Source organism: Pseudomonas sp. LF-5 (genome assembly GCF_037626295.1).
GTDB classification, from domain to species: Bacteria; Pseudomonadota; Gammaproteobacteria; order Pseudomonadales; family Pseudomonadaceae; genus Aquipseudomonas; species Aquipseudomonas monsensis.
Genome location: NZ_JARKMT010000013.1, coordinates 57,672 through 160,509 on the forward strand (window position 1 = coordinate 57,672; position 102,838 = coordinate 160,509).

At 59.9% G+C, this 102,838-nt stretch carries 85 protein-coding genes, 2 tRNA genes, 1 rRNA gene, 1 other RNA gene and 4 pseudogenes (1 of these 93 running past the window's edge); 34 read left to right on the forward strand and 59 right to left on the reverse strand.

Translation table 11 applies throughout. From position 1 onward, the window contains the following. The 10 genes from nusA to rlmE all read right to left on the reverse strand — a co-directional run. Positions 1-484, reverse strand: partial view of a transcription termination factor NusA gene (nusA, locus tag PseuLF5_RS25630; protein ID WP_003221546.1) — the 5' end (the start) only. Its footprint begins 998 nt before the window's first position; the window shows 484 of its 1,482 coding nt (coding positions 1-484); it begins with the start codon at positions 482-484; its stop codon lies off the left edge, out of view. Between the two features lie 47 nt (positions 485-531). Then, positions 532-990, reverse strand: a complete 459-nt coding sequence (rimP, locus tag PseuLF5_RS25635) for a ribosome maturation factor RimP (RefSeq protein WP_007973115.1) — start codon at positions 988-990, stop codon at positions 532-534. Between the two features lie 139 nt (positions 991-1,129). Beyond that, positions 1,130-1,206 (reverse strand) — tRNA-Met (locus tag PseuLF5_RS25640). A gap of 97 nt (positions 1,207-1,303) precedes the next feature. Beyond that, a tRNA-Leu gene (locus PseuLF5_RS25645) sits at positions 1,304-1,389 on the reverse strand. 22 nt (positions 1,390-1,411) lie between these two features. Further along, complete coding sequence (gene secG / locus PseuLF5_RS25650; protein ID WP_027610782.1) at positions 1,412-1,798, reverse strand: preprotein translocase subunit SecG; 387 nt, start codon at positions 1,796-1,798, stop codon at positions 1,412-1,414. 4 nt (positions 1,799-1,802) lie between these two features. Further along, positions 1,803-2,558, reverse strand: coding sequence for a triose-phosphate isomerase (tpiA, locus tag PseuLF5_RS25655; protein ID WP_016986498.1), 756 nt, complete (start codon positions 2,556-2,558; stop codon positions 1,803-1,805). 65 nt (positions 2,559-2,623) lie between these two features. After that, positions 2,624-3,961: a phosphoglucosamine mutase gene (gene glmM / locus PseuLF5_RS25660; RefSeq protein ID WP_123464540.1), complete on the reverse strand. Its 1,338-nt coding sequence runs from the start codon at positions 3,959-3,961 to the stop codon at positions 2,624-2,626. A gap of 16 nt (positions 3,962-3,977) precedes the next feature. Continuing rightward, a complete protein-coding gene (folP, locus tag PseuLF5_RS25665) occupies positions 3,978-4,829 on the reverse strand; it encodes a dihydropteroate synthase (RefSeq protein ID WP_123464538.1) in 852 nt (283 codons plus the stop codon). An 8-nt stretch (positions 4,830-4,837) separates the two neighbouring features. Further along, a complete protein-coding gene (gene ftsH / locus PseuLF5_RS25670) occupies positions 4,838-6,745 on the reverse strand; it encodes an ATP-dependent zinc metalloprotease FtsH (protein ID WP_123464536.1) in 1,908 nt (635 codons plus the stop codon). Positions 6,746-6,947: 202 nt separating this feature from the next. Continuing rightward, positions 6,948-7,577, reverse strand: a complete 630-nt coding sequence (gene rlmE, locus PseuLF5_RS25675) for a 23S rRNA (uridine(2552)-2'-O)-methyltransferase RlmE (RefSeq protein ID WP_123464534.1) — start codon at positions 7,575-7,577, stop codon at positions 6,948-6,950. A gap of 101 nt (positions 7,578-7,678) precedes the next feature. On the opposite strand from rlmE, the gene PseuLF5_RS25680 reads away from it, so the two are divergent. Next, positions 7,679-7,987 (forward strand): YhbY family RNA-binding protein, encoded by a 309-nt coding sequence (locus PseuLF5_RS25680; protein ID WP_003221534.1) that lies wholly within the window; start codon positions 7,679-7,681, stop codon positions 7,985-7,987. A 9-nt stretch (positions 7,988-7,996) separates the two neighbouring features. On the opposite strand, the gene PseuLF5_RS25685 is transcribed toward PseuLF5_RS25680, so the two are convergent. The 8 genes from PseuLF5_RS25685 to grpE all read right to left on the reverse strand — a co-directional run bounded on the left by PseuLF5_RS25685 (position 7,997) and on the right by grpE (position 18,470). Further along, the gene (locus PseuLF5_RS25685; protein WP_186746282.1) at positions 7,997-8,401 is read right to left on the reverse strand and encodes an MFS transporter; all 405 of its coding nucleotides are present in this window, start codon (positions 8,399-8,401) and stop codon (positions 7,997-7,999) included. A 28-nt stretch (positions 8,402-8,429) separates the two neighbouring features. Further along, a complete protein-coding gene (greA, locus tag PseuLF5_RS25690) occupies positions 8,430-8,906 on the reverse strand; it encodes a transcription elongation factor GreA (RefSeq protein WP_123465972.1) in 477 nt (158 codons plus the stop codon). A 2-nt stretch (positions 8,907-8,908) separates the two neighbouring features. Continuing rightward, on the reverse strand, positions 8,909-12,130 hold the full coding sequence (carB, locus tag PseuLF5_RS25695; protein WP_123464530.1) for a carbamoyl-phosphate synthase large subunit: 3,222 nt from the start codon (positions 12,128-12,130) through the stop codon (positions 8,909-8,911). 126 nt (positions 12,131-12,256) lie between these two features. Further along, on the reverse strand, positions 12,257-13,393 hold the full coding sequence (carA, locus tag PseuLF5_RS25700) for a glutamine-hydrolyzing carbamoyl-phosphate synthase small subunit (RefSeq protein WP_123464528.1): 1,137 nt from the start codon (positions 13,391-13,393) through the stop codon (positions 12,257-12,259). 256 nt (positions 13,394-13,649) lie between these two features. Next, the gene (dapB, locus tag PseuLF5_RS25705) at positions 13,650-14,453 is read right to left on the reverse strand and encodes a 4-hydroxy-tetrahydrodipicolinate reductase (protein WP_016771766.1); all 804 of its coding nucleotides are present in this window, start codon (positions 14,451-14,453) and stop codon (positions 13,650-13,652) included. Positions 14,454-14,462: 9 nt separating this feature from the next. Continuing rightward, entirely contained in the window at positions 14,463-15,587 is a 1,125-nt protein-coding gene (gene dnaJ, locus PseuLF5_RS25710) for a molecular chaperone DnaJ (RefSeq protein ID WP_003221522.1), read from the reverse strand. Positions 15,588-15,884: 297 nt separating this feature from the next. Beyond that, positions 15,885-17,801, reverse strand: a complete 1,917-nt coding sequence (dnaK, locus tag PseuLF5_RS25715; RefSeq protein WP_064585905.1) for a molecular chaperone DnaK — start codon at positions 17,799-17,801, stop codon at positions 15,885-15,887. Positions 17,802-17,903: 102 nt separating this feature from the next. After that, on the reverse strand, positions 17,904-18,470 hold the full coding sequence (grpE, locus tag PseuLF5_RS25720; protein ID WP_123464526.1) for a nucleotide exchange factor GrpE: 567 nt from the start codon (positions 18,468-18,470) through the stop codon (positions 17,904-17,906). Between the two features lie 240 nt (positions 18,471-18,710). On the opposite strand from grpE, the gene recN reads away from it, so the two are divergent. Next, positions 18,711-20,384, forward strand: a complete 1,674-nt coding sequence (gene recN, locus PseuLF5_RS25725) for a DNA repair protein RecN (RefSeq protein ID WP_123464524.1) — start codon at positions 18,711-18,713, stop codon at positions 20,382-20,384. A gap of 87 nt (positions 20,385-20,471) precedes the next feature. Here the strand turns inward: recN and fur are convergent, their stop codons facing one another. Beyond that, complete coding sequence (gene fur / locus PseuLF5_RS25730) at positions 20,472-20,876, reverse strand: ferric iron uptake transcriptional regulator (protein WP_003221515.1); 405 nt, start codon at positions 20,874-20,876, stop codon at positions 20,472-20,474. 97 nt (positions 20,877-20,973) lie between these two features. Between fur and PseuLF5_RS25735 the strand changes: the two genes are divergently transcribed. Further along, entirely contained in the window at positions 20,974-21,501 is a 528-nt protein-coding gene (locus PseuLF5_RS25735) for an outer membrane protein assembly factor BamE (protein WP_123464522.1), read from the forward strand. Between the two features lie 61 nt (positions 21,502-21,562). On the opposite strand, the gene PseuLF5_RS25740 is transcribed toward PseuLF5_RS25735, so the two are convergent. From PseuLF5_RS25740 to PseuLF5_RS25750, 3 genes are read right to left on the reverse strand one after another with little or no spacing between them, the layout of a single operon-like run. Continuing rightward, positions 21,563-21,877 (reverse strand): RnfH family protein, encoded by a 315-nt coding sequence (locus tag PseuLF5_RS25740; protein ID WP_340134956.1) that lies wholly within the window; start codon positions 21,875-21,877, stop codon positions 21,563-21,565. Further along, positions 21,870-22,304 carry a type II toxin-antitoxin system RatA family toxin gene (locus PseuLF5_RS25745; RefSeq protein ID WP_123464518.1) on the reverse strand — a complete coding sequence of 145 codons (435 nt, stop codon included), beginning with the start codon at positions 22,302-22,304 and terminating at the stop codon, positions 21,870-21,872. The genes PseuLF5_RS25740 and PseuLF5_RS25745 overlap by 8 nt, the downstream gene beginning before the upstream one ends. A 7-nt stretch (positions 22,305-22,311) precedes the next feature. Next, positions 22,312-23,715, reverse strand: a complete 1,404-nt coding sequence (locus PseuLF5_RS25750) for a sodium-dependent transporter (protein ID WP_128615788.1) — start codon at positions 23,713-23,715, stop codon at positions 22,312-22,314. A 119-nt stretch (positions 23,716-23,834) separates the two neighbouring features. On the opposite strand from PseuLF5_RS25750, the gene smpB reads away from it, so the two are divergent. Continuing rightward, the gene (gene smpB, locus PseuLF5_RS25755) at positions 23,835-24,317 is read left to right on the forward strand and encodes an SsrA-binding protein SmpB (RefSeq protein ID WP_007915208.1); all 483 of its coding nucleotides are present in this window, start codon (positions 23,835-23,837) and stop codon (positions 24,315-24,317) included. Between the two features lie 133 nt (positions 24,318-24,450). On the opposite strand, the gene PseuLF5_RS25760 is transcribed toward smpB, so the two are convergent. Next, complete coding sequence (locus PseuLF5_RS25760) at positions 24,451-25,218, reverse strand: FCD domain-containing protein (RefSeq protein ID WP_007915207.1); 768 nt, start codon at positions 25,216-25,218, stop codon at positions 24,451-24,453. Positions 25,219-25,480: 262 nt separating this feature from the next. On the opposite strand from PseuLF5_RS25760, the gene PseuLF5_RS25765 reads away from it, so the two are divergent. The 7 genes from PseuLF5_RS25765 (at position 25,481) to ssrA (ending at position 33,973) form a co-directional block, all read left to right on the forward strand. Beyond that, complete coding sequence (locus PseuLF5_RS25765) at positions 25,481-27,175, forward strand: lactate permease LctP family transporter (RefSeq protein WP_222833680.1); 1,695 nt, start codon at positions 25,481-25,483, stop codon at positions 27,173-27,175. A gap of 150 nt (positions 27,176-27,325) precedes the next feature. After that, complete coding sequence (locus tag PseuLF5_RS25770; protein ID WP_340134957.1) at positions 27,326-28,150, forward strand: (Fe-S)-binding protein; 825 nt, start codon at positions 27,326-27,328, stop codon at positions 28,148-28,150. Further along, entirely contained in the window at positions 28,147-29,601 is a 1,455-nt protein-coding gene (locus PseuLF5_RS25775) for a LutB/LldF family L-lactate oxidation iron-sulfur protein (RefSeq protein WP_267804365.1), read from the forward strand. Before PseuLF5_RS25770 ends, PseuLF5_RS25775 begins: the two co-directional genes overlap by 4 nt. Beyond that, positions 29,601-30,272 (forward strand): LutC/YkgG family protein, encoded by a 672-nt coding sequence (locus PseuLF5_RS25780; RefSeq protein WP_186746290.1) that lies wholly within the window; start codon positions 29,601-29,603, stop codon positions 30,270-30,272. Before PseuLF5_RS25775 ends, PseuLF5_RS25780 begins: the two co-directional genes overlap by 1 nt. Further along, positions 30,269-33,079 carry an FAD-binding and (Fe-S)-binding domain-containing protein gene (locus PseuLF5_RS25785; protein WP_340134958.1) on the forward strand — a complete coding sequence of 937 codons (2,811 nt, stop codon included), beginning with the start codon at positions 30,269-30,271 and terminating at the stop codon, positions 33,077-33,079. Before PseuLF5_RS25780 ends, PseuLF5_RS25785 begins: the two co-directional genes overlap by 4 nt. 130 nt (positions 33,080-33,209) lie before the next feature. After that, positions 33,210-33,488, forward strand: a complete 279-nt coding sequence (locus PseuLF5_RS25790; protein ID WP_222833684.1) for a hypothetical protein — start codon at positions 33,210-33,212, stop codon at positions 33,486-33,488. A 96-nt stretch (positions 33,489-33,584) separates the two neighbouring features. Further along, positions 33,585-33,973: a transfer-messenger RNA gene (gene ssrA / locus PseuLF5_RS25795) on the forward strand. Between the two features lie 92 nt (positions 33,974-34,065). Here the strand turns inward: ssrA and PseuLF5_RS25800 are convergent. Further along, a pseudogene (locus PseuLF5_RS25800) lies at positions 34,066-34,485 on the reverse strand (EamA family transporter); the annotation flags it as partial. A 283-nt stretch (positions 34,486-34,768) separates the two neighbouring features. On the opposite strand from PseuLF5_RS25800, the gene PseuLF5_RS25805 reads away from it, so the two are divergent. The 5 genes from PseuLF5_RS25805 (at position 34,769) to PseuLF5_RS25825 (ending at position 40,039) form a co-directional block, all read left to right on the forward strand. Then, the gene (locus PseuLF5_RS25805; RefSeq protein ID WP_340134959.1) at positions 34,769-35,692 is read left to right on the forward strand and encodes a PliI family lysozyme inhibitor of I-type lysozyme; all 924 of its coding nucleotides are present in this window, start codon (positions 34,769-34,771) and stop codon (positions 35,690-35,692) included. An 85-nt stretch (positions 35,693-35,777) separates the two neighbouring features. Continuing rightward, a complete protein-coding gene (locus PseuLF5_RS25810) occupies positions 35,778-37,184 on the forward strand; it encodes a DUF2252 domain-containing protein (RefSeq protein ID WP_322375126.1) in 1,407 nt (468 codons plus the stop codon). A gap of 143 nt (positions 37,185-37,327) precedes the next feature. Beyond that, positions 37,328-37,693, forward strand: a complete 366-nt coding sequence (locus PseuLF5_RS25815; protein ID WP_123464475.1) for a DUF6124 family protein — start codon at positions 37,328-37,330, stop codon at positions 37,691-37,693. Positions 37,694-37,943: 250 nt separating this feature from the next. Then, positions 37,944-38,531 (forward strand): ribosomal protein S5-alanine N-acetyltransferase, encoded by a 588-nt coding sequence (gene rimJ / locus PseuLF5_RS25820; protein WP_336347153.1) that lies wholly within the window; start codon positions 37,944-37,946, stop codon positions 38,529-38,531. A 68-nt stretch (positions 38,532-38,599) separates the two neighbouring features. Further along, positions 38,600-40,039: an ArnT family glycosyltransferase gene (locus PseuLF5_RS25825; protein ID WP_340134960.1), complete on the forward strand. Its 1,440-nt coding sequence runs from the start codon at positions 38,600-38,602 to the stop codon at positions 40,037-40,039. A gap of 203 nt (positions 40,040-40,242) precedes the next feature. On the opposite strand, the gene PseuLF5_RS25830 is transcribed toward PseuLF5_RS25825, so the two are convergent. Beyond that, positions 40,243-40,914: a histidine phosphatase family protein gene (locus tag PseuLF5_RS25830; protein WP_340134961.1), complete on the reverse strand. Its 672-nt coding sequence runs from the start codon at positions 40,912-40,914 to the stop codon at positions 40,243-40,245. 386 nt (positions 40,915-41,300) lie between these two features. Here PseuLF5_RS25830 and PseuLF5_RS28370 point away from each other — a divergent pair. Together PseuLF5_RS28370 and PseuLF5_RS28375 are read left to right on the forward strand one after the other, a co-directional pair. Then, positions 41,301-42,227, forward strand: a pseudogene (locus PseuLF5_RS28370) (methyl-accepting chemotaxis protein); the annotation flags it as partial. Positions 42,228-42,371: 144 nt separating this feature from the next. After that, positions 42,372-43,085 (forward strand): methyl-accepting chemotaxis protein, encoded by a 714-nt coding sequence (locus PseuLF5_RS28375; RefSeq protein ID WP_411353453.1) that lies wholly within the window; start codon positions 42,372-42,374, stop codon positions 43,083-43,085. A gap of 207 nt (positions 43,086-43,292) precedes the next feature. On the opposite strand, the gene PseuLF5_RS25840 is transcribed toward PseuLF5_RS28375, so the two are convergent. The 6 genes from PseuLF5_RS25840 to PseuLF5_RS25865 form a co-directional block, all read right to left on the reverse strand. Further along, positions 43,293-44,666: a DUF1329 domain-containing protein gene (locus tag PseuLF5_RS25840; RefSeq protein ID WP_128616156.1), complete on the reverse strand. Its 1,374-nt coding sequence runs from the start codon at positions 44,664-44,666 to the stop codon at positions 43,293-43,295. A gap of 130 nt (positions 44,667-44,796) precedes the next feature. Further along, a complete protein-coding gene (locus tag PseuLF5_RS25845; RefSeq protein ID WP_267804375.1) occupies positions 44,797-46,755 on the reverse strand; it encodes a DUF1302 domain-containing protein in 1,959 nt (652 codons plus the stop codon). A gap of 47 nt (positions 46,756-46,802) precedes the next feature. Beyond that, the gene (locus PseuLF5_RS25850; RefSeq protein WP_340134962.1) at positions 46,803-48,092 is read right to left on the reverse strand and encodes a phospholipase; all 1,290 of its coding nucleotides are present in this window, start codon (positions 48,090-48,092) and stop codon (positions 46,803-46,805) included. A 162-nt stretch (positions 48,093-48,254) separates the two neighbouring features. Continuing rightward, a complete protein-coding gene (locus PseuLF5_RS25855) occupies positions 48,255-49,823 on the reverse strand; it encodes an FGGY-family carbohydrate kinase (protein WP_340134963.1) in 1,569 nt (522 codons plus the stop codon). A 20-nt stretch (positions 49,824-49,843) separates the two neighbouring features. Beyond that, a complete protein-coding gene (locus tag PseuLF5_RS25860; RefSeq protein WP_123464459.1) occupies positions 49,844-51,436 on the reverse strand; it encodes a glycerol-3-phosphate dehydrogenase/oxidase in 1,593 nt (530 codons plus the stop codon). Positions 51,437-51,441: 5 nt separating this feature from the next. Next, positions 51,442-53,037 carry an FAD-binding oxidoreductase gene (locus PseuLF5_RS25865; RefSeq protein ID WP_340134964.1) on the reverse strand — a complete coding sequence of 532 codons (1,596 nt, stop codon included), beginning with the start codon at positions 53,035-53,037 and terminating at the stop codon, positions 51,442-51,444. A 211-nt stretch (positions 53,038-53,248) separates the two neighbouring features. Here PseuLF5_RS25865 and gliR point away from each other — a divergent pair, with 211 nt between their 5' ends. Both gliR and PseuLF5_RS25875 read left to right on the forward strand, forming a co-directional pair. Beyond that, positions 53,249-54,265 carry an AraC family transcriptional regulator GliR gene (gene gliR, locus PseuLF5_RS25870; protein ID WP_340134965.1) on the forward strand — a complete coding sequence of 339 codons (1,017 nt, stop codon included), beginning with the start codon at positions 53,249-53,251 and terminating at the stop codon, positions 54,263-54,265. Between the two features lie 515 nt (positions 54,266-54,780). Further along, complete coding sequence (locus PseuLF5_RS25875) at positions 54,781-55,146, forward strand: DUF6124 family protein (protein WP_340134966.1); 366 nt, start codon at positions 54,781-54,783, stop codon at positions 55,144-55,146. A gap of 255 nt (positions 55,147-55,401) precedes the next feature. Here the strand turns inward: PseuLF5_RS25875 and PseuLF5_RS25880 are convergent, their stop codons facing one another. The 7 genes from PseuLF5_RS25880 to PseuLF5_RS25910 all read right to left on the reverse strand — a co-directional run bounded on the left by PseuLF5_RS25880 (position 55,402) and on the right by PseuLF5_RS25910 (position 62,575). After that, on the reverse strand, positions 55,402-55,770 hold the full coding sequence (locus PseuLF5_RS25880; protein WP_123464449.1) for a glyoxalase superfamily protein: 369 nt from the start codon (positions 55,768-55,770) through the stop codon (positions 55,402-55,404). A 195-nt stretch (positions 55,771-55,965) separates the two neighbouring features. Then, positions 55,966-57,423: an N-acyl-D-amino-acid deacylase family protein gene (locus tag PseuLF5_RS25885; protein WP_340134967.1), complete on the reverse strand. Its 1,458-nt coding sequence runs from the start codon at positions 57,421-57,423 to the stop codon at positions 55,966-55,968. A gap of 1 nt (position 57,424) precedes the next feature. Next, entirely contained in the window at positions 57,425-58,285 is an 861-nt protein-coding gene (locus PseuLF5_RS25890; protein ID WP_340134968.1) for a MurR/RpiR family transcriptional regulator, read from the reverse strand. 15 nt (positions 58,286-58,300) lie between these two features. Continuing rightward, positions 58,301-59,650, reverse strand: a complete 1,350-nt coding sequence (locus PseuLF5_RS25895; protein WP_128614481.1) for a GntP family permease — start codon at positions 59,648-59,650, stop codon at positions 58,301-58,303. A 313-nt stretch (positions 59,651-59,963) separates the two neighbouring features. Further along, on the reverse strand, positions 59,964-60,857 hold the full coding sequence (locus tag PseuLF5_RS25900) for an NAD-dependent epimerase/dehydratase family protein (protein ID WP_340134969.1): 894 nt from the start codon (positions 60,855-60,857) through the stop codon (positions 59,964-59,966). Between the two features lie 103 nt (positions 60,858-60,960). Next, positions 60,961-61,872 (reverse strand): LysR family transcriptional regulator, encoded by a 912-nt coding sequence (locus tag PseuLF5_RS25905; RefSeq protein ID WP_186746325.1) that lies wholly within the window; start codon positions 61,870-61,872, stop codon positions 60,961-60,963. Positions 61,873-61,984: 112 nt separating this feature from the next. Beyond that, a complete protein-coding gene (locus PseuLF5_RS25910) occupies positions 61,985-62,575 on the reverse strand; it encodes an NAD(P)H-dependent oxidoreductase (protein WP_128615152.1) in 591 nt (196 codons plus the stop codon). 182 nt (positions 62,576-62,757) lie between these two features. Here PseuLF5_RS25910 and PseuLF5_RS25915 point away from each other — a divergent pair, with 182 nt between their 5' ends. Continuing rightward, complete coding sequence (locus PseuLF5_RS25915) at positions 62,758-63,072, forward strand: putative quinol monooxygenase (RefSeq protein WP_123464437.1); 315 nt, start codon at positions 62,758-62,760, stop codon at positions 63,070-63,072. On the opposite strand, the gene PseuLF5_RS25920 is transcribed toward PseuLF5_RS25915, so the two are convergent. Continuing rightward, positions 63,062-63,826 (reverse strand): sulfite exporter TauE/SafE family protein, encoded by a 765-nt coding sequence (locus tag PseuLF5_RS25920; RefSeq protein WP_340134970.1) that lies wholly within the window; start codon positions 63,824-63,826, stop codon positions 63,062-63,064. The genes PseuLF5_RS25915 and PseuLF5_RS25920 overlap by 11 nt on opposite strands. A gap of 234 nt (positions 63,827-64,060) precedes the next feature. Here PseuLF5_RS25920 and PseuLF5_RS25925 point away from each other — a divergent pair, with 234 nt between their 5' ends. From PseuLF5_RS25925 to PseuLF5_RS25935, 3 genes are all read left to right on the forward strand, one after another. Then, entirely contained in the window at positions 64,061-64,942 is an 882-nt protein-coding gene (locus PseuLF5_RS25925) for a LysR family transcriptional regulator (RefSeq protein WP_340134971.1), read from the forward strand. A gap of 55 nt (positions 64,943-64,997) precedes the next feature. Then, complete coding sequence (locus PseuLF5_RS25930; protein ID WP_123464432.1) at positions 64,998-65,573, forward strand: NAD(P)H-dependent oxidoreductase; 576 nt, start codon at positions 64,998-65,000, stop codon at positions 65,571-65,573. Positions 65,574-65,773: 200 nt separating this feature from the next. Continuing rightward, a complete protein-coding gene (locus PseuLF5_RS25935) occupies positions 65,774-66,184 on the forward strand; it encodes a MerR family transcriptional regulator (RefSeq protein ID WP_123464430.1) in 411 nt (136 codons plus the stop codon). 69 nt (positions 66,185-66,253) lie between these two features. Here the strand turns inward: PseuLF5_RS25935 and PseuLF5_RS25940 are convergent, their stop codons facing one another. The 11 genes from PseuLF5_RS25940 to PseuLF5_RS25990 all read right to left on the reverse strand — a co-directional run bounded on the left by PseuLF5_RS25940 (position 66,254) and on the right by PseuLF5_RS25990 (position 80,963). Next, complete coding sequence (locus PseuLF5_RS25940; RefSeq protein ID WP_340134972.1) at positions 66,254-68,875, reverse strand: efflux RND transporter permease subunit; 2,622 nt, start codon at positions 68,873-68,875, stop codon at positions 66,254-66,256. Between the two features lie 33 nt (positions 68,876-68,908). Then, complete coding sequence (locus PseuLF5_RS25945) at positions 68,909-69,751, reverse strand: outer membrane lipoprotein-sorting protein (RefSeq protein ID WP_340134973.1); 843 nt, start codon at positions 69,749-69,751, stop codon at positions 68,909-68,911. Positions 69,752-69,819: 68 nt separating this feature from the next. Continuing rightward, positions 69,820-71,118 carry a DUF1302 family protein gene (locus tag PseuLF5_RS25950; protein ID WP_340134974.1) on the reverse strand — a complete coding sequence of 433 codons (1,299 nt, stop codon included), beginning with the start codon at positions 71,116-71,118 and terminating at the stop codon, positions 69,820-69,822. Positions 71,119-71,120: 2 nt separating this feature from the next. Then, positions 71,121-71,885, reverse strand: coding sequence for an SDR family NAD(P)-dependent oxidoreductase (locus tag PseuLF5_RS25955; RefSeq protein WP_123464424.1), 765 nt, complete (start codon positions 71,883-71,885; stop codon positions 71,121-71,123). Next, positions 71,882-72,619 carry a 3-oxoacyl-ACP reductase family protein gene (locus PseuLF5_RS25960; protein WP_123464422.1) on the reverse strand — a complete coding sequence of 246 codons (738 nt, stop codon included), beginning with the start codon at positions 72,617-72,619 and terminating at the stop codon, positions 71,882-71,884. The genes PseuLF5_RS25955 and PseuLF5_RS25960 overlap by 4 nt, the downstream gene beginning before the upstream one ends. A 9-nt stretch (positions 72,620-72,628) precedes the next feature. Continuing rightward, the gene (locus PseuLF5_RS25965) at positions 72,629-75,499 is read right to left on the reverse strand and encodes an aminotransferase class III-fold pyridoxal phosphate-dependent enzyme (RefSeq protein WP_340134975.1); all 2,871 of its coding nucleotides are present in this window, start codon (positions 75,497-75,499) and stop codon (positions 72,629-72,631) included. Between the two features lie 54 nt (positions 75,500-75,553). Beyond that, positions 75,554-76,762, reverse strand: coding sequence for a beta-ketoacyl synthase N-terminal-like domain-containing protein (locus tag PseuLF5_RS25970; RefSeq protein WP_340134976.1), 1,209 nt, complete (start codon positions 76,760-76,762; stop codon positions 75,554-75,556). Next, positions 76,759-78,054, reverse strand: coding sequence for a beta-ketoacyl-[acyl-carrier-protein] synthase family protein (locus PseuLF5_RS25975; RefSeq protein ID WP_123464416.1), 1,296 nt, complete (start codon positions 78,052-78,054; stop codon positions 76,759-76,761). The genes PseuLF5_RS25970 and PseuLF5_RS25975 overlap by 4 nt, the downstream gene beginning before the upstream one ends. After that, complete coding sequence (locus PseuLF5_RS25980) at positions 78,051-79,109, reverse strand: beta-ketoacyl synthase (RefSeq protein ID WP_128615988.1); 1,059 nt, start codon at positions 79,107-79,109, stop codon at positions 78,051-78,053. The genes PseuLF5_RS25975 and PseuLF5_RS25980 overlap by 4 nt, the downstream gene beginning before the upstream one ends. Position 79,110: 1 nt before the next feature. Further along, positions 79,111-80,385: a beta-ketoacyl-[acyl-carrier-protein] synthase family protein gene (locus tag PseuLF5_RS25985; protein WP_340134977.1), complete on the reverse strand. Its 1,275-nt coding sequence runs from the start codon at positions 80,383-80,385 to the stop codon at positions 79,111-79,113. Positions 80,386-80,393: 8 nt separating this feature from the next. After that, positions 80,394-80,963 (reverse strand): acyl carrier protein, encoded by a 570-nt coding sequence (locus PseuLF5_RS25990; protein WP_340134978.1) that lies wholly within the window; start codon positions 80,961-80,963, stop codon positions 80,394-80,396. A 523-nt stretch (positions 80,964-81,486) separates the two neighbouring features. On the opposite strand from PseuLF5_RS25990, the gene PseuLF5_RS25995 reads away from it, so the two are divergent. After that, positions 81,487-81,831 carry a cupin domain-containing protein gene (locus tag PseuLF5_RS25995; RefSeq protein WP_003177747.1) on the forward strand — a complete coding sequence of 115 codons (345 nt, stop codon included), beginning with the start codon at positions 81,487-81,489 and terminating at the stop codon, positions 81,829-81,831. 248 nt (positions 81,832-82,079) lie between these two features. Here the strand turns inward: PseuLF5_RS25995 and mmsB are convergent, their stop codons facing one another. Further along, positions 82,080-82,967, reverse strand: coding sequence for a 3-hydroxyisobutyrate dehydrogenase (mmsB, locus tag PseuLF5_RS26000; protein WP_123464408.1), 888 nt, complete (start codon positions 82,965-82,967; stop codon positions 82,080-82,082). A 9-nt stretch (positions 82,968-82,976) separates the two neighbouring features. Then, complete coding sequence (locus tag PseuLF5_RS26005; protein WP_340134980.1) at positions 82,977-84,503, reverse strand: CoA-acylating methylmalonate-semialdehyde dehydrogenase; 1,527 nt, start codon at positions 84,501-84,503, stop codon at positions 82,977-82,979. Positions 84,504-84,652: 149 nt separating this feature from the next. Here PseuLF5_RS26005 and PseuLF5_RS26010 point away from each other — a divergent pair, with 149 nt between their 5' ends. From PseuLF5_RS26010 to PseuLF5_RS26050, 9 genes and pseudogenes are all read left to right on the forward strand, one after another. Beyond that, positions 84,653-85,600, forward strand: coding sequence for a LysR family transcriptional regulator (locus PseuLF5_RS26010; protein WP_123464405.1), 948 nt, complete (start codon positions 84,653-84,655; stop codon positions 85,598-85,600). Positions 85,601-85,848: 248 nt separating this feature from the next. Further along, complete coding sequence (locus tag PseuLF5_RS26015; RefSeq protein ID WP_340134982.1) at positions 85,849-87,102, forward strand: S-type pyocin domain-containing protein; 1,254 nt, start codon at positions 85,849-85,851, stop codon at positions 87,100-87,102. 10 nt (positions 87,103-87,112) lie between these two features. Then, entirely contained in the window at positions 87,113-87,469 is a 357-nt protein-coding gene (locus tag PseuLF5_RS26020) for a DUF6572 domain-containing protein (protein WP_222833710.1), read from the forward strand. Between the two features lie 43 nt (positions 87,470-87,512). Next, positions 87,513-87,989: a hypothetical protein gene (locus tag PseuLF5_RS26025; protein ID WP_340134985.1), complete on the forward strand. Its 477-nt coding sequence runs from the start codon at positions 87,513-87,515 to the stop codon at positions 87,987-87,989. Positions 87,990-88,099: 110 nt separating this feature from the next. Then, positions 88,100-88,237, forward strand: a pseudogene (locus PseuLF5_RS26030) (LysR family transcriptional regulator); the annotation flags it as partial. A gap of 248 nt (positions 88,238-88,485) precedes the next feature. Next, on the forward strand, positions 88,486-89,733 hold the full coding sequence (locus tag PseuLF5_RS26035) for an S-type pyocin domain-containing protein (protein ID WP_267804395.1): 1,248 nt from the start codon (positions 88,486-88,488) through the stop codon (positions 89,731-89,733). Between the two features lie 10 nt (positions 89,734-89,743). Further along, positions 89,744-90,100: a DUF6572 domain-containing protein gene (locus tag PseuLF5_RS26040; RefSeq protein ID WP_123464399.1), complete on the forward strand. Its 357-nt coding sequence runs from the start codon at positions 89,744-89,746 to the stop codon at positions 90,098-90,100. A gap of 198 nt (positions 90,101-90,298) precedes the next feature. Beyond that, complete coding sequence (locus PseuLF5_RS26045) at positions 90,299-90,661, forward strand: hypothetical protein (protein WP_340134986.1); 363 nt, start codon at positions 90,299-90,301, stop codon at positions 90,659-90,661. 112 nt (positions 90,662-90,773) lie between these two features. After that, positions 90,774-90,911, forward strand: a pseudogene (locus PseuLF5_RS26050) (LysR family transcriptional regulator); the annotation flags it as partial. On the opposite strand, the gene PseuLF5_RS26055 reads toward PseuLF5_RS26050, so the two are convergent. From PseuLF5_RS26055 to rrf, 7 genes are all read right to left on the reverse strand, one after another. After that, positions 90,908-91,360 carry an OmpA family protein gene (locus tag PseuLF5_RS26055; RefSeq protein ID WP_340134992.1) on the reverse strand — a complete coding sequence of 151 codons (453 nt, stop codon included), beginning with the start codon at positions 91,358-91,360 and terminating at the stop codon, positions 90,908-90,910. The pseudogene PseuLF5_RS26050 and the gene PseuLF5_RS26055 overlap by 4 nt on opposite strands. Before the next feature lie 46 nt (positions 91,361-91,406). Further along, positions 91,407-92,675, reverse strand: a complete 1,269-nt coding sequence (locus PseuLF5_RS26060; RefSeq protein ID WP_222833711.1) for a diguanylate cyclase domain-containing protein — start codon at positions 92,673-92,675, stop codon at positions 91,407-91,409. Further along, positions 92,672-93,247 carry a YfiR family protein gene (locus PseuLF5_RS26065; protein ID WP_128614355.1) on the reverse strand — a complete coding sequence of 192 codons (576 nt, stop codon included), beginning with the start codon at positions 93,245-93,247 and terminating at the stop codon, positions 92,672-92,674. Before PseuLF5_RS26065 ends, PseuLF5_RS26060 begins: the two co-directional genes overlap by 4 nt. 118 nt (positions 93,248-93,365) lie before the next feature. Continuing rightward, the gene (gene recD, locus PseuLF5_RS26070; protein ID WP_123464392.1) at positions 93,366-95,474 is read right to left on the reverse strand and encodes an exodeoxyribonuclease V subunit alpha; all 2,109 of its coding nucleotides are present in this window, start codon (positions 95,472-95,474) and stop codon (positions 93,366-93,368) included. After that, a complete protein-coding gene (recB, locus tag PseuLF5_RS26075; protein ID WP_340134988.1) occupies positions 95,471-99,160 on the reverse strand; it encodes an exodeoxyribonuclease V subunit beta in 3,690 nt (1,229 codons plus the stop codon). Before recB ends, recD begins: the two co-directional genes overlap by 4 nt. Continuing rightward, the gene (gene recC, locus PseuLF5_RS26080; RefSeq protein ID WP_340134990.1) at positions 99,157-102,609 is read right to left on the reverse strand and encodes an exodeoxyribonuclease V subunit gamma; all 3,453 of its coding nucleotides are present in this window, start codon (positions 102,607-102,609) and stop codon (positions 99,157-99,159) included. The genes recB and recC overlap by 4 nt, the downstream gene beginning before the upstream one ends. Positions 102,610-102,762: 153 nt before the next feature. Then, positions 102,763-102,838 (reverse strand): 5S ribosomal RNA (gene rrf / locus PseuLF5_RS28380); the annotation flags it as partial.

Below are 102,838 nucleotides of genomic sequence, written 5' to 3' on the forward strand. Positions count from 1 at the left end.
CTTCAGCGTTGTTGCCCAGATCGACGATCACGTTGTCGCGGGTGACTTTCTTCACGGTGCCGGAGATGATTTCTCCCAGGCGCTCGCGATAGGCGTCAACCACTTGAGCGCGCTCGGCTTCACGCACTTTCTGCACGATGACCTGCTTGGCAGTCTGTGCAGCAATGCGGCCGAACTCGATGGATTCGATTTTTTCTTCGACAACATCGCCGACCTTGGCGCCCGGATGCGTTTCCGCAACCTTGCTTGGCCAGGTTTCGATGGCCGGATCATCGAGATCATTCTCTTCGACGACCGTCCAGCGACGGAACGTTTCGTAAGAACCGGTGTGGCGGTTAATTTCCACACGCAGGTCAACTTCGTCTTCAAAACGCTTTTTGGTAGCAGTGGCCAGAGCCAGCTCCAGCGCTTCAAAAATTACGCTTGCCGGTACGCCCTTTTCATTGGATACCGACTCAACAACCAGCAGTACTTCTTTGCTCATCGTACGCCTCGCCTTTCGCAAGCCATTGGATCCGCGGGATCCGCGTCTCAGTCAAAACTGGGAATAATGTTGGCCTTGTCGATCATATCGATCGGCAACAGGAACTCATGGTCTTCTACCTGCACCACGACGTCCTGTTCTTCTACACCGCGCAGAAGGCCCTGAAAGTTGCGTCGACCTTCAAAAGGCGAGCGCAGCTTGATCTTCACTTGTTCACCGGCAAATTTTGCAAACTGCTCAAGAGTGAACAGCGGGCGCTCCATGCCAGGCGAGGAAACTTCGAGGGTGTATTCAACGGAGATTGGATCTTCAACATCCAGTACACCGCTGATCTGACGGCTGACAATGGCGCAATCGTCCACCAGCACGCCGCCCTCTTTATCGATATAAACGCGCAACATCGAGTGACGACCCTGAGCCGAAAACTCGATCCCCCAGCATTCATAGCCCAGGGCCACGACCACCGGGGCCAGCAAGGCCTGCAACTCTTCTAGCTTGCTCGACACCTGAACCCCCTAGTGCATGATATGTGCATGCTTTGCAAAATAAAAAAATGGGCTTAACGCCCATCCTTGAAACGCCGTCGAATAGCGGCGTTGAAAGTGTCCAGCTAACAAAAAGCCCCTTAAAAGGGGCTCCTTAAACTGGTTGCGGGGGCCGGATTTGAACCGACGACCTTCGGGTTATGAGCCCGACGAGCTACCAGACTGCTCCACCCCGCGACAAAGCTGGGGCAGAAGTATACGACCGATCCCTTATAGGGTCAATGTAACCTTCCACCTGCAAGAAAGCCCGCAACAGCGGGCTCTCCTGACTAATTGGTACCGAGAAGGGGACTCGAACCCCTACACCCTATGGGCACAACCACCTCAAGGTTGCGTGTCTACCAATTCCACCACCTCGGCAAAACTACGTTTGAAACCCTTCTTACTTCTGCTCTTGAGCTGGAGGTACGTCAGTCGCTGGAGTAGCCGACTTTTGCTCTTGAAGCACCGGGACATCATCAGAAGCCGGTTGTTGTTGCTTAGGTACTTCCAACACTGCTGGGTCTGGGAGACCTGCTTGAGTCAGCTGATGAGCTTTCTCTTTAGCAAAGTAACCTAACCCCAAGCTGGTTATGAAGAAACCGGCGGCAAGTATAGCAGTAAACTTACTAAGAAAGGTAGAGGAACCTTGGCTTCCGAACACAGTATTTGAAGCACCTGCTCCGAAAGACGCGCCAGCATCCGCACCTTTACCCTGCTGCAGCAAAACCAGAGCAACTACGCCCAATGCACCCAGCAGATGAAAAACGACTACGACTGTTTCCAGCATTTTTTCAGTTTCCCGCGGCGCGACAGATCGCACCGAACTCATCTGCATTCAGGGAAGCTCCACCAATGAGCCCCCCATCGATATCCGGCATGCCGAACAGTTCGACCGCATTGGCCGCCTTCACGCTGCCGCCGTATAGAAGCCGCACACCTCGTGCGACCTCAGAATTCTCTGCCGCCAACTGCTCGCGAATGGCTTTATGCACATCCTGCGCCTGTTGCGGCGTTGCAGTCAGTCCGGTACCAATAGCCCAGACCGGCTCGTAAGCAATGACTGCCTTGGCAAAGGCACCTACACCCAGCTCCTCGATGATACTGCCCAGCTGACGCCCGACAACCTCAAGAGTTTTACCGGCTTCGCGCTGCTCAAGGGTTTCCCCTATACACAACACCGGAATCAAGCCACATGCCTGTGCCGCTGCGAACTTGCGATTCAGCATCCCGTCTCGCTCGCCCATTATCTGGCGGCGTTCGGAGTGCCCGACAAGCACCAGGGAACAACCTGCATCCACCAACTGACTGGGAGCAATCTCACCCGTCAATGCACCTTGCATGGATTCCACCGCAGAGTTCTGCGCACCGACCGAAATCGACTTGCCTTTCAAGCCATCAATCACTTGATTGATATACAAGCAAGGCGGGAATACCGCGACATCAACACCGCTTGGCAAGGCCAGATGACGAAGGCCGTTGATCAGCTCAGCGACGCTGGCGCGGGTACCGTGCATCTTCCAGTTACCAGCTACCATAGGGCGACGCATGCTGTACCTCGTCGGTCAAAGTGGGCGCAGATGTTACCCAACACAATCATGGCTGGCAAGCCGAATCAGGCAGAAACTTCACTTACCAGTTTTGCCAGTTCTTCGGCATAGCCTCGAACCTGGGTTTCGTCCTCGCCTTCGACCATCACGCGCACCAGAGGCTCTGTCCCGGACTTGCGCAAAAGCACACGACCGCGACCCGCCATCGCCTGGGTAACACGCGCACTGGCCTCCTTGACAGCCGGATGTTCGAGCGGGCTTTCACCGCCACCAAAACGCACATTGATCAGCACCTGAGGACACTTGCGCAAAGCTTGCCGGGTTTGCGCCAGCCCTTCGTTTCGAGTCTTGAGCGCCATCAACACCTGCAATGCAGCGATGATCGCGTCGCCAGTCGTGGTGTGATTGAAGCAAACGATATGCCCCGAGTTTTCACCGCCGACCAACCAGTTACGCTCCAGCAACTCGGCGATCACATAGCGATCACCGACGTTGGCACGAATAAATGGAATCGAAAGATCCGCCAGCGCCAGCTCGAGCCCCAGGTTACTCATCAGAGTGCCGACTACGCCGCCCTGCAATTTGTCACGCTCATGCAGGTCACGCGCGATGATGAACAACAACTCGTCACCATCGACAATGGCGCCCGTGTGATCAACCATCAGCACCCGGTCACCATCGCCATCGAAGGCAATCCCCAGATCGGCGTGCTCAGCCATCACTGCCGCCTGCAACTGCCCCATATGGGTCGAGCCGCAGTTTTCATTGATGTTCAGGCCGTTCGGCTGCGCTGACAAGACGACAACTTCTGCGCCCAGCTCGCGAAAGACGCTCGGCGCCACCTTATAGGTCGCACCATGGGCACAGTCGATGACAATCCTGAGGCCGGCAAAACTGGTGCCGGTCGGCACACTGCTTTTACAGAATTCGATGTAGCGACCGGAGGCGTCATTGATGCGCGACACCTTGCCGATCTTGCTCGACTCGACCACGGTCATCGGCGTATCGAGCAACTCTTCGATCATCAGCTCCAGCTCATCGGGCAACTTGGTGCCTTTGCCAGAGAAGAACTTGATGCCGTTATCGTCATGCGGGTTGTGCGAAGCACTGATCACGATGCCGGCCTCAGCCTGGAACGTGCGCGACAGGTAGGCAATCGCCGGCGTCGGCATCGGTCCGAGCAGCATCACATCGGCGCCCGCCGATGTCAGACCGGCCTCGAGCGCCGATTCGAACATATAACCGGAAATCCGCGTGTCCTTGCCGACCAGCACCTTGCAGGCGCCCATCTTGCGGAACGCCATGCCGGCAGCCCAGCCGAGCTTGAGCATGAAGTCAGGAGTAATCGGGTATTCACCGACGCGACCACGAATGCCGTCGGTACCAAAATATTTCTTGCTCATAAGTGCTCCATCATTCTTATTCGGCTGATTCCACGGCTTCGATCATCCGCACCACATCTACCGTTTCCGCCACATCATGGACCCGCAATATACGCGCACCTTTGACCGACGCCAGTGCCGCCAGCGCCAGACCGCCATGCAGACGCTCGCCCACGGGACGATTCAATGCATGTCCGATCATGCTCTTGCGCGAAACACCAACCAACAACGGCCGCCCCAGCGCATGCAGGGCTTCCATATGCTTGAACAAGCTTAGATTGTGCTGCAGGGTTTTGGCGAAACCGAAACCGGGGTCGAGAATGATCCGATTGGCCGGGATACCCGCCAATGCACATTGAGCCATGCGCTCTGCGAGAAACTCGCCGACTTCCCGGGTGACATCCTGATACTGCGGATTGTCCTGCATGTCGCCAGGCTCACCCAGCATATGCATCAGGCACACCGGCAGGCCAGTGGCGGCGGCTGCGTCCAGCGCACCATCGCGCTGCAGGGAGCGCACATCGTTGATCAACCCTGCACCCAGTCGCGCAGTTTCACGCATGACCGCCGGCGTTGAAGTGTCAACCGAGATAACCACATCCAGTTCGCGATTGATCAATTCAACGACGGGCGCCACGCGCTCCAGCTCCTCCAGAGGAGAAACCGCTCGCGCACCTGGCCGGGTCGATTCGCCGCCGACATCAATCAGCGTCGCGCCAGCCAACACCATGGCTTCGGCATGGCGCAAGGCTGCGTCGTGCTGGCTGTAACGGCCACCATCAGAGAAAGAATCGGGAGTGACATTGAGAATGCCCATGACGTGTGTCCGGGCCAAATCAAGAACCCGGTTGCCGCAAGGCAACCGGGTCAGGGACTGTACAGAAGTCATTTCAAACCTTAAACGTCAGCAGCCGGGCCGCCGATCGGTGTTTCCGGACGCTCGTCCTGAACCACTGGAGGTGGAGGTGTACCCGTGCCGCCGGACCAGTCGCGAGGCTCGCGAGGAGTACGACCCGCCATGATGTCGTCGATCTGTTCAGCGTCGATCGTTTCGTACTTCATCAACGCATCAGCCATGGCGTCGAGCTTGTCACGGTTGTCCGTGAGGATCTGCTTGGCCGTGCCGTAGCACTGGTCAATGATGCTGCGCACCTCGGAGTCGATCAGCTTGGCTGTCTCGCCGGAGAAGCTGGCACTCTGACCGCCACCGCCGCGACCGAGGAACACCTCGCCTTCTTCTTCGGCATACATTAGCGGGCCGAGCTTTTCCGACAGACCCCACTTGGTCACCATGTTCCGTGCAATCTGGCTGGCACGCATGATGTCGTTGGACGCGCCGGTGGTGACACCGTCAAAGCCCAGGGTCATCTCCTCAGCGATACGGCCGCCGTACAGCGAGCAGATCTGGCTGATCAATGCACGTTTGGACAGGCTGTAGCGATCCTCTTCCGGCAGGAACATGGTTACACCCAGCGCGCGACCACGCGGAATGATCGACACCTTGTACACCGGATCATGCTCTGGCACTACACGACCAACGATAGCGTGGCCGGCTTCATGATAAGCAGTGTTCTGCTTTTCCTTCTCGGACATGACCATCGACTTGCGCTCGGCGCCCATCATGATCTTGTCTTTGGCCAGTTCGAACTCTTTCATTTCAACGATGCGTTTGCCGCTACGCGCAGCGAACAGCGACGCTTCGTTGACCAGGTTAGCCAAGTCAGCACCAGAGAAGCCCGGAGTACCACGCGCGATAACGGCCGGAGCAACGTCGTCACCCATTGGCACTTTGCGCATGTGAACCTTGAGGATCTGCTCGCGACCACGGATGTCCGGCAAGCCAACCACCACCTGACGGTCGAAACGGCCCGGACGCAGCAACGCCGGGTCAAGCACGTCAGGACGGTTGGTGGCAGCGATTACAATGATGCCGTCGTTCATCTCGAAGCCGTCCATCTCTACCAGCAACTGGTTGAGGGTCTGCTCGCGCTCGTCATGACCGCCGCCCATGCCGGCGCCACGATGGCGACCGACGGCGTCGATTTCGTCGATGAAGATGATGCAAGGCGCGTGTTTCTTCGCCTGCTCGAACATGTCACGTACGCGGCTGGCACCGACACCGACGAACATCTCGACGAAGTCAGAACCGGAAATGGTGAAGAACGGCACCTTGGCTTCGCCGGCAATCGCTTTGGCCAGCAGGGTTTTACCGGTACCCGGAGGGCCGACCATCAGCACGCCGCGAGGAATGCGACCGCCCAGACGCTGGAACTTGCCCGGATCACGGAGGAACTCAACCAGTTCACCCACTTCTTCCTTGGCTTCGTCGCAACCGGCAACGTCAGCCAATGTGGTTTTCACCTGGTCTTCAGACAACAGACGCGCCTTGCTCTTGCCAAAGCTCATCGGCCCGCCCTTGCCGCCGGCTCCACCCTGCATCTGGCGCATGAAGAACATGAACACCGCGATGATCACCAGGATAGGGAAGCTGGCCACCAGAAGCTGGGTCCAGATGCTTTGCTGCTCAGGCTGCTTGCCTTCGACCACGACGTGGTTGTCGACCAGGTCGCCGATCAGGCCATTGTCCTGGATCGCCGGACGAATGGTCTTGAAGCTATCGCCATCGTTGCGCTTACCGGTAATCACATAGCCATCAACGGCTACGCGCTCGACCTTGCCATCCTTGACCTGCTGGATGAAGTCGGAATAGTTGAGGGTCTGCGGCTCGTTAGGGCTGGAGAAGTTGTTCATCACCGTCACGAGGACTGCCGCGATGATCAACCACAGGATCAGATTCTTTGCCATATCGTTCAATTAACTACCCTCTGAAGCAAGCTCCGCTACTGGCGCGCGCTTCGCATGATATTCACCGGCCTAACTTACTACATTACCTACAACTCTGGCAGGCGCCGTCTGTAACCCTTTGTGAAACACTTTCTACACAATATTCGCTTATGCACACGGGGCAAAATACGAAAAACCTATCACCCCGGCAAAAAACCTCGTGTTACTCACTACGCCCGCGGTAACCCCAGGCCAGCATGTACTGCTCGCGGGAACTGCCGCGGGAGGAGTCTGGCTTGATCATCTGGATCTTGTCGAATTTCCGACGAGCATCCTTCAGGTAAACATCAAAACCTTCGCCCTGAAAAATCTTGATCACGAAATTGCCACCCGGCTTGAGTATCCGTTCCGCCAGATCAAGCGCCAGTTCACAAAGGAACATGGCTTTTGGCATGTCCACTTCAGGCGTACCACTCATATTGGGGGCCATATCGGAAATCACAAGGTCTACCTGCGAATTACCCACGGCCTCAAGGATCCGCGCGAGCACTTCGTCCTCGGTGAAGTCCCCCTGAATGAAATTCACGTCCGGAATACTGTCCATTTCCAGAATGTCCGAGGCGATCAGGCGCCCCTGACCACCGATCAACCGGCTCGTGACCTGCGACCAGCCACCGGGCGCCGCGCCGAGGTCGACAACGCTCATGCCGGAACGGATCAACTTGTATTTCTCCTGGATCTCCAGAAGCTTGTAACTCGCACGCGAGCGGTAGCCATCCTTCTGCGCTTGCTTCACATAGGGATCGTTGACATGTCTTTTCAGCCAACCAAGGCTTGTCTTGGAACGCGCCATTGGGCACCTCGATGATAAGGGTCGTGATTAATTGGGCGGATCCACGAACCCTCGGGTAAAATGGCCGCCATTTTACAGAATCCAGACGAAAGGGTCAGATTATGCCGCTCACTCCAGAGCAGAAGAAACAGTACAAATCCATTGGCCACCATCTGAAACCAGTTTTGACTGTGGCTGACAACGGTTTGACTGAAGGTGTGCTAGCCGAACTTGAACGCGCCCTGGCGGATCACGAGCTGATCAAGATCAAGCTCAATATCCTCGATCGCGAGTCGCGCCTGGCGCACATTGCAGAGCTGTGCAAGGTCGGCAAAGCGGACCTGGTACAGGTCATCGGCAAGATGGCACTGGTTTACCGCAAGAACTTCAGCGTCAACAAGCAGCTGTCGAACGTTCATCGCTTCAAGTGATGACAAGGGTCAAGGGTGTGCTTCGCGCACCCTGCCACCCCATCCCGGCACCGGTTGCAGCACCAGCACCAGCCCGGAAAACCCCAGGATCAGAAAGCTGAACACCTGCCAGCGCTGTGCATCCGGCCAGCCGACACGTATTGCGACAAACATCGCGCACGCATACAACGCCATCAGCAGCACCTGACCGCGAAAATCCCGCCATAGACTGACAAGGCCTTCGGCCTGTACCAGCACCAAAGCCTGAAAAATCACGCATGCGGCGGCGAATCCCACCACCAGCACTTCAAATGCACTGGCCACTTCATCGACCAACAGCGGTGCCAGGCCGATTTTGCCCAACACCGGCTGCAAGCCAAGATGAATCAGCCATAGACCGCCGACCCAAAGCATCTGGGTCAGTTGCCAAAGCATGGCGCCCGCACGCAGCGGGCGCCCGTTTTCAGATGTGACGGACTTCGACAATCTCGTACTCGATAACGCCACTTGGCGTTTTCACGGCAACCACATCGCCCTCTTCCTTGCCGATCAGGGCACGGGCCAGCGGCGAGCCGACCGAAATCTTGCCGAGTTTGAAGTCAGCCTCATCCTCACCCACGATGTGGTAAGTGACGCTTTCATCCGTCTCGACGTTAGCGATTTCGACGGTGGTCCCGAAGATCACTTTGCCAGTGTGCGCAATGGTCGTGACGTCGATGATGACCTGATTCTGAATCCGGCCTTCGATGTCACGAATCCGCGCCTCGACCATGCCTTGCTGTTCGCGGGCGGCATGGTATTCAGCGTTTTCTTTCAAGTCACCCAACTCGCGGGCCGTACCGATGTCCTGGCTGAGCTTCGGACGGACGACCTTGGTCAGGTGAGCATGCTCTTCTTCCAGGGCGCGAGCGCCCTGAACAGTCATTGGGTACTTGGTTATGCTCATGCCTTCAATCCTGCGTGTAGATCCTGCAAGCGGCGCACGGTCTTCTCGGGACCGAACTTCAGCGCCTCACAGATAGCTTCGCCCGCAGCAATGGTCGTGGTGCAGTAAATCTTGTGCTGCAGGGCATTACGACGAATGGAGTACGAATCAGCGATCGACTGACGACCTTCAGTGGTGTTGATGATCAGCGTGACTTCGTCATTCTTGATCATGTCGACCACGTGCGGACGACCCTCGGTCACCTTGTTCACACGGCGCACTTTCAGGCCTGCGGCTTCGATCAGCTTGGCAGTCCCGGCAGTGGCAACCACTTCAAAGCCCAAGTTGATCAGATCACGGGCCACGCCTGCAACCAGTGGCTTGTCATCGTCACGCACGCTGATGAACGCGGTACCACCAGTCGGCAGCACTTCGCTGGCGCCCATCTGGGCCTTGGCGAAAGCTTCACCGAAAGTGTCGCCGACGCCCATCACTTCACCGGTGGACTTCATCTCTGGGCCGAGGATCGGGTCCACGCCAGGGAATTTGGCGAACGGGAACACCGCCTCTTTCACGCTGTAGAAGTTCGGGATGATTTCTTTGGTGAAGCCGATTTCCTGCAGGGTCTTACCGGCCATCACGCGCGCAGCGATCATGGCCAGGGAGACACCGATGCACTTGGAAACGAACGGCACAGTACGGGAAGCGCGCGGGTTGACTTCGATGACGTAGATGTCTTCGCCCTGCAGCGCCAGTTGCACGTTCATCAGGCCGACAACACCCAGTTCCAGGGCCATTTTCTTGACCTGTTCGCGCATCTCGTCCTGGATGTGCGCCGGCAGCGAGTAAGGCGGCAGCGAGCACGCGGAGTCACCGGAGTGAACGCCCGCCTGTTCGATGTGCTGCATGATCGCGCCGATCACCACATCTTTGCCGTCGCAGACCGCATCCACGTCCATCTCGATGGCGCAGTTGAGGAAGTGGTCGAGCAGCACCGGGCTGTCGTTGGACACTTGCACCGCGTCACGCAGGTAGCGCTTGAGCTCGTCTTCCTTGTAAACGATTTCCATCGCACGGCCGCCCAGTACATAAGACGGGCGCACCACCAGCGGGTAACCGATCTTGGCGGCAGCACGAACGGCTTCGTCTTCGCTGCGCACGGTGGCGTTTGGCGGCTGACGCAGGTTCAGGCGCTCAACCATTTGCTGGAAGCGCTCACGGTCTTCGGCACGGTCAATGGCGTCAGGGCTGGTACCGATGATCGGCACGCCAGCGGCTTCCAGGGCTCGCGCCAGTTTCAGCGGAGTCTGGCCGCCGTACTGGACGATCACGCCTTTCGGCTTCTCGACGCGGCAGATTTCCAGCACGTCTTCCAGAGTTACCGGCTCGAAGTACAGGCGGTCGGAAGTGTCGTAGTCAGTGGAAACGGTTTCCGGATTGCAGTTGACCATGATGGTTTCGTAGCCGTCTTCGCGCAGTGCGAGGGCAGCATGTACGCAGCAGTAGTCGAACTCGATGCCTTGGCCGATACGGTTCGGACCGCCGCCCAGGATCATGATCTTGTCACGACCCGACGGTGCAGCTTCGCACTCTTCCTCGTACGTCGAGTAGAGGTACGCGGTGTCGGTGGCGAACTCGGCGGCGCAGGTGTCAACGCGCTTGTAGACCGGGAATACTTCCAGCTTCTGGCGGTGAGTACGCAGGTTTTTCTCGGTCACACCCAGCAGCTTGGCCAGGCGCTGATCGGAGAAGCCTTTGCGCTTGAGCTTGAACATCAGATCGCGGTCGATCGCGGACAGACCGAGGGTCTTGACCTTCTCTTCATCCTTGATGAGATCTTCGATCTGCACCAGGAACCAAGGGTCGATCATGTTCATGGCGAAGATATCTTCGACAGTCATGCCGGCACGGAAAGCGTCTGCCACGTACCAGATGCGCTCGGCACCCGGCACGGTCAGTTCGCGCTTGAGCACGCTCATGCTTTCCGGGTTGCTCAGGTCGAGCTTCTCGTCCAGACCGCAAACGCCCACTTCCAGGCCGCGCAGGGCTTTCTGCAGGGATTCCTGGAAGGTCCGGCCGATGGCCATGACTTCACCGACCGACTTCATCTGAGTGGTCAGACGTGCGTCAGCCTTGGCGAATTTTTCGAAGGCGAAGCGAGGCAGCTTGGTCACGACGTAGTCGATCGACGGCTCGAAGGACGCCGGGGTCTTGCCGCCGGTGATGTCGTTCGACAGCTCGTCGAGGGTGTAACCCACAGCCAGCTTGGCCGCGACTTTGGCGATCGGGAAACCGGTGGCTTTCGAAGCCAGCGCCGAGGAGCGCGATACACGCGGGTTCATTTCGATCACGACCATACGGCCAGTGTTCGGGCAGATACCGAATTGCACGTTGGAACCGCCAGTCTCGACGCCGATCTCGCGCAGTACCGCCAGGGAGGCGTTACGCAGGATCTGGTATTCCTTGTCGGTCAGGGTCTGTGCCGGAGCAACAGTGATCGAGTCACCGGTGTGCACGCCCATCGGGTCGAAGTTCTCGATCGAGCAGACGATGATGCAGTTGTCCTTTTTGTCGCGGACAACTTCCATTTCATATTCTTTCCAGCCGATCAGCGATTCGTCGATCAGCAGTTCTTTGGTCGGCGACAGGTCCAGACCGCGAGCGCAGATTTCTTCGAACTCTTCACGGTTGTATGCGATACCGCCACCGGTGCCGCCCATGGTGAAGGACGGACGGATGATGCACGGGAAGCCCAGGGTCTCGAGAACCGCGTTGGCTTCTTCCATGCTGTGGGCGATACCGGAACGCGGGCACGCCAGGCCGATGGATTTCATCGCCTTGTCGAAACGCGAACGGTCTTCAGCCTTGTCGATGGTGTCGGCGTTGGCGCCGATCATTTCTACGCCGAACTTCTCCAGAACGCCTTCGCGCTCCAGGTCCAGGGCGCAGTTCAGAGCCGTCTGGCCGCCCATGGTTGGCAGTACCGCGTCCGGACGCTCTTTTTCGATGATCTTGGCAACGGTCTGCCACTTGATCGGCTCGATGTAGGTGGCGTCGGCCATGTCCGGGTCGGTCATGATGGTGGCCGGGTTGGAGTTCACCAGGATGACGCGGTAACCCTCTTCGCGCAGGGCTTTACAAGCCTGGGCGCCGGAGTAGTCGAATTCGCAGGCCTGGCCGATAACGATCGGGCCAGCGCCGAGAATCAGGATGCTTTTAATGTCTGTACGTTTTGGCATGGGTTTGTCACTCAAATCCGCAGGTCAGTCGGCAAGCCGTCTTGATCGATTTCTGAAGCCTCGAAGGGGCCGCCGGGGTCGGGGCCGCCCTCGAGGGGCTTCTCTCTACAGTCTCAAGGCGAACGCTTAGCGTCGCTTGGCCATCTCGTTGATGAAGCGGTCAAACAGTGGCGCCACGTCGTTCGGGCCCGGGCTCGCTTCAGGGTGACCCTGGAAGCTGAACGCGCTCTTGTCGGTGCGCTCGATGCCTTGCAGGGTACCGTCGAACAGCGATTTGTGGATCGCACGCACGTTGGCCGGCAAGGTTTCTTCGTCTACCGCGAAGCCGTGGTTCTGGCTGGTGATCATCACGACGCCAGTGTCGAGATCCTGTACCGGGTGGTTGGCACCGTGGTGGCCGTGGCCCATTTTCAGGGTCTTGGCGCCGGAGGCCAGAGCCAGCAGCTGGTGACCGAGGCAGATGCCGAATACCGGGATTTCGGTTTCCAGCACTTCCTTGATCGCCTTGATCGCATAGTCGCAAGGCTCCGGATCACCAGGGCCGTTGGACAGAAACACGCCGTCCGGCTTCAGTGCCAGTACGTCGGCAGCCGGAGTTTGTGCCGGCACCACGGTGACGCGGCAGCCGCGCTCGACCAGCATGCGCAGGATGTTCAGCTTGACGCCGTAGTCGTAGGCAACCACGTGGTAAGGCAGCTCGGAAGCGTCGATGGTCGCGTGGCTGTCGGTCTTCAGATCCCAGACAGTCGAGCGCCATTCGTATTGAGTCTTGGTGCTGACGACTTTCGCCAGATCCATGCCCTTGAGGCCCGGGAAGCCTTGCGCGGCGGCGATTGCAGCTTCTTCGGAGATGTTGTCGCCGGCCATGATGCAGCCGTTCTGTGCGCCTTTTTCACGCAGGATGCGGGTCAGGCGACGGGTGTCGATACCGGCGATCGCCACAACATTGTTGGCTTTCAGGTAATCGGACAGGGACATCGTGTTACGCCAGTTGCTCGCTACCAGCGGCAGGTCACGAATGACCAGGCCAGCGGACCAGACGCGGTCGGACTCGGCGTCTTCCGGCGTGGTGCCGGTGTTGCCGATGTGCGGGTAAGTCAGGGTCACGATCTGTTGGGCGTAGGAAGGATCGGTAAGGATTTCCTGATAGCCGGTCATTGCGGTGTTGAACACCACCTCACCAACGGTTTGACCGTCGGCTCCAATGGCTTCGCCGCGAAAAATGCTGCCATCAGCAAGGGCGAGTATGGCTGGCTTAGTCAAGAAGACCTCCCGTAAATAACGCATGAAAGGGCAATCGCAGGTTGTAAAAAAGCGGAGTGACGTATGGACACGTCACCCCGCTTGTTCACTGAATTATTCTGCGCGCTTTTAGTGGACACACTAAAGCTGTAGCTTACAGAAAAAGGCTTTTTTGGTCCACCGCTAAAGAGCCTAAAAGGCCGGAGAATGCGACAGGTCGTCGCTCAGCGGGAAAAACCGGCGCAAACTGGGCGTTTGCACCGGGTTCAACAGGGGTTTAACGCAGGTCGAGCACGTCTTGCATGTCGTACAGACCCGGCTCGCGACCGTCCAGCCACAGCGCCGCACGTACCGCGCCTTTGGCGAACGTCATGCGGCTCGATGCCTTGTGCGTGATCTCGACACGCTCGCCATCAGCGGCGAACAGCACGGTGTGATCACCCACGATGTCGCCCGCACGCACGGTAGCGAAACCAATGGTTTCACGCTCACGCGCACCGGTCTGACCTTCGCGCCCGTAGACCGCAACCTTCTTCAGGTCACGCCCCAACGCATCGGCAATCACTTCACCCATGCGCACAGCAGTGCCCGACGGCGCATCGACCTTGTGGCGATGGTGAGCTTCCATGATTTCGATATCGACATCATCACCCAGCACCCGCGCAGCAGTGTCGAGCAGTTTCAGGCACAGGTTGACACCCACACTGAAGTTGGCGGCGAAGACAATTGGAATGTCCTTGCCCGCTTCGGCCAGCAATTGCTTTTCTTCGACACTGAAACCGGTCGTGCCGATGATCATCGCCTTGCCGTGCTTGCGGCAGAACGCGAGATTCTTCAGGGTCACGGTCGGGTGAGTGAAGTCGATCAGCACGTCGAACTCTTCGACCACGCGATCCAGATCACCGGACAACGGCACACCGATACGGCCCAGCGCTGCCAGCTCACCGGCATCCGCACCGACCAGCGTGCTGTCGGGACGATCCACCGCCGCCGTCAGACCGGCACCCGGCGTCTGCTGCACCGCTTCAATCAGGGTTTTGCCCATGCGCCCGGCGGCGCCCATCACTGCAATACGTCGCATGCCGACTCCTTACAAATCGCCGAAGAAGCGCTTTACACCGTCGAACCAACCGGTGGTTTTCGGCGAGTGGCTGTTGTCGTCGGCCAGGGAGCTGCGGAACTCTTCCAGCAGTTCGCGCTGACGACGATTCAGGTTGACCGGGGTTTCGACGGCCACGCGGCACATCAGATCGCCCGCACCGCCGCCACGCACTGGCGCCACGCCTTTGCCACGCACGCGGAACTGCTTGCCGGTCTGGGTACCTTCGGGGATTTTCAGTTTGACGCGACCGTCGAGGGTCGGAATTTCCAGCTCGCCACCCAATGCCGCATCGACGAAGCTGATCGGCACTTCGCAGAACAGATGCTTGCCATCACGCTGGAAGATGTCGTGTTCGCGCACATTGATGACGACATACAGATCGCCTGTCGGACCACCCTGCGTACCCGCCTCGCCTTCGCCGGACAGACGAATGCGGTCACCGGTATCGACGCCGGCCGGCACTTTGACCGACAGGGTCTTGTACTCTTCGACACGACCGTCGCCGTGGCAAGAGTCGCACGGATCGGAAATGATCTTGCCCTGGCCATGGCAACGCGGGCAGGTCTGTTGTACCGAGAAGAAGCCTTGCTGCATGCGCACCTGGCCGATGCCGCCGCAGGTCGGGCACGTCGACGGCGACGAGCCTTTCTTCGCGCCGGAACCGTCGCACGGCTTGCAGTTGACCAGTGTCGGAACGCGGATGTTCACGGTGGTGCCGCGTACCGCTTCTTCCAGATTCAGCTCCAGGGTGTAGCGCAAATCGCTGCCACGCTGGGCGCCACCACGGGAACCGCCGCGACCGCCACCGAAGAAGTCACTGAAGACATCGCCAAAGATGTCAGAGAAGTTCTGCCCGCCGAAACCGGCGCCACCGCCACCCATGCTCGGGTCGACGCCGGCATGACCGTATTGGTCGTAGGCCGCGCGCTTGCTGGAATCGGACAATACTTCGTAGGCCTCATTGGCCTCTTTGAACAGTTCTTCCGACGCTTTGTCATCGGGATTACGGTCCGGGTGATGCTTCATCGCCAGGCGGCGATAGGCCTTCTTCAAGTCCGCGTCGCTGGATCCACGCTCAACACCCAACACTTCGTAATAGTCACGCTTTGCCATAAGTTCTTTGCACTCTTGAGGACGTCCGGCAAACCCCTCCTGAGGATGGCCAAACTCGTTGAGCCCCAATACAGGCCCGGACCCAACTCACGTCAATTCAACGATCCTGGTCTTTGTTTCTTGTGGTACTTGCGGCGCGGAAAGCAGGAGCATTCCCGGCCATACCAGCAACACGCGAGGCTTGTCGCATGTTGTAAAAATTCACGTATTCCAGATACGCCAACGCGGGAGCAAGCTCCCGCGCGGCGACATCCTACCAGTCACCGCCGCAAGGCAGTCAACCGGCCGACCAACAACTTACTTGTGGTCTTTGACTTCTTCAAACTCGGCATCGACAACATCGTCGGCCTTTTCAGCTTTCTCGTCGTGCGGCGCCGCGCCTTCAGCAGGCTGAGCCTGTTCGGCGTACATCTTCTGGGCAACCGGAGCCGAGACTTTCGACAGCTCTTCAACCTTGGCTTCGATGGCAGCCTTGTCGTCGCCTTTTACAGCGGCTTCCAGTGCAACCACGGCAGCTTCGATCGCGGTCTTCTCTTCAGCGGTGACTTTGTCGCCCGCGTCAGCAACCATTTTGCGCGTCGAGTGAACCAGAGCATCACCCTGGTTACGGGCAGCGGCCAGCTCTTCGAACTTGCGGTCTTCCTCGGCATTCGCCTCGGCGTCACGCACCATGCGCTCGATCTCTTCGTCGGACAGACCGGAGTTGGCCTTGATCACGATCGACTGAGTCTTGCCGGTCGCCTTGTCTTTCGCGCCGACGTGCAGGATGCCGTTGGCGTCGATGTCGAAGGTCACTTCGATCTGCGGCACGCCACGTGGAGCAGGTGGAATGTCGGCCAGGTCGAACTTGCCCAGAGACTTGTTCTGCGCCGCTTGCTTACGCTCACCTTGCAGGACGTGAATGGTCACAGCGCCCTGGTTGTCGTCGGCAGTCGAGAACACTTGCGATTTCTTGGTAGGAATCGTGGTGTTTTTCTCGATCAGCGCGGTCATCACGCCACCCATGGTTTCGATACCCAGGGTTAGCGGGCTGACGTCGAGCAGCAGAACGTCTTTCACGTCACCGGCCAGAACCGCGCCCTGGATGGCAGCACCCATGGCAACTGCTTCGTCCGGGTTCACGTCTTTACGAGCTTCTTTACCGAAGAAATCGGTAACCAGCTTCTGTACCAGCGGCATACGGGTCTGACCGCCGACCAGAATCACGTCGTTGATCGCGCCAACGTCGATACCGGCGTCTTTCATGGCGATGCGGCAAGGCTCGATGGTGCGCTGAACCAGGTCTTCAACCAGTGCTTCGAGCTTGGCACGCGAGATTTTCACGTTCAGGTGCTTAGGACCGGTCGCGTCTGCAGTGATGTACGGCAGGTTGACGTCGGTCGACTGAGCGGACGACAGCTCGATCTTGGCTTTCTCAGCGGCTTCTTTCAGGCGCTGCATGGCCAGCGGGTCACCTTTGAGGTTCATGCCGCTTTCTTTCTTGAATTCGTCAACGAGGTAGTCGATCAGACGAATGTCGAAGTCTTCACCGCCGAGGAAGGTGTCACCGTTGGTGGCCAACACTTCGAACTGGTGCTCGCCGTCAACTTCAGCGATCTCGATCACGGAAACGTCGAAAGTACCGCCACCCAGGTCGTAAACGATCACGGTGTGATCGCCCTTGGCCTTGTCCATACCGTAAGCCAGAGCAGCTGCGGTTGGTTCGTTGATGATACGTTTAACGTCCAGACCGGCGATGCGGCCGGCGTCTTTGGTCGCCTGACGCTGGCTGTCGTTGAAGTAGGCCGGAACGGTAATCACCGCTTCGGTCACTGGCTCGCCGAGGTAGTCTTCGGCGGTCTTCTTCATCTTCTTCAGGATTTCAGCCGAGATTTGTGGCGGTGCCATTTTCTGGCCGTTCACTTCTACCCAGGCGTCGTTGTTGTCAGCCTTGACGATCTTGTAAGGGACCATCTGGATGTCTTTTTGCACAACTTCTTCGTCGAAACGACGACCGATCAGACGCTTTACTGCGTACAGGGTGTTGTGCGGGTTGGTCACTGCCTGACGCTTGGCCGACTGACCCACCAGGATTTCGCCATCGTTGGCGTAAGCGATGATCGACGGCGTGGTGCGCGCGCCTTCAGCGTTTTCAATAACCTTGGCCTTGCCGTTTTCCAGCACGGAGACGCAGGAGTTGGTAGTCCCCAGGTCGATACCGATAATTTTGCCCATGTTCACTCTCCCGAAACTTTGGATTTTGTTGCCGCAGCAGTGGTGGCTAACTGCGGTAATACTTAAACGCTTGACTTCTAAATGGGGGCCTTGCGGCTAATTTCAAGCCTTCTCGTCAATCGAAGGCGAAATTGGCGCTGGCGCCTTGCTGACCACAACCATGGCCGGACGCAACAGGCGGCCGTTGAGCTGATAACCCTTCTGGAACACCTTCAGAACGCTGTTCGGCTCTACGTCGGCACTTTCTTGCATGGCCATCGCCTGATGATGAACGGCGTTGAACGGTTCGCCATGCGGGTCGATCGCTTCAAGCTGATAACGCTTGAGGGTGTCGTGGAACATTTTCAGGGTCAGCTCGATGCCTTCACGCATCGGACGGATGCTTTCGTCGTCCGGGCTCGACAGCTCGAGGCCGCGCTCCAGGCTGTCGACGATCGGCAGCAGGTCGCCGGCGAATTTTTCCAGCGCAAACTTGTGCGCCTTCTCGACATCCTGTTCGGCACGGCGACGGACGTTCTGCAGATCGGCAGCTACACGCAGAGACTGATCCTGCGCGGCGGCCAATTGCTCTTCGAGCACTTGTACACGGGTCGCCAGGTCGTCACCCGAGCCTTCGGGCGCCTGATTGGCTTCTGGGTTTTGCGTATCTACTGTCTGTTCGTCAGCCATAGAATTCTCCTTTCAATTTCGTCCGCGAGCCTGACTCGCGCTTCTGCCCCGATATATGGGGCCGCAAAATCAGGCTTCAAGGGCTGTCGATGATTAACCCTACAAAAAAGTGCCGCATTCTCATTACCGGATGCGCTAAGCAGTTTTTGAGTTCAAGCAAATCGAGCTAAGGAAGGGCATTGTCAGCCCGAAACAAAACACTGTATAAATAACCAGACCTTAAGCCTGGGAGCGGCCTTCATGCTGGTGCACCTGTCCGTACACAACTACGCCATCGTTGAACATCTCGATCTCGAACTTGATCGCGGGATGAGCGTGATCACAGGGGAAACCGGCGCCGGCAAGTCGATCATGCTCGACGCTCTGGGCCTGACCCTCGGCGATCGCGCCGACAGCGGCGTGGTTCGCCCCGGCGCCGACAAGGCCGACATCCTCGCCACCTTCGACCTGGTGGACATCCCTGAAGCCCATGCCTGGCTGGCCGAGCGCGACCTGGACATCGACGGCCCGTGCATCCTGCGCCGGGTCATCACCTCCGAAGGTCGTTCCCGCGGCTATATCAATGGCACGCCCTGCCCGCTCGGCGATCTGAAGTCGCTCGGCGAGTTATTGATCGACATCCACAGCCAGCATGAACACCAGTCGCTGCTGAAGACCGATACTCATCGCCGTTTGCTCGACGAATATGCAGGCGCCACCGACCTGGCCCGTCAGGTTCAACTGGCCGCCCAGCGCTGGCGCCAGACGCGTCAGGAGCTTGAGCGACTGTCCAACTCCGGCGACGAGCAACGCGCTCGCCACCAACTGCTCAGCTATCAGCTGGAAGAACTGGAGAATCTCGGCCTTGGCGAAAACGAACTCGAGCAACTGGAGCAGGAACACAAGAACCTGACAAACGCCGAGACCCTGCTGGGCATTTGCCGACAAGTGGTCGAGCAATGCAGCGAGAGCGATTCCGGCAATGTGCTGAACGCGCTGACCGCCAGCCTCAATCGCCTGTCGAGCGTGAACAACTCGGTCGGCGCACTGGGCGAAGCCAGCAGCCTGCTCACCAGCGCGCAGATTCAGGTGGAAGAAGCCGTCGGCGAGCTCAATCGCTTCCTCGACAACTTCGATGCCGACCCGGCCCGCCTGCAATATCTGGAGGAGCGCCTCGACGCGATCTATACCCTGGCTCGCAAGCACCGGATCCAGCCGACCGAAGTCGGAGAAATGCAGCAAAAGCTGCTGGATGAAATAGAAACCCTCAACGCCAATGATGAATCCATCGAGCGCCTGGGCGAAGAACTGGCTTCCTATGCCCGCCACTATCAGGAAAAAGCCCGAGAGCTGAGCGATCTGCGCCATCAGGCCGCCGGCAGTCTCGCCAGCGCGGTTGAGCAGGAAATTCAGCGCCTGGGCATGCCTGGTGGTCGATTCACCATCGAACTGCGGGCCAATAGCAGTGACGAACTATTGCCTAACGGCCTCGAACAGGTCGAACTGCTGGTCAGCGCCAACCCCGGCCAGCCGCTCAAGGCACTGGCGAAAGTGGCCTCCGGTGGTGAGCTGTCGCGGATCAGCCTGGCGATTCAGGTGATCACCGCGCAAACCTCTCGCGTACCGACCCTGGTATTCGACGAAGTGGATGTGGGGATTGGCGGGCCAACCGCTGAAATCGTCGGCCAGTTGTTGCGTCGGCTCGGCGAGCGCGGGCAGGTCCTGACCGTGACGCACTTGCCGCAAGTGGCGGCGCAAGGGCATCAACATCTGTTCGTGCACAAGGTGCGCGGCGAACAGGCGACGCATACCGCCGTTTCCAAATTGAGCAAAAACGACCGTATAGAAGAAGTTGCACGGATGCTGGGCGGGATCGACCTGACCAAGGAGTCGCTGGCACACGCCAAGAAGATGGTCGTTACCGCGAAAGCCTGAGCGCCAAAATCGGCACGACAGAAAGCACGAAGGCGACCCTTGGGTCGCCTTCGTTCGTTTCGCGAACCTGAAATTCGCGCGACATGCTTACTTTTTCTTGCGTACGTACAGCACCAGATTGTGATCTACCAGATCAACACCGTGCTCCTCGGCAATTGCCTTCTGGAGCTTTTCGATTTCCGGGCTGACGAATTCGACGACCTCACCGGTTTCCACGTTGACCATATGATCGTGGTGGCCGCCGTCGGCCAATTCAAATACCGCGTGGCCACCGTCGAAGTTGTGACGGACCACGAGGCCAGCGGCTTCGAACTGGGTCAGAACACGGTAAACCGTGGCCAGACCGACGTCCTCGCCCGCTTCCATCAACGCCTTGTAGACGTCCTCGGCACTCATGTGACGCTGCTCGGTAGAGTCGAGCATTTGCAGGATCTTGACCCGTGGCAGGGTCACTTTGAGGCCGGCTTTGCGTAGTTCGCTATTTTCAACCATGGTCAGCTTTCTCGCGATGCTGCTTCGCAGCTTCTCTTAATGCGGGTATGATCGGCGTTTACGTTGTCCCAGCCAAGATAGTGGAAGTCGCCCACCGATGCAAAACACCAAGCTCTTGCTAACCAGTTTCACCTTTGTGGGACTGCTCGCACTCGCCGGTTGTTCATTCCCCGGGGTTTACAAAATCGACATCCAGCAGGGCAATGTCGTCACGCAGGACATGATAGACCAGTTACGCCCGGGAATGACCCGGCCGCAAGTACGGTTTATCATGGGCAACCCTCTGCTTGTCGACACGTTCCATGCCGATCGCTGGGATTATCTGTACAGCCTGCAACCGGGTGGCGGTGAACGCCAACAGGAACGCGTCAGCGTTATTTTCAACTCAAACGACCAGCTTGTCAGCCTGTCCGGTGACTTTATGCCGGGCGTCAGCCGTGACGAAGCCATTCTCGGCAAGGACAGTGGCACCAAGGTGACCGCTCCTGCTGAAAACGCCGAGAAGCCAAAACCGGAAAAACCGGTGAAGCCAGGTTCCTTGCTGGATCAAATCCAGAAGGACGTCGATGGTGTAGAAACCGTTCCGGTTCCGACACCAGAGCCCCTGGACACCTCGCCGCAATAATTTGCGACGCAATAAAAAACCCGGAAATTCCGGGTTTTTTATTGTCTGCCGTTTGGCATTCTCACTGATTTCGAGCTTTCGCCTCGGCAGCCTTGGCTGCGCGCAAGCGCCGTACCTCTTTCGGGTCAGCGAGCAACGGGCGATAAATCTCAATACGATCCCCCGCCTGAACCAGGCGAACCTGAGGATCGGCAACCACTTTGCCAAAGATCCCCAAAGGGCAATCCGCCAGATTCAGCTCGGAAAACGCCTCACCGATGCCCGAGGCGAGCACCGCAGCCCGTATTGTCGAACCTTCAGCCACACTGACGGTACGCAAAACCTGACGTTCAACGGCCGCATACACGACCTCTATCTCGATCACCGACTCAACCATGCATCTGCTTGGCGCGCTGGCAGAACGCGTCCACCAGAGTATTCGCAGCCTGATTGAACAGCGGCCCCAAGGTCGCACGCACCAACGGCCCGGCGTAGTCGAAGGAAAGATCCAGGCTGATCTTGCAAGCCTTCTCATTCAACGCCTTGAACACCCAGACACCGTGCAACTGATTAAACGGACCTTCTTCAAGGTTCATCTCGATCGTTTGCCCCGGCACCAGCGTATTACGCGTCACAAAGTGCTGACTGAGTCCACCCTTGGCCACGCCGACGCTGGCGCGCATGTGTTCCGGCGAGCTTTCCAGCACTTCGGCAGACGAGCACCACGGCAGAAACTCCGGATAACGCGCCACGTCGTTGACCAGGTCGTAGAGAAATTGCGCCGGGTACGGCAGCAGCGCTGATCGTTGAATATGTGTCGTCATGTAAGCGTTACTTCCAGAGCTGAGCGGCAAATACTACAAGAATGCCGATAGGCGCCACGTAGCGCATCAAGAACAAAGACAGGGCAAACAGCGCCGGATTGCGAATCGACAACTCGTCACGCACCGCCTCACGCCCCATCACCCAACCGGCAAACAGCACAAAACACAGACCACCGAGCGGCAGCATGATCCGCGAGGTGAAGAAATCGATCACGCCGAAGAAGTCCAGACCGCCCGCCGCCCCCCATTGGTAGAGATGGAACATTCCGCCTTCGTTCACGAAAAATTTGGCCTCCTTCCAGATATTGAAGGAGAACACCGTGCCCAGACCAACGAACCAGCAAATGAATGCCAGCCAGAAAGTAACCCAGGCGCGGCTGATTTTCGTGCGCTCAACCAGATAGGCCACCATCGGCTCCAGCAGGGAAATCGCCGAACTCCACGCCGCAATCGCCACCAGCACAAAGAACACCACGCCCATCAACTGACCGAATGCCACGTTACCAAAAGCAAATGGCAGGCTGACGAACATCAGGCCTGGGCCTTCGCTAGGGTTCAGTCCGCCGGCAAACACAATCGGGAACAGCGCCAGACCGGCCACCAGCGACACAAAGGTATCGAGCAGTGCGACGCCGACCACCGTACCGGACAACGACGCATCCTTAGGCATGTAGGCGCCGTAGATCATGATCGAGCCAACACCGACGCTCAGCGAGAAGAACGCGTGGCCCATGGCCGGCAACAAGCCGTCGAGGACTTTTTCCGGGTGGAAGTCGAACATGAAATGCACGCCTTCCATGAAATGTCCGGTGGTCATGCTGTAACCCAGCAGCACCAGCACCATCACGAACAGCAGCGGCATCATGATGCGCAGGCTGCGCTCAAGCCCGGCGACCACCCCTTTGGCGATCACCACCGCCGACAGCAGCATGAAAATCGTGTGCCAAAGTGTCAGGCGCCACGGATCGGCAATGACCTTGCCGAAATAAGCGCCGACCTGGTCGGCCGTGGCGCCCTGAAAGTCCCCGCGCCCCATGTCGACGATGTAATCCAGCGACCAGCCGCCGACCACACTATAAAAAGACAGGATCAGCAGCGCCGTGATCATCCCGGCAAAGGCGCCCCACGACCACTTGGCCGAATGCCCGGCATCGAGCGCCAGGACCTTCAGGGCGTTCGCCGGACTTTGCCGGGCGCGACGACCGATCAGGGTTTCAGCGAGCATGACCGGAACACCGATCAGCGCGATGCACGCCAGAAACATCAGCACAAAGGCTCCGCCGCCGTAGACCCCGACCATGTAGGGGAATTTCCAGATACTACCCAGTCCCACGGCCGAACCGGTCGCGGCGAGTATGAATACCCAGCGGCTAGCCCAACTGCCGTGGACAGAAACCTTGTCTGTCGACATCGTTTATCACGCCCAAGCGTTAGAAAAAGAGGCCGCATTGTCCGGGATTCACTCAACCTGCTCAAGCACGCAGCATCACCGTAGCCGACAGCGGAACAACTCCATATAATGCCGCCCCTATGGCTAAACAGAAGAAACACCCAACAGGGACCATCGCGCAGAACAAAAAGGCGCGACACGATTACTTCATCGAGCACAAGTTCGAGGCTGGTCTGGTCCTGGCCGGCTGGGAAGTAAAAAGTCTGCGGGCAAGCAAGCTACAGCTGGTCGACAGCTATGTCCTGCTCAAGGATGGCGAAGCGTGGCTGCTCGGCAGCCACATCACGCCTCTGATGACCGCAAGCACCCACGTCATCGCAGACCCGGTGCGCACACGCAAATTGCTGCTCAACCGCCGCGAGCTGGAAAAACTCGCCGCCGCCGTGCAGCAAAAGGGTTACGCCTGCGTATGCCTGTCCTGGTACTGGAGCAAGCACATGGTCAAGTGCGAAATTGCTCTGGGCAAGGGCAAGAAGGAATACGACAAGCGCGACACCGAGCGCGAGCGCGATGCCGGTCGCGAGTTGCAGCGCGCCGTGCGCAACAAGGGCAAGGAAGACTGATTTCCTCTGCCTTTAGAGCACATTCGCGAGCAGGTCGCACCGTCGCTCCCACTTTGGAATGCATTTCAAATGTGGGAGCGACGGTGCGACCTGCTCGCGAACGCTATTGCAGCATCAACACCGAAGTAACTGATCACATCCCCTTGCGCCGCTCCGCCCGGGCCATGCGCTGAACCTCCTGCCGCACCTCTTCCAGCACTTCCTGCACATACAGAATGTGCCGACTCGACACTTCTCGCGCCTGCTCCGCGCGCCCTTCGATGATCGCCAGATACAATTCCCGGTGCTGAGTGATCAGCATGTCGCGGGTTTCCGTGCGCTGTTTGTACATGCCGCCGATGTTGGTCACGACGTTACGCTTGAGCAGATCGAACAGCCCGCGAATGGTGTGCAGCAACACCGCGTTATGACTGGCCTCGGCAATCGCCAGATGGAATTTTGCGTCCGCCGCGCCCTCTTCTGCCCGACTGACTTCGTCGTGACGCGAATAACAATCCTGCAACTCTTCGAACGCGGCGGTCAGCCGCTCACGGTCGACATCGGTGGCACGCAATGCAGCGTAATAGGCGCACGATGCCTCCAGAGTGTGCCGAAATTCCAGTAGATCGCGCTGCGCCTCGGGATTGCTTTCGAGCAGTTGCAGCAGTGGATCACTGAAGGTCGAACCGAGACTTTCCACCACATAGTTGCCACCGCCCTGACGACTGACCAGCAAGCCTTTGGCCGCCAGTTTCTGGATCGCCTCGCGCAGCGACGGCCGTGATACGCCAAATTGTTCGGCCAGCGTGCGTTCCGCCGGAAGCCGCTCCCCCGACTTCAGCGTGCCCTCGAGAATCATCCCCTCGAGTCGCTCGACAATATCGTCAGACAAACGGCGCTGCCGAATCTGATCAAACCCCATAGCTCATTTCTCCACGACCCCGACCGCTCGCCGGGCTCTCTATTCTGGCCTATCGGCGCCTTGCCGACACCTACCAAACACCACCTGCCCGAACCGGATCAGTTGCCATCTGCACCGCTTGTTCGACAAAAGTTTCAGGGCGACAAATTGACACACCGCCATCAAGGCTTTTACCCTAGCCAACAGCGATTGTAAATTGGTATTACCAATTAACCAAGAACGCTGACAGTGCCTGACCAACAACAATTAGGGGCCACCCCATATGCAAACCTGGCAACAGCTCTACAGCCCGCTCGGCAGTCTCGGCGTGTCCGCTCTCGCGGCCGTCATTCCCATCGTTTTCTTTTTCCTCGCGCTGGCGGTGTTCCGCCTCAAAGGTCATGTGGCCGGCAGCATCACGCTCGCCTTGTCGATTGCTGTGGCGATTTTCGCTTTCCACATGCCGGTCGACATGGCCCTCGCTGCGGCGGGATACGGCTTTGCCTATGGTCTGTGGCCGATTGCCTGGATCATTGTGGCGGCGGTGTTCCTCTACAAACTGACGGTCAAGAGTGGTCAGTTCGAGGTCATTCGCAGTTCGGTGCTGTCGATCACCGACGACCAGCGCCTGCAGGTGCTGCTGATCGGTTTCTGCTTCGGTGCATTTCTTGAAGGTGCCGCCGGTTTCGGCGCGCCCGTGGCGATTACTGCCGCGCTGCTGGTCGGCCTGGGTTTCAACCCGCTATATGCCGCCGGCCTGTGCCTGATCGCCAACACTGCACCGGTTGCCTTCGGCGCCTTGGGGATTCCAATCATTGTTGCCGGGCAAGTGACCGGCATTGATGCGTTCAAGATCGGCGCCATGACCGGTCGCCAACTGCCGCTGCTGTCGCTGTTCGTGCCGTTCTGGCTGGTGTTCATGATGGACGGCCTGCGTGGCGTGCGTGAAACCTGGCCGGCTGCACTGGTCGCGGGCCTGAGCTTCGCCATCACCCAATACTTCACCTCGAACTTCATTGGGCCAGAATTGCCGGACATCACCTCGGCGCTGGCCAGCCTGATATCGCTGACCCTGTTCCTGAAAATCTGGCAGCCAAAACGCACCGCAGGCGCGCAAATCGCCGGCGCCACGTCGAGCGCAGCGATCACCGCCAGCGTCGGCGGTTTCGGCCAGAAGCGCACCACCGTGGCGTCGCCTTACAGCCTCGGGGAAATTTTCAAAGCCTGGTCGCCGTTCCTGATTCTCACCGTGCTGGTGACGATCTGGACGCTGAAGCCTTTCAAAGCGATGTTCGCCGCTGGCGGCTCGATGTACAGCTGGGTGTTCAACTTCGCGATCCCGCACCTTGATCAAATGGTGATCAAAACCGCACCGATCGTGGCCACCCCGACTGCCATTCCTGCGGTGTTCAAACTCGACCCGATTTCCGCGACCGGCACGGCGATTTTCTTCTCCGCGCTGATCTCGATGCTGGTGCTGAAGATCAATTTCAAAACTGGTCTGACCACTTTGAAAGAGACGTTCTACGAACTGCGCTGGCCGATCCTGTCGATCGGCATGGTGCTGGCCTTCGCTTTCGTCACCAACTACTCCGGCATGTCGTCGACCATGGCCCTGGTGCTGGCCGGTACGGGCGCAGCGTTCCCGTTCTTTTCGCCATTCCTCGGCTGGCTCGGCGTGTTCCTCACCGGTTCGGATACCTCGTCCAACGCGCTGTTCAGTTCGTTGCAAGCGACCACCGCACACCAGATCGGCGTCAATGACACCCTGTTGGTGGCGGCCAATACCAGCGGCGGCGTGACCGGCAAGATGATCTCGCCACAGTCGATTGCCGTGGCCTGCGCGGCGACCGGCCTGGTGGGCAAGGAATCGGATCTGTTCCGTTTCACCCTCAAGCACAGCCTATTCTTTGCAACGATTGTCGGTCTGATCACGCTGGCCCAGGCCTACTGGTTCACCGGCATGCTGGTGCACTAAACCTACAACAAACACAGAAAAAACCGACGCCGGTTCGTGATACCGGCGTCAGCAATTCACACCCCGGTCTGTAAGGCTGCTGAAAGCAACGCTCTTTATATTCAGCAGCCGCCACAGACGGATAACCGGGACCACCCGGAGACACGCCTGATGAGCGAGCTTTTTTACAACGCTGTGCCCAACGCCACCCGCGTGGCACCGCCACTGCCCGAACCTCGGCAATACCCCAGCGAGAAACCGTCGCGGGTCTACCTGTTCGGCACGTGTGTGGTCGACCTGTTCTACCCCGAAGCCGGGATGGACGCGATCCACTTGCTGGAGCGCGAAGGGATCAAGGTCGAGTACCCGCAAGGGCAAAGCTGCTGCGGACAACCGGCCTACACCTCGGGTTACACCGAGCAGGCACGAACCGTCGCGCGCTCGCAACTGGCGCTGTTTGCCGGGGGTTATCCGGTGGTGGTGCCGTCGGGTTCATGCGCGGGCATGCTGCGCGAGCATTACGCCGACTTGTTCAAAGACGAGCCGGAGACGTTGAAACAGGTGCAGGCCCTCGCCGCCCGCACCTATGAACTGGCTGAGTTTCTGCTGTTTGTCTGCAAGGTGCAGCTCAAGGACAGCGGCGAGCCGGTCAAAGTCGCGCTGCACACTTCGTGTTCGGCACGGCGCGAGATGAACACCCACCTGCACGGCCGCGAGTTGTTGGCGCAGCTGAGCAACGTGGAACGGGTCAACCACGATCACGAAAGCGAATGCTGTGGCTTCGGTGGGACATTCAGCGTCCGTATGCCAGACATTTCCGGCGCGATGGTGGCTGACAAGACCAAAGCGTTGAAGGAATCCGGCGCGCACAAGGTCTTGAGTGCCGACTGCGGCTGTTTGATGAACATCAACGGCGCATTGGAGAAACAAAAAGAAGCGCTGCGCGGGCAACATCTCGCCAGCTTTCTGTGGCAACGAACAGGAGGTGCGCAATGAGCACTTCCGCGATTATTCCTACGGTCGCCGTAGAAGAAGATTTCCGCACCCGGGCGCACAACGCTTTGGGTGATCAGCAGTTGCGGAACAACTTCCGCACGGCCATGGACTCACTGATGGTCAAGCGGGCAGCCGCTTTCAGTGATGCCCACGAAAGAGAACATTTGCGCGCCCTGGGCAACTCGATCAGGGCGCGTGCGCTCTCCAAGTTGCCCGACCTGCTCGAGCAACTGGAAAAGAACCTGACCCGCAACGGTGTGACAGTGCACTGGGCGGAAACGGTGGACGAGGCCAATGGCATCGTCTTGTCGATCATCCGCGCTCACGAGGCGCGGCAAGTGATCAAGGGCAAATCGATGGTCAGCGAAGAGATGGAGATGAACCATTTCCTCGAGGCTCAAGGTGTTGAATGCCTGGAGTCCGACATGGGGGAATACATCGTCCAGCTCGACCACGAGAAGCCTTCACACATCATTATGCCGGCGATCCACAAGAATGCCGGTCAGGTCGCGTCCTTGTTCCACGACAAACTTGGCGTGGAATACACCAAGGACGTTGACCAACTCATTCAGATCGGTCGCAGAGTCCTGCGGCAGAAATTCTTCGAAGCGGACATCGGCGTCTCCGGTGTGAACTTCGCCGTCGCCGAAACCGGCACCCTGCTGCTGGTGGAAAACGAAGGCAACGGGCGCATGACCACCACCGTGCCACCGGTGCACATCGCCGTCACCGGCATCGAAAAGGTGGTGGAAAACCTGCGCGACGTGGTGCCGCTGCTGTCGCTGCTGACCCGCTCGGCGCTGGGTATTCCGATCACCACCTACGTCAACATGATCTCCGGCCCGCGCAAGGAACATGAACTCGACGGCCCGCAGGAAGTGCATCTGGTGCTGCTCGACAACGGTCGCAGCCAGGCCTTTGCCGACAGCGAATTGCGCCAGACCCTGAATTGCATCCGCTGCGGCGCCTGTATGAATCATTGCCCGGTCTACACCCGCGTCGGCGGCCACACCTACGGCGAGGTGTACCCGGGACCGATCGGCAAAATCATCACCCCGCACATGGTCGGCCTGGCGAAAGTCCCGGATCACCCGAGCGCTTCGTCGCTGTGCGGCGCCTGCGGTGAAGTGTGTCCGGTAAAAATTCCGATCCCTGCCCTGCTGCGTCGCCTACGCGAAGAAAACGTCAAGGCCCCGGACTCGCCGCATCAAGTGATGCGCGGTCAGGGCAGCAAGTATTCGCGCAAGGAACGTTTCATCTGGAACGCCTGGGCGAAACTCAACAGCTCGCCGACGCTGTATCGACTGTTCGGTTTCTTCGCCACACGCCTGCGCGCGCTGACGCCAAGCAACGTCGGCCCGTGGACGCAAAACCACAGCGCACCAAAACCCGCCGCCCGCTCACTGCACGACATGGCCCGCGAGCATCTGGCCAAACAGGGAGACCGCTGATGAGCGCCAAGCAAAACATCCTCGCCAAGCTGCGGAAAAGCCTGACCGGCGCCACACCGATTGCCGACAACTTTGATGTCGATCTGGTGACGCAGCCTTACACCTACAGCGCCGATCAACGCATCCCGCAACTGCGCAAACTGATGGAAGCGGTGCACACCGAAATTCATCTGACCTCTGACGCAGACTGGCCGGCGCTACTCGCGCAGTTGCTGCGTGACCGTCAGTTGCCAAGCCTGTTGATCGCGCCGACTACAGCGCACGGGCAACGCATCACACAACACTGGGCGAATCATCCTGATCTGCCCGCGCTGAAATCCTACGACCGGCCGATGGAAGCGTGGAAAGCCGAGTTGTTCGACGACACCCCGGCCAGCCTCACCGGCACCCTCGGCGCAATTGCCGCCACCGGTAGCCTGATTATCTGGCCGACCCGCGAAGAACCGCGGTTGATGAGCCTGGTGCCGCCGGTGCATTTCGCCCTGCTCAAGGCCAGCGAAATTCGTGACAACTTCTATCAGGTGCAGCAGGAATTCGAGTGGGCCCAAGGCATGCCGACCAACGCATTATTGGTGTCCGGCCCGTCGAAAACCGCTGACATCGAGCAAGTCCTGGCTTACGGCGCCCACGGCCCAAAAGACCTCGTAGTGCTGATCCTGGAGGACCAATGACGCTTCCGGTGAATTTCCTGCGTGATGCGCAACAACTGATTCCGGCCGAGCGCCGTTTTGATGATCCGCTATCGACGCTGGCCTTTGGCACTGACGCCAGTTTTTATCGGCTGATCCCGAAACTGGTCATCCGCGTCGAGTCCGAAGATGAAGTCGTGAGCCTGTTGAAACTGGCCCAGCGCGACCACGTTCCGGTGACCTTCCGCGCTGCGGGCACCAGCCTTTCCGGGCAAGCCATCAGCGATTCGGTGCTGATCGTGCTGGGGGATAACTGGAACGCCCGCGAGATTCGCGGCCAAGGCACGCAAATCCGCCTGCAGCCGGGCGTCATCGGTGCGCAGGCCAACGCATGGCTGGCACCGTTCGGCCGCAAGATCGGCCCGGACCCGGCGTCGATCAACGCCTGCAAGATCGGCGGCATCGTCGCCAACAATGCCAGCGGCATGTGCTGCGGCACGGCGCAAAACACCTATCACACGCTGGCCGGGATGCGCCTGGTGCTGGCCGATGGCACGCGTCTCGACACCGAAGACGCTGCCAGTGTCGCAGCATTTCGCAACAGTCATGGCGATCTGCTGGAGCGCCTCGCGACATTGGGCCGCGAGACCCGCGCCAATGCCGAGCTGGCCGCGAGAATTCGCCACAAATACCGTCTGAAAAATACCACCGGCCTGTCACTCAACGCCCTGGTGGATTTCGACGAGCCTGTGGATATCTTGAGCCACCTGTTGGTTGGCTCCGAAGGCACCCTCGGTTTTATCAGTGCGGTGACTTACGACACAGTGATCGATCACCCGCACAAGGCGTCGGCGCTGATCGTGTTCCCGGATGTGGAAACCTGCTGCAACGCGGTCACCGTGCTGAAAAGCCAACCGGTGTCGGCGGTGGAACTGCTTGATCGACGCAGCCTGCGCTCGGTGCAGGACAAACCCGGCATGCCCGCTTTCGTACAACAGCTGTCGAACAATGCCTGCGCCCTGCTGATCGAATCCCGCGCCGCCTCTTCCTCTTTGCTGCAGGAACAGCTGGCGCAGATCATGGCGTCACTCAGCGGCTTCCCTGTGGAAAAGCAAGTCGACTTCACCGAAGACCCGATCGAGAACGCCCGCCTCTGGGCGATTCGCAAGGACACCTTCCCCGCCGTCGGTGCCGTACGCAAAACCGGCACCACGGTGATCATCGAAGACGTGACTTTTCCGGTCGAGCAACTGGCCATCGGCGTCAATCGCCTGATCGAGCTATTCGACAAGCATGCCTACGACGAAGCGATCCTTTTCGGACACGCACTGGAAGGCAATCTGCACTTCGTCTTCACCCAAGGCTTCAACAGCGCGGAAGAAGTCGCACGCTATCAGGCGTTCATGGACGACGTCGCGCAACTGGTGGCGGTGGAATTCGGTGGCTCGCTGAAGGCCGAGCACGGCACCGGGCGCAACATGGCGCCGTTCGTGGAGCTGGAATGGGGCAGCGATGCCTATCAACTGATGTGGCAGCTCAAACGTCTGCTCGACCCCAACGGCATCCTCAACCCGGACGTGGTGCTCAGCGAAGATCCGCAGATTCACCTCAAGCACCTGAAGCCGCTGCCGGCGGCCGACGAGATTGTGGATAAATGCATCGAGTGCGGCTTCTGCGAACCGGTCTGCCCGTCGAAAGGCCTGACCCTGAGTCCGCGCCAGCGCATCGTGATCTGGCGTGACATTCAGGCAAAAAAACGCGCAGGCATCGACACCCGCGAACTGGAAGAAGCCTACGCGTACCAAGGCATCGACACCTGCGCCGCCACCGGCTTGTGTGCGCAACGCTGCCCTGTAGGCATCAACACCGGCGAACTGGTGAAAAAGCTCCGCGCTCGTAACGCCACGCATCAGAAAACCGCTGACTGGATCGAAGGAAATTTCGCCAAGACCCTGCAAGGCGCACGTTTTACTCTGCACGTGGCCAACGGTGCGCGGATGCTGCTCGGTGCGCCACGTCTGGCGAAGCTTTCAGCAACCCTGACGCGCTTGTCCAAAGGCCAGGTGCCGCTGTGGACGAATGCGATGCCGCAGCCGGAAAAAGCCATTCGCTTCAGTCCGAGCGTCTCCGATGAGCGTCCGCGCGTGGTCTATCTGGCTGCCTGCGTATCGCGGGTCATGGGCCCGGCAGCCGGAGACAAAGAGCAGATGTCGCTGTACGACAAAACCCGGGGCCTGCTGGAAAAGGCCGGTTACCAGGTGGTGTTCCCGGACAATCAGGACAACCTCTGCTGCGGTCAGCCGTTCGCTTCCAAAGGCTATGCGGAACAGGCCGAGCACAAGCGCCAGGAGCTGATCAGCGCCCTGCTTCACGCCAGTCGCGGCGGACTCGATCCGATCTATTGCGACACCAGCCCGTGCACCCTGCGCCTGGTGCAGGATGTCGGCGAAGTTCGCCTGGACCTGTACGACCCGGTGCGCTTCATTCGTACGCACCTTCTCGACCGACTCGAGTTCACCCCGCAGGATGCACCGATTGCCGTGCACGTGACCTGCAGCACCCAGCATCTGGGCGAGAGCCAGGCGCTGATCGATCTGGCACGCAAATGCAGCACCAACGTGGTCGTCCCCGAAGGCATCCACTGTTGCGGGTTTGCCGGTGACAAGGGCTTCACCACGCCGGAGCTGAACAGCCATTCGCTGCGCACGCTCAAGGAGGCGGTGCAGCATTGCAGCGAAGGGATTTCCACCAGCCGGACTTGCGAGATCGGTCTGACGCAACATGGCGGAATTGACTACCACGGACTGGTCTATCTGGTGGATCGAGTGACCCGGGCGAAGGCCTGCTGAAGAAAAATAGAACCCTTGAGTTCGACTGTAGTCCACAGAATAACCCCGACTGATCGGGGTTTTTCTTCCATACGGTTGCCCGTCCTGACGGCCAGCGAAGTCTGGACCCACTCGGTTCAAGGAGATACACATGAAACGTTCTGTACTGTTAGGTCTGTTCGTTACTGCATCGATGATGGCTTCCACTTCGTTCGCCGCGGACAAGCCTGCCAACCTGTGCGATGCCAATATTCAGACCATCAACAATGCCAAGGGGCAGCTGTCAGCGAACCCGGAACTGAGCCAGCGCGCTAACGCCAGTGTGAGCAAGGCCGAGGCGCTCAAGGCTGATGGCAAAATCGACGATTGCATTGCGGAAACCTCGCAAACCATCGTGGAACTGCGCAAATCCACCGGCACCAACAACTGATCAGCTGCCCGGCCAACCTTCGGGTTGGCCTCGCGGGCCGTTTGGCGTACACTGCGCAGGCTTGTTGCTCAAACAGATGTACTGAGCAATGAGTTCGGGGCCGTTTAGGATTCGACGCCGGTTGCGAAACTTTAGGTGCATGCCGACTTGGTAACAGAAGTCGTAAATCCACTGTTGCAACTACTTATAGTTGCCAATGACGACCAATACGGTGTTGCTCTCGCTGCTTAATTGCAGCTGACAATGCTCCTGGTACCTTCGGGTCCAGCAATCATCAGGGGATGTCTGTAAACCCGAAATGATTGTCATATAGAACAGAATCGCCGTGCAGTACGTTGTGGACGAAGCGGCTAAAACTTACACAACTCGCCCAAAGCACCCTGCCCTTCGGGTCGCTGAGGGTTAACTTAATAGAAACGGCTACGCATGTAGTACCGACAGCGGAGTACTGGCGGACGGGGGTTCAAATCCCCCCGGCTCCACCAACTCTCAACGACAAAGCCCGCCTAGTGCGGGCTTTGTCGCATCTGGCCATCCCATCCACCCCTTCCGCCAAAAGCCCCCCCGCCCACACACCTCAATGCCCATGCCGATGATGCACATCCGGAAAGTGCGCATGACTATGCCGCATCGGCGTATGCACATGCGGATGGCTGTGCGGCTCCGCTCCATCCCACTCAAACCCGTGGGTATGCTGGTGATGCTCGTCGTGTGTATGGCGATGATCTCGCTCGAGCCGTTCGTGCTGATGCTCATGGGCATGGTTTTCCATCAGGTGAATCCATACCCCTACGGCCATTAACGCGGCAGCGAGCAGGAACATCAGCGATATCGACTCGCCCAGTAGCAGAATCGAGATAGCTGCGCCCAGAAACGGCGCGGTGGAAAAGTATGCGCCGGTGCGCGCACTGCCCAGTCCGCGCAGGGCGAGGACGAACATCACCAGGCTGACGCCGTAGCCGAGAAACCCGGCCAACAGAATCGGCGAAATCTGTGCTCCCAACAGTTTGGCAAGTGGAGTACTGGCGCCAAACAACGCCGCCGCAACCAAAGCGTAGAGAACGCTGACATTCATGACGGGATCACTCGTTTGAGCCTATGAAGTACCGGCAATGATCATGGCAAAACTCAGGTGAGAATTATGTGAACAGCTGATTGGTGTCAGGGAACATCACCCCAAGCACGTGCTCAAATCCAGCAACATTTAATCCGCGTAATCACTGGGCGACTGCTCGACGCAGCCTCTATGCTGCAAACATCGAGATGCAATGGAGTTGAAGATGAAAACCTGGATCGCCGCCGCGCTGGCCATACTGATTTCCCTGCCTGCCTACGCAGCAGATGCTGGCGCTGTGCGCGTCGAACCGATCGCTTTCACAACCAGCGCCGACAGCGTCCAGCGCAAACAGTCGATCAAGGGTGACCAGACCGCGGAGTACAGATTCAATGCCAGGGCCGGCCAGTTGCTCACCGTCGACTTCAAACCGTCCAACACCTCCGCCTATTTCAACATCACCGCCAAGGGCGCGGATTACGCGCTGTTCAACGGTTCGATCATGGGCAATCACTTCCTCGGAACGTTGCCGGCCGATGGCGAGTACACGGTTCAGGTCTATCTCATGCGCAATGCCGCACGGCGCAACGAGGTGGCCAATTACGAGTTATCTCTGAGACTGGTCAATGGCGATGCCACCCGCGGCAAACAGCCATTCGAGCAGACGCTGGAATGGCAGGGTATTTCCTTTCACGTCAGCACCGAACAGGTTGACGGCAAACCGACGCTGCGCATCACCCCCAAAGGTCTGGAGATCGATAACGCGATCATCAGCCGGGCGCTCACCGGTGAGGTCGTGCGTGCCGAAGTCGCTGACCTCAATAACGACGGCTCCCCTGAACTCTACGTGTTTACCCGCTCGCCCGGGCGCGGCATGCCGGGCGATCTGATCGCCTACTCAGCCAATAACAAGAAATCCCTGAGCGAAATCTACTTGCCCCCGGTCAGCGACAACCCGAAAACCGCCGAGGGCTATCAGGGCGAGGATTCGTTTGCAGTGGTGGAAAACCGGCTGGTGCAGCGCTTCCCGGTGTATGACAGCTCTGACGCAGGCGCCGGCCGCACGGGGAAGATGCGCCAGGTTCAATACACGTTGGTGGCGGGCGAGGCCGGGTGGGTTTTGCGCGAGGACAAGGTGACGGAGTATTGAGTTAGCTTCACCCGGCTCACGCCAGCGGATAAACCCCGAAAGCGCTTCTACACTCACGGCGCCCCTTCCGCCGAACCGAGCCCCCATGACCTCACTCAAAGACCGCATGCAACAAGGCAAGGACGCCCGCAAGCAGTGCTCGCGCAGTGCTCAAGCGTCCACCGGCAAGATGAACCGTGATCCGATTCCGTTGATCAAGGCCTCCAGCCAGGGCCGTGTCGAGTCGCTGGTCGAACTGCGTTACGGGCGCATGCTGGTGTCGCCGTTCACCTTCTTTCGCGGTAACGCGTTGCTGCAAGCGCACGATCTGTCGGGCACGGCGAACATGGGCCTGAACGTGCCCATCTGCGGTGACTGCCATCTGATGAACTTCGGGGGCTTTGCCACGCCTGAGCGCAATCTGCTGTTCAGCGTCAACGATTTCGACGAGGCGCATCCCGGTCCGTGGGAGTGGGACCTGAAGCGACTCGCAGCGAGTTTCGTGGTGGCCGCCCGCGACTTGCGCCACGGTGAGTCGGTCGAGGAGCAGGTGTGCCGTGAAATGGTCGGCGCCTATCAGACCACACTGCTGGAATGCGCCGAACAGAGCACGCTGGAAAACTGGTACGAGTCCATCAGCTACAACGACCTGCTGGCGCAGGCACGCAAAAGTACCCTTGAACATGTGCAGCGCGCCATCGAGAAGGCCGAGCGGCGCACGCACGCCGAGTTGCTGCCGAAAATCAGCGAACGCGATGCCCACGGGCGCCTGATCATTCGCGATGACCTGCCGGAAATTTTCCACCTGCACAAAAACACTACGCTGCTGGATGCCGAGGATGACTGGCTGCGACTCGCGGACTGGCGTCCGCTCTTCGACACCTTCATGCGCGAGTATCGCAGCACGTTGCAACCCGACCGCCGCGAGTTGTTGTCACGGTTTCACGTGCAGGATCTGGCATTCAAAGTGGTCGGCGTCGGCAGTGTCGGCACGCGTTGTCTGGTGGCGCTGCTGACCGACGATCAGGAGTTCCCGCTGTTCCTGCAACTCAAGGAAGCCCGGCGCTCGGTGCTCGCCGACTACGTCAAAAGCAAATCGCGGGTGCGCCATGAAGGTCAGCGCGTGGTCGAGGGGCAACGCCTGATGCAAGCGGCCAGCGACATGTTTCTGGGCTGGACCACCGGCCCCGGCGGTCGGCAATTCTACGTGCGGCAATTGCGCGACATGAAGATCTCCGCCGAACTGGAAAACTTCGACGCAGAGACGTTCGCCGCCTACGGGCGAGTTTGCGGCCGCGCCCTCGCCCGAGCCCATGCCAAAGCCTCCGGCCTCGCTGCGCAGATCAGTGGTTACATCGGCAAAGGCGATGCGCTGGCGGATGCGCTGTTGAAGTACGCGCAACATTACACCGCGCAGAACGAGCGCGATTTCGAACGCTTCCAGACGGCCTGTCGCAAAGGGCGGTTGCGGGCCCGCTCAGAGGCTGATTTTGCCGCTGACCATTTGCCTTGAGCCGGGGCTCTGCCAGCGCGGCAGCGTCCTACGCCAGACGTCCTAGGAAAATTCCCGCAACACGTGTCGACTTTCATGAACTGGTGCAGCGATTTTCGGGGCGTTACCCTCCTCGCCTGCTGTTCATTCCACGGAGCTGCGTCATGAAAAAAATCACCCGACTTTCGCTCGTTGGACCGGTATTACCCGATGCGCAAACGGCCCGCACGAAAACCCGATCGAACGCCACCGCCGCCACAGGCGGTTCGAAACGACGGCCTGGCCTTCCCCTCAACCAGATGCTCAGGGTGCGTGACGACGTCGACACCATCACTCTGCTCGAGCATGCCAGCGAACTGCTTGGGTCTCTCGCCGCCATCAGTGAAAATTTTGCCGAAGAATTCGATGGCTCCCGGCGTCATGTGGCGGTGGCGATCAAACAGCTGAGCGCATTGGCCGAAATCGTCGTCTGCCGGGCTCGGGACAATCTTGCCTCGCCGGGATCGCCGACGCCGGACGTTCGCCACTGACGGGCGAAACCCGTAAGGCGCGAGCGGTCTTGCCTGTCAGGATCGAGCCACGGTGTAGCAGTTGATCGAGATGAATTTTTCTTCACTGCCGTTGCCCGGCCGAACCTGTACATTCCGTTTGCTCATTCAAGAAACTACGGTTCGCCCGCGCTCTCCCGCGGGCTTTTTTTTGCCTGAAATCAGCCACAGCTTGCTGTGCCCCGGGTAATTGCGCGACGCTGCCAGCAGATCCCTCGCCAAGGAACGCCCGATGCCGCTGTTGACCCTGCCCTGCCAACGCCTGACGCTGGCGATACTTGCCCCGGATCAGGCAGAGCTCGAAAGTGATTTCTATCGACGCAATCTGCGCCACCTCGCCCCGTGGTCGCCGATCCGCACCACCGAATACTTTTCCACCGAGCAAATTCGCCGACGCCTTGAAGTCCAGGCCAGCGCATTCGAGGCCGGTCTGGCCATGCACTTCGCCCTGTTGACGCCGAATGGTGAGCAAATGATCGGTGCGTGCAACTTCAGCGGCCTCATTCGCGGCGCGTTCCAGGCGTGTTATCTGGGTTATCACCTCGATGAAACCCGTCAGGGTCAGGGGCTGATGCAGGAAGCGCTGGAGGCGGGCATCGGCTATATGTTCGAAACCCAGAACCTGCACCGGATCATGGCCAACTACATTCCCGGTAACGAACGCAGTGCGCGGTTGCTTGAACGGCTGGGTTTCGAGCGCGAAGGCTACGCCAAGGCGTACCTGAATATTGCCGGGCGCTGGCAGGATCATGTGCTGACGGCGCTGGTCAATCCGGTGTTCGAAACACCGGAAAAGCGTTGGTCGCGGCATCTCGCGTGAGTTTCACAATTTGTTAAGCATTGGCGAAGTATGCTCAGGCCTTCACCCCTTCCGGTTGCTTGAAACCCATGTCGCGTTCCGCCACTTCGCTGTTTCTCCTCGCCGCCCTGCTGTTTTTCTTCGCGCTGGGCAACCATCAATTGCAAGGTTCTACCGAAGCCCGCGTCGCCGGCATCGCCATGGAGATGCATCTGGACGATGACTGGGTCACGCCACGGCTGTTCGGCGAGCCGTTTCTGGAAAAACCACCGCTGAGCCTGTGGCTGGATGCGGGCGCGATGCGCGTGTTTGGCGTTTCGCCGTGGGCGGTTCGATTGGCTTCGGCGGTGGCCGGGCTGCTCAGTGTGATGGTGTTGTACGGCATGTTGCGCCGGTTTGGCCGACCGAAAACGGTCGCATGGACCGCCGGCATCCTGCTGGCCACCATGGCCAGCTACTGGAGCAACGTACGCGGGGTCGGCGAGGATGCGCTGCTGGCCCTCGGCGTGACCACCGCGTTGCTGGGGTTTTTCCAGGCGCAAAAAACGTCGACCCCGGGCAGTTCGTTGCTGTTCGTGGTCGGGATCGCCATCGCCACCTTGAGCAAAGGGGTGTTGGGCCTGGCCATGCCGGGGGTGGTGATTTTCACTTATCTGCTGGCCGACAACCTGTTGGACAAACGCCTGAAACTCGGCGACTGGCTGCGGCCGGGCCTGCTGACCGTGGTCGGTTTGATTCCGTTGATGATCTGGCTGGCGGTGCTCTATCAGCACGGCGGCGCGCAAGCGCTTAAAGAAGTGTTGCTGACCAACAGTGTCGGGCGCTTCAGCGGGTCGTTCGTCGAGGCGGGGCACTACGAACCGTTTTATTACTACCTCGCCAAACTGCCGGAAGCTTTTCTGCCGTGGAACATCCTGGTGTATCTGGGGCTCTGGCATTTCCGCAAAGAATTGAAGACCCACCGTTACCTGCTGTTCTTCAGCCTGTGGATCGTCGCGCAGTTCGTCATGCTGACGCTGGCGTCGAGTAAACGCACGGTGTACCTGATGTCGATGACACCGGCAGCAGCGGTGATCGCTGCGGAATATGTGGGTGTGCTGTTCGAAAAACTCAAAGCGTACGAATCTTCCAGCCGCTTTGCAGGCCGCATCGCCCGTCATCGTCAGGCATTGGGCGCTACTGTCCTGACGGTGATCATCGCCAGTTACCTTGGCGCCGCACAATGGGCGCTGCCCAACGCGGATAAAAAACTCTCGTTCCTGCCGCTGACCGAACAAATTCAGACGCTGCAGGCGCAAGGGCATCAGGTCGCACTGTTTCAGGCCAACGAACGGCTCGGCGGTGCCAGCGTGTTCTACACCCAACAGGTGCTCAAGGGCCTGGACACGGATGCGCAACTGCGCGAGTACCTGAGTGCATCGCCATCACACGTCGCGGTGATGGCGGGCGATAGCGAGCCCGCTGCGCCGCTGAAAGTGCTCAAGACATTGATCGTCGGGCGGCAGGCGTACTACTTCGTCGGCTACTGAATCTTTTGCCGCGTGGCGGCAAGCCATTGTGGCGAGGGGATTTATCCCCGTTGGCGCGCGCAGCGGCCCTTCTCTTGATTTAAAAGAGGGCCTGCTGCGCAGTCCAACGGGGATAAATCCCCTCGCCACCAATCAACAGCAGGCGTACTCAGGTTTCCGATTCACCTGCAATACCCCGAAGTTGTAAACGTCGAAACGAGACTTCATCGGGCAGTTACCGTGCGCCAGTCGGAAGCTTCAATAAAACCGAGCATTTTGGGGCCCGCCGGACTCGCGGTGGAAACGAACAGCGAGGAGCCGTAACCCGGGTTCGAGGCCGAGACGTCCAGGTCTTTTTCAAGCTGCCCCATGCATTCGCTGTGGGTGACCAGAATCAGGTTGCGCCCCGGAATTTTATGCGCGAGCGCGTCCTGCAACATGCGCCCCTTGCAGTCGATCAGCCACTCTTCGCCACTGGCGGCGCGGTTAAACATGTAACCGGCGGTCTGCACCGTGCGCATCGACGGGCTGTTGTAGATCTCGGCATTGTTCAGGCCCAGGTGCTCGAACTGTGCGCCCACGGCCACCGCGACACTGCGCGAGCGGTCGGTGATGCCGTCATTGCCGCTCAGGCAGGGCGCTTTCGAGTGATCGCAGCGCTCGACATGGCGCACCAGCACGATCACATCGCCCTTGGCCCAATCCGCCGCCAGCGCCTTGGCCCCGGCGACATTGCCGTGGGCCAGGTCCGACACCGTCGCCGGGGCCAGCAGCCACAACGTCAACGGAATCACCAGCACCGAGGCCGCCAGCACCACCCAGGTATTGCGAAAACGCGCCAGGGCGCTCAGGTTGATCGAGCGCTTGACGCCAAACAGACTCAGTCTCAATTCCACAAAAACCGCCTCGCCAGCCAGCATCACTTGTCATTCGATGCGGCACGGTACCGATGGCCACATGGGCAGGCAGTGAAACTCATGTGAAAAAAGTCTTGGGATCCGTTGTTACAAATCCACCGGGACAAAATCCTTTCAGCTCTCGGATTTACGGCCGATACAGTCCTGCTACACCCTTGCTGGCTCAAAAAAACAACAATCTTCCAGCCTGACCGATGATCGAGAAGCACAACGTTCCTGGAGGAATTGTGATGAATAGCTGGTTCGGCAACATCAGCGTGAACATGAAATTGGGCCTGGGCTTCGGCCTGGTCCTGGCCCTGACCTGCGTACTGGCCCTGACCGGATGGACCAGCCTCGGCGGCCTTATTGACCGCAGCAACTGGATGAGCGACATCACCCAGCTCAATGCCGGTCTGACCAAACTGCGCGTGGTGCGCCTGCAATACATGCTGACCAACGGCGACGAAACCGCCGCGCAGAATGTGCAGACCACCCTTGAAAGCTTTGCCGCCCAGCAGCAAGCACTGATCAACAAGTTCAAGAGCCCGGAAAACGTCAAGCTGCTCAAGCAGCAGGCGGCGACCATCGCCGAATACCAGACGTCGCTGAACAAGATGCGCAACGCCTACCGCACCGGCAACAGCGCGCGCGACGTGATGAGCACCAATGCCGAGACCGCTTACAACATGATCGAAACGATCAGCAAGCGCGTGCAGCAGATGGACATGAGTGAGCAGCGTTTCGATCAGTTCCAGGCAATCACCACCGCCAAGGAAGCGTTCATCCTCGCCCGTTACGAAGTGCGCGGCTACACCGCCACCACCAACGCCGAAACCGAACAGAAAGCCGTCGGCCAACTCGACGTCGCTATTGCCAGCCTCAAGCAGTTGAGCGCGCATTTCGCCGACAGCCAGCAAGACGCCCTGCGTCAGCTGGAAACCGCACTGCTCAACTACCGCAGCGCGTTGCAGGCGTACAAAAACGCCAACAGCGAAGCGGTGCAGGCGCGTAAGGAAATGACCGACCAGGGCGCCGCGATCGTCAACACCAGCGAGCAGCTGTATCAGATTCAACTCGACCGTCGTGACATCGAAAGCGCTCAGGCCCGTACCTTCCAGCTGATCAGCACCCTGCTGGCGCTGTTGGTCGGCGTGATTGCCGCCGTGATCATCACTCGTCAGATTACCCGTCCGCTGCAAGAAACCCTGGCCGTGGTCGAGCGCATTGCCAGCGGCGACCTGACCCAGAACGTCACGGTCACCCGCCGCGACGAGCTCGGCGTACTGCAACAAGGCATTGCGCGCATGGGTGTGACTCTGCGTGACTTGATCAGCGGCATCCGCGACGGCGTCACCCAGATCGCCAGCGCCGCCGAAGAGCTGTCGGCCGTGACCGAGCAGACCAGCGCCGGTGTGAACAGCCAGAAGGTCGAGACCGATCAGGTCGCCACCGCCATGCACGAGATGACCGCCACCGTGCAGGAAGTCGCGCGCAATGCCGAAGAAGCCTCGCAAGCCGCAGCCGCCGCTGATGGTGAAGCCCGTGAAGGCGACAAAGTGGTGAACGAAGCCATCGCCCAGATCGAACGTCTGGCGAGCGAAGTGGTGCGTTCCACCGAAGCCATGAGCGTGCTGCAACAGGAAAGCGACAAGATCGGCAGCGTCATGGACGTGATCAAGGCCGTCGCCGAACAAACCAACCTGCTGGCACTCAACGCTGCGATTGAAGCGGCCCGCGCCGGTGAAGCCGGCCGTGGGTTTGCCGTGGTCGCCGACGAAGTCCGTGGCCTGGCTCAGCGCACGCAGAAATCCACCGAAGAAATCGAAGGCCTGGTCGCCGGTCTGCAGAACGGTACCCAGCAAGTCGCTGCCGTGATGAACAACAGCCGCGCCCTGACTGACAGCAGCGTGGCCCTGACCCGCAAGGCTGGCGACTCACTGGAAAACATCACCCGCACGGTGTCGAACATCCAGTCGATGAACCAGCAGATCGCGGCGGCTGCCGAGCAGCAAAGCGCCGTGGCCGAAGAGATCAGCCGCAGCATCATCAACGTGCGCGACGTGTCGGAACAAACCGCCGCCGCCAGCGATGAGACCGCAGCGTCCAGCGTTGAGCTGGCACGCCTGGGTGGCCAGTTGCAGCAGATGGTCAGCCACTTCCGCGTCTGACCTTCAATCAGCGCCAAAGCGTAAATCCAATCGCGGGCAAGCCCGCTCCCACAGGTAACGAGTCGAACACACAATTGTGAACGACTCAAAAAACTGTGGGAGCGGGCTTGCCCGCGATTGCGTCAGCACCGTCACCCCACTGTCACAGACAACCCGCCTTGTGCAGGAGCTGCAGCAGGGATTGCGTTCGATCATCAGTCCAGTCCGTTAGCGAGTGCCGCGCTGACGCAACGCCGACGGCATGAAATACGCGTCTTCCGGCACCGGTTGCGAGAAGTCCACGGTGGAGGCTTCTTCGTTGTCGAGGTTCTGCACGTAGTAACGACGGGCTTGTAAGTCGTGGAACACGTCCAGTGCGCTCCAGGTGGTCGGCAGGTCGTAGAAGTTTTTCAGGTAGGCCATCGACACCCGCCACAACTCCCCTCGCCCATCGTATTGATCGACCAGCGCCGCGCCCCAGCTGTCCTCGTCAAGAAACAGCACGCGCCTGGAATAGATATGCCGCGCCCCCGGTTTCAGGTTGCCTTCGACCACCCATACGCGGTGCAGCTCATAGCGGGTGAATTGCGGGTTGAGGTGGCCCGGGGTGAGCAGTTGTGCGTACTTCACGTCCGGGCTGCCGACCTTGTAGTTGTTGTAGGGGATGTAGATTTCCTGCTTGCCCTTGAGCTTCCAGTCGTAGCGATCCGGCGAGCCGTTGAACAGGTCGGTGTCGTCGGCGGTGCGCAGGCCATCGGATGAGGCGATCGGCGTGTCATACGCCAGGTTCGGCGCGCGGCGCACGCGGCGTTGGCCGGCGTCGTAGACCCAGGCCTGACGCGGGTCCTTGAGCTGGTCGAGCATCTCATGCACCAGCGCTGCACCGCCGGCCAGCCGTGCCGGGCTTTTCACGAAGGCGAGGTAGTAGAACAGGATGTTTTTCAGGTCGGCGTACTGACCGCCCGGACGGTAGAAGTTGAACAGCGCTTCCTGCTGCGAAGTGACCAACGCAAAGCTGCCGTTGCGCTGCACCGGGGCCTCGGATGCGCGGCGCACCACGTAGATCCCGCGATAACGGGTGATGTGATTCCACAGCACTTCGATACCGTCCTTGGGCACCGGGAACGGCACGCCGCCGTAGGCATCGGCGAATCCACTGCCGCCCTCGAGCAGCTTGGCCGAGGTCGCGTTCTTCAAGGTGTTGTCATACAGCCACTGCGGCGCGGAACCCGAACGACGCGACGGATAGACCGGCATCTGGAACGTGTCGGGGTAGCTGTTGAACAGCGCGATCTGCCCGGGACTCAGGTGCGCCTTGTACTGGTCGAGATTGGCCTTGGTGATGGTGAACAGCGGTTTGTCGGCGGCGTATGGGTCCGGGTGATGCTGACCCGGTTTGTAGCCGGCCGGCGCCTGGGTGATGCCACCGGTCCAGGCCGGGATGGTGCCGGCGGCGTTGCCCGCACGCTCGGCGCCCATGGGCGTGAGGGTGGTTTTCAGTTGTTCGGCTTGTTGCGGGGTGATGGCGGCGAGTGCACTGCCGGCGCTCAGGCCCAGAACAAGCGCCAATGAGATCCGGGACATTCTTGAAGTGTGAAACATGATCTTCTCCAAAGTACAAAACCTGTGGGAGCGAGCCTGCTCGCGAAAACGGTGTGTCAGGCAACATCTGTGTTGAATCTGCTGGCCTCTTCGCGAGCAAGCTCGCTCCCACAGGGGGATGAGTTGGAATTCACAAGAAGTACTTGAGGTTGAACCCGACGTTGTCGCGGTCGCGAATCCCGTTGTTCTGCCCGCCGCCCCAGAAGTTGGTGTATTGCACCTCGGCTTCGAGCTTGTTCTGGTAATTGGCCTTGATTCCCAGGGTGTAGGCCTTGCGCCCGTCGATGGTGTTGCCGGCCTGATAGCTGTTGCCTTTGAAATCGTCCTTGTAGACGACGTAAGGCGAGACGTTGACCCCGGCGTACACGTCGTTCCAGGTGCCGTTGAGCATGGCCGTGTAGCTGTAGGAATCGCGATTGACCTGATCGTCACGATCGCCGCCCGACACATAGGAATAGTTACCGGTGCCGGCGTAGTAACGACGACTGCCGTCATAAGCGGTGTATTGCAGGCTGCTGCCGCGCAGGTGCTCGGAGGCCAGTTCGAAGATGCCGAACAGTGAGTCGAACGACGCCGTCGGGCCGAAGTTATAGATAGTGCCCAGCGAAGTATTGAACGCTTCCACGCGTTCGGCGTTGTTGATCTGGCTGTCGAGGGTGACCATCTGCCCACCGACGTTGATCGCTTTGCCGGTCACTGCCGCAGCCGCACCGTTGGCCAAGTCGCCAATCAGATCGTTGGTCGCGGCGACGCCGATAGGCAGGTTGGGCCGATAGGCCAACTCGCCGAACACCGAGGCCTCACCCAACGTGGTGTTGAAGCTGAACCCGTACATGCGGATGTCTTCGGCATAGCGCCGATGCGCCTGGATATTGCCCATCACATCCGCGGTGGCCAAACCGTTGGCCAGTGCGCCGGCCTGACTGCCCGCGACACCCGCCAGCAGATTGGTCAGGGCATTCATGTCGATGCCCTTGTAACCGCCAAGATCCGCAGCGATGGTCGGTTCCTTGGCGTGGTAATTGACCAGGTACAAACCGAACTCGGTGCTATTGAGTTGCTCGGCAATGTAGCGAAAGGCAAAACCGAACTGACCGTCGTTGCGCGCGTTGTAGTCCTTGCCGATGGACGCGACCTTGAGCGTATTGCCGTAGGCCGGCGTCACGCCGTTGGCGTACAGGCCGGTGGTTTGCAGGGCCTGGCTCAGCAACGGGTTGCTGCCCAAGGCACTGTAAAGCCCGATGACGTTGCCAAACCCCGGCACCGGCGTGTCGAGCGCGGTGCCGCTGAAGTTGTTGTAGCCGGTGTTGCCACCGTCGGCGAACAGGTCGGTCTGCGAGTAGAACGTGCCGACCGGATCGATGCGGGTTTCCTTCCAGTTGGTCTGGTAGAAGCTCTCCAGGGTCAGGCTGTCGGTCAGACCGATGTTGAAGCTCAGCGCCTCCACCGGTACCAGCACTTCCTTCACTTCGGCGCCGGGCAAGCGGTACTTGGCAGCGTCCACCGGGTTGGTGGTGTTGATCCCGCCGCGATAGAAAATCCCCTCGCCCCAGTTGAATACCTGGCGGCCGACCCGCGCGGTCACCGGCATCTGCGCGACGTCCCAACTGCCGTGGACATAGGCGTCGAGCATCTCGATCCGGCTGCCGGCGATGTCGCGGGTCTGACTGGTGAAACGGTCGTCCTGCGGGTAGCTCTGGCTCGGTTGCGACGGGTTGTTGTTGCGGTAGTAGTCGTTGCGCTTGTCCATCAACTGGGTGTCGTAGAACGCCGTGCCGCGCACGAACAAACCGTAGTTCTGATAGTTGGCCTCAAGCTCGGAGGTGATCTTGTACACCTCGGAAACCAGCCCGGTATCGAAGTTGCGATTGCCGTCGTTGGTGTTGACGTCATCGTTGTTCTTGTCGCGCCCTTGCACCCGCCACAAACGACCATAGGACAGGGTCGTGTCGATCGAGCCGGTGACTTGATTGTCCAGCACGCTGAACTCGGCAGCCTGCACAGCATCCACCGCACAGAGTTGCAGCAGCCCTGCCAGGCCGACACCGGGAAGTGCCACGCCGGTCAGGCGCAATCGAGTGTTGATCATGGGTTTCTCCCTCCTTGTTCTTATTGTTTTTTGCGTGGCCGCGATGGCTAGGGTGCCAGCCCCGCACGGACATAAATCCGGCTGTGCGCGCCAAAATGGCCGAGCAGTTTGAACAGCTGTTGATTGAGTGCCGAATGCTCGAAACGCTCGCGCTGCAACTGATTGCCGCTGCTGAAATCGCTGGTCAACGGGGCCGTCTCCAGCCACTGGCCGATGGCTTCATCGAACGCTGCCGAGTCCTCGACCGACTCGGCACTGACCACTTCGCGCAAGTAGTCCACCGAGTACGGCGGATACTGTTTGTCTTGGGCCACATCAGCGTAGGCAGCGAGCATCGGATGCTGCTGACCGGCGCGCAGCAGGCGCCGCAGCCAGGTCGACTGGTACTTCTCGACTTCCATGTGGCGGGTGGCGACGCGCTCGATCGAGGCTTTTTTATCATCGGCAAAACCGGCCAACGCCTTGCCCTCCAGCAGCAACAGACTGGGCAGTTCGACCCCGGGCAATGGCTTGGCGTGATACGGCTGGGTCAAGTCCTGCACGTGGTGCACGCCCCAACCAAGGAACCGATAGCCCCAGTAAGGATGGCCACTGGCGAACGCCAGTCGCGCCAGCCCCAGGTACTGATAGGCGCGCCAGTCCGGCCAGCTGCGCTGAAGAAATCCGGCCGCGGCATACACCACCGCGCTTTCATGGAAGAAGCCCATGTGGAACGGCGCCTGCGAGCTGTACTGGAAACGCGCATCGCCAAACGGCTGCGGGCCGAAGCCGTACAGCGCGGCAACTGCGCCGGGGTTGTCGCTGAACAGGTTGATGTCGTGACCGTAATCCGGCTCGTCGGCGGCGCTCGCCAGGACCGCCAGCGCCGCGACTTTTTCGCCGTCCGCCACGCGAATGAAACGCTGACAACTCCATGGCGAACGCGTCTGCTCGACCATCACCTGATCGGCACTGAGGTGTTCGCGCTCGGGTATGTCTTGACCCGGCAATGGTTGAATGACCATCGCCAGATGAATGCGCGGATTGAGCCGCAACGCAGTGAGAAAGTCGTGGCGCAGATTGTCACCCGGCACGGCGGGCAGCTTCAGATTGTCGGGGCGCGGCGGGTACTGGGTGAAGTGTTCCCGGGCGAAGCTTTCCTGTTGCTCCAGCAGCGCAACCACGGCCGGATATTGCTCGGCGAGAAAGCGCTCCAGCGGCTCGACCTCCACCGGTGGCGCATCACGCAGCGCCGGCAATTCCTGCAACGCCAGATAGCTGCCCACCGTGTGGTTCGACCAGCCCCACGCCGTCGGGGCCATTGCACAAAGCAGCAACAGGAGAAATGTCAGCTTCATTGCTTTTAATTCTTATTGGAAGTGCTGTGGGGGTTGAGCCTAACAACCGCCCCCGGCGCTGACACTGTCCAATCTCACCAGAAAAAGTCTCCGATAGCGCCACATGAGAATCGCCATGCCTCCCTGCAGGAGTGAGCCTGCAAGGGAATTGGCGGTGTTTCTTCAGGCCGGGTAACCGGTGATTTTGCGGATGCTCTGATACAACGGTTTGAGCTGGCGATACATGCGCAGGTACACCTCTTTGTACAAACGCTCATAGACCTGCTGCGCCTCGGGTTGCGGTGTGAATACCGCGCCAACCCGCGTCATCGCCGCGATCGCACTCGGAAAGTCCGCATACAACCCCAACCCCACCGCACAACAGATCGCCGCGCCCAGCCCGGACGCTTCGTACACATGCGGACGCTCCGCCGGCAGGCCGAAAATATTCGCCGTCAGCTGCATCGCCGCATCGCTCTGCGAGCCGCCACCGGCTACCCGCAAGCGCTTGATCGAGACCTTCGAACGCTGCTCGATTTTTTCCATGCCCTGGCGCAACGCATACGCCAGCCCTTCCAGAATCGCCCGGTAAATGTGCGCACGGGTGTGCACATCGCCGAAGCCGATCATCGCGCCTTTGGCCTCCACGCCGGGCTCGCGAATACCCGGTGACCAATAGGGTTGCAGCATCAGCCCCATCGACCCCGGCGGCACCGCGTTGACCAGTGCATCGAACAACTGCTCCGGCTCGATGCCCTGCGCTTGCGCCTGCTGCATCTCGCGCAGGCCGAACTCATTCTTGAACCAGCTGACCATCCAGTAACCGCGATAAATCATCACCTCGCAGTTGTACTGATCCGGCACCGCCGAGGGGTACGGCGGAATCAACGGGACGATTTCCCGGTAGCGCGCGCGGGTGCTGGTGATCGTCGCCGTGGTGCCATAGGAAAGGCACACCGTATCGGCATCGACCACGCCGGAACCGACCACTTCACAGGCCTTGTCGGCACCGGCGGCAATCAGCGGCAAGCCCTCGGGAATCCCGGTGTGGCGGCTGGCTTCAGCGCTGATGTGGCCGAGGGTTTCCCCAGGTTTGTGCAAGGTCGGCAACTGCTCGGGACGCACCGCCAGCGCCTGCCATTTCCAGTCGCTGGGCGCGGCCCATTTCAGGCGTTTGAAATCGAACGGCAGGTAGCCGACGCAACAGCCGACAGAGTCAACAAAGCGCCCACACAGACGATGGGTGAGAAACCCCGAGAGCAGCAAAAACTTGTCGGTCGCCGCCCAGATTTCCGGTTGATGCCTGGCGATCCAGTTGGCCTCGGCCTGGGCGCGAAAATAATCCACTGTAGCCTGCGCGCCGACCAGTTTGAACAGCCAGCCCCACGGGCCCTTGATCCCGCCCTCGACTTCGCTCTGGCGCTGATCGAGCCACAGAATCGCCGGGCGCAACGGTTTGCCCGCGGCATCGACGTTGATCACCGTGCCGCGTTGAGTGGTTAGCGAAACACCGGCGATCTGCGAACGATCAATCCCGGTTTGCGCCCACACCTGCTGGCAGGCCTCGCCGAGTTTCGCCCAGTAATATTCCGGGTCCTGCTCGGCCCAACCCGGTTGCGTCGAGTAATACGCCTGCAATTGGACCTTGCCTTTGCCGAGCAGATTGCCCTGCAGATCGAAGAGCAATGCGCGCACGCTCTGGGTGCCGTTGTCGATCGCCAACAGGTAACGCTTGTTCGAATGGTTATCCATGGCGCTCTCTTCAAGGGGCATCAAGGCGTGGCCTCCGGCAAACCGTGATGGCGTTGCCACAACACCCGGTAACGCTGCTGCTCTTGCTGCCAGTGTGCATCGTCCCAGCCCAGACGTGGCTGGCAGAGCTGGCGAATGGCAGGGAAATACGCTTCGCCACCGCGCGCCAGCAACAAGCCCAGTCGGGTGCGGCGCAGTAATAGATCATCGAGGTGCAGAACCATTTCCGCCTCGCAGGCGAAGGCCAGCTCTGCCCACAAGGTGTCGGTGTTGCCGACCGTTTCGGGGCCCGACTCGGCGATCAGCTGCGCCAGCCTCGGCAGGTCACGGCCGTGGCGTCCGGCCAGGCGTCGCCACTGTTGAGGGCTGAGTCCGGGAATGCTCAGGGCTGGTACGGCGGCGAACACCGCAGCGGCATCATCTTCAAAATGACGGCCGAGCATGTCTGCGCAAGCCTTGAGCACTTCAATGGCTTGCGGGCGAAACGTCGTCAGTTTGCCACCGGCCAGGGTCACGCAACCGGGCTCCTGCCACAGCACATGTTCACGGGTTTCATTCGACGGCTTGCCTTGATGCGCACTTGCGCTGCCTACCACCGGGCGCACGCCCGACCAGGTTGACAGCACATCGGTGGCCGAGACTTCGGCAGCGGGAAACTGTTGCGTGCAGGCCGCCAGCAGATAGTCGAGTTCTTCGGCGCTGATGCTCGCGCTCTGGTCCAGATCCTCGCGATGATCAAGATCGGTGGTGCCGACCACCGTCGCGCCCTCCCAAGGGAAAACAAAGACTGGCCGACGGTCTCGCTCATGCAGAAAGGTGAACGCCTGCGCCACCGGCAAACGCCAGCCCGGCAGCAGCAGATGACTGCCACGCAGTGGTCGCAGTTGTCGCGGTGACTCGGGCAAACGCAAGCGCTCCGCCCACGCCCCCGTAGCCACCGCCAACACGCCGCAGCGTAATTGCAGCGGCCCACCTGCCTCGCAATCTTCGACCTGAACTCCGTACACCCGCCCGTCTTCGCGCAGCAACTGTTCGACGCGCACACCGTTGAGCACCACCGCACCATCGGCCCGCGCCTCGCTCAAAACGCGCATCACCAGCCGCGCATCATCGGTCAGCGCATCGACGAAACAGGTGCCGCCAATCAGCTTGCTTTCCTTCACCCCCGGCGCCAGAAACCGCAATTGCTGCGCGTCATGAAAACGATGGCTGCGCCGTCCGGCCAACGCGTCGTAAACCGACAGCAAGCCACCGAGCACACGCGGCCCGGGAAAGCCGCCGCGATAGTGCGGCATCATGAAACTCATCGGCTCCACCAGCCCCGGCGCTTCGTCGAGCAAGCGCTGACGTTCACGCACCGAATCGCGGGTCAGGCGCCACTGGCCCTTGGCGATGTAACGCAAACCACCGTGGACCATTTTCGACGATCGGCTGGACGTGCCCCAGGCGAAATCCCGTTGTTCCAGCAGCAGGCAACGCCAGCCACGCCGCGCCGCTTCACGCAGAATGCCGGCACCGCTGATGCCGCCGCCGATGACGATCAGATCCCAGGTTTCGGCTGCCAGCGTCGGCAGAATCTGCTGGCGCCACGCGGCGTTCCAGTCCTGATTCATGGTCGTCACTCCGGCAACAACGTGCCGGGATTGAGGCGCCCGGCCGGATCGAAGTGCTTGCTCAGCGCCTGCAAGGTGTCCAGCGCCAGCGCGCCTTTTTCGCGCAGCAGGTACGGTGCGTGATCCTTGCCGACACCATGCTGGTGACTGATGGTGCCGTGGTTGTCGACGATGGCCTGGCTGGCCGCGTGTTTGAGTGCCTGCCAGCGCGCCAGCGTCGCCGGGTAATCCGCCGCCGGGCGAAACACATAGGTGGTGTAGATGCTCGAACCTTCGCCGTAGACGTGGGACAAGTGGGTGAACACATGCACCCGCTCGCCCTCCGCTGCCAGGGCATCGCGCAGGCTGTTTTCGATCAGGTTGAGCAAGTGGTCGACGTTGCTCCAGTCGGTGGCCGTTTCCAGGGTATCGACCACGTAACCGGCGTTCCACAGGTTCTCGCGCAGGTAGGGAAAACGGAAACGGTTCTGCGCCCACTTCTTGCCGAGCAGGGTGCCGGTGAACACCCCGCCAAAGGCTTTCAGATGCTGCCGGGCCTGGGTCAATGACAGCGCGTTCTGCCGACGATTGCCGGTCACGCCGAAGGTCAGCAGGCACTTGCCCTCACCGGCGCCGCGCAGGCTCAGGTATTTCTCCAGCCAGGCGATTTGCTGTGGATGCCCGGCCAGCGCCAGTTGGGTTTCGGTTTCCACGGCGTTGGACAGACGCAGCATCGACAGCGGCACCCGCGTCTGGGCCAATTGGCGGATCGCTTGCAGCGCCTTGCTCCAACTGGGCAGGAAGACGCCATAAAAACGCTCATCGGCGGGCAACGGACTGACCCGCACTTTGACCTCGGAAATGATCCCGAAACGGCCCTCGCTGCCGAGCACCACTTCGCGCAGATCAGGCCCTGCGGCGGAGGCCGGGAAGGTCGGGATGTCCAGAGGTCCGGCAAAGGTTTCCAGGGTGCCGCCAGCGAACAATTGCTCGATGCGCCCGTAGCGCAACGACTGCTGGCCGCTGGAGCGACTGGCGACCCAACCGCCCAGCGTCGACAACTCCCACGACTGCGGAAAATGCCCCAACGTGTAGCCGCGAGCGCGTAGCTGACTTTCCACCTGCGGGCCGCTGGCGCCGGGGCCGAACGTCGCCAGTTGGCTGGCCTCGTCGAGGTCGCTCAGGCGATTCATCCGCGCCAGCGACACCGTCACCACCGGCCGCGTCGAATCCGGCGGATTGATGTGCCCGGCCACCGAGGTGCCGCCGCCGTAGGGAATCAGGCACAGGTCCTGTTCATGGGCGAGCGCCAGCAATTGGCGGATCTGCTCGGCGGTTTCGGGAAACGCCACGGCGTCGGGATAGTTGCCCAGCGCGCCTTTGCGCAGCGCCAGCCAGTCCGGCAGGCTCTGGCCGCGGGCATGCAGCAGGCGGTCATGGGCATCGACGCTGTACAACGCGTGCTGCGCCAGCCGCGAGGCCGGCACCCGCGCCAGTGCCGACTCCAGTGAGGCATCCGGCAGCGCGCGCCCGGCCCCCAGCCGTTCGTTGAGAAAACTCGCGCCCTGGGCCGGCAGTTCGACCACCGTGCCTGCCTCTCCCCAGCCGTTCCAGCGTCGCATGCGTGTGTCCTTCTTTGCCGTCGGATCATGGATGTTTCAGGCCTCCATACTAGCCAGCGGCCGCCCGGTGTCACGGTCGTATCCGGCCAGTTCATGTAGCCAATTGAGTCAAACGTCGCGCAAGCGTCAGGCATTTACTTTAGTCGCGGTTTGCACTTACCTTTCAGGCTATTCGTCTGCCCATGCCGCCGTTGATCAAAGGATCGGGATCATGCAATCGCTCGGCTTCACCTCAGTGCCGCCCCTGCTCAAATACCTGCGCCATGCCGAACAACTGGGCATGGCCATCGAGCCGGCATTGACCGCGGCCGGATTGCAGGCGCAGCAACTGAGCGACAACACCCTGCGCTTGCCGGGTGAGGCTCATGAAAAATTGCTCGATTATTTCTGCGAACACTCGGGCGACCCGCTGTTCGGGCTTAACGCAGCGAATTTTGTCCTGCCCAATTCCTGGAGCGTGCTCGGTTACATCACCATGAACTGCGCGACGCTGGGCGATGCCATGAGCCGGATCATGCCGTTCGAAAAACTGGTGGGCGACATGGGCGTCAGCCGCGCCGAGGTACAGGACGGCCATGTGCACCTGATCTGGACCTGCCGCTATCAGCGCCCACGCATTCGCCGGCATCTGGTGGAAAACGTGCTCGGCTCGTGGCTGCACTATGCACGCTGGATTGCCGATACGCAGATGTCGCCGGCCGCTGTGTGGCTGGAGCATGCGCGCCCGGACGAGGTGACGCTGGCGCAATATGAGCAGTTCTTCGATTGTCCGGTGTTGTTCGATCAGCCCTATTCGGCGCTGGTCGTGCCGTTAGCGTACTTGCAGTTGCCGTTGCGTCAGGCCGATGCGCAGTTGCTGCGAACGCTGGAAGAACACGCGCTGGGCTTGATGGCGACGCTGGAGGATGCGTCGCTTGAGCAGCAGGTGAAAAGCATCCTGCGGCAGTTGCTCAAGGAGGGGTTGCCGCGCAAGGAACAGGTCGCCGAACAGCTCGCTGTTTCCGTGCGCACGTTGCAGCGGCAATTGCATCAGGCGGGGACGTCGTATCAGCAGATTCTCGATGATTTGCGCCAGGAGCTGGCCGAGCATTATCTGTTGAACAGCACGTTGCCGATTCAGGACATTGCGCAATATCTGGGGTTTACCGAGCCGAGGTCGTTTCATCGCACGTTCAAGAGTCGGCGGGGGATGCCGCCCGGCGAGTTTCGGCAGATGCATCGTGGGTGATTGTTCTGGCCCCATCGCTGGCAAGCCAGCTCCCACAGGTTTTTCGGTGAACCCAAATCTTGCTTACGACTCCATCACTGTGGGAGCTGGCTTGCCAGCGATGACGTCAGTCGCCGCACCGGAAGTCCGACAGGCAAATCCTCAATACTTGCAGTGCGATAAACCCCTTACACCCAACCTGTTTAAAGACACTCAGTGTTACGCGCAAGAGCCTACAAATCCTTGCGCCACTGCCTACGCCTAAGCCAGAATCCGCCGGCTTGTGCGCCCAGGGCTTGCTGCGTAACTTCAATCGGGTCACTGATTCCCAGTGATCGGGTTTAGTAGCCCGTGGTAATTCTGCTGGTCGTACTTTCATCACAGGTGCTCTCGTACCTGAGCTTGATGGTGGCTGTACGTAGGGCGCTTCGGCGCGCCGGCTTAAGCTGAGTTCCCCGGTCTACTAACCTGCGTACAGCTGCCTCCCTTCCGTTTAGTAGCAGAAGGGTTGAAGCTCAATGAAGGGAACACAGCTTATGTTCAAAGTAACACCCAACCCACCGGTCACTGACCCGGCCTCCCCCTACGAATCCCCCGACTCAAAGAAACTCCACGAAGCCGCCGAGCGCGCCCTCGACCACTACCTCGGCCCGCCAACCGCCGAGATCATGGCCGCGCCTTACAAACCCAACAAGCTGTACATGACCGACCCCGAAGCCGATACCGAGTCGCTGCTGGTGGATGCCAGTGAAACCCTCGGCTCGGCCACCGTCATGCTGCATAACCACGCAGCGCTGGTTGAGGGCACGCACCGCAAAACCCTGCAAGGCATCGCTCAAGTGGTGATGTTGGCGGAGCTGGCGGTTAATCGCGTGCTGGATACGTTAGTGCCGACCGAGTGACGAAAAAGCCCGCTGTCAGACCTTGGTGGTTTGGCAGCGGGCTTTTTTGTCTGGCTTGCGATTTTTGCCCTCACCCCAGCCCTCTCCCCGAGGGAGAGGGGGCCGACCGAGGTGTCTGGCGTTTTACATCGACCTGAACGACCGAGTCGATTATGGATTCAGCAAAGCATATTCAGGTCGGCGTAACTCGAAAGCATCCCACAATCAGTCCCCTCTCCCTCCGGGAGAGGGTTAGGGTGAGGGGCTCTTCTCGGCTCAAACGCTGATCGCGTTGGTAAACACCAACCGATTACCAAACGGATCAGCAATCGTCATGTCCTGACTCCCCCACGGCATCGCCTGAATCTGTGGGTGCGAGAACTTGTAGTCCTTGGCCACCAATTGCTGCTGGAACGCCTCCAGCTCATCGGTCTCGATGCGCAGCGCCGAACCCGGTGTTGCATCGCCGTGATGCTCGGTCAGGTGCAGCACGCATTCGCCACGGGACACCTGCAGATACAACGGAAAATTCGCCTCAAAACGATGCTGCCAGTCGATCTTGAAGCCGAGGAAGTCGACGTAAAACTCGACAGCCTTGGCTTCATCGAAGATCCGCAGGATCGGGGTGGTTTTGCCGAAGCTCATGGGGTGCTCCCTGACTGATTGGCCCCACAGTGTAGACGGGGTGGATGTCAGCAATTCGGCTTGGGCTGGCGTTTCTTTAATTGCACAGTGCCACTATGAGACGCAGTTCAAAAGATCGCCGCCTGCGACAGCTCACACCTTGGAGCGCGTACCTCTGGAGCTGCCGCAGGCGGCGATCTTTTGCCGGCATCACAATCACCGAAACCCTTCTCGCAAATCCCCGTCCCGTGCAAGAAACCGCCCTTCCCGGCGACCATTCGCCTGCCCGTCGCGATAGCTCAGCACGCCATTGACCCACACCCCGTCAATCCCTTGCGCGGCGCGTTGCGGGTCATTGAAATCCGCCACATCGCGCACGGTCACCGGATCGAACAACACCAGATCCGCCCAGTGTCCTTCGCGAATCTCGCCCCTTTCCTTCAAGCCAAAGCGCGCCGCCGACAGACCGGTCATCTTGTGCACGGCGGTGTGCAGCGGAAACAGCCCGACATCGCGACTGAAATGCCCGAGTACCCGTGGGAAAGCGCCCCACAGGCGCGGATGCGGGAACGGGTCTTCCGGCAGTCCGTCAGAGCCGACCATCGACAACGGATGGGTAAGGATTCTTCGCACATCGGCCTCGTCCATTCCGTAGTACACCGCGCCCGCCGGTTGTAGGCGTTTTGCCGCGTCGAGCAGCGGCACGCTCCATTCGGCGGCGATGTCGATCAGGTCGCGGCCGCTGACTTGCGGATGCGGTGTCGACCAAGTGATGGTGATGCGATGCGCGTCGGTGACTTGCTTCAGATCCAGGGTCGAAGAACTTGCCGCATACGGGTAGCAGTCGCAACCGACGTGCTGGGTTTTCGCGGCTTCCTCCAACGCCGCGAGCAACTGCGGACTGCGTCCCCAGTTACCGACTCCGGCGCACTTGAGGTGGGAAATGATCACCGGTGACCGCGAGTGACGGCCGATGCTGAACGCTTCATCCATCGCCTCCAGCACCGGTTCGAATTCACTGCGCAGGTGCGTGGTGTATACCGCGCCGAATGCCGTCAGTTCTTCGGTCAGTTGCTTCACTTCGTCGGTGGAGGCGTTGAACGCACTGGCGTAGGCCAGACCTGTGGATAAGCCGAGCGCACCGGCTTCAAGGCTTTCACGCAATTGCTCGCGCATCGCAGCGATTTCGCCTGGCGTGGCGGTGCGGAACAAGTCATCGAGGTGATTGCTGCGCAGCGCCGTGTGGCCGACCAGTGCAGCGACGTTCAGCGTGGTGTTCGCCGCTTCGACCGCCGCACGGTAATCGCTGAAGCGTGGATAAACGAAGGCTGCCGCGGTGCCGAGCAGGTTCATCGGGTCCGGCGGATTGCCTTTCAGCGTCACGGGCGAGGCGCTGATCCCGCAGTTGCCGACGATCACCGTGGTCACGCCTTGGCTGAGTTTGGGCAGCATCTCGGGTTGGCGGATGACCACGGTGTCGTCATGGGTGTGGACGTCGATAAAACCCGGCGCCAGCACGCGGCCGGCGGCGTCGATTTCTTCGGCAGCGCTGGCGTCTTGCAAGTCACCAATGCGCTCGATGCGACCAGCACGAATCGCCACATCGGCGTGGTAGCCGGGCGTGTTGCTGCCATCAATGACCAGGGCGTTGCGAATCAGCGTGTCGTACAGCATGTCAGTCTCCCAGCGGCAGGTGATCGTCGCCGCCACGGTATTCGTCGAGGGCGAGCTTGATCCGCCGCAGACGTTCTTGATTGTCTTCAGGATTGACCAATGCCAGCTCGGTGGCGAGTACGTCGATGGCCAGCAGCATGCCGTAGCGCGCCGCCGTCGGTTTGTAGATGAACGAGGTTTCTGCGCCTTGCAGCGGCAGGACGATGTCGGCCAATTGCGCCAGCGGCGAGCCGGCGCGGGTGATGGCGAGGATGCGCGCGCCGTAGTTGCGCGCCAGCTCGACCGTTTCCAGCAGCTCTGGAGTGATACCGGTCAGCGAGCAGACGATCACCACTTGTTCGGCATTCAGGCTGGCGGCAGTGACGCGCATCATCACCGCGTCGTGACACACCGCAATCGGGTAGCCGAGGCGCACCAGCCGCACCTGCAATTCGTCGCTGCACAGGGTCGAGCAACCGCCCATGCCGAACGCATGAATCATCCGTGCCTGGCCGAGCATTTTCACCGCATCGGCGAAGCGCGATTCGTCAAACCCGGCCAGATGCTGGCGCAGGGTGGTTTCGATATCGCCGACAATCTGCCCGTAGAACGCCGACTGCTCGGGGGTGCCCGCCGGATCGAGAAAACGGCTGCCAACACCGCTGGCCTGAGCCAGTTGCAGGCGCAGATCACGCAGGTCGCGACAGCCCACGGTGCGGGCGAAACGCGACAGCGTGGCGGTGCTGACTTCGGCGCGGCGCGCGAGGTCTTCGAGACTGGCGCTCGCAGCAAAACCAACGTCGTCGAGCATCAGCCGGGCGATGCGGCCCTCGCCGGCGCTGAAGGAATCCTGACGGGCGCGGATCTGATAAAGGATGTCCATGGCGGCGGGCTCCGGTTACAGCAGGTAGGAAAGGCCGACGGTCAGGCCGAAAGCGACCAGCGAGATCAACGTCTCGAGCACGGTCCAGGTCTTGAACGTCTGCGCGACCGTCATGTTGAAGTATTCCTTGATCAACCAGAAGCCGCCGTCGTTGACGTGGGAAAAGATAACCGAGCCGGCACCGGTCGCCAGCACCAACAGCTCAGGGTGTGGATAACCCAGACCAATGGCCACCGGCGCAACCACGCCGGACGCTGTGGTCATGGCCACGGTCGCCGAACCGGTGGCCACCCGCATCAACGCGGCGAACAGCCAGCCCATGATCAGCGGCGACAGGTGAAATTCGTGGGCCAGGCCGACGATCTGATCGGTGACACCGGCATCGACCAGAATCCGGTTCAAGCCGCCGCCGGCGCCCACCAGTAACGTGATACTCGCGGTCGGCGCCAGGCATTCGTTGGTGAACTTGAGGATCGACTCGCGATTGAAGCCCTGGGCGATGCCCAGCGTCCAGAAGCTCAGCAAGGTCGCCAGCAACAGCGCGATCACCGAGTTGCCGATGAACAACAGGAACTGATTGAAACCGCTGCCCGGCGTGGAGATCAGGTTGGCCCAGCCACCGATCAGCATCAGCACCACCGGCAACAGGATGGTCGCCATGGTGATGCCGAAACCCGGCAGTTGGTCGCGCGGTTCGCGGTCGAGGAATTGTTTTTCCAGTGGGTTATCCGCCGGCAAGTGAATGCGCGGCACGATGAATTTGGCGTACAGCGGCCCCGCGATAATCGCCGTCGGAATGCCGATGGCTATCGCATACAGCAAGGTCTGCCCGACCGACGCCTGATAGGCCTGCACCGCGAGCATCGCCGCCGGGTGCGGCGGCACCAGCGCATGCACCACCGACAGGCCGGCAACCATTGGCAAGCCGACCATCAGAATCGACACTCCCACCCGTCGCGCCACAGTGAAGGCAATCGGCACCAGCAAGACAAAACCGACTTCGAAAAACAACGGCAGGCCGACCAGAAACGCAATGCAGACCATCGCCCAGTGCGCGTTCTTCTCGCCGAATTTCGCGATAAGCGTGCGCGCCATCTGCTCGGCGCCACCGGATTCGGCCATCATCTTGCCGAGCATCGTCCCCAGCGCGACCACCAGCGCAATATGCCCCAGCGTCTTGCCCACCCCCGCCTCATACGCCCCCACCACGCCTGATGGCGGCATCCCCGCCACCAGCGCCAGACCGATGGAAATCAAGGTGATGACAATGAACGGGTTGAGCCGGTAACGGGCGATCAACACGATCAGCGCGATGATGGCGACGGCGGCATAGACCAGCAGCCAATAGCCGAAGGAAGGCGTCATGCGGTACTCCTCGAAAGGGTCACGTTCGAATGGGTTGTGAAACTCATAAATCATTTCGAGATCGAGTTTTCAAACCACATGAAAGTTATTTTCGTGGAGAGGTAAGGCGTGTCGCGAACGGATATGTCTTGTCGCGATAAATGAAAATCACAGGGCGGGATTTACATGACATTCCGACAGATGAGAAACCTGTGGGAGCTGGCTTGCCAGCGATGATGGCCGCACATTCAACATAGATGCTGACTGGTCGACCGCTATCGCTGGCGAGCCAGCGCCCACAGGTTCATTGGTGTTTACAGAGGGGGTGTACGACTCACACCATTTCGTTACGAATCCATTCCACCACCGACGTACGCTTCGGCGCCCAACCCAGCAGTTCGCGGGCGTGTTTGCCGCGTACGCGGCTGTTGGAGCCGAGGCCGTAGTTGGCCATTTCGTAGCCCCATTCGGCTTCGGCGTCTTGCAGCGGCCAGTCTTGTGGCTGGCCGAGGTTCAGGGCCTGGGCCATGGCGGTGGTCATGTCGATGAATGACGCTTCACCGCTCTCGACGAAGTAGAAGGTACCCGGCACATTCTTGGTCAGCGCCAGCAGGTACAGGGCGACGACGTCTTCGATGTGCACGTTGGACCAGATGTTCTGGCCGCTGCCGACGTGCCGCACCACGCCGCTTTTGCGGGCCTGTTTGAGCAGGCGCGGCAACTGCACGCTGTCGCGATTGACGCCCAGGCTGTGGCCATAGATCAGGGTGTTGCAGATCACCGCCGAATTCACTCCGTCTTTCGCCGCCGCGAGGATCAGGTTGTCGATGGCCACGCGGGCCGCCTTGTCGACGGTCGGTGGCGGCAGGTTGTCTTCGACGTAGATAACGTCGCTGGACTTACCACCCGAGGCATCGCCGACGATGCTCGAACCGCTGGTGTGCAGGAACGCTTTGTTCGAGCCGCGCAACGCGTCGAGCAAGGCTTCGACCGCACCACGATGGTCGCTGCTGGCGGCGTTGATCACCGCGTCAGCCGCGCGGGCCTGTGCGGCCAGCAGCGTGCTGTCTTCGAGGGTGCCGATCACCGGGGTGATGCCCAATGCCTTCAGCTCATCAGCCTGCTCGGCGCTGCGCACCAGGCCCGTGACATTGTGCCCGGCCTGGACCAGACCGGTGGCGATGGAGCCGCCGATAAAACCGGCGGCGCCGGTGATGAATACCTTCATGGAGAAACTCCCTGCGTGAATAAGTGATGGGGCGAGTATCGGCCGCCGAGCGTGCGGGAAACACCCGCCCTCGCCCAATTCACTCTTGCGCAGAGGTCACGAATCAGCCCTTGAAGTCGGCGTTGGCGTAAGCGACGAGTTTGCTCTGGATGAAATCGAGGAAGCACTGAATACGCAGTGCCAGTTGCGAGTTACGGTAGTACACGGCGTTAATCGGCTGACGATAACCGCTGTTGAATTCCGCCAGCAGCACCTTGAGGCGCCCGGCACGGATGTCGTCGATGGTCATGAAGTGCGACAGGCAGGCGATGCCCTGACCTTCCAGCGCCAGATGACGCACGGTCTCGCCACTGGAGGCACTGATCGCCGGGGTGATCGGCCAGCGGTCGCCGTGCACGTAGCGCAGCGGCCATTGGTTGAGGCCTTCGTTCTGGGTGAAGCCGAGCAAGGTGTGTTCGCCTAGATCGGCGACTTGCTGCGGCGCGCCGTGTTTCTCCAGATACGCGGGGCTGGCGACGATCAGCAACGGACTGCAGCCGAGGGAGCGCGCGTGCAGCGTCGAATCGGCGAGGGTGCCGATGCGGATGGCGATGTCGGTGCTTTGTTCCAGCAGGTCAATGATCAGGTCATTGCTGTTGAGTTCGAGCTGGATGTCCGGATAGAGGCGGCGGAATTCGTCGATGTAGGGGACGACGGCATGCAGCATGAACGGCGATGCGGCGTTGATCCGCAGGCGTCCGGACGGGGTTTGCTGGCGCGAGGACAGACGCTCTTCGAGGGCGTCCATCTGATCGAGAATCAGCTTGGCCTGCTCGAAGAAGTACTTACCCTCCTCGGTCAGGTCCATGCGCCGTGTGGTGCGGTTGATCAGCGTGGTGTCGAGCTTGGCTTCCAGCCGTGACAAGGTGCGACTGACCGCCGACGGCGTCTGCCCGACCTGCTCGGCTGCGGCAGAAATCGAACCGCACTCGATCACGCAGACGAAAATCTGCAATTCATCGGATCTGGCTTTCACAGGTATCCCTTGGGCTGATCATCACCCTTGTATTGTGGGGAAGGTATCCAATTGTGGCGAGGGGATAAATCCCCCTCGCCACAGATCACTTGCCTGGCCCAAGGAAATCACTTCACGCCTGGAGGCCAAACACCTCTGTCAGATGCCGCTCATAGCGCGCCACATCGTTCTCGATGTTCGGCCGCTTCATCACGTCGACACAGAGGAACGTCGGCAACCCGGTCATGCCGAGAAACTCATTGGCCTTGTGAAACGGGAAGTACACCGCGTCCACGCCTTTGGCTTCGAAGAAGTCGGTCGGGTCATCGAAAGCCTGCTGCGGCGCGTTCCAGGTCAGCGACAACATGTATTGCTTGCCCTGGATCAGGCCGCCACTGCCGTACTTCTGCGACGCATCGGAACGGGTACGACCGTCGCTGGCATAGAGGCTGCCGTGGCCTTCGGTGAACACTTCGTCGATGTACTTTTTCACCGTCCACGGCGCGCCCATCCACCAGCCCGGCATTTGATAAATGATCACGTCGGCCCAGAGGAATTTGGCCACTTCTTCTGCGACGTCGTAGCCCTCGTCGATGAACGTGGTCTTGACGTCGACACCGCCGCGATCCAGCACACTCAGTGCGGCTTCATGCAGGGTGGTGTTGTAGCGACCATCGGAGTGGGCGAATTTTTTACCGCCATTGAGCAACAATACTTTTTTCATGAAAGCGCCTCGCACAGCCATTGGGCTGGAGAAAGATGGGCAAAGGAATGGCGGCAGGTTACCCACCCATCACGCGCGGAATAAGCCGCTTGAGCGCAAAATACATTTGATCAAAATGCACGAATCTAATGCCGATTGTTGCAATAGCATTTCCGGCTATCAGTATTTGAGGAGTTGTTTTGATGAATGAACACCACGGTTTTATCCTGCACGCCAAGACTCGCCCGGAGAAAGCCGATGCCTTCGAAGCGCTGTTTCGCGCTTACGTCGAACCGAGTCGCGCCGAGCCCGGCTGCATCGAGTACCACATGCTGCGCGACAAGGAAGACCCGACGCTGTTCATCTTCTACGAGATCTGGGAAAGCCAGGCGCATCTGGACGTGCATTCGAATCTGCCGCACATGCGCGAGTTTTTCGAGAACCGCATGGCGTACCTGGAGCGCGATTTCGATATCCGTCGGATCGACATGCTCAGCGCGTCGTCGGCTAGCCGCTGATCAGCAAATGGGCGCCGAGCGCGCCCAGTCCAATGAAGAATGCGCGCTTGAACAACACCGCACTGATCCGCTGACGCAGCCATTGGCCGAGCAACATGCCCAGCACTGCCGGGATCAGCGCCAACAGCGAGGCACTCAATTCGCCGCCACCCAGCGCGCCGCGCCAGAGCAAACCACCGGCCAGCGCCAGCGTTGAAACGGTGAAGGACAGACCCAGCGCCTGCACCAGTTCATCCCGGCGCAAACCCAGCGCCTGCATGTACGGCACCGCCGGAATCACGAAGACGCCCGTGGCCGAGGTGATGACGCCCGTCAGCAAACCGCACAGCGGACCGAGCCAGGTTTCGTGGCGCGGCTTGACGTGCATCGCTGGCAGGAACAACCCGCTCAACGCATACAGCAACAACGCCGCGCCCAGTCCGCGTACCACCCAATGTCCACCGGCCATGCCGATCCACAAAGTGCCGACGCCGGTGCCGAAGAAAATCATCAGCAGCATCGGCCACAGACGCTTGAGCAATCCTTTCAGATGCCCGCCAAAGGCCAGTTGCCAGACGTTGGTCAGCGTAGCCGGAATGATCAGCATGGCGGCTGCCTGTGACGGTGCCATAGCCAGACCGAGCAGGCCCATCGCAACGGTGGGCAGGCCAAGGCCGATCACGCCTTTGATCAGGCCGGCGAGGACAAAGGTCGCGATGACCAGTAAAGACAGGGCCAGTCCCAGGTTTTGGTAGAAATCTGTGAGTGTGTTCATGGCGCTACTGTGCGCCAGTCGGGGTTGGCTGAAAATCCGCCATATACTGAGCGTGCCTCTCACTGAGCAAGAGGCTGATATTGTCTTTGGCGCTTCTGGCCCCATCGCTGGCAAGCCAGCTCCCACAGGTTTCAGTGTTGAGCTCTAAATGTGTGATCAACAAAAATTCTGTGGGAGCTGGCTTGCCAGCGATGGGGCCCGCCCAGACACCACCAAAACCAGAGGCTGCCAACCATGCACTTCGACCTCACCGACCTGCGCCTCTACTTGCACATCCTCGACACCGGCAACATCACCGCCGGCGCCGCCCGCAGCCATTTATCCCTGGCCGCCGCCAGCGCCAGAATCCGCGCCATGGAAGCCTCGCTTGGCATCGATTTTCTTGAGCGCGGCCGCCGTGGCGTCACCCCGACTGCCGCCGGCAAAGCGCTGGCGCAACACGCACGGATCCTTCTGCAGCAGGCCGAACGCATGCAGCAGGATCTGGCCGAATACGCCCAAGGCGTGAAAGGCCAGGTGCGCTTGCTGTGCAACACCACGGCGATCACCGAATACCTGCCGGAGGTGCTGGCGGACTTTCTGCGCAGTCATCCCAATCTCGACATTGATCTGCAAGAACTGCCAAGCGCACGCATCACCCACGCCCTGCGCCAGGGCGCAGCGGACATCGGGATTGTCTCCGATGCGGTGGACACCCACGGTCTACAGACCCGCGCCTTTCGCGATGATCCGCTGGTGTTGATCCTGCCGCCGGCGCATCCGCTGGCCGAGCAGCCTTCCCTGACTTTTGCGCAAACCCTGGCGCATGATTTCGTCGCGCTCGGCGCCCATAGCGCGCTGGCCATTCACTTGGAGGAACAGGCGCTGCACATCGGTCAGCGCATGGCGATCCGCATCCGCACCGATGGCTTTGACGGAGTCATGCGCATGGTGGCGCGCGGGGCGGGGCTGGCGATCGTGCCGAGGGTCGCGGTCGAGCGCTGGGCCTCGGTGCATTCGCTGGTGTGCCGACCGCTCGACGAGATCTGGGCGAACCGCGCCCTGCAACTCTGCGCGCGGGATTTCGCGCAGTTGCCCGGTTACGCACGGGCCTTGCTCGACGCATTGACGCCTTGACTCTACCGCTAGGGGCAGACTCTATCCTGTGCGCTTCATTTCAGGAGTACACACAATGAGCAAACGAATGCTCGTGATTCTGGGGCACCCCTCCACCGACAGTTTTTGCGGGGCATTGAGCGAGACCTACGTGCAGGCGGCCAAAGACGCCGGGCATGACGTCCGCCTGCTACGCCTGGATGCGCTGGATTTCGACCCCGTGCTGCACGAGGGCTACAACAAGGTGCAGCCGCTGGAGCCGGATCTGCTGCAAGCCCAGGCCGATATCACCTGGGCCGAGCACCTGACGTTTGTCTATCCGATCTGGTGGGGCGGGATTCCGGCGCTGCTGAAGGGCTTCCTCGACCGGATTTTTCTGCCCGGATTCGCCTTCAAGTACCGTGAGGGCAAAGCCTTTCCGGACAAGCTGCTCAAGGGACGCACTGCACACCTGCTGGTGACCATGGACACGCCGCCCTGGTATTACAAGTGGATCTATCGCATGCCGGGCCTGCACCAGATGCGCAAGACCACCCTGGAATTCTGCGGGATCAAACCCCTGAAAACCCTGACGTTCGGACCGATCCTGGGCTCCAAACCCGGCCAGCGCGATATCTGGCTCGAACAGGCCCGGGCAACCGCCGCCAGCTGACGGTGCCTGTCTGAACCACTGACGGCGCAGTCGCCGCCGTCAGTCCGCCACCGGGCTGCCGTCACAGGCCCGTCCGTCGCCTGTGCGCGTCATTTACGCACAGTTGCAATACCTCGATGATATTCGACATATAATCGCCCCCCGATCTGGCATGACGCCTGATCGCGCTACGCCCTGTTTGATCATCGAGACGGACCTTTATGTACATTGGCAAAGCCGCCCAGCTGTCGGGCACCACAGTCAAAAGCATTCGCCATTACGAAGAAATCGGCCTGTTGCCCGAGCCCAAGCGTGAAGGCAAATACCGCATCTACAGCCAGCAAAGCGTTGAAGTGTTGACGTTCATCAAGTGCGCCCAGCAACTGGGCTTCAAGCTCAAAGAGCTGCAGGTGATCCTCAACAACTACCGTGGCGACGAGTTTCCCTGGGACATGGCGCAACGTGCGATTGCCGAAAAAAAAGCCGAACTGGTGTCCCAGATCGGCGATTTGCAGCAATTGCACGACGGCCTTGAAGCGTTTGAGAACAATCTCAACGATGCCCGCCAGGAATGTCAGTTCGAGCGCATCGCCCGCTATGGCGAAAAAAACCCGGGCAATACACTGAACTGAAAACCCTGCTGCACCGTATGACCGGGCTCGCCTGCCACCTCAGGGCCTGCGCACCCGGTCGGCGGCGAATCAGCCCGGCACCGCCTCTGTCTCTGCCTCAGTGCGGGGGGCCTGAACCGGCGCATGCACTGGCGCAATCGCCGCAAAGAACCACGGCGATACCAGCGTCACCAGCACAATGGTCATGACCCCACTGGAAAACAGCGCCATCGCCACCAGTGCACCGAGGTCGACGATCGGTTTGAAGTCGGAAAACAGCAGCGCCATGAAGCCCACGGAGAAGATCACCACGTTGATCACCGTCGAGCGTCCGACGCTGTGCATCGCCTGCAGAATCGCCGCATCAATTTCGATGCCCTGCTGCACCAGCAGCTTGATGCGCGACAGCAGGTGCACCGCGTAATCGACCACGCCCACCACCAGGAACGTCACCAGCGTCGTGCCGATGTTCAGTTCGATGTTGAACAGGAACATGAAGCCGTAGACCGTCACCGAAGTGGTCAGCAAGGTCAGCATGCCGAGGATCCCGAGGCGCACCGACTTGAGCCAGTACATCATCATCAGCGTGACGACCAGCAGCGCCAGGGAAAAGCTCAATACCTGGCCCTGAGTTATTTCCTGCAGCACACCGGTCCAGATCAATGGCGTGCCGGCGTGGGTCACCTCGAGGTTGGCGGGTTTGTTGATCAGCAACCAGGCATCGAGGCGATCGAGCATGCCCTGATAGTCGCTGGCGACCGACGAGGTCATGGTGTACAGGGTCAAGGCCTTGGAAAAGTCCGCATTGAGTACGTTGTTCAGGTCGGAGCCGCCACCGTTTTCGAACAGCATCACGTGTTGCTCGATCAGCGAATTGCCCGGCACTTCAAACTGCTCGACCTGCCCGTCATCATTGACCGACGTGACCTTCTCCACGGCATTCGGCACCCGCAGATAATCCGGGTTCATGTCGTTGAGCACCAGGTTCATGCGCTTGACGTAAGTGGCCAGCGAGTAGCCGTAGCTGACGTTCGGCTGCTGCTTGATGAAATGGTCGAGCTTGTCGATGAACTGCACCACGTCGGTGGTCAGCACCCCGCGCGGCTCCTTGCTGTCGATGGCGATCCAGCCCGGCGCCGTGCCCGCGACCTTCGCGTGGTTGATGAATTGATCGGACACGCGAATGTGGCTCTCAGGCTTGAAGTAGGCAATGCCGGAGTCTTCGATATCGACGCGGAAGGTGAACACCGTGGCCAGCGCCAGCAGCGGCAGCACGACCATCAGGATCGGCTTGCGAAAGCGGATCATCCAGGCGCAGAACGCGACCAGGTAACGCGAGATGATCGATTCCTTGTGCACGTCAGTCTTGGCTTGCGCCGGCTGATCCTTGCCCCACAGCGAGATCCACGCCGGAATCAGCAACAGCGAAATGATCAATGCCGCGGTCAGGCCGATGGACATGAACACGCCGAAATTGCGAATGCTGACAATGTTGTTGGTGGTGGAAATCATGAACGTGGCGATGGTCGTCACCGTCGTCAACACCACCGGCACCACCATCAGGCGCTGGGTTTCACGGTTGGCTTCGCGGTTGCTCTTGCCAGCGTTTTTCTGCTCGTAATATTCGGCCATCACATGGATCGCGTCCGAGCAGCAAATGGTGAACAGGAACACCGGCAGCACACTGGTCAGCAGGTCGAACGGCACCCGCAACAGCGCCATCAGCCCGAGGGTCCAGATGGTGCAGAACAGAATATTGAACAGCGGCAACAGCACGCCCAGCGGTTTGCGGAAGAAGAAAGTCAGCAACAGGGTGATCAGCAAAAACACAATCGGGAACAGCACGGCCAGGTCGTGGTCGATGATTTCCTGTTGCGCGGCGATGAAGATCGGCATGCCGGCAATGAAGATTTCGTCCTTGTACTCCGGATGCTCGGCCTGGTACTGCGCAACGATGCCGCGCACGATCTGATAGGCGCGCAGTTGCGCCTGGGCATCGTCCTGCTTGGTGCCGAGTTCGGCCACCAGCATCGCGACTTTCTTGTCCTTGGACACCACCCCGTCGACCATCAATTCGTTGCCCATGATCTGCGACTCGACCACGGCCGGGTCCATGTCATAGGCATTGAGGGTCTTGTGGATCAACAGCTCGCCGTCGTCGGTCAGGACGATGTTTTCCAGGTCGCCCATCGAGGCCATTTCGCGGATCGGGTTGATCCGCTCGGCGAGAAAGGTCAGGAACAGCTGATCGTGCGAGTCCCAGTTCTGGCTCTGCGCATGGTCACGCAAAGCCTTGGCCTGGGCATAGTCGTTCTGTGAAAAGCCGCCCTCCAGGATGTCCCGGGTCAACAACTGCGCGCGGCTGTCATTCGGGTACTTGCCGACGATTTGCGCCAGTTGCTCCTTGTCGGCATCGTTGGCCAGAATCATCTTGCGCACTGACTGCGACATCGAAAACAGCGCGTTGAGCGTCTGCTTGTTGAACACCGTCTGCGGGTTGTTCAGCGCCACCATCACCGAGTCGAAGGTGCCGGTGAACTCACCCTGCAAGTCGATGATGGTCTTGCGCGCCGGGTGGCTTTCCTTGAGCAGATAAGGGTTGGTGTCGGAGACCAGCGCGCCCAGCGTATAGGTGAAATACGCGGTAATCGCCACCAGCAGGAAAACAATCGCCCGCGCATAACGCTCGACGAAATTCAGATATCTTTCCATGATCATGCGGTTCCAGGTCGTCGGGGTCGGCGCTTAGCGGGCAGACACGGCAAATTCCGGCAAGTCACCGGATTTCAGGCCGCGCTTGATCGCGGTCTGGGTAAACAGGCGGTCTTCCAGCGGGACGTTGTACTGCAACTGGTTGAAGCGCATTTCCGAGCGCGTGCCGTCGATGAAGTGTTCGGTTTCACTGAGCACGATGCTGTCGATCGAGTCGATGGTCGCGACTTTCTGCGTGCGCATCTGCTTGATCAACACGCCTTTGACGTCGAAAAAGTCCTGGCGCATGACCAGGAAGTTCTGCTTGTCGATCCACACTTTCAGCTTGTTGTAGCCGGTCTTGGCCAGCACTTCAGGGGATGCCGGTTCGCGCTCGATCACGTAGCAGTCGCGGCCCTTGATCTGCTCTTCGCCGACGAGTTTCTGCGAGTAATCCTTGACGCGGATCTTGTCCAGGTCGGCATACGAATACTCACTGCCCATGAACGAGCCGCGCTTGTCGGTGGTGGAGATGCGGCGGGTCTGGCGGCTGACCGGCAGGTACATCCACTGGCTGTCTTCCAGGCCCAGGGTTTCGTGGGGGTTTTCGATGTGGAAGGCAACGTCACGCACGTCGGTCGGCGCGGAAAAGTACATGCTGAATTTGTCGCTGTCCGGGTAGTCCTTTTGCAGGTAAGTGAACTCGCGAACCCGGGTATTGCCCTTCTTGTCATGCAGGATCAACGAGACCTGGGACATGAAGCTGTTACCGTCGTTGCGATCACGCACCTGACGGATGATGTCATCGGCATTGCCGGCTTCGGCGGCACTGGCGCAGGCGCAGGCGCTGCCCAGGATAAATGCGGCGGTGGTCAGACTTTTCAAAAACGGCAACATAAGAACTTCCCTTTTCATCGGATGAATGCGTGGGCGCCTGCACCAGCGTGGCGACAGGCGCAATGGGGTTAAAACAGATAGCCGGCCGACAGGCGCAGCTGGTCGTGCTTGCGGTACTCGCCGAAAGACCGGTCAGGTCTGCCGAAGAACACGTCCACTTCCAGGCCGAGCTTGATGTAGTCCACCGGTTTGTAGGTGAAGATGCCTTGCAGCAATGCGTTGTCCTGAAACGGTGGCGAGGCGGCGGCCACCAGACGACTCTTGAGACGGTCCTGCCAATGGGTGCCTTCGGCCGACAGGGTGAACAGCGGTTCGCGCTTGTCCTGCAACATGCCGTCCTGCCAGTCGAGCAGCACTTGTTCCTGCCACTGCGCGGAAATCAGCCAGTCGCGCAACAGGTAATCGACCCCCAGCAATGACTTGACCATCGGCGTGCTGTCGGCACCGTAGGCACGCGTCGGATTGGTCACGCGCCAGTTGTCGAAATACGCCACCTCGCTGCGCACCACGATGCTGTGCCCGGCGTCGATCGCCAGCCCGGCACCGCCCATGGTGTAACGGGGAAACTGCCGTTCCAGCCGAGTGCGACCGTCGTCGGCGAGGCCTTCGACCGCGTACACCGGGTCCTGCTGACGGGCGCTCAAGGCGACAAAACTGGCGTCTACCGCGCCGATCCGGCCGTTGGCGCTCAGGCCATAGGAATAACCCTTGTCACCGTCATAGCCAGGTTTGGAATCGAGCAGGAAATATTGCGGGTCCGGCGCGGCAAACAGTGGCGCGGCAAACTCACTGCCGGCCACCGGCGGCTGGTTTTTCACAAAATCGGTGATCCACAGCGCTTCCAGCTCCCACTCGCCCACCGGTTGCGCAAACCGCACCATCGGCACGGCGATGCGGCTGTCTTCGAGCAGCGGGGTCAGGCCGTCGCGGTAGTCCAGCGGGTTGATCTGATCGAGCACGCGCAACTCATCGGCACGCCCCCAGACCACTTGCTGCCAGCCGACCGTCACCTCGCCATCGCCCAGCGCATGGCCCACATACAAGTGCCGCCAATCGGCATCGAAACGGTATTTGTCCCGCGCCCGCTCGCTGTACGGTTGGTTGCCGTCGTAGCGCGCGTCATACCGCACGCGGCCCTTGGCCTTGTAGTAACCGCCGTCCCAGTTGTCTTCCAGGTTGGCCTTGAAGTACACGGCTTTCTGCGTGACCTGATCGTCACCGTGCAGGCGCACGGCCGTGGCCACGCCGACTTCACCGTCGGCGTAATCCGGCTTGAGATCATCGACGGTGAATTCGGCCATCGCGGCGGGCGCGGCCAGGCACGTCCACACGGCACAGGCGAGGTGGCTGATGTGAAATCGAGGCATCGTTACATTCCCAACCCGACACCGCCATCAATCACCAGGCTCTGGGCAGTCACCCCACCAGCCTCGGGACTGGCCAGGTAACGCACCATCGCCGCCACTTCTTCGCTCTGGATGAAACGGCGCATCGGCAGTTTCTTCTTCGCGTTGCGCACGATCTGTTCCTGGGTCAAACCGGCAATCGCCGCTTGCGTCGCCAGTTCACCCTGCAACATCGGCGTATCGATCCAGGCCGGCAGAATCGCGTTGACGGTGATCTGCCGCGACGCCAGGTCCAGCGCCAGCGCCTTGGTCATGCCGACGATGCCGTGCTTGGACGCGCAGTACGCGGTGTTGCGCACCTTGCCGGCCCGACCGAGGATCGACGACATGTTGATGATCCGGCCCCGATCGGGCATCAGCGCCAGACACAACGAGGTCACGTAGAACGTGCCGTTGAGGTTGACCGAAATCACCTTGTGCCAGTTGTGCAAATCCTCCGGCTCGTTCTCGTTGCAGATACCGGCGCTGTTGACCAGCACATCAACGTATTCGACTTGCGAACCGAGGGTCTTGAAGAACGCCTCCATCGCCGGCAGGTCGGCAATGTTCGCCGCGTGGGTTTCGACCCGTGCCTTGATCTGCGCGTGTTGTTCATCGACCCAGCGCTGCAGTTCCGGCAGATCGAGATCCAGCAGGATCAGACGATTGTCGGCCTCGGTGGCGAAATTCTCCGCCACCGCGCGACCGATGCCCTTGGCGGCACCAGTAATCAGAATGGTCCGGCTCATGGCATTTTCAGCCCGCCGTTGACCGGCAGGACCTCCCCGGTCAGGTACAAACCGCGATCAGCGAGGTACAGCACCGCTTCGGCAATTTCTTCAGGTTCGGCGTAGCGTTTGATCAGCAGGCGCGACTGGATTTCTTCCTCCTGACTGCCGATCAGCGCCGTGCTCATCTCGGTCTTGACGATGCCCGGCGCTACCGCATTGACGCGAATGTTGCGCGGCGCCAATTCAACAGCCAGGGCACGAGTCAGCGACTCGACCCCGCCCTTGGCCGCGGCATAATTGCTTTGGCCCTTGCCGGGTTTTTGCGCCGCCACCGAACTGATATTGACGATGCAGCCACTGCGCTGGCGCATCATGCCCGGAACCACCTGCTGACAGCACAGCAGGGTGCCGATCAGGTTGGTCTGGATCACCTCGACGATGTCGCGGGCCGACATCGTCGCGAGCAAGCCGTCACGGGTAATGCCGGCGTTGTTGACCAACAGATCGACACGCTGGAAATGCTGGTCGACCCGTTCGAAAAACGCCTTGATGCTCTCGCCGTTACCGACGTCGCATTGCAGCGCCAGGCAGTCGATGCCCGACGCCTGCACTTCATCGCGCAAGGCCATCGCCGCCACTTCATCGCGCACGTAACTGAACGCGATCTGATAACCCGCACGGGCGAGGGTCAGGACAATCGCCCGACCGATGCCGCGACTGCCACCGGTCACCACTGCTACTTTATTCGGCATGACCGTTCCTTAAAGCGAGTTGTCGGTTTTGAACTGGGCGAGGCTGAAGCCGTGGGTCGCGGCCAGTGCACGAATCTGCTGCACTTGCTCGCGGCTGATGTCGCCGTAGGAGTAGTGCTGTTTCATACCGGACAGGCCCATCAGCACCGACTCGGCCATGCACGCATACAGCTGACCTTGCTTGAGGTAGGCGCGGACGTTTTTCACCAGGCCATCGCCCAGTGGCGTCTGCACGATGCCGCCATGCATGTAGAGCACGTCGGCGCGCTGGCTGGCGAGGTTCTGGTCAACGTTCAGCGGCACGGCGATGTCGCAGATCACGCTGTTTTCAGCAAAGTGCTCGGCAAAGAGAAACGGCTGCGGTGCATTCGCCGCGCAGAGCACGATGCGCGCTTGCTTCAACACCTCAAGATCGTTGCTGACCGTGATAAAGGCGTTGGCGCCCAGGCGTTCTTCAACCAGCTTCGCCACGCGTTGACCGAGGTCGGCGCTGTTGCCGTGGGCCTGCAGCAGCGCTTCGATACCGTCGATTTGCTGCAAGCGCCGGGCGAGACGATCGTGTTCGGCGACCCCCTTGAGAATCGCCCGGGCGGCTTCGGCGTAGATCTGTTGAGCGGTTTTCTCCAGGCGGCGCAGCGAACCGTCGCGACCGCTGCCGATGAGAATCAGGTGCTCGACACTGGTCGACAACAACGAGGCATAGGTCGAAGCGATGTTGCCGGCGGCGCCGACTACCGCTGCAGTCTGCTCGCCCAGCTCAAGGCCCTGTTGCTTGCAGCCCTGTTCGATGGCTTCCAGGCCCATGCCGATGGTCAGTGCATTGCCGGAAGTCAGCGCCATGTCAGGAATCTGCAGCGCCTGGCAGTTGTTGGTCACGATCGAGGTGTACATGCCCAGACCGGCGACGCTGTAGCCATCGGCGCGGGCATCCTTGATGCGATTACCAACCTCTTCGCGGATGGTTTGCAGATCACCGCTGGCGATATACGCAGCCATCGCATCGGAGTCCATGCACAGCGGGTACAAGGTGAACTCCACCGCCGTGCCGAGTTTCGAACGAATCTGCACCGGGCCGATCGGCGCGGCACGGCGCTCGGGGGCCATGCGTTTGATGAACTCGCGCTTCTGTTCAGCGCTCAGGGTCGACAGCGAAGGATCGACATCGCTGAGCATGTCCGAATCGATCAAATGGTTGATGAACGCCACGCGAGCCACCACGCGCACGTTCTCGTCAGACTTTGGGCGGGTTTCGGTCTCCTTGAAGCTGACCTCGCGTGCTGGCACGTCAGCGATGCTGTCGGCACACACACCGGCGGCCAGCGGGAAGGCATCGCGGCGGCGCAGCATGTCGCAGACTTTTTGCAGGGAAGCGATCAACCCGTCAATTTCCGCAAAGGTGATGCACACCGGCGGTTCCAGACGGATCACATTGGCGTTGCTGCCCGACGGCGCCACGCGCAGGTATTCGAATTGCAGCAGGTAGCCGGCGATGATGTAGCCCAGCGCGTCGTTGTACTGCGCCGATGCCTGAACCAGTGAGCTGGTGCCAGTCAGGTCGTGCAGTTCGAAACCCAGCAGCAAGCCGCGGCCGCGCACGTCGGCGATGACGTCCGGATAGGCCGCCTTGAGTTCCAGCAACGAAGATTTGAGGTATTCGCCCTTCTTGTTCACGTCCTTGAGCATCGCGCTGTCGTTCTCAAACAAACGGCGCAGGGCCGACAGGGCGATATGGCAGGACGCATCGTCTTCGGCGAAGGTCGAGCTGTGGATGTAGCTGAAATCGTTTTCGTAGTGGCTGGCGCGGATCACCGTCGCGGCGATTTTCATCAGGCCACCGCCCAGGGCTTTCGACAGGCAGTAGTAATCGCCCTGCAAGTTGAAATGGCTGGCGCCGAGCAAGGTGCCGGTGCGGCCGAAACCCGATTGCACTTCGTCGATGATCAACGGGCACTGCTGCTCGTTGCACAGGCGGCGCAGGCCCAGGTAGAACTCGCCGGCGAACTCGTTGATGCCGCCTTCGCCCTGGATCGGTTCGAGCAGGACTGCGGTGATCGCGCTGAACGCCTCGCGCCGTACCTGCAGGGTTTCACCGCTCCATTCCAGGCTCAGCCAGTGACGGATATGCCGGGCCGGCAGTTCTTGCAATTGCTGCGGCTGCTGCGGGTCGATGAACTCGACGTTGAGACCGAAACGGGCGAACGGCTTGCGGTACTGCTTGCCATAGGTCAACTGAACGGTGTTCACCAGTTTGCCGTGGAAGCTGCCGCGCACAGCCAGGAACACCGGCTCGACATGCAACTGCGCCAGGTTGTGCTGACGCACCGCTTCGGCCACTTGGCGCACGGTGACGCAGGACAGATTCTGCGGCAGCAGGCCCGCAGGCAAATCGAGATCGTCGATGTCCAGTTCGACATAAGCCTTGTCGCTGGCAACCAGATTGGCGAGGGCGAAATCGCGCTCGTCGAATTGCTTCTGCAGGTTTTTCTGACGACGGTATTCGGCGTGCTTGACGGCGATTTCCACCGACTCGGCGCCGCTGTTGGAGAAGGTCGAAATGTAGCGTTCGTTGTTGTTCAGCTCACGGTTGAACGCCTCACTGAGTTCGCGCCCCAACTGGCCGGCGGCACCGCGCACCGACATCTGCGCGTTGAACGGCACATCGGCACGCAACAGGCTGCAGAGCTGATCGACGAATTGCGGATCGTTGTGGCCATACAGCGCGGCCCCGTAACCGCCGAGGAAGTCGGTGACGGTCACCTCTGCGCCCTGCTTGTCGCGGTAAAACAGTTTGCTGCCGAGCGCACGATGGAACTGGCACTCCAGGCCCAGGGCCTGCATCAGTTCAACGAATTTCGGCCGTACGTAATCGCGATAATCCATGACAGTTATATCCCTTGAGTGAAAAATCAGATGCGCTGCGTTGCGTCCGGACAGTCAGTCGGCCGCGTGAAATTCCAGTTGAAAACAGGCGCTGAAGCCGTTGTCGTCGCGGTTGATGACCAGGCAATCGTGCAGCACGGCATCGCGCGGCTGCGCCATGACAAACGGCAGATGCGGGTCCACCGGTTGCTCAAGACCGATGATCGGAGCGACGCTTTGCGCCTGCAGGGTTTGCCGGGCGAGAATCAGATCCACCAGGCTCGGCGCACCACTGAGAATGCCGGTCAGCGGCGTGCTGCTGGTGATGTGCGCGGCACCGGTTCGCGCCAGTGTGCGGGCCAGGTCGGCGTCCTTTTGCGGGTCACCGGTGGCGCTGCTGATCAGCAAATCAACCTGTTTGTCCGGCAGGTTCAGCGAGTCCAGGCGTGGGTGCGCAAAGAGCCCTGTCAGACAGGTCTGCGGCCTGGCCGGCAGGTCATCGGTACGTCGCAGCACCACGGCCGCAGCGCCTTCGCCGACAATGCCGCCGTGTCCCTGGCGATCGAATGCGCGCAGGTGCTGCGAACCGTCGGTGCTGATCACACCGGCCTCGGCCAGGGCAGCCAGCGCCAGCGGATCGAGCTCACTGCCGGCACCCACCACAATCGCCGCATCAATGCGGCCACTGTGCAGCGCCGCGCAGGCTTCACGCAGCGCCGCCAGATTACCGGCCACGCCTTGCATGTAGGCGTTGCACTCGCACTCCAGTTTCAGCGCCAGACTGACCACGCCGAGCAAACCGTTGCTCAGGCTTTTGAGCACCAGAAACGGATCGAGCGCACGCTCCTGCAGCACCCGTTGGGCGAGGCGTCGCATGTCGGCACCGTTCTCGGTCTGACATTCCTGCAGCAGTTCGCCGTAGGACGTCAGCGATGGATGGGTGTAGCCGCCCTGACAGCAATAGAGACCGAAACGCACGTCGCTGGCACCCGGCTCGAGTCCGGCTTGCGCCAACGCCTGACGCACCGCGCTGACACCCCAGATCACCGCCGGCGGGCAGTAACGCTGCAGGTTTTGCGCGACGTCCTGGCGACTGCGTTGATGCGCCGCATCGCTGACGTGGCCGAATGCGACGACCCGCTCACTGTGCAACAGCGACGATTGCAGGGGCGAGATCGCGCTGCGACCTTCAAGGGCCGCCGACCACAATCGGTCGACGCCCCAACCGCTGGGCAACACACAGCCGCTACCGGCAATGGCGATACGCGCGGTGGCATGAGTCATTGTCCGTGCTCCCGATATTTGCCAAGGGCCAGCGAGGTGTTGAGGCCACCGAATCCGAAGGAATTGCTCAGCGCGTAATCAACCCGACGGCTGACAGCCTGACCGGGGCAATAATCCAGATCGCACTGTTCATCGGCGGTATGCCGGTTCACCGTTGGCGTGATCTGGTCATTCAGGCAGGCCAGCGCAGTGACGATGCATTCCGGCGCACCGGCGGCCGCAATCAGATGGCCGAATTGCGATTTGTTGGCGCTGACCGCCAACGCCCGATAATGCTGCTGTTCGGCGAATACGCTCTTGATCGCCAGGGTTTCGGCAACATCGTTGAGCGGGGTCGAGGTACCGTGGGCATTGATCAGGTCGATCTGCTGTGCGCGCAGGCCGGCGTCGTCCAGCGCTGCCTGCATCGCCAGTGCGGCGCCGCGTCCTTGCGGTTGTGGCGCGGTGACCTTGTAGGCATCCAGGCTGCTGCCGAAACCCAGCACTTCGGCATAGGGCGTCGCGCCACGGGCCAGGGCATGCTCGAGGCTTTCGAGGACGACAAAACCACCGCCCTCACCGGCAATCAAGCCGCTGCGGTCGCGGTCGAACGGCCGGCACAGATCGGCGCCCCAGCGTTGTTCGCCCGAGGCGGCGCCGAGCAGGTACAGCGCGGCCATGGTGTCCAGGTTGAGCACCGAATCGGCACCGCCGGCCAGCGCCACGCTGACTTCGCCACGTCGAATCATCTGAAAGGCATTGCCGATGGCCTGAGAAGCACCGGCGCAGGCACTGCTGATGTTGATCACCGGTCCTTCACACCCCAGATCGTCGGCGATCACACGCGCCAGCCGGTCATTGCTCTGACGCAGCGAACCTTCGGCACTGACCTGGGCCGATCGCGACATCAAATGCTGCCAGCCCGGCACACCGCCCTGCGGCGACTCGGTCAAAAGCATGTCGGCGAGCATGTGCTGCGGTGCACCCGAGGCACACAACACCGCCGCGCCGCGCAACTGCTCTGGCTGCAGGCCGCTGTCGCTGACCGCCTGGGTGGCAGCCACCCAGCCAAAGCGGCTGCGCTTTTCCAGGGGCAACGTCCAGGCCGGGTGGTCTTGCAGTTTTTCCGGCATCAGGCGCATGTCGACAGGCGCGGCATAGCGCACGGCAAATGTCCCGTCGTCCACGTCATCGGGTTGCCACGGCCGCACACAATGTTCGGCGCCGAGCATTTTTTCCCAGAGGGTCTGCCATTCGAAACCGAAGCCGGTGACGGCGCCCATTCCGGTGATCACAATCCGTGTCGCACTCATGCGTGCTTCTCCATGGTTTCACTGGCCAACAGCAACGCGCCCCAGTGACCGGCGCGGGTGTGGCTGACAAGCAACGTGTAGCCCGGCGTCGCGGCCGCTTCACGGCTGAGGTGCAACGTCAGGGCGACATCGGTCAACAGGCCGCTGGCGCCCAACTCACCGGTGAAGACCCGCGTGTGGCGCAGGCCGTGCCGGGAGGCTTGGAGCACGCTCATCAATTGAGCGTCATCGCCGTTGCCGACGAGGTGCTCGACGTCGCCCAGACGCAGCTTCTCGCGACTCAGGGCCTGTTCGATCACACGTTGACCGACCGCAGCAGCGCGCTGCGGATCGGCGCTGTAGCCGCGGGCAAAACCGGCCACACGCAGCATCTGTGTCGCCCCCGCAGGCGGAGTCGCGGCCAGCAGCAAAGCCGCTGCGCCTTCACCGAAAACCGGTTCGCCTGCCGGATCGGAGTCCCGCAGGTACAGAGCCGGCGTCAGGTTCGGGCTGCTGCTGACCACCAGCGCCGCATCGGCACGGCGTTCGCCGATCTGCTGGCAGGCTTCGATCAGCGCATCGAGCCCGGCGTTGTCCTGAGAACAGAAACCGCCCATCGGCCCATGGCAATTCAGCGCTTCGGCGACGTAAGCCATAACGCTGCTGTTGAGCAGGGTCAGCGCGTGCAGCGGCGGCGTATTGGCCAGCAGTTGCACAAGCTGTTTTTGCGGCTGTTCGATGATCGCTTGCACCGCGTCCCAGCAAGGGCTCGGGGCGTCGACCTCCGGAATGGCCGCCGTCAGGGCGATGCGCGACGCGGGCAATTGCAGTGCCGCCAGCGCTGGCGCCAGCCGCGCGGTGCAATGCAGCAGCCGCAACCCCTGCGGCTCGACGCTGCGCTGGATTTTGCGGTCGAACAGGTCACTGGCCAGACGCGGCGTCGGCAAGGCAAATGCCTGGCGCCGAGGGTCAAAGGCCAGTGGCTGGGCTGCCGGCGGGGTGCCAAGCAAGTCGGCGCATTCGCTGCCGGCCGCGTTCAGCACGGCAGCGGCATTGATATAGATGGCTCGGTTCATGTCATGCCCTCCCCAGAACCAGCGAGCTGTTGATGCCGCCGAAGCCGAACGAATTGGACATCACCACGCTGATCGGCTGCCGCGCCGGTTCGCTCAGGAATTTCAGCGACGGGTATTCGCTACGCTCATGCTGATAGTTCAGGGTTGGCAGCAGCACCCCCTCGCGCAGACTGATCAACGACAGCACCGCTTCGATCGCACCGCTGCCGGCCAGAGAGTGGCCGATGGCGGACTTGTTCGCGGTGAAGGTCATGAAGTCCTGGCATCCACCGAACAACCGTTGCAGCGCCAGCGCTTCACAACTGTCGTTGGCCTGAGTGGAGGTGCCGTGGGTGTTGACGTGTTGCACGGCACTGCGCAGCAGCCCGGCATCTTCGATTGCAGCTTCCATGCATTCCTCGTATTTGCTGCCGTCGCGGCTACTGGACGTCATCTTCTGGGCCTCGCAGACATTCGCGTAACCCAGCACCCGCCCCAGTGGCGCGGCCTTGCGCCGCTGGGCGTGCGCGGCGGATTCGAGCACGACCATCGCCGAACCTTCGCTGAGTACAAAACCACTGCGGTCCGGCATGAACGGGCGACTTTGCTCACTCGCAGGCAGATCGGCCTGACACAGCGCCCCAAGGCTGTTGAACATGTAATAAGGCAATTCGTTGGCCATCAGTTCGACGGCGCCGCAAAGAGCCACGTCGATCTCGCCGCGCTCGATGGCCCGGTAAGCACTGCCGATGGCCATGGTGCCGGCGGCGCAGGCATCGGAGTGAGTGGAGATGTGATCGCGGATACCGAGCCGGTCGGCCAGATGCTGGGTCTGTTGGTCGACCCGCCGCACGAACCTCGCGCTCGACGGGGCCGGGTTGTCCAGCAACTGATCGAGGTCAACGCGGCCGGCCGGGTCCATGCAACGGCTGACCCGCTGCAAGTCATGGCTGTCGGCACAGTACTTGTTGGCCCCCAGAAACAGGCCGCTGCGACTGTGGGCAAAATCCGCCGGCGTCAGACCGGCATGTTCCAGTGCCTGACGGGCCACGTACTCGGCCAGCACGCTTTGCCGTGGGTGCAGCGCCACGTTGCCGCCGAAACCCGCGCCGATCCGCTGCCACTGCGCGTCGTCGATAAACCCCGCCGCGCTGTTGGCAAAACCCAGCGCCTTGAACCGAGGATGTTCGCGGACACAGGATTGCTTCCGGCAAATCCGCTCGAACAACGTGGCAGCGTCCAGCGCCATGGGCGCAACCAGACCGAACCCGCTCACATAGACTTCTCGTGCCCGCATGAGAACTCCTACACCGTCTCTTTGACGTGAGTGGCGACAAACTGCTCGACCAGTTGACGGGACACTTCGTCACCATCCGCCGGCACCAGACGTGCACTGCACGCACCACAGACCACTTGCTGACGCTCGTTCAGCACGGCCTGGTGAGCGCCGCAATCCGGGCAGGAGGCCGGCAGGTAGTTGAAGAGGTTGCGGCACTGGTTGGCCCAGTTGCGCACGGTGGTCGCGGCGAAGACCTGAGCTGGCTGCATGCCTGCCTTCAGTTGATCCGGGGTGTAGGCACTCAGGCTTTGCTCGAGCAGGGCCTTGCCGCTTTCGGTGATACGGCCGCTGGCGAGAAATTCGCTGGCGTCGCCGCACACCGCCACGGCGTGGTCCAGTACGCTGGTTTTTGGCAGCGTGCAGCCGTACTGGCGGCCCAGCTGGAAACTCAGGTCGACGATGTCGAGCGAGTCGGCACCGAGGTCTTCGACGATACTGCTGTGTTCATCAATTTCATCGGCGCCCATCACCAACAGCTGAGCGAGGACTTCGCGAGTGCTGGCAATGACATGTTCCAAGTCCAATGGATTGTTCATTTCTATCTCCCTATATGTCGTGACTACTTCATGATTTCGGCTTATGAGAAGTAACTTTTCCCACAGGAACTTCTTACGCGGCGGCAATCTAAACTCTGCCCTTAAGGGGAGAGTCAACGAACTATTCAAGGTTTTTTTACAACTTGGGAAAAGCGTACAAAGTCCCGCAACCACCGCGCCCCATTGGTGCAGAGCAGCATGACGAGCGACATATTTACTTAACAAAGACGGGGTATGGTGAAGCGCCCGCGCCCTCATGCGAAAGAAGTCTCGAGAACAACTTAACGAGATGGCACTGACGTAAGAAAAGAAAAATACCGGAGAAGTAAATTAGTTATAACTTCATAACCTTTGTCCTGGATCAATACTGCTGTTAATTGAGTTCACAGGAAGGTTTATTCAGGTTGTGAGTAAACCTGAGGCAGCGTTTATGGATAACTGAATGTCGAGCACAGACATCTGACATAGAGCGTGGCGCTATACGGTGCTGCTTCCGTTTCATCGCCTTGTCTGGAGCCGACACATGACCGCCCCCATCACCGTTCTGCGCGACACCCACCCGCTGCCGGTACTCGATGCCTGCAAATGGGAAAAACTCGAAGGCGACCCACACACCGTCAACCTCAACGCCTACACCAGCGAAGACGGCAGCAAGATCATGGGCACCTGGATTTGCACACCGGGCAAGTGGCGCGTCGATTACGTGAAGTGGGAGTACTGCCATTTCCAGGAAGGCTACTGCGTGATCACCCCGGATGGCATGGCGCCGATCCACTTGCGTGCTGGCGACATCTTTGTGGTAGAGCCGGGGATGAAAGGCACGTGGGAAGTGGTCGAGACCGTGCGCAAGTATTTCGTGTTCGCCTGATGCAAAAAAGCCGGGAGATCACCCGACGTGATTTCCCGGCAACACCTGCTGCATTCTGACTGCCTGGCCTTGTGGACGCTGTGGCACTAGAGAACCTGTGGCGAGGGGATTTATCCCCGCTCGGCTGCGCAGCAGTCGCCAAACCTGAATAGCCGATTTGACTGACAGTACGCAGGGGATCGCCTTGCGACCCAGCGGGGATAAATCCCCTCGCCACAAAGCGCCCTCACCACAAAAGCCGCGGCAAACTATTGCGGTTTACGATAGCTGTTAATGATCGCCGAGAAGTCCTTGCCGCCCTCGCCGCGCTGACTCATCGCCTGATACAACTGCTGCGCCACCGCGCCGAGCATGACCGGTTGGTGCGCCTGACGCGCCGCTTCGGTCGCCAGCCCCAGATCCTTGAGCATCAGTTCGGCACCAAACCCACCGGTATACCCGCGCGAGGCCGGTGCCGTTTCGACGATGCCCGGCCAAGGGTTGTACATTTCCGAACTCCAGCAACGCCCGGTCGAGCTGTTGATGATCCCGGCCAGCACCGAGGTGTCGATCCCCAGTGCATCGCCCAGCGCCATCGCTTCACTGACGCCGACCATCGAGATCGCCAGCAGCAGGTTGTTGCAGATCTTGGCGATCTGCCCGGTGCCGACTTCACCGCAATGCACAATGTTGCGACCCATCTGCGCCAGCACCGGTTGCAGGGTGGCGAACAGCTCCGGCGTGGCGCCGACCATAAAGGTCAGCGTGCCAGCGGTCGCACCACCGGTGCCGCCGGAGACCGGCGCGTCAGCCATTGCCACGCCTTGTTTGGCTGCGGCAGCGGCGACATCGCGGGCGGTCTGCGGATCAATGGTGCTGCAATCCACCGCCGGTACGCCTTGGCCGATACCGGCAAGCACACCATCCTCACCGAGCCAGACGCTGCGTACATGCACAGCGGCCGGGAGCATGGTGATCACCAGTTCGGCATCTTCGGCGGCTTCCCGCGCCGAAGCGCGAATGCTGCCACCCAGTTGCTCGAGTTCCGCCAGCACGGTCTTGTTCAGGTCGACCAGGTTCAGCGAGTGGCCGGCCTTGATCAGGTTGCGCGCCATCGGCGCGCCCATGTTGCCCAGCCCGATAAATGCGATTTTCATGGCCAGTCCTCAGCGCAGGTTGATGGTGGTGTTGACGCCGTCGTTGACGCTGTCGTCATCGAACCAGCGCGCCGTGACCGTTTTGGTCTGGGTGTAGAACTGCACCACTTGCTTGCCGTACGGTCCGAGGTCGCCAAGTTTCGAACCGCGCGAACCGGTGAAACTGAAAAATGGCACCGGCACTGGAATCGGGATGTTGATGCCGACCTGGCCGACGTCGATTTCACTCTGGAATTTGCGCGCCGCTGCACCGCTCTGGGTGAACAGACCCGTGCCGTTGCCGAACGGGTTGGCGTTGACCAGCGCGATGGCCTGATCGAGGGTGTCGACTTCCAGCACCACCAGTACCGGACCGAAGATTTCCTGGGTGTAGATCTGCATGTCAGTCTTCACCCCCGAGAACAGGGTCGGGCCGACAAAGTTGCCTTGCTCATAGCCCGGCACCTTGATGTCGCGACCGTCCAGTTCCAGCTTGGCGCCTTCCTTGATGCCGCTTTCGATCAGCTCGAGAATCCGCGCCTTGGCTTTCTTCGAGATCACCGGGCCGACATCGGTGCCCGGCTCACTGCCGGCGTTGACCTTGAGTTTCTGCGCCAGCGCTTTCAGGTCCGGCAGCCATTGTTTCGCCGCACCGACCAGCACCACCACCGAGGTGGCCATGCAACGTTGCCCGGCCGCACCGAAACCGGCGCCGACCAGCGCATTCAGCGCTTGTTCGCGATTGGCATCCGGCAGTACCACGGCGTGGTTCTTCGCGCCCATCATCGACTGCACGCGTTTGCCGTGCTTGCCGGCCAAGTCATAGACGTGGGTACCGACCGCGGTCGAACCGACGAACGATACCGCTTTGATGTCCTTGTGGGTGCACAAGGCATCGACCACATCCTTGCCGCCGTGCACCACATTGAGCACGCCGGCCGGAACGCCGGCCTCGATCGCCAACTCGACCAGCAGCATGGTCGACAGCGGATCCTGTTCCGAAGGTTTCAAGACGAAGGTGTTACCGCAGGCGATAGCCATCGGGAACATCCACAGCGGAATCATCGCCGGGAAGTTGAACGGGGTGATGCCGGCGCACACACCGATTGGCTGACGCAAGGTGTAGGTATCGACGCCGCCGGCAACGTTTTCGGCGAACTCGCCCATTTGCAGAGTGCCGATGGAGCACGCGTGCTCGACCACTTCCAGACCACGGAAAATATCACCCTCGGCATCGGCAATGGTCTTGCCCTGCTCGGCACTCAGGACGACGGCGATGCGTTTGGAATGCTCACGAATCAGCGCCTGCAGCTTGAGCATGATGCGCATGCGTGCGCCGATCGGCGTCAGTTTCCAGGTCTGGAACGCGCGGTGTGCGGCACTGATGGCGGCATCGACTTCAACTGCGGTGGCGAACGGCACTTTGGCCAGCACTTGCTGGGTCGCCGGGTTGACGATGTCGTGCCACTCGGTGGTCTGCGATTCGACCCACTCGCCGTCGATCAGCAGCTTGACCTTCTGGACCGTGGTTTCATTGGGCGTAAGCGATGCGTTCATGCTGGTCTCCGAAACTTGTTTTTATCGTAGGAGCCAAGGCGAAAGGTTCGCCTTGAGATGAGGCGTGTGTCACGAATTGGTTGTCGGACTGTTTTTGGAGTATAGATGTGCAAACTTCTAATAAGAACGCACATATAAGCCCGTCCATCATGCAAAAAAACATCACCTCACTCGGTTCCCTGAATTGGGACGACCTCAAGTTTTTCCTCGAAGTCGCCCGCACCCGCAAGGCCAGCACTGCGGCCAAGCGCCTGGCGGTCGACTACACCACGGTGTCGCGGCGCATCAGTTCGCTGGAAGCCGCATTGGGTACGCTGCTGTTCGAAAAATCGCGCACCAGCGGTTTTGTGCTGACCGCCGAAGGCCAGCGGCTGCTGGGGTATGCCGAGTCGATTGAAAGCACGCTGCACATGGCCTGCGAGCAGGTGTCCGGTTCCGGCGTGGCGCTGTCGGGGCACGTGCGCATGGGCTGCACCGAAGGTTTCGGCAGCTTTTTCATCACCCCGCAGCTGAGCCACTTCGTCGACGCCTACCCGGCGATCTCGGTGGACATCCTGCCGCTGCCGCACTTCATCAGCCTGTCCAAACGCGAAGCTGACATCGTCATCGCCCTGGAGCGCCCGGAGCACGGGCCGTACGTGTGCTGCAAACTCTGCGACTACCGCTTGCAGCTCTATGCGACCCAGGACTACCTCGACAAACACCCACCGATCCGCCGCCCGGCAGACTTGGGCAAGCATCAATTCATCAGTTATGTGGATGACCTGGCGTTCAGCTCGGAGCTGCTGTACCTGGCAAATGTGCTGCCCGGCGCCAGCGCCCATCTGCGCAGCACCAGCGTGATCGCGCAATTCGTCGCGGCGCAGCAAGGGCGTTCACTGGCGATTCTGCCGTGCTTCCTCGCCGCGCAGGATCCACGCCTGTTGCCGGTGCTGCCCGAAGAGATCGACATCACCCGGCAGTTCTGGATGTACTGCCGCGAAGACCTGCGCAAGTTGAAGCGGATTACCCTGTTGTGGGATTACATCCGTGAGGTGACCGAGCGTAATCAGGGTCTGCTGATGGGGCAGACCCGCGAAATGCAGTTCGCCGACTAAAAATTTTCAAGGAAAAAGGCTGCGGATTCATAACGTGCTCTACAGCCTTCAGTCGTTTATATCCCTGCTTGATACGCAACCGGTCCCCCCTGCACTTCCGCCCCCCGCAATGAAATCAAACCACTCAAGCAGCCTCTGAAGATTTTTCAGAACTTTGGGAAGCGCCCTACATACACGCCAAACACCCTTGGAGTAGCGTCCTGTCGCACTTCAATGGCGAAGGATCGCCAATTTGCACAAGGGATGTTATGGCGGTTGAAAACCTGTTCCCGAATTATCGAGGATGTAACGGGATAGACAGCAACAGGCGACATGCCGAGGCGACAGAGGCAGTGCAGGCCGCTTGGGGCAGAACAGTGACGGCGAACGAAAGGAACGAGCGGGAAGCGGACGCACGCCGGAATGCGATTAAAAAGCGGGATGAAGTGGCACCACGCGGATGCGTTTTCGCCAAGAGTTGTAACCTTCCTGACGGCGTGATCAATCACAACACCCCATCCGGGTTTGTGCCTGTTGAAAAACTGGCCGAATACGGACTGTGGGCTGTGCTTGGCACCGGCGCAGCAATCACAGCGCAAGGCACCCCACTGCAACTGGTGACAGGGTCTGCCAACGGCAGTGCAATTGCTCAACGTCTTGGCGGATCACTGTCACTGGGTCTACTGACAGGAACAAGTGTGGTTGCTGCGGGCTTCGTAACGGGCATGGTTGGGATGCTGATACCAAACACCCGCATTTCCCCAGACAGCGCCTTCTACACGAACGATCAGTACGCAACGCTTGAAACTGGCCGCTCTCGTGTCCGTTTCAACGTGAAGACGTTGCCGGACGGCTCCGTTGACGTTTATGGCTTCTACACAGGTGGTAAACCGGAATGGGAAAACGTTCCAGTCATCAGGGGCGAGAAGGTTGGTGAGAAATACGTTGCTGACATTGGCAACGGAATTGGCCTGACATGGACGCCAACAGAAAGTGGTGACGGTGTACTGGGTATTCCTGCACTTGAAGGTGCCCCACAGTTGCCATCTGCCTGGGTGTATCCGCCGACAGCACGGTCTGACTCGGTGTTGGCAAACCCTGCACATCCTCCTGATTTCCAGGATGCGATTATCTGGTTCCCTGACTCGGGCATTGAGCCACTCTACATCGTGCTTAGCACGCAACTGCAAAAGAACAAGCAGAGAGGCAAAGAGTACGAAGACGAATCCTTCGAGGAGTACAGCAAAACCAGACCCGAGGCAGCCCGCGAGATTACAATTAAAGCCGACAACGGAGTTAAAACCCGAGTTGATATGATTGGGCGAGACGCTGACGGTGAAATCTCATGTGTCGAATGCAAATCATCCGATACAGCGCCATTGACCAAGAATCAGAAATCGGCCTTTTCTGAAATTGAGAAAACGGGGGGTACGGTTGTAGGTAAAGGAAAACCCGGCTTCCCCGGAGGCACCAGAATTCCACCTACAAGAATTGACATCATTCGACCCGACCCAACCCTCTGAGGGAGCAGACGTGTCCATTACCGAAACAAAAGTAGTCGATATTATTGCGGTGCCCGAGTGGGAGCCTGAAAACGTTATTTTGGTAATCACTGACCACCTTGAGTGGGGTGATAAAGCGCAACAAGGCGAACACCTGCTACTGCTTCAAGAAAAGATCAACAGCTACGTTGCTTTCATTGAGAGCGGAGAGCTGCTGGAAAGCTACCCGCCAGCGAAAGACAAGCTACCAATCATCCGAGTTAACGGTTTGTATGAGCTGCCGGCACAAGGCGAAACCTTTGTAGACCGAGTCACTGACCTTCTGAAAAGTGCAGGTATCGGCTTTGAGTTCGTGCTGAAAGAAAGCGAGAAAATTCGCAAAATGTGACTACCCGTGTCCAAAGGCTAGCGGATTGCTCAAGGAGAAAACTATGAAGCTTCGCCCTGACTTAATGCCACCGGTGCTGGATGAACCCTTGGTTGCTCGATTGACGATACTTGCAGAAGAAATTGATTGCGGGCACGAAGAACAAACCCAGAGTCAGGTGGCAGCATTCAACCGGGAAGCAATGACCGCACTTGAGTTCATCGACTTTCAGGGAATCTATGGCGGGCAATCTCACGACACATGGGTTCGCAAGGTCTTAGCAACACCGTATGAGCGGCGCGTGGCAGACGTGACCAAGCAAGAGTTGGTTGAGTTGGCTCGAAGGGTCATGGAGGGTGTTGGCGCTGACCATGAAGTCGAGTTCTGGTTGAGCATGTTGGCAATCAACATACCCAATGAACGCATATCCGATCTGATCTTCTGGCCAGACGAATACTTCGATGAAGCAGATTACCCACAGCGACTATCCCCAGAGCAAGTGATCGAAATCGCGTTGAATGATAGAGATGCTGTGCTGTAGCGACAGCCGGCACATAAAAAAGGATTGTCGACCGTGGATTAACAAAAGGTCGAACTTCAAGAATACCGACGGCGCCCCCCCGTAATCATTGAATGAACCTGAGCTCCTTGAAGTTCTGGATGCACCACCGGGCGGATCTCAGGAAGTTGAAGCGGATCACCCTGTTGTGGGATTACATCCGTGAGGTGACCGAGCGTAATCAGGGTCTGCTGATGGGGCAGACCCGCGAAATGCAGTTCGCTGACTAAAAACTTTCAAGGAATAAGGCTGCGGATTCGTAACGTGCTCTACAGCCTTCAGTCGTTTATATCCCTGGTTGATACGCAACCGGTCCCCCCTGCACTTCCGCCCCCCGCAATGAAATCAAACCACTCAAGCAGCCTCTGAAGATTTTTCAGAACTTTGGGAAGCGCCCTACATACACGCCAAACACCCTTGGAGTAGCGTCCTGTCGCACTTCAATGGCGAAGGATCGCCAATTTGCACAAGGGATGTTATGGCGGTTGAAAACCTGTTCCCGAATTATCGAGGATGTAACGGGATAGACAGCAACAGGCGACATGCAGAGGCGACAGAGGCAGTGCAGGCCGCTTGGGGCAGAACAGTGACGGCGAATGAAAGGAACGAGCGGGAAGCGGACGCACGCAGGAATGCGATTAAAAAGCGGGATGAAGTGGCACCACGCGGATGCGTCTTTGCCAAGAGTTGTAACCTTCCCGACGGCGTGATCAATCACAACAACCCATCCGGGTTTGTACCTGTTGAAAAACTGGCCGAGTACGGCCTGTGGGCTGTGCTTGGCACCGGCGCAGCAATCACAGCGCAAGGCACCCCACTGCAACTGGTGGCAGGGTCTGCCAACGGCAGTGCAATTGCTCAACGTCTTGGCGGATCACTGTCACTGGGTCTACTGACAGGAACAAGTGTGGTTGCTGCGGGCTTCGTAACGGGCATGGTTGGGATGCTGATACCAAACACCCGCATTTCCCCAGACAGCGCCTTCTACACGAACGATCAGTACGCAACGCTTGAAACTGGCCGCTCTCGTGTCCGTTTCAACGTGAAGACGTTGCCGGACGGCTCCGTTGACGTTTATGGCTTCTACACGGGTGGCAAACCGGAATGGGAAAACGTTCCAGTCATCAGGGGTGAGAAGGTCGGGGAGAAATACGTTGCTGACATTGGCAACGGAATTGGCCTGACATGGACGCCAACAGAAAGTGGTGATGGTGTACTGGGTATTCCTGCACTTGAAGGTGCCCCACAGTTGCCATCTGCCTGGGTGTATCCGCCGACAGCACGGTCTGACTCGGTGTTGGCAAACCCTGCACATCCTCCTGAGTTCCAGGATGCGATTATCTGGTTCCCTGACTCTGGGATCGAGCCGATCTACATTGTGTTCAGTACACAGTTGGAGAAGAACAAGGAGAAAGGCAAGGCCTTCGAAGACCAAAAGGAACGCGAGCTACGGGCAAACACACCGGAGGTGGGCAGAGAAGTGACAGCCAAGACCAAAAGCGGAGTGCGCACCAGGTTCGATATGCTAGGACGTGATGCTGACGGCAATATCTCCTGTATCGAATGCAAATCGTCAGAAACAGCGCCACTGACCCGCAACCAAAAACTAGCGTATCCAGAGATTGAAGAAAGCGGCGCTGTTGTCGTCGGCAAAGGGAAACCGGGCTTTCCCAGTGGAACAGTAATTCCACCAACCAGAGTCGAAATCGTTCGACCAAAGCCCTGAAGGAGCAGACATGTCCATCACGAATTCGCAGGTAATCGATATCTGGGCAATCCCTACTTGGGAGCCTGACAACGTAGTGTTGTATGTCTCTGACCACCTTGAATGGGGTGAAAAAGCTGAGCAAGGCGAGCACCTGCAATTGCTTCAAGACAAGCTCAACACCTACGTTGCATTCATCGAGAGCGGCGAGATCTACACCGAAATACCTAATGCACTCGGGAAGCACCCCATCATCCGCATCAACGGATTGTATGAGCTGCCAGAGCAAGGCGAGCTCTTTATTGATCGCGCTGCTGAGGTGCTGAAAGAGGTGGGTATCGGGCTAGAGTTTGTGCTTGATGAGAATGAGGCGATACGGGGCATGTAGGCATGACCCGAATGCTCGAAGAATGGCGTGCCGCTCTAGGCTTGCCGGGATTCAAAGAATAATCAATGGCCTGTGAGAGAACATATGGGACTTCGCCCTGATTTAATGCCCCCGTCGCTGGATAAGTCTTTGGTCGCTCGGCTGACAGAACTGTCTGAACAAATTGATTGCGGACATCGAGAATAAACTCGGGAGCAATTGGCCGCTTTCAATCGGCAAGCCATGACCGAGCTTGAGTTCATCGACTTTCAAGGCATTTATGGAGGCCAGGACCATGACACATGGGTTCGCAAGGTCTTAGCAACACCGTTTGAACGGCGCGTGGCAGATGTAACGAAGCGTGAGCTTATAGAACTCACCCGAAGGGTGATGGAGTGCGATGGCGCCGAACATGAGATTGATTTTTGGTTGAGCATGCTGGCAATCAACATTCCCAATGAGCGCGTATCCGATCTGATCTTCTGGCCAGACGAATACTTCGATGAAGCAGATTACCCACAGCGACTATCCCCAGAGCAAGTGATCGAAATCGCGTTGAATGATAGAGATGCTGTGCTGTAGCGACAGCCGGCACATACAAAAGGATTGTCGACCGTGGTTTAACAAAAGGTCGAACTTCAAGAATACCGACGGCGGTTCCCCCCGTAATCATTGAATGAACCTGAGCTCCTTGAAGTTCTGGATGCACCACCGGGCGGATCTCAGGAAGTTGAAGCGGATTACCCTGTTGTGGGATGACTTCCGCGAGGTGCCCCAGCGCAAAAAGGGTCTGCTGATGGGGCAAACTCGGGAGATGCGGTTCGCCGACTAGTCGGCGCTGACCACAATCGAGACCCGGCGGTTTTCCGTGCGACCGGCCACCGTATCGTTGGACGCCACAGGCTCTTTGCTGCCCAGGCCCTGCAGCTGGATGTTTTCTTGCTTCATGCCGACTGTGAGCAAGACGTTGGCGACACTTTTCGCACGACGCAGCGACAGTTGCTGGTTGTAGGCTTCCTTACCCGACGCATCGGTGTGGCCATCGACCCGCACCCGCTCGATGCCGACGCCCAGCAAGGCCTTGCCGATGCGCTCGACGATTTCCGTGCTCTGGCTGTTCAGGCTTTCGACGTCGCTGCCAAACAGCACCTTGCCGGACAGGCCAAACTCCCAGCCCTCATCGGTCAGCTCAAAGCCCTGTTGTTTGAGTACCGCGACTTGTGCCGGGGTCAGGCCTTTTTGCGGGGCGGTCTGGCAGCCGGTCAGGGCCAGTAGGGCCATCAGCAATACGGCGGAAAACAATCGAACGGGAAGTTTGAACACGGGATTAGCTCCTGGTTTGAATGGGATCGGCCGGGTGCTCCGACCCGGCCGTGAATTGGGCGCCACGTGACAGGCGCTTGGCCTGATACATCGCCGCGTCAGCGGCATTCAGCAGCGCACCGGGTGTGGCGCCATGGTCGGGATAAACCGCGATGCCGATACTGAGCGAAGTCACGACACTGGTTTCGCCCGGCAGCGCAATCGGCATGTCCATGCTGGCGAGGATCTTGTCGCCAATGCGCTCGGCGTCTTCGATCCTGTGCAGCGGAGTGAGCAACACGGCGAACTCGTCACCGCCCAGACGCGCGACCAGATCCTCTTCACGCAGTTGCGCGCGGACCCGGTTGGCGATCGCCACCAACACCGCGTCGCCGGCAGCATGACCGAAGTTGTCATTGATGCCTTTGAAGCGATCACTGTCGAGAAACAGCACGGCCACCCGCTCGTTGAGCTTGCCGGCATTGCGCAAGGCCCGAATCAGACGGCCCTCGAAAAAGGCACGGTTCGGCAGACCAGTGAGGCTGTCGTGGCTGGCCTGGTGGGCAAGGGTTTCGTTTTCGCTTTGCAGGTGGCTTTGCCAGGATTCGAGTTCGCCGAGCAAAGCGTTGAAGTCATTGCCGAGGTTGTCCAGTTCGGCGATCTGCGCCGGCGGTACGCGGCGATCCAGTGCCCGTTCGCTGCGAGCGGCGTGAGCTACATCGGCGAGGCGGCGCAACGGGCCGGTGATCGCACGCAACTGTCGACGCGCCAGGTACAGCGCCACCCAGGCACTGATCGCGGTACACAGAAAAATCCCGGCCAGACCGCTCAACAGAAACCGCATCAGGCTGCCGCCGTGACCGGTGAGCAGAATATGACCGATCTCCCGATCCTGATGCATGATCGGCAGGTTGATCGGGCGCTCCAGTACGGCGCGGGTAATTTGCATTTCCAAACCGGAAAACAGACCGTTTTCCGGACGCTGCCAATGGGCGAGCAACTGGCCTGTCGCGTCCAGCACCTGAGCATCTGCCACCTCTTCGGTGGAGGCGATCAAGGCCAGCGCTTCGGTTGCGGCAGACTTGTCGTTGAAGACGACGGCCGCCTCGACGGTGTAACTGATCGAGCGGGCGATCAGGTGCAGGTTGTGGTCGGCGTAGACCCGCAACGCCAGCACGCCGAGAAAGGTCAGCGACACACTGGCCATCGCCACACCGACCAGCGCGACAATCAAATGCCCTCGGCCAATCACCGAACCCAGGGTTGGGCGGCTGCCAGGTTTGAACAACTTCATGGGGCCGCCGGTTTGCGGCGCGACAACTGCAGCACGCTGGGATGAATGCGCACGCCGCTGCGGGCAACGGAGTCGAGGTTGACCTCGAACGACACTTGCTCATCGCCCACCCGCAGGCAGAACAGGCTGCCGACCGTGCATTGGTCGCCGCCTTCGCTGATGCTCAGCACCGGATGGCCGATCAGCGAAGTGAACAGTCGGCTGCGTTCATCCGTGGTGAGTTTGCCGATGTACACCGCGTCGCATTCGCTGACGATGGCCGGGTTGTCTGCGAGCAGTCGCCGGACGACAACGGGACGGCCCGTGGCCTGGGTGGTGCCTTTGACCAGATCATCGGTGTATTCGGTGGGGCCGACGATGCACAGGCGCAACTGCGCAGGCTCCACCGGCCAGCGTGCGTAGCTGAGGATGCCAAGAACGACCTGAGTGACGGATTTTGCCCGTTGTTCAGCCATGCCCGTCGGCGCTTGCGTTTGCGCAACGGCAACGCCCGTCAACAACCAGAGCAGACCGACAAGCAACGCGTGCTTGCAGCCCGTTGCGCGCTCTGCCGCCCAGACAGACACCTTCATGCAGGGATTCTCTTGGACCGTACCGAAATGATGCCGCAACGATAGCACAGCAGGGAAACACCAGCGAGGCATCGACCTCTGACCGCTTGGTCAGTAATTCCAGCTGATCACCGCTACTTCATCGCCTAGCCTTACTGCCCTCCTCCAGCTCCAGCATCAATCCGCTCAGGCGTTTGACCTTGCGCTGCACCGCCTCTTCAAAGACCCCGGCACGCGGTTCGATCAGGGTGAACCAGTGCTTGGCACGCGTAATCCCGGTGTAGATCAGTTCCTTGGTCAGTACCGGATTCAGGGCATCCGGCAGGATCAACGCGGTATGGGCAAACTCCGAGCCCTGGGACTTGTGCACAGTCATGGCATACACGGTTTCAACATCGTTGAGCCGGCTTGGCAGCACGAAACGCACGCCGCCCTGGCCATCGTTGCGCGGGAACGCCACGCGCAGCACCGGTTTACCGGCATCCGGCCCCTCACGTTCGGGCAGCTTCAGGGCGATGCCGATGTCACCATTCATCAAGCCCAGTCCGTAATCGTTGCGGGTCATCAGGACGGGACGACCTTCGTACCATTGCTGGTCACTCTCGATCAGGCGCGCCTTGAGCAACGCCGCCGTGATGCGCTGGTTCAACCCTTCGATACCCCAGGGACCTTTACGCACCGCGCACAACAACTGGAAGGCATCGAACGCCTGCAAGACTTCACGGGCCCAGACGGTCCAGTCCGGATGCTCCAGTGGCCTGCCCGACGGCGGACGCTGATGGCGCAGCACACTCAGGTAATGTCGATAACCTTGTGGGCCATCACCGTGACCTTCGAGCAGCAGGCGCTCCAGCTTGTGATCGTTTTCGCCGGCCAGGCGCAATGAAAACACATCGTCATAGTGCTTCGTTTGCAGCAACTCACGGGCCTCGTCCGGCAGTTGCTGATTGACCCGGCGGGCGAGCTGGCCAATGCCGCTGCCCTCGCCGAAACGCCGTGAGTGGCGCAACATCACCACTTGCTGTGCCAGCGGATGCGAGCCATCGACGTCTTCATGCAAACCGCTGCCCTGCAATGACTCACCGCTGACCGCCTCCAGCCACTGCCGGGTCTGCGGGCTGTACCACCCGCCCTCGGCGTCGCGACACAGATCGCCGAGCACTGCACCGGCCTCCACCGAGGCCAGTTGATCCTTGTCACCCAGCAACACCAGGCGCGCATGGGCGGGCAAGGCATCGAGCAGATTGGCCATCATTTCCAGGTCGATCATCGACGCTTCATCGACCACCAGCACATCCAACGGCAAGCGGTTGCCGGCATGATGACGAAAGTGTCGGGTGCCGGGACGGCTGCCGAGCAAGCGGTGCACCGTGGTCACGTCGCAGGGGATTTTCTCTCGCACCGCTTCGGCGACTTTCAGCGATTGCACCTGCTGACTGATCGACTCGGTCAAGCGTGCCGCTGCCTTGCCCGTCGGAGCGGCCAGTCGGATCCGCAACGGGTGCCCGGCCTCCACTGCCGGCGCCTGAAGCAACGCGAGCAAGCGCACCACCGTAGTGGTCTTGCCGGTGCCCGGTCCGCCCGTGACGATGCTGAAAGCACCGCGCGTTGCCAGGGCACAGGCGAGTTTCTGCCAGTCGATCATGTCGCCGGTTCCGGCGGATCCGAACAGCTCATCGAGTCGTTGCGGCAGATCAACCGGTGTCGCCTCAGCCTGGGCAAGACGCTGACGCAACGCCAGATCAATACGGCGCTCGTACGCCCAATAGCGCCGCAAGTACAAGCGTTTCGAAGACAGCACCAACGGCCGTTGCTGCGCTGACTCACCGCTGTCGGCAGCCAGTGCTACCAAGGGGCTGCCCGCCAGAACCTTGCACCAATGCGCGCCGTCGAGCGCTTCAAGCAATTGCGAGGGCAGCAACAGCACGCCACCTTGCACATCGCCTTCGGGCGGTAGCGACAGCGCAAAATCCGGCGCTTTGAGGGTTTCGAACAGATCCAGACAAACGTGACCATGGCCAAGCTGATGACTGGTAAGTGCCGCCGCGAGCAGCACCAGTGGATCGGTATCTGGCTCCAGTTCATGCAGAAAGGCCACGAAGGCCTTATCCAGTGAGCGCAGCCAGCCGCGCTCGACCCATCGGGTGATCAGCAACAACAAATCATCGGCGCTGGTCAGCGGCGAGAGTGCGGACAGACTGTCGGCTGCCAGTGGCGTCGGCAAAAGATCGGCGAAGGTGCGGCTCATAGCAGGACTCCCTGTTCCCATGCGGGTTCGTCCTTGGGTTCGGGCTTGCCCTGGAACATTCGGTCAAGACGCTCGATCAGCTCCCGGGGTGGCCGCGCAAAATACACGCCGCGACTGGCAGCACGGGTACCGCGCAGGAACAGGTACACCGCGCCTCCCACATGCCGGTCGTAATCATAGTCGGGTAGCCGCGCCTTGAGCTGGCGATGCAAGGCCAGCAGGTACAAGACGTATTGCAGGTCGTAGCGATTGTCGAGAATCGACTGCTCCATGGCTTGCTCGGTGTAGGCGAGATCATCCACGCCCAGCCAGTTGGATTTGTAATCGGCCACGTAATAACGGCCTTCGTGTTCGAAGGTCAGGTCGATGAAGCCTTTGAACATGCCATTGAGCTGCACCGCTTCGGCGCCCACCCGGGCCACGCCCTTGTGGGTGTACTGACGCACCAGCTCGTCGAGCTTGAGCACATCGACCTTGTGGCTGGCGAACCAGAATTCCATCTCGACCCGGTATTGTTGCAACTGCTCGAGAATGACCGGTGGCTGTTCACCGCCAATCGGTAGCGGGGATTTGAGCAGATGCTGCAACCAGTCGCTCAGGGTGGTGATCCAGCCCTCCCAGCCACGCAGGTTGCAGCGCCGCGCAATCGCGTCTTCCAGCGCCTCGCGGGCAACCGTAAATCCCTCATCCCCCGCCCATTCGAGCAAACCGTGGAGAAACGTCCCGGGATTGGGGCCACGCGGGAAGCGGTGAATGTCGGCACCACCGGCAATGATTTCTCGCGGGGCGTCAGGGTCGAGGCGTTCGTCATCGAACAGCTTTTGCGCTTGCGGACTGTCCGGCGCCTCGTCGCTACCGACACTCAGCACATCACTGATACGCAAGGCGCTGTAGGACGCAATCCACCAGTTTTCACTGGCCTTGCGTCTGGGCAACAGCGTGGCACTGAGGATGGCCTCATTACGCGGCGGCAGATAATGTTCGGCGGTGGCGTCGGGCATTTCACCGATGCTGATTGCCGGGCAGTCCTGTTGCAGGTCATGCAGCCAGCGGTTCAGTTGCGTCGATTCCCCCAGTAAAGCGCCGCCACCCAGCAAATAACCCAGCGCCGAAAGATGCAGCACGGAACTGTTGTTATTGCCGCGTTTGAGATCCGTCACGCCCAGCCAGCAGGCATGTTGTGCCCGGGTCAGGGCGACATAGAGCAGGCGCAAGTCTTCAGCCAGACGTTCCTCATCCGCTTGGGTAATCAGTTCGGCAGTGGGTTTGAGGCTGACCTGGGCCTTGCCCGAGGCGTCGTGGTAATGCAGCGGCAACCGACTGCCATCCACCGGCTTCGCCGAGCAGATAAACGGCAGAAAGACCAACGGGTATTCAAGACCTTTCGACTTGTGAATGGTCACGACCTTGACCAGTTGCTCGTCACTTTCCAGACGCAGAATCTGCTCTTCACCGGCCTGACCGGACAATGCCAACAGCTCGGCCAGATGACGGATCAGCGCTTGCTCGCCATCCAGTTCGGCTGCGGCCTGCTGCATCAACTCCGACAAGTGCAAAAGGTTGGTCAGCACGCGCTCGCCATCACTGCGCGTCATCAGGATCTGCGGCAAATGGAAGTCGTGCAGCAGGCGCCGCAACATTGGCAGCACGCCTTGCTTGCGCCAGAGCTCGCGATAGCCACGGAACTGCATGACGCGGTTTTCCCAAACCAGTTCGTCCTGATTCAGACGCTCCAGTTCGGCCAACGGCAGATTTAACGTGATGCAGGCCAGCGCGGCTTTCAGCGAACGCTCGACATCAGGTTCGGCGCAGGCCTTGAGCCAGGACAACAGGTCGTGCGCCTCTTGCGCAGCGAATACCGAGTCCTTGTCGGACAGGTAAACGCTACGCACACCACGAGCGGCGAGCTCGGCACGCACGGCCTGTGCCTCTTTGCCGTCACGAACGAGGATCGCAATGTCGGAAGGCCGTAATCCCCTGAAGTCTTTGCCCTCCTGCACGAACCCGGCCTGAGCGGTTTGCCCGCCATTGAGCAGCGCGGTGATTTCACTGGCGCAGGCAGTCGCCAAATGCTGACGATACACCGCGCCCGACAGTGGCTGGTCGGTGGACAGGTGCCAGATATTCAACGCCGCGACACTCGCTCCGGCGATCTGTAGATGCTCTTTACGTCCCTGAGATTCGACCGGTTGAAACGGAACCGGATTTTCACCACTTTTCTCCCGGAACAGAAACGCACCACGCCCCAGCACCCGGGTTTCCGCACGCTCGAAGACATGGTTGACCGCCTGCACCATGCCATGACTGGAACGGAAGTTGGTACCCAGCGTATGCAGACGCCCCGTAGTGGCCTGCCGGGCGCGCAGATAGGTGTAGATGTCTGCACCGCGAAAAGCGTAAATCGCCTGCTTGGGATCGCCGATCAGAAACAGACCGGTGTCAGGGCTGTTCTCTTCAATGCGATAGATGCTCTCGAAGATCCGGTACTGCACCGGATCGGTGTCCTGGAACTCATCGATCAGTGCGACCGGAAACTGTTCGCGGATCAGCGTCGCCAGACGCTCGCCGCCCTCGGCCTGGAGCGCCGCATCAAGGCGCAGCAACATGTCGTCAAAGCCCATTTCGGCGCGGCGCCGCTTCTCTTCTTCGAAGCGCGCGCCGACCCATCGGGCTGCATGCTGCAGCACTGCGGCGTCGGGGGTCGGCAAGGCATCGAGACTCGATTTGAGATCCGACATCGCGTCCAGTCCCGGATGGCTCGGCGCCTGGCCTTTCCAGGCTTCGGCCATGCCGTCGGGGGTCAGCCGCGTGAAGCCGGTGCCGATGTCCAGCTGTTCCACGGACTCATCTTCGGCCCAGGCCTTGAGCTTCTCGAACCACGGTTCAAAATAACGTGCCTGCATCTTGCGGCCGTCGACGGTCTTGCTCGAGACGCCTTCATGACAGATGGCCAACAGCTCGTCCGCCCACTCACGCCAGGGCATTTTCAATTCAAGCAACGCAACCCGGCGTTCCTGCAAACACTCGTCGATCAGCTCCGCCGGAGCCTTGCCTTCGTCGCTGTCGCGTGCACTGGCGAACAAGCCTCGTACACGAGGCAACAACGCCGCCGGCCCGCCCCAATGACTGCGAACCCAGTTCAGCGCGTCGCCCTGCATCGGGTAGCAGAACAACCGCCAGTAATCGCGCAACACCTCACCCAGCAATTCGCTGTGATCGGTTTCCAGCGATTGCGTAAACAGGCTGCCGCTGTCGAACGCATGTTCCCGCAGCATGCGCTGACACCAGCTGTGGATGGTGGACACCGCGGCCTCGTCCATCCATTGCGCCGCGATATCGAGGCGGTTGGCGCATCCTGGCCATTGCTGCGGATCAAACTGATCGCGCAATTCGGCGATCAGTCCATCGGGCGCAGGTGTCTCGTCGCGGAAGAAGCGCGCGGCCTCGGCCAGACGCGTGCGAATCCGCTCGCGCAACTCTTTGGTTGCCGCGTCGGTGAAAGTCACCACAAGAATCTGCGGCGGCAACAGCTCGCGACTGAACCCGTTCGCCTCACCGCCGTGCCCCAGAATAAGCCGCAGATAGAGCGCAGAAATGGTGAAGGTTTTACCAGTGCCGGCGCTGGCTTCGATCAGTTGGCTACCGCGCAGCGGGAAGGCCAGTGCAAGAGGAGTCTTCGAACTCATGGGCGCGCCCCTTCACTGGCCAATGAACGCCAAGGCGCTTCAAACAGAGGTCGATACAAGACATCACACCAACCAGAGAAAGTCTCGTCGGTCAGCAATGCATCGAAGTCAGTGAATTGGCGAGACAGCGCAGGGCTTTCGCCGCGTTCGCCCTTGTTGTCCAGGCCATCGCCTTCGTAAGCTTTACGGGCAGCCGCCTCGGCTTTCAGCGGATCGGACTGGGATAACCAGGCGAACGCGGTCTTTACGGCGATCGGCAGAGGTTGTCGCATGCCCGCCTGCCAGGCCAGGAGCAGATCGGCGAGCAAGCGAGTGGCTCTGTCCTGATCCAGCGGCTCCAGCAGCAGCGTGTCGTCACTCGCCACCAATGCAGTGGTCAATGGAATTGCGCTGGCACAGGCCACGACGTGATTGACCCACGGTTTGGTCAACCGATGCCATTTGCGGCTTTTGATCGAGCCAATGCTGTTGGGAATGGTGGTGACCGACAAGACACCACCATCGGCACGTTGATGCAATCCCGCAAGCCAGCCTTCCAGACGCCCCCCCTTTAACTCCAGATTGACCGGTATTGCGCTGGTGAGCGGCGTTGGCCAGAGCGTCAGCAGTTGTTGATAGCGCTGCAGCAAGTCCGGAAGTGGTTCGATCAATTCGCGTTGCAGACACTCGCCAAAACCCGCCATTGGCAACAGTCCGCTGTTTTGCAGGCGCCGGGCCTGGGCTTCGAGCGCTTGATCGATATTGTCCGGCTGGCTAATCGCAGCTTCGAGCAGACTGTCGCTGAGTGTGTAGCGCTGCAGTGCGTCCAGTACGAAGGGTTCTTCGTCCGCCAGCGGTGCTTCAGCTGCTTCGAAATACACTTTGAGTCGCTGAGTGAAAAAGTGCCGAACCGGATTGCGCAGGAAATCCTGCAACAGTGCCAGACTCAACGGCTCCTCTTGGGTGTAGGGGGCGAGCAACTCGGTATCCTTTTGCAGCTCATGCTGCTGGTGCAACACCTGCCATTCGCTGGCATAGCTGAACAACGGGTCGCCTTCATGAAAGTAGCGCGCGCTGAATGGCTGCAAGGGATGCTCTTCAGTCATGGCGCCAAGTAGATCCTGGTTCTCGTCGGGCAATCGCCAACCGCTTGCGAGATGGTCGCGCAACTGGCCGATCAGGACTGAAGCGGGACGTTCACTGTTGTCGCGAATGCTGCGACCAACCCAACTGATGTAGAGCTGATTGCGCGCAGACAAAAGCGCTTCCAGCAGAAGATAGCGATCATCCTCACGTCGGGAGCGATCACCCGGCCGGTAGTCACTGCCCATGAGATCGAAATCCAGTGGTGGTTGTGCGCGGGGGTAGTCCCCATCGTTCATCCCCAACAGGCAGACCAGTTTGAAAGGAATGGCCCGCATGGGCATCAACGTACAAAAATTCACTGCACCGGCCAGGAAACGTTGAGACAGGCGCCCCTGATCAAGCCCCGCCAGCCAGGCTTCACGAACGACGGTCAGCGGCAGGTCATCTGTCAGGCCTACGGCTTCACACGTCTCCAGCCAGGTTTCACGAAGCTCTTCCAGTTGGGTCAACAAGTAATCGTCATGTTCGTTGCTGGCTTTGAAAAACACCTGCATCAACGCTTGCAGGCGCTGCCCCCAAGCCTTGGGTTGAGCGGGTTGCATAAGCGCCTGGTGAGCGAGCTCCAGCGCATCGAGCAAGGCTACCAAGGGCCCAATCAATGCCGCATCCAGGCCACCGATCTCGTCGTAGGGCTCGATACCGGCGCAGGCTTTGGCACTGCCGACGGCGTATCCCAGCAACATTCGGCGCAGACCGAAATGCCAGCTGTTCTGTTCCAGTTCCTGCGGTAAGCCCAGGCCCGCGCGCTGCTCGGCGTTCATGCCCCAACGCACTCCGGCACCTTCGATCCAGCGATGCAATGTTGGCAGGTCACGCTCCTCCACACCGAAGCGGGCTCGCAGTGCAGGAACGTCAAGCAGGTCCAGGATTTCGCTGACGGGGAAACGGCTGTCTGGCAGTTTGAGCAGATGTTCGACGGCGATCAGCAAAGGATCGCGTCCACGTTGCCCCTGATCCGCCAAGGTGAATGGTATGAACCGCGGATCGTGCCGATCCAGTTGACCAAACACCGCGCGAATGTGCGGCGCGTAGCTGTCGATATCCGGCACCATCACAATCACGTCTCGAGGGCGCAGATCCGGATTGGCACTGAAACGCGCCAATAGCTGATCGTGAAGAATCTCCACTTCACGTTGAGCACTGTGAGCAATGTGAAAACGGATCGACTTGTCTTGCGTCAGATCGACGGCGGGCCAAAGCTCGCGGGTTTCATCGAGCGGCCGTAACTCCAGGATATCGTCCTGAAGCTGGTTGAGCAGGTTATGTGGCCGGGTTTCGCTGAACAGGTCGATACGCCCGTCGCGAAAGGCCGCGCGATAGCTGTTGGGATCGTCATAGCTATCGAGCAGATTGATGTAGTCACGACCTTGCTTGCCCCACGCCGCCAGAAGCGGGTGAGCATGTTGATGCAGGGTTTCGGGATCCAGTACGACGGGCATACCGCTCTTGCGGGATTGTCGCTTGTATTGATGACGCAACAAGTCTTTGTCCGCGACGATATCGGCCCAGTGGTGGCGGCAGGGATTATGCACACACAGCAGGACCTGACTGAAACGCGCGAGCCCGGCCAGTGCTTCAAGCACCTGGGCCGGCAACGAAGAAATCCCGAAAACGATCACTCGCGGGGGTAAGCCGGCAGGCGCTTTCTCGAGCCTGTTTATACACTCGATGAATCGTTGATGTACGCCGGCCCGGCTTTGAGCCATGCCCTGTTCACCGACATCGTCCAATAACGCACGCCACAGTTCGGCCTGCCAGCAACTGGCCGGCGGCAGCGGTTTCACCTCGCCTCTGACGTTACGCAACTGGTGCCGCCCTTCAGCCCAATCCTCAAGCCAGTCGGCACGATACACCTGATACTGGTCAAAGAGATCCGCGAGACGTTCGGACAGCTGATAGCGCTTGCGCAGGTCGGTGTCGTGGGTGAGGAAACGTTGTAACGGTTCGAAATGCGGTCGATTGATGACCTGCGGCAACAAACGCATGAGCCGCCATGTCAGCGGGGCCTTGTCGAGCAGGGATTTGGCAGGAATTTCTTCCCGTCCCAACACCATGCGGTAGAGCTGCCACATGAAGCTGCCCGGCAATTGCACATCAATGGCAGCAGCAATCCCGCAGCCGCCGAGATCATCCTCTTCGGGATCTTCGGCCAAGGCCAGCTTCAGCCACTGAGCGATGCCGTTGCTCTGCACCAGAGCAATTTCATTCTCCAAAGGTGCCAGCGGATAGCGCCGCATGATGCTGACCACAAGGCTGCGTAGCTCGTCCAGGCTGTTGCTCTGAACCACCATGAATGCAGCGTTGAGGGACTGGGCGTCCGGCATAGGGTTTCCTTGGAAAAGTACGAAAGCCAGGGCAGAACCTTAGCATTGTCGGCAGGTTGTGACAGCCGGACGGAGTCGGTGAATGCTGTACGAACTTTCCTGCGGACAAAACAAAACCCCAACTGCTTTCGCAATTGGGGTTTCGGAATTTAATCTTGACGATGACCTACTCTCACATGGGGAAACCCCACACTACCATCGGCGATGCATCGTTTCACTTCTGAGTTCG

Coding starts and splice junctions, on each gene's coding strand:
- secG (WP_027610782.1), bottom strand. CDS start 1,798: ATGCTGGAAACAGTCGTAGTCGTTTTTCATCTGCTGGGTGCATTGGGC.
- tpiA (WP_016986498.1), bottom strand. CDS start 2,558: ATGCGTCGCCCTATGGTAGCTGGTAACTGGAAGATGCACGGTACCCGC.
- glmM (WP_123464540.1), bottom strand. CDS start 3,961: ATGAGCAAGAAATATTTTGGTACCGACGGCATTCGTGGTCGCGTCGGT.
- folP (WP_123464538.1), bottom strand. CDS start 4,829: ATGACTTCTGTACAGTCCCTGACCCGGTTGCCTTGCGGCAACCGGGTT.
- ftsH (WP_123464536.1), bottom strand. CDS start 6,745: ATGGCAAAGAATCTGATCCTGTGGTTGATCATCGCGGCAGTCCTCGTG.
- rlmE (WP_123464534.1), bottom strand. CDS start 7,577: ATGGCGCGTTCCAAGACAAGCCTTGGTTGGCTGAAAAGACATGTCAAC.
- PseuLF5_RS25680 (WP_003221534.1), top strand. CDS start 7,679: ATGCCGCTCACTCCAGAGCAGAAGAAACAGTACAAATCCATTGGCCAC.
- PseuLF5_RS25685 (WP_186746282.1), bottom strand. CDS start 8,401: ATGCTTTGGCAACTGACCCAGATGCTTTGGGTCGGCGGTCTATGGCTG.
- carB (WP_123464530.1), bottom strand. CDS start 12,130: ATGCCAAAACGTACAGACATTAAAAGCATCCTGATTCTCGGCGCTGGC.
- dapB (WP_016771766.1), bottom strand. CDS start 14,453: ATGCGACGTATTGCAGTGATGGGCGCCGCCGGGCGCATGGGCAAAACC.
- dnaJ (WP_003221522.1), bottom strand. CDS start 15,587: ATGGCAAAGCGTGACTATTACGAAGTGTTGGGTGTTGAGCGTGGATCC.
- dnaK (WP_064585905.1), bottom strand. CDS start 17,801: ATGGGCAAAATTATCGGTATCGACCTGGGGACTACCAACTCCTGCGTC.
- grpE (WP_123464526.1), bottom strand. CDS start 18,470: ATGGCTGACGAACAGACAGTAGATACGCAAAACCCAGAAGCCAATCAG.
- recN (WP_123464524.1), top strand. CDS start 18,711: ATGCTGGTGCACCTGTCCGTACACAACTACGCCATCGTTGAACATCTC.
- fur (WP_003221515.1), bottom strand. CDS start 20,876: ATGGTTGAAAATAGCGAACTACGCAAAGCCGGCCTCAAAGTGACCCTG.
- PseuLF5_RS25735 (WP_123464522.1), top strand. CDS start 20,974: ATGCAAAACACCAAGCTCTTGCTAACCAGTTTCACCTTTGTGGGACTG.
- PseuLF5_RS25740 (WP_340134956.1), bottom strand. CDS start 21,877: ATGGTTGAGTCGGTGATCGAGATAGAGGTCGTGTATGCGGCCGTTGAA.
- PseuLF5_RS25745 (WP_123464518.1), bottom strand. CDS start 22,304: ATGACGACACATATTCAACGATCAGCGCTGCTGCCGTACCCGGCGCAA.
- PseuLF5_RS25750 (WP_128615788.1), bottom strand. CDS start 23,715: ATGTCGACAGACAAGGTTTCTGTCCACGGCAGTTGGGCTAGCCGCTGG.
- smpB (WP_007915208.1), top strand. CDS start 23,835: ATGGCTAAACAGAAGAAACACCCAACAGGGACCATCGCGCAGAACAAA.
- PseuLF5_RS25760 (WP_007915207.1), bottom strand. CDS start 25,218: ATGGGGTTTGATCAGATTCGGCAGCGCCGTTTGTCTGACGATATTGTC.
- PseuLF5_RS25765 (WP_222833680.1), top strand. CDS start 25,481: ATGCAAACCTGGCAACAGCTCTACAGCCCGCTCGGCAGTCTCGGCGTG.
- PseuLF5_RS25770 (WP_340134957.1), top strand. CDS start 27,326: ATGAGCGAGCTTTTTTACAACGCTGTGCCCAACGCCACCCGCGTGGCA.
- PseuLF5_RS25775 (WP_267804365.1), top strand. CDS start 28,147: ATGAGCACTTCCGCGATTATTCCTACGGTCGCCGTAGAAGAAGATTTC.
- PseuLF5_RS25780 (WP_186746290.1), top strand. CDS start 29,601: ATGAGCGCCAAGCAAAACATCCTCGCCAAGCTGCGGAAAAGCCTGACC.
- PseuLF5_RS25785 (WP_340134958.1), top strand. CDS start 30,269: ATGACGCTTCCGGTGAATTTCCTGCGTGATGCGCAACAACTGATTCCG.
- PseuLF5_RS25790 (WP_222833684.1), top strand. CDS start 33,210: ATGAAACGTTCTGTACTGTTAGGTCTGTTCGTTACTGCATCGATGATG.
- PseuLF5_RS25805 (WP_340134959.1), top strand. CDS start 34,769: ATGAAAACCTGGATCGCCGCCGCGCTGGCCATACTGATTTCCCTGCCT.
- PseuLF5_RS25810 (WP_322375126.1), top strand. CDS start 35,778: ATGACCTCACTCAAAGACCGCATGCAACAAGGCAAGGACGCCCGCAAG.
- PseuLF5_RS25815 (WP_123464475.1), top strand. CDS start 37,328: ATGAAAAAAATCACCCGACTTTCGCTCGTTGGACCGGTATTACCCGAT.
- rimJ (WP_336347153.1), top strand. CDS start 37,944: ATGCCGCTGTTGACCCTGCCCTGCCAACGCCTGACGCTGGCGATACTT.
- PseuLF5_RS25825 (WP_340134960.1), top strand. CDS start 38,600: ATGTCGCGTTCCGCCACTTCGCTGTTTCTCCTCGCCGCCCTGCTGTTT.
- PseuLF5_RS28375 (WP_411353453.1), top strand. CDS start 42,372: ATGCACGAGATGACCGCCACCGTGCAGGAAGTCGCGCGCAATGCCGAA.
- PseuLF5_RS25840 (WP_128616156.1), bottom strand. CDS start 44,666: ATGTTTCACACTTCAAGAATGTCCCGGATCTCATTGGCGCTTGTTCTG.
- PseuLF5_RS25845 (WP_267804375.1), bottom strand. CDS start 46,755: ATGATCAACACTCGATTGCGCCTGACCGGCGTGGCACTTCCCGGTGTC.
- PseuLF5_RS25850 (WP_340134962.1), bottom strand. CDS start 48,092: ATGAAGCTGACATTTCTCCTGTTGCTGCTTTGTGCAATGGCCCCGACG.
- PseuLF5_RS25855 (WP_340134963.1), bottom strand. CDS start 49,823: ATGGATAACCATTCGAACAAGCGTTACCTGTTGGCGATCGACAACGGC.
- PseuLF5_RS25860 (WP_123464459.1), bottom strand. CDS start 51,436: ATGAATCAGGACTGGAACGCCGCGTGGCGCCAGCAGATTCTGCCGACG.
- PseuLF5_RS25865 (WP_340134964.1), bottom strand. CDS start 53,037: ATGCGACGCTGGAACGGCTGGGGAGAGGCAGGCACGGTGGTCGAACTG.
- gliR (WP_340134965.1), top strand. CDS start 53,249: ATGCAATCGCTCGGCTTCACCTCAGTGCCGCCCCTGCTCAAATACCTG.
- PseuLF5_RS25875 (WP_340134966.1), top strand. CDS start 54,781: ATGTTCAAAGTAACACCCAACCCACCGGTCACTGACCCGGCCTCCCCC.
- PseuLF5_RS25880 (WP_123464449.1), bottom strand. CDS start 55,770: ATGAGCTTCGGCAAAACCACCCCGATCCTGCGGATCTTCGATGAAGCC.
- PseuLF5_RS25885 (WP_340134967.1), bottom strand. CDS start 57,423: ATGCTGTACGACACGCTGATTCGCAACGCCCTGGTCATTGATGGCAGC.
- PseuLF5_RS25890 (WP_340134968.1), bottom strand. CDS start 58,285: ATGGACATCCTTTATCAGATCCGCGCCCGTCAGGATTCCTTCAGCGCC.
- PseuLF5_RS25895 (WP_128614481.1), bottom strand. CDS start 59,650: ATGACGCCTTCCTTCGGCTATTGGCTGCTGGTCTATGCCGCCGTCGCC.
- PseuLF5_RS25900 (WP_340134969.1), bottom strand. CDS start 60,857: ATGAAGGTATTCATCACCGGCGCCGCCGGTTTTATCGGCGGCTCCATC.
- PseuLF5_RS25910 (WP_128615152.1), bottom strand. CDS start 62,575: ATGAAAAAAGTATTGTTGCTCAATGGCGGTAAAAAATTCGCCCACTCC.
- PseuLF5_RS25915 (WP_123464437.1), top strand. CDS start 62,758: ATGAATGAACACCACGGTTTTATCCTGCACGCCAAGACTCGCCCGGAG.
- PseuLF5_RS25920 (WP_340134970.1), bottom strand. CDS start 63,826: ATGAACACACTCACAGATTTCTACCAAAACCTGGGACTGGCCCTGTCT.
- PseuLF5_RS25925 (WP_340134971.1), top strand. CDS start 64,061: ATGCACTTCGACCTCACCGACCTGCGCCTCTACTTGCACATCCTCGAC.
- PseuLF5_RS25930 (WP_123464432.1), top strand. CDS start 64,998: ATGAGCAAACGAATGCTCGTGATTCTGGGGCACCCCTCCACCGACAGT.
- PseuLF5_RS25935 (WP_123464430.1), top strand. CDS start 65,774: ATGTACATTGGCAAAGCCGCCCAGCTGTCGGGCACCACAGTCAAAAGC.
- PseuLF5_RS25940 (WP_340134972.1), bottom strand. CDS start 68,875: ATGGAAAGATATCTGAATTTCGTCGAGCGTTATGCGCGGGCGATTGTT.
- PseuLF5_RS25945 (WP_340134973.1), bottom strand. CDS start 69,751: ATGTTGCCGTTTTTGAAAAGTCTGACCACCGCCGCATTTATCCTGGGC.
- PseuLF5_RS25950 (WP_340134974.1), bottom strand. CDS start 71,118: ATGCCTCGATTTCACATCAGCCACCTCGCCTGTGCCGTGTGGACGTGC.
- PseuLF5_RS25955 (WP_123464424.1), bottom strand. CDS start 71,885: ATGAGCCGGACCATTCTGATTACTGGTGCCGCCAAGGGCATCGGTCGC.
- PseuLF5_RS25960 (WP_123464422.1), bottom strand. CDS start 72,619: ATGCCGAATAAAGTAGCAGTGGTGACCGGTGGCAGTCGCGGCATCGGT.
- PseuLF5_RS25965 (WP_340134975.1), bottom strand. CDS start 75,499: ATGGATTATCGCGATTACGTACGGCCGAAATTCGTTGAACTGATGCAG.
- PseuLF5_RS25970 (WP_340134976.1), bottom strand. CDS start 76,762: ATGACTCATGCCACCGCGCGTATCGCCATTGCCGGTAGCGGCTGTGTG.
- PseuLF5_RS25975 (WP_123464416.1), bottom strand. CDS start 78,054: ATGAGTGCGACACGGATTGTGATCACCGGAATGGGCGCCGTCACCGGC.
- PseuLF5_RS25980 (WP_128615988.1), bottom strand. CDS start 79,109: ATGAACCGAGCCATCTATATCAATGCCGCTGCCGTGCTGAACGCGGCC.
- PseuLF5_RS25985 (WP_340134977.1), bottom strand. CDS start 80,385: ATGCGGGCACGAGAAGTCTATGTGAGCGGGTTCGGTCTGGTTGCGCCC.
- PseuLF5_RS25990 (WP_340134978.1), bottom strand. CDS start 80,963: ATGAACAATCCATTGGACTTGGAACATGTCATTGCCAGCACTCGCGAA.
- PseuLF5_RS25995 (WP_003177747.1), top strand. CDS start 81,487: ATGACCGCCCCCATCACCGTTCTGCGCGACACCCACCCGCTGCCGGTA.
- mmsB (WP_123464408.1), bottom strand. CDS start 82,967: ATGAAAATCGCATTTATCGGGCTGGGCAACATGGGCGCGCCGATGGCG.
- PseuLF5_RS26005 (WP_340134980.1), bottom strand. CDS start 84,503: ATGAACGCATCGCTTACGCCCAATGAAACCACGGTCCAGAAGGTCAAG.
- PseuLF5_RS26010 (WP_123464405.1), top strand. CDS start 84,653: ATGCAAAAAAACATCACCTCACTCGGTTCCCTGAATTGGGACGACCTC.
- PseuLF5_RS26015 (WP_340134982.1), top strand. CDS start 85,849: ATGGCGGTTGAAAACCTGTTCCCGAATTATCGAGGATGTAACGGGATA.
- PseuLF5_RS26025 (WP_340134985.1), top strand. CDS start 87,513: ATGAAGCTTCGCCCTGACTTAATGCCACCGGTGCTGGATGAACCCTTG.
- PseuLF5_RS26035 (WP_267804395.1), top strand. CDS start 88,486: ATGGCGGTTGAAAACCTGTTCCCGAATTATCGAGGATGTAACGGGATA.
- PseuLF5_RS26040 (WP_123464399.1), top strand. CDS start 89,744: ATGTCCATCACGAATTCGCAGGTAATCGATATCTGGGCAATCCCTACT.
- PseuLF5_RS26055 (WP_340134992.1), bottom strand. CDS start 91,360: ATGGCCCTACTGGCCCTGACCGGCTGCCAGACCGCCCCGCAAAAAGGC.
- PseuLF5_RS26060 (WP_222833711.1), bottom strand. CDS start 92,675: ATGAAGTTGTTCAAACCTGGCAGCCGCCCAACCCTGGGTTCGGTGATT.
- PseuLF5_RS26065 (WP_128614355.1), bottom strand. CDS start 93,247: ATGAAGGTGTCTGTCTGGGCGGCAGAGCGCGCAACGGGCTGCAAGCAC.
- recD (WP_123464392.1), bottom strand. CDS start 95,474: ATGAGCCGCACCTTCGCCGATCTTTTGCCGACGCCACTGGCAGCCGAC.
- recB (WP_340134988.1), bottom strand. CDS start 99,160: ATGAGTTCGAAGACTCCTCTTGCACTGGCCTTCCCGCTGCGCGGTAGC.
- recC (WP_340134990.1), bottom strand. CDS start 102,609: ATGCCGGACGCCCAGTCCCTCAACGCTGCATTCATGGTGGTTCAGAGC.